Source organism: Sphingosinicella microcystinivorans (assembly GCF_027941835.1).
Lineage (GTDB): Bacteria > Pseudomonadota > Alphaproteobacteria > Sphingomonadales > Sphingomonadaceae > Sphingosinicella.
On the sequence record NZ_CP116005.1, the window covers coordinates 2,012,486 to 2,127,828 of the forward strand.

84 protein-coding genes, 2 tRNA genes and 3 pseudogenes (2 of these 89 running past the window's edge) are annotated in these 115,343 nt (G+C 64.9%); 54 read left to right on the plus strand and 35 right to left on the minus strand.

Features of this window, described 5'->3' with window-relative positions; all coding sequences use genetic code 11:
• The 5 genes in view from PE061_RS09850 to PE061_RS09870 are tightly spaced (at most 27 nt apart) and all read left to right on the plus strand, a layout consistent with a single transcriptional unit that may run on beyond the window.
• Window positions 1-643: the 3' portion of a phosphotransferase family protein gene (locus PE061_RS09850; protein ID WP_271258907.1), read on the plus strand. Its footprint begins 416 nt before the window's first position; the window shows 643 of its 1,059 coding nt (coding positions 417-1,059); its start codon lies off the left edge, out of view; it ends in the stop codon at window positions 641-643.
• Window positions 640-1,419 (plus strand): enoyl-CoA hydratase/isomerase family protein, encoded by a 780-nt coding sequence (locus PE061_RS09855; protein ID WP_271258908.1) that lies wholly within the window; start codon window positions 640-642, stop codon window positions 1,417-1,419. Before PE061_RS09850 ends, PE061_RS09855 begins: the two co-directional genes overlap by 4 nt.
• Before the next feature lie 6 nt (window positions 1,420-1,425).
• On the plus strand, window positions 1,426-2,586 hold the full coding sequence (locus PE061_RS09860; protein WP_271258909.1) for an acetyl-CoA C-acetyltransferase: 1,161 nt from the start codon (window positions 1,426-1,428) through the stop codon (window positions 2,584-2,586).
• Between the two features lie 10 nt (window positions 2,587-2,596).
• On the plus strand, window positions 2,597-3,373 hold the full coding sequence (locus tag PE061_RS09865) for an enoyl-CoA hydratase (protein WP_271258910.1): 777 nt from the start codon (window positions 2,597-2,599) through the stop codon (window positions 3,371-3,373).
• A gap of 27 nt (window positions 3,374-3,400) precedes the next feature.
• Complete coding sequence (locus PE061_RS09870; RefSeq protein ID WP_271258911.1) at window positions 3,401-4,381, plus strand: NAD(P)H-dependent flavin oxidoreductase; 981 nt, start codon at window positions 3,401-3,403, stop codon at window positions 4,379-4,381.
• 15 nt (window positions 4,382-4,396) lie between these two features.
• Here the strand turns inward: PE061_RS09870 and PE061_RS09875 are convergent, their stop codons facing one another.
• Both PE061_RS09875 and PE061_RS09880 read right to left on the minus strand, forming a co-directional pair.
• On the minus strand, window positions 4,397-5,377 hold the full coding sequence (locus tag PE061_RS09875; protein ID WP_271258912.1) for a TetR/AcrR family transcriptional regulator: 981 nt from the start codon (window positions 5,375-5,377) through the stop codon (window positions 4,397-4,399).
• Between the two features lie 250 nt (window positions 5,378-5,627).
• Window positions 5,628-7,760 carry a TonB-dependent receptor gene (locus PE061_RS09880; protein ID WP_271258913.1) on the minus strand — a complete coding sequence of 711 codons (2,133 nt, stop codon included), beginning with the start codon at window positions 7,758-7,760 and terminating at the stop codon, window positions 5,628-5,630.
• 733 nt (window positions 7,761-8,493) lie between these two features.
• Here PE061_RS09880 and PE061_RS09885 point away from each other — a divergent pair.
• The 4 genes from PE061_RS09885 to PE061_RS09900 all read left to right on the plus strand — a co-directional run bounded on the left by PE061_RS09885 (window position 8,494) and on the right by PE061_RS09900 (window position 14,194).
• Window positions 8,494-10,674 (plus strand): PQQ-dependent dehydrogenase, methanol/ethanol family, encoded by a 2,181-nt coding sequence (locus tag PE061_RS09885; RefSeq protein ID WP_271258914.1) that lies wholly within the window; start codon window positions 8,494-8,496, stop codon window positions 10,672-10,674.
• 21 nt (window positions 10,675-10,695) lie between these two features.
• A complete protein-coding gene (locus tag PE061_RS09890) occupies window positions 10,696-11,853 on the plus strand; it encodes an acyl-CoA dehydrogenase family protein (protein ID WP_271258915.1) in 1,158 nt (385 codons plus the stop codon).
• 79 nt (window positions 11,854-11,932) lie between these two features.
• Complete coding sequence (locus tag PE061_RS09895) at window positions 11,933-13,411, plus strand: aldehyde dehydrogenase (protein ID WP_271258916.1); 1,479 nt, start codon at window positions 11,933-11,935, stop codon at window positions 13,409-13,411.
• A 24-nt stretch (window positions 13,412-13,435) separates the two neighbouring features.
• Entirely contained in the window at window positions 13,436-14,194 is a 759-nt protein-coding gene (locus PE061_RS09900; RefSeq protein WP_271258917.1) for an SDR family NAD(P)-dependent oxidoreductase, read from the plus strand.
• Between the two features lie 5 nt (window positions 14,195-14,199).
• Here PE061_RS09900 and PE061_RS09905 read toward each other — a convergent pair whose 3' ends face one another.
• A complete protein-coding gene (locus PE061_RS09905) occupies window positions 14,200-15,423 on the minus strand; it encodes an MFS transporter (protein WP_271258918.1) in 1,224 nt (407 codons plus the stop codon).
• 107 nt (window positions 15,424-15,530) lie between these two features.
• Here PE061_RS09905 and PE061_RS09910 point away from each other — a divergent pair, with 107 nt between their 5' ends.
• The 4 genes from PE061_RS09910 to PE061_RS09925 all read left to right on the plus strand — a co-directional run bounded on the left by PE061_RS09910 (window position 15,531) and on the right by PE061_RS09925 (window position 21,431).
• Window positions 15,531-15,827: a putative quinol monooxygenase gene (locus tag PE061_RS09910; RefSeq protein ID WP_271258919.1), complete on the plus strand. Its 297-nt coding sequence runs from the start codon at window positions 15,531-15,533 to the stop codon at window positions 15,825-15,827.
• 70 nt (window positions 15,828-15,897) lie between these two features.
• Complete coding sequence (locus tag PE061_RS09915; protein WP_271258920.1) at window positions 15,898-16,731, plus strand: enoyl-CoA hydratase/isomerase family protein; 834 nt, start codon at window positions 15,898-15,900, stop codon at window positions 16,729-16,731.
• A gap of 40 nt (window positions 16,732-16,771) precedes the next feature.
• Window positions 16,772-17,911 (plus strand): enolase C-terminal domain-like protein, encoded by a 1,140-nt coding sequence (locus tag PE061_RS09920; protein ID WP_271258921.1) that lies wholly within the window; start codon window positions 16,772-16,774, stop codon window positions 17,909-17,911.
• A gap of 25 nt (window positions 17,912-17,936) precedes the next feature.
• Window positions 17,937-21,431, plus strand: coding sequence for an indolepyruvate ferredoxin oxidoreductase family protein (locus tag PE061_RS09925; RefSeq protein ID WP_271258922.1), 3,495 nt, complete (start codon window positions 17,937-17,939; stop codon window positions 21,429-21,431).
• Window positions 21,432-21,709: 278 nt separating this feature from the next.
• Here the strand turns inward: PE061_RS09925 and PE061_RS09930 are convergent, their stop codons facing one another.
• Window positions 21,710-22,177: a hypothetical protein gene (locus tag PE061_RS09930; protein ID WP_420794387.1), complete on the minus strand. Its 468-nt coding sequence runs from the start codon at window positions 22,175-22,177 to the stop codon at window positions 21,710-21,712.
• Window positions 22,178-22,198: 21 nt separating this feature from the next.
• Here PE061_RS09930 and PE061_RS21765 point away from each other — a divergent pair, with 21 nt between their 5' ends.
• The 5 genes from PE061_RS21765 (at window position 22,199) to PE061_RS09950 (ending at window position 26,563) form a co-directional block, all read left to right on the plus strand.
• Window positions 22,199-22,492, plus strand: coding sequence for a recombinase family protein (locus PE061_RS21765; protein ID WP_420794388.1), 294 nt, complete (start codon window positions 22,199-22,201; stop codon window positions 22,490-22,492).
• A 32-nt stretch (window positions 22,493-22,524) separates the two neighbouring features.
• Entirely contained in the window at window positions 22,525-23,493 is a 969-nt protein-coding gene (locus tag PE061_RS09935) for a hypothetical protein (protein WP_271258924.1), read from the plus strand.
• A gap of 165 nt (window positions 23,494-23,658) precedes the next feature.
• Window positions 23,659-24,507, plus strand: a complete 849-nt coding sequence (locus PE061_RS09940) for a hypothetical protein (protein WP_271258925.1) — start codon at window positions 23,659-23,661, stop codon at window positions 24,505-24,507.
• An 87-nt stretch (window positions 24,508-24,594) separates the two neighbouring features.
• Complete coding sequence (locus PE061_RS09945; RefSeq protein WP_271258926.1) at window positions 24,595-25,923, plus strand: site-specific DNA-methyltransferase; 1,329 nt, start codon at window positions 24,595-24,597, stop codon at window positions 25,921-25,923.
• Window positions 25,916-26,563: a DUF5681 domain-containing protein gene (locus PE061_RS09950; protein ID WP_271258927.1), complete on the plus strand. Its 648-nt coding sequence runs from the start codon at window positions 25,916-25,918 to the stop codon at window positions 26,561-26,563. Before PE061_RS09945 ends, PE061_RS09950 begins: the two co-directional genes overlap by 8 nt.
• A gap of 45 nt (window positions 26,564-26,608) precedes the next feature.
• On the opposite strand, the gene PE061_RS09955 is transcribed toward PE061_RS09950, so the two are convergent.
• Complete coding sequence (locus tag PE061_RS09955; RefSeq protein WP_271258928.1) at window positions 26,609-27,559, minus strand: restriction endonuclease; 951 nt, start codon at window positions 27,557-27,559, stop codon at window positions 26,609-26,611.
• 114 nt (window positions 27,560-27,673) lie between these two features.
• Between PE061_RS09955 and PE061_RS09960 the strand changes: the two genes are divergently transcribed.
• Entirely contained in the window at window positions 27,674-27,886 is a 213-nt protein-coding gene (locus PE061_RS09960) for a helix-turn-helix domain-containing protein (protein WP_271258929.1), read from the plus strand.
• Window positions 27,887-28,252: 366 nt separating this feature from the next.
• Here the strand turns inward: PE061_RS09960 and PE061_RS09965 are convergent, their stop codons facing one another.
• From PE061_RS09965 to PE061_RS09990, 6 genes are all read right to left on the minus strand, one after another.
• Window positions 28,253-29,272 (minus strand): IS110 family transposase, encoded by a 1,020-nt coding sequence (locus PE061_RS09965; RefSeq protein ID WP_271259171.1) that lies wholly within the window; start codon window positions 29,270-29,272, stop codon window positions 28,253-28,255.
• Window positions 29,273-29,671: 399 nt separating this feature from the next.
• Window positions 29,672-30,649, minus strand: coding sequence for an FAD:protein FMN transferase (locus PE061_RS09970; protein ID WP_271258930.1), 978 nt, complete (start codon window positions 30,647-30,649; stop codon window positions 29,672-29,674).
• Complete coding sequence (locus PE061_RS09975; RefSeq protein WP_271258931.1) at window positions 30,630-32,837, minus strand: PepSY domain-containing protein; 2,208 nt, start codon at window positions 32,835-32,837, stop codon at window positions 30,630-30,632. Before PE061_RS09975 ends, PE061_RS09970 begins: the two co-directional genes overlap by 20 nt.
• A 21-nt stretch (window positions 32,838-32,858) precedes the next feature.
• A complete protein-coding gene (locus PE061_RS09980) occupies window positions 32,859-33,329 on the minus strand; it encodes a DUF2271 domain-containing protein (RefSeq protein WP_271258932.1) in 471 nt (156 codons plus the stop codon).
• Between the two features lie 51 nt (window positions 33,330-33,380).
• Window positions 33,381-34,649, minus strand: coding sequence for a ferredoxin reductase family protein (locus PE061_RS09985; RefSeq protein WP_271258933.1), 1,269 nt, complete (start codon window positions 34,647-34,649; stop codon window positions 33,381-33,383).
• 10 nt (window positions 34,650-34,659) lie between these two features.
• Window positions 34,660-35,052, minus strand: coding sequence for a PepSY domain-containing protein (locus PE061_RS09990; RefSeq protein WP_271258934.1), 393 nt, complete (start codon window positions 35,050-35,052; stop codon window positions 34,660-34,662).
• Window positions 35,053-35,182: 130 nt separating this feature from the next.
• Between PE061_RS09990 and PE061_RS09995 the strand changes: the two genes are divergently transcribed.
• The gene (locus tag PE061_RS09995; RefSeq protein ID WP_271258935.1) at window positions 35,183-35,842 is read left to right on the plus strand and encodes a response regulator transcription factor; all 660 of its coding nucleotides are present in this window, start codon (window positions 35,183-35,185) and stop codon (window positions 35,840-35,842) included.
• Window positions 35,839-37,224, plus strand: a complete 1,386-nt coding sequence (locus PE061_RS10000) for an ATP-binding protein (RefSeq protein WP_271258936.1) — start codon at window positions 35,839-35,841, stop codon at window positions 37,222-37,224. The genes PE061_RS09995 and PE061_RS10000 overlap by 4 nt, the downstream gene beginning before the upstream one ends.
• A gap of 8 nt (window positions 37,225-37,232) precedes the next feature.
• Here the strand turns inward: PE061_RS10000 and PE061_RS10005 are convergent, their stop codons facing one another.
• Together PE061_RS10005 and PE061_RS10010 are read right to left on the minus strand one after the other, a co-directional pair.
• Window positions 37,233-37,475, minus strand: coding sequence for a DUF2274 domain-containing protein (locus PE061_RS10005; RefSeq protein ID WP_271258937.1), 243 nt, complete (start codon window positions 37,473-37,475; stop codon window positions 37,233-37,235).
• Window positions 37,472-37,750: pseudogene (locus tag PE061_RS10010) on the minus strand (TrbI/VirB10 family protein); the annotation flags it as partial. The pseudogene PE061_RS10010 and the gene PE061_RS10005, both read right to left, overlap by 4 nt.
• On the opposite strand from PE061_RS10010, the pseudogene PE061_RS10015 reads away from it, so the two are divergent.
• From PE061_RS10015 to tnpC, 4 genes and pseudogenes are all read left to right on the plus strand, one after another.
• Window positions 37,751-38,071 (plus strand): annotated as a pseudogene (locus PE061_RS10015) (ATP-binding protein); the annotation flags it as partial.
• 248 nt (window positions 38,072-38,319) lie between these two features.
• Window positions 38,320-38,868 carry an IS66-like element accessory protein TnpA gene (gene tnpA / locus PE061_RS10020; protein WP_271258938.1) on the plus strand — a complete coding sequence of 183 codons (549 nt, stop codon included), beginning with the start codon at window positions 38,320-38,322 and terminating at the stop codon, window positions 38,866-38,868.
• Complete coding sequence (gene tnpB, locus PE061_RS10025; RefSeq protein WP_271258939.1) at window positions 38,868-39,227, plus strand: IS66 family insertion sequence element accessory protein TnpB; 360 nt, start codon at window positions 38,868-38,870, stop codon at window positions 39,225-39,227. Before tnpA ends, tnpB begins: the two co-directional genes overlap by 1 nt.
• A 59-nt stretch (window positions 39,228-39,286) precedes the next feature.
• Window positions 39,287-40,594: an IS66 family transposase gene (gene tnpC, locus PE061_RS10030; protein WP_271258940.1), complete on the plus strand. Its 1,308-nt coding sequence runs from the start codon at window positions 39,287-39,289 to the stop codon at window positions 40,592-40,594.
• A gap of 442 nt (window positions 40,595-41,036) precedes the next feature.
• On the opposite strand, the gene PE061_RS10035 is transcribed toward tnpC, so the two are convergent.
• From PE061_RS10035 to PE061_RS10045, 3 genes are all read right to left on the minus strand, one after another.
• Window positions 41,037-41,963, minus strand: coding sequence for an alpha/beta hydrolase (locus PE061_RS10035; protein WP_271258941.1), 927 nt, complete (start codon window positions 41,961-41,963; stop codon window positions 41,037-41,039).
• A gap of 260 nt (window positions 41,964-42,223) precedes the next feature.
• Entirely contained in the window at window positions 42,224-44,557 is a 2,334-nt protein-coding gene (locus tag PE061_RS10040) for a TonB-dependent receptor (RefSeq protein WP_271258942.1), read from the minus strand.
• 128 nt (window positions 44,558-44,685) lie between these two features.
• Window positions 44,686-45,417, minus strand: coding sequence for an alpha/beta hydrolase (locus tag PE061_RS10045; RefSeq protein WP_271258943.1), 732 nt, complete (start codon window positions 45,415-45,417; stop codon window positions 44,686-44,688).
• A gap of 2 nt (window positions 45,418-45,419) precedes the next feature.
• Here PE061_RS10045 and PE061_RS10050 point away from each other — a divergent pair.
• Window positions 45,420-45,740, plus strand: a pseudogene (locus tag PE061_RS10050) (ATP-binding protein); the annotation flags it as partial.
• A 406-nt stretch (window positions 45,741-46,146) separates the two neighbouring features.
• On the opposite strand, the gene PE061_RS10055 reads toward PE061_RS10050, so the two are convergent.
• Both PE061_RS10055 and PE061_RS10060 read right to left on the minus strand, forming a co-directional pair.
• Window positions 46,147-46,222: transfer RNA gene (locus PE061_RS10055), tRNA-Thr, on the minus strand.
• 71 nt (window positions 46,223-46,293) lie between these two features.
• Window positions 46,294-47,679: a methyl-accepting chemotaxis protein gene (locus PE061_RS10060; protein ID WP_271258944.1), complete on the minus strand. Its 1,386-nt coding sequence runs from the start codon at window positions 47,677-47,679 to the stop codon at window positions 46,294-46,296.
• A gap of 186 nt (window positions 47,680-47,865) precedes the next feature.
• Between PE061_RS10060 and PE061_RS10065 the strand changes: the two genes are divergently transcribed.
• The 3 genes from PE061_RS10065 (at window position 47,866) to PE061_RS10075 (ending at window position 54,448) form a co-directional block, all read left to right on the plus strand.
• A complete protein-coding gene (locus PE061_RS10065; RefSeq protein WP_271258945.1) occupies window positions 47,866-49,065 on the plus strand; it encodes a hypothetical protein in 1,200 nt (399 codons plus the stop codon).
• A 61-nt stretch (window positions 49,066-49,126) separates the two neighbouring features.
• A complete protein-coding gene (locus PE061_RS10070; protein ID WP_271258946.1) occupies window positions 49,127-53,893 on the plus strand; it encodes an NAD-glutamate dehydrogenase in 4,767 nt (1,588 codons plus the stop codon).
• Between the two features lie 111 nt (window positions 53,894-54,004).
• Window positions 54,005-54,448: a hypothetical protein gene (locus PE061_RS10075; protein WP_271258947.1), complete on the plus strand. Its 444-nt coding sequence runs from the start codon at window positions 54,005-54,007 to the stop codon at window positions 54,446-54,448.
• A gap of 12 nt (window positions 54,449-54,460) precedes the next feature.
• Here PE061_RS10075 and PE061_RS10080 read toward each other — a convergent pair whose 3' ends face one another.
• From PE061_RS10080 to PE061_RS10095, 4 genes are read right to left on the minus strand one after another with little or no spacing between them, the layout of a single operon-like run.
• On the minus strand, window positions 54,461-55,129 hold the full coding sequence (locus tag PE061_RS10080; protein WP_271258948.1) for a glutathione S-transferase family protein: 669 nt from the start codon (window positions 55,127-55,129) through the stop codon (window positions 54,461-54,463).
• Window positions 55,130-55,171: 42 nt separating this feature from the next.
• The gene (gene gltB / locus PE061_RS10085; RefSeq protein WP_271258949.1) at window positions 55,172-59,701 is read right to left on the minus strand and encodes a glutamate synthase large subunit; all 4,530 of its coding nucleotides are present in this window, start codon (window positions 59,699-59,701) and stop codon (window positions 55,172-55,174) included.
• Window positions 59,698-60,231: a DUF2059 domain-containing protein gene (locus tag PE061_RS10090; RefSeq protein ID WP_271258950.1), complete on the minus strand. Its 534-nt coding sequence runs from the start codon at window positions 60,229-60,231 to the stop codon at window positions 59,698-59,700. The genes gltB and PE061_RS10090 overlap by 4 nt, the downstream gene beginning before the upstream one ends.
• Window positions 60,228-61,682, minus strand: a complete 1,455-nt coding sequence (locus tag PE061_RS10095; RefSeq protein ID WP_271258951.1) for an NAD(P)-dependent oxidoreductase — start codon at window positions 61,680-61,682, stop codon at window positions 60,228-60,230. The genes PE061_RS10090 and PE061_RS10095 overlap by 4 nt, the downstream gene beginning before the upstream one ends.
• A gap of 233 nt (window positions 61,683-61,915) precedes the next feature.
• On the opposite strand from PE061_RS10095, the gene PE061_RS10100 reads away from it, so the two are divergent.
• On the plus strand, window positions 61,916-62,710 hold the full coding sequence (locus PE061_RS10100; protein WP_271258952.1) for an undecaprenyl-diphosphate phosphatase: 795 nt from the start codon (window positions 61,916-61,918) through the stop codon (window positions 62,708-62,710).
• Here the strand turns inward: PE061_RS10100 and PE061_RS10105 are convergent.
• A complete protein-coding gene (locus tag PE061_RS10105; protein ID WP_271258953.1) occupies window positions 62,707-63,639 on the minus strand; it encodes a complex I NDUFA9 subunit family protein in 933 nt (310 codons plus the stop codon). The two genes, PE061_RS10100 and PE061_RS10105, sit on opposite strands and share 4 nt — an antisense overlap.
• A gap of 125 nt (window positions 63,640-63,764) precedes the next feature.
• Between PE061_RS10105 and PE061_RS10110 the strand changes: the two genes are divergently transcribed.
• The 9 genes from PE061_RS10110 to PE061_RS10150 all read left to right on the plus strand — a co-directional run bounded on the left by PE061_RS10110 (window position 63,765) and on the right by PE061_RS10150 (window position 74,470).
• Window positions 63,765-63,851 (plus strand) — tRNA-Leu (locus PE061_RS10110).
• Window positions 63,852-64,016: 165 nt separating this feature from the next.
• Window positions 64,017-65,252 (plus strand): tyrosine-type recombinase/integrase, encoded by a 1,236-nt coding sequence (locus PE061_RS10115; protein ID WP_271258954.1) that lies wholly within the window; start codon window positions 64,017-64,019, stop codon window positions 65,250-65,252.
• A complete protein-coding gene (locus PE061_RS10120; protein WP_271258955.1) occupies window positions 65,245-65,925 on the plus strand; it encodes a hypothetical protein in 681 nt (226 codons plus the stop codon). Before PE061_RS10115 ends, PE061_RS10120 begins: the two co-directional genes overlap by 8 nt.
• A gap of 58 nt (window positions 65,926-65,983) precedes the next feature.
• Window positions 65,984-66,154 carry a helix-turn-helix domain-containing protein gene (locus tag PE061_RS10125; RefSeq protein WP_271258956.1) on the plus strand — a complete coding sequence of 57 codons (171 nt, stop codon included), beginning with the start codon at window positions 65,984-65,986 and terminating at the stop codon, window positions 66,152-66,154.
• 24 nt (window positions 66,155-66,178) lie between these two features.
• Entirely contained in the window at window positions 66,179-66,934 is a 756-nt protein-coding gene (locus PE061_RS10130; RefSeq protein ID WP_271258957.1) for a hypothetical protein, read from the plus strand.
• A gap of 117 nt (window positions 66,935-67,051) precedes the next feature.
• Window positions 67,052-71,128, plus strand: a complete 4,077-nt coding sequence (locus PE061_RS10135) for an Eco57I restriction-modification methylase domain-containing protein (protein ID WP_271258958.1) — start codon at window positions 67,052-67,054, stop codon at window positions 71,126-71,128.
• A 10-nt stretch (window positions 71,129-71,138) separates the two neighbouring features.
• Complete coding sequence (locus tag PE061_RS10140) at window positions 71,139-71,519, plus strand: hypothetical protein (protein WP_271258959.1); 381 nt, start codon at window positions 71,139-71,141, stop codon at window positions 71,517-71,519.
• A 56-nt stretch (window positions 71,520-71,575) separates the two neighbouring features.
• On the plus strand, window positions 71,576-72,184 hold the full coding sequence (locus tag PE061_RS10145) for a hypothetical protein (RefSeq protein WP_271258960.1): 609 nt from the start codon (window positions 71,576-71,578) through the stop codon (window positions 72,182-72,184).
• 690 nt (window positions 72,185-72,874) lie between these two features.
• On the plus strand, window positions 72,875-74,470 hold the full coding sequence (locus tag PE061_RS10150) for a DUF885 domain-containing protein (protein WP_271258961.1): 1,596 nt from the start codon (window positions 72,875-72,877) through the stop codon (window positions 74,468-74,470).
• On the opposite strand, the gene PE061_RS10155 is transcribed toward PE061_RS10150, so the two are convergent.
• Window positions 74,471-76,405 (minus strand): S9 family peptidase, encoded by a 1,935-nt coding sequence (locus tag PE061_RS10155; RefSeq protein ID WP_271258962.1) that lies wholly within the window; start codon window positions 76,403-76,405, stop codon window positions 74,471-74,473.
• 217 nt (window positions 76,406-76,622) lie between these two features.
• On the opposite strand from PE061_RS10155, the gene PE061_RS10160 reads away from it, so the two are divergent.
• The 5 genes from PE061_RS10160 to PE061_RS10180 all read left to right on the plus strand — a co-directional run bounded on the left by PE061_RS10160 (window position 76,623) and on the right by PE061_RS10180 (window position 84,156).
• Complete coding sequence (locus tag PE061_RS10160; RefSeq protein WP_271258963.1) at window positions 76,623-78,854, plus strand: DUF885 family protein; 2,232 nt, start codon at window positions 76,623-76,625, stop codon at window positions 78,852-78,854.
• Window positions 78,855-78,877: 23 nt separating this feature from the next.
• A complete protein-coding gene (locus PE061_RS10165; RefSeq protein ID WP_271258964.1) occupies window positions 78,878-79,870 on the plus strand; it encodes an isoaspartyl peptidase/L-asparaginase family protein in 993 nt (330 codons plus the stop codon).
• A gap of 134 nt (window positions 79,871-80,004) precedes the next feature.
• Window positions 80,005-82,140: a TonB-dependent receptor gene (locus PE061_RS10170; RefSeq protein ID WP_271258965.1), complete on the plus strand. Its 2,136-nt coding sequence runs from the start codon at window positions 80,005-80,007 to the stop codon at window positions 82,138-82,140.
• A gap of 31 nt (window positions 82,141-82,171) precedes the next feature.
• Window positions 82,172-82,855 (plus strand): cysteine hydrolase family protein, encoded by a 684-nt coding sequence (locus tag PE061_RS10175; protein ID WP_271258966.1) that lies wholly within the window; start codon window positions 82,172-82,174, stop codon window positions 82,853-82,855.
• Window positions 82,852-84,156, plus strand: a complete 1,305-nt coding sequence (locus PE061_RS10180) for an APC family permease (protein ID WP_271258967.1) — start codon at window positions 82,852-82,854, stop codon at window positions 84,154-84,156. The genes PE061_RS10175 and PE061_RS10180 overlap by 4 nt, the downstream gene beginning before the upstream one ends.
• On the opposite strand, the gene PE061_RS10185 is transcribed toward PE061_RS10180, so the two are convergent.
• Together PE061_RS10185 and PE061_RS10190 are read right to left on the minus strand one after the other, a co-directional pair.
• Entirely contained in the window at window positions 84,151-84,903 is a 753-nt protein-coding gene (locus PE061_RS10185) for a helix-turn-helix transcriptional regulator (protein ID WP_271258968.1), read from the minus strand. The two genes, PE061_RS10180 and PE061_RS10185, sit on opposite strands and share 6 nt — an antisense overlap.
• A gap of 457 nt (window positions 84,904-85,360) precedes the next feature.
• The gene (locus tag PE061_RS10190; RefSeq protein ID WP_271258969.1) at window positions 85,361-86,767 is read right to left on the minus strand and encodes an FGGY-family carbohydrate kinase; all 1,407 of its coding nucleotides are present in this window, start codon (window positions 86,765-86,767) and stop codon (window positions 85,361-85,363) included.
• 111 nt (window positions 86,768-86,878) lie between these two features.
• Here PE061_RS10190 and PE061_RS10195 point away from each other — a divergent pair, with 111 nt between their 5' ends.
• Window positions 86,879-88,168 (plus strand): TIM barrel protein, encoded by a 1,290-nt coding sequence (locus PE061_RS10195; protein ID WP_271258970.1) that lies wholly within the window; start codon window positions 86,879-86,881, stop codon window positions 88,166-88,168.
• 3 nt (window positions 88,169-88,171) lie between these two features.
• Here the strand turns inward: PE061_RS10195 and PE061_RS10200 are convergent, their stop codons facing one another.
• Both PE061_RS10200 and PE061_RS10205 read right to left on the minus strand, forming a co-directional pair.
• Window positions 88,172-89,212 (minus strand): class II aldolase/adducin family protein, encoded by a 1,041-nt coding sequence (locus PE061_RS10200; RefSeq protein ID WP_271258971.1) that lies wholly within the window; start codon window positions 89,210-89,212, stop codon window positions 88,172-88,174.
• Between the two features lie 20 nt (window positions 89,213-89,232).
• A complete protein-coding gene (locus PE061_RS10205) occupies window positions 89,233-91,437 on the minus strand; it encodes a bifunctional rhamnulose-1-phosphate aldolase/short-chain dehydrogenase (protein WP_271258972.1) in 2,205 nt (734 codons plus the stop codon).
• Window positions 91,438-91,472: 35 nt separating this feature from the next.
• Here PE061_RS10205 and lldD point away from each other — a divergent pair, with 35 nt between their 5' ends.
• Window positions 91,473-92,612 carry an FMN-dependent L-lactate dehydrogenase LldD gene (gene lldD, locus PE061_RS10210; RefSeq protein WP_271258973.1) on the plus strand — a complete coding sequence of 380 codons (1,140 nt, stop codon included), beginning with the start codon at window positions 91,473-91,475 and terminating at the stop codon, window positions 92,610-92,612.
• Between the two features lie 12 nt (window positions 92,613-92,624).
• Complete coding sequence (locus PE061_RS10215; protein ID WP_271258974.1) at window positions 92,625-93,452, plus strand: phytanoyl-CoA dioxygenase family protein; 828 nt, start codon at window positions 92,625-92,627, stop codon at window positions 93,450-93,452.
• Here the strand turns inward: PE061_RS10215 and PE061_RS10220 are convergent.
• The 4 genes from PE061_RS10220 to PE061_RS10235 are packed head-to-tail and all read right to left on the minus strand — an operon-like array spanning window position 93,436 to window position 100,696.
• The gene (locus tag PE061_RS10220; protein WP_271259172.1) at window positions 93,436-94,404 is read right to left on the minus strand and encodes a Gfo/Idh/MocA family protein; all 969 of its coding nucleotides are present in this window, start codon (window positions 94,402-94,404) and stop codon (window positions 93,436-93,438) included. The genes PE061_RS10215 and PE061_RS10220 overlap by 17 nt on opposite strands.
• A gap of 5 nt (window positions 94,405-94,409) precedes the next feature.
• Entirely contained in the window at window positions 94,410-96,521 is a 2,112-nt protein-coding gene (locus tag PE061_RS10225; RefSeq protein ID WP_271258975.1) for an alpha-L-fucosidase, read from the minus strand.
• Window positions 96,518-97,795 carry a hypothetical protein gene (locus tag PE061_RS10230; protein WP_271258976.1) on the minus strand — a complete coding sequence of 426 codons (1,278 nt, stop codon included), beginning with the start codon at window positions 97,793-97,795 and terminating at the stop codon, window positions 96,518-96,520. Before PE061_RS10230 ends, PE061_RS10225 begins: the two co-directional genes overlap by 4 nt.
• A gap of 27 nt (window positions 97,796-97,822) precedes the next feature.
• Window positions 97,823-100,696, minus strand: a complete 2,874-nt coding sequence (locus PE061_RS10235) for a TonB-dependent receptor domain-containing protein (RefSeq protein WP_271258977.1) — start codon at window positions 100,694-100,696, stop codon at window positions 97,823-97,825.
• A 276-nt stretch (window positions 100,697-100,972) separates the two neighbouring features.
• Between PE061_RS10235 and PE061_RS10240 the strand changes: the two genes are divergently transcribed.
• Entirely contained in the window at window positions 100,973-101,758 is a 786-nt protein-coding gene (locus PE061_RS10240; protein ID WP_271258978.1) for a DeoR/GlpR family DNA-binding transcription regulator, read from the plus strand.
• A gap of 110 nt (window positions 101,759-101,868) precedes the next feature.
• Window positions 101,869-103,239, plus strand: a complete 1,371-nt coding sequence (locus PE061_RS10245) for an MFS transporter (protein WP_271258979.1) — start codon at window positions 101,869-101,871, stop codon at window positions 103,237-103,239.
• Between the two features lie 13 nt (window positions 103,240-103,252).
• Here the strand turns inward: PE061_RS10245 and PE061_RS10250 are convergent, their stop codons facing one another.
• Window positions 103,253-105,799: an alpha-L-rhamnosidase C-terminal domain-containing protein gene (locus PE061_RS10250; protein ID WP_271258980.1), complete on the minus strand. Its 2,547-nt coding sequence runs from the start codon at window positions 105,797-105,799 to the stop codon at window positions 103,253-103,255.
• Entirely contained in the window at window positions 105,796-106,776 is a 981-nt protein-coding gene (locus tag PE061_RS10255) for an alpha/beta hydrolase (RefSeq protein WP_271258981.1), read from the minus strand. Before PE061_RS10255 ends, PE061_RS10250 begins: the two co-directional genes overlap by 4 nt.
• Window positions 106,777-106,861: 85 nt before the next feature.
• Here PE061_RS10255 and PE061_RS10260 point away from each other — a divergent pair, with 85 nt between their 5' ends.
• The 3 genes from PE061_RS10260 to pobA are packed head-to-tail and all read left to right on the plus strand — an operon-like array spanning window position 106,862 to window position 109,635.
• The gene (locus PE061_RS10260; protein WP_271258982.1) at window positions 106,862-107,308 is read left to right on the plus strand and encodes a RidA family protein; all 447 of its coding nucleotides are present in this window, start codon (window positions 106,862-106,864) and stop codon (window positions 107,306-107,308) included.
• Window positions 107,298-108,449, plus strand: a complete 1,152-nt coding sequence (locus PE061_RS10265) for a dipeptidase (protein ID WP_271258983.1) — start codon at window positions 107,298-107,300, stop codon at window positions 108,447-108,449. The genes PE061_RS10260 and PE061_RS10265 overlap by 11 nt, the downstream gene beginning before the upstream one ends.
• 16 nt (window positions 108,450-108,465) lie before the next feature.
• Window positions 108,466-109,635, plus strand: coding sequence for a 4-hydroxybenzoate 3-monooxygenase (gene pobA / locus PE061_RS10270; protein WP_271258984.1), 1,170 nt, complete (start codon window positions 108,466-108,468; stop codon window positions 109,633-109,635).
• Window positions 109,636-109,676: 41 nt separating this feature from the next.
• Here the strand turns inward: pobA and PE061_RS10275 are convergent, their stop codons facing one another.
• Window positions 109,677-112,343 carry a LuxR C-terminal-related transcriptional regulator gene (locus PE061_RS10275; RefSeq protein WP_271258985.1) on the minus strand — a complete coding sequence of 889 codons (2,667 nt, stop codon included), beginning with the start codon at window positions 112,341-112,343 and terminating at the stop codon, window positions 109,677-109,679.
• A gap of 345 nt (window positions 112,344-112,688) precedes the next feature.
• Here PE061_RS10275 and PE061_RS10280 point away from each other — a divergent pair, with 345 nt between their 5' ends.
• Window positions 112,689-113,756, plus strand: a complete 1,068-nt coding sequence (locus tag PE061_RS10280) for a threonine aldolase family protein (protein ID WP_271258986.1) — start codon at window positions 112,689-112,691, stop codon at window positions 113,754-113,756.
• A gap of 152 nt (window positions 113,757-113,908) precedes the next feature.
• On the plus strand, window positions 113,909-115,343 hold the 5' portion of the coding sequence (locus PE061_RS10285) for a hydantoinase/oxoprolinase family protein (RefSeq protein WP_271258987.1). Its footprint extends 140 nt past the window's final position; the window shows 1,435 of its 1,575 coding nt (coding positions 1-1,435); the start codon lies at window positions 113,909-113,911; its stop codon lies off the right edge, out of view.

Consider the following 115,343-nt stretch of genomic DNA (forward strand, 5'->3'; position numbering starts at 1 on the left):
CTTCGATGCCATGAACGGCACGATCGCGGCGCTGCACGCGGTCGATCCGGAGGCTGTCGGGCTCGGCGACTATGGCCGCCCCGGCAATTATTTCGCGCGCCAGATCGGCCGCTGGTCGCGCCAGTATCTGGAAGACGAGGCCGCCGGGCGCGACGCCGACATGGACGCGCTTGTCGAATGGCTGCCGGACGCCATCCCCGATGGCGACGAGACCGCCATCGTCCACGGCGACTTCCGCTGCGACAACATGATCTTCCACCCGGAGCGGCCGGAGGTGGTCGCGGTGCTCGATTGGGAGCTTTCAACGCTCGGCCATCCGCTCGCGGATTTCGCCTATCACGCGATGATGTACCGGATGCCGCCCGACATCGTGGCGGGGCTGGGCGGTGCCGATCCGCGCGCGATCGGCCTGCCGTCCGAGGCGGACTATATCGCCGCCTACTGCCGCAGGACCGGGCGCGCGGGCATCGCCGACTGGGACTTCTACATCGCGTTCAATTTCTTCCGCCTCGCGGCGATCTTCCACGGCATCAAGGGGCGGGTCATTCGCGGCACGGCGTCGTCGGCGCACGCGCGCGAGCGGGCCGCCGCCTTTCCGCGCCTCGCGCGGCTGGCGCATCAGGCCATGGAGGCGTGCCGATGAAAACCGTACGGCTCGAAGTTGCGGACGGAATCGCCCGCCTGACGCTCGATCGCCCGGATCAGGGCAATGCGCTCGACATGACGCTCGCGCTCGATCTCGGCGAGGCCGCCCGGCGCTGCGCGGATGACGAGACGGTGCGGTGCGTGGTGCTGACCGGTGCGGGCCGCATGTTCTGCGCGGGCGGCAACATCGGTGCGTTCGTTGCGGCGGGTACGCCGGGGCCGACGCTCCGCAAGCTCGCCGACACGGTTCATATCGCGATCCGCACGCTCGCGGAGATGCGCAAGCCGCTCGTCGTCCTCGTCAACGGCCCGGCCGCGGGCGCGGGGCTCAGCCTCGCGGCGCTCGGCGACATCGTGCTTGCTGCGGAATCGTCGCATTTCACGGCGGCCTATACGGCGATCGGCCTCACGCCCGACGGCGGCATGACATGGCTGCTGCCGCGTCTCGTGGGTCTGCGCCGGACGCAGGAGATGATCCTCACCAACCGCCGCGTCACGGCGGCCGAGGCGGCATCCATCGGCCTCGTCACGCGCAGCGTCGCCGATGCGGACCTCGCCGCCGAGGGGCTGGCGGCGGCGGAGCGCCTTGTCGCCGCGCCGACGGCGGCGCTCGGCGTGTCGCGTGGCCTCATTCTCGAAGGGACGGAAAGCCGTTTCTTCGATCATCTCGATCGCGAGGCGGCTGCCATTTCGGCTGCTGGAGACGGCGCCGAAGGGCGCGAAGGCGTGGCCGCCTTCCTCGCGCGCCGCAAACCCGATTTCAAAGGAGTCTGAACCCCAATGGCCGAAGCCTATATCGTCGATGCCGTCCGTACCGCCGGAGGCCGCCGCGGCGGCAAGCTCGCGGGTTGGCACCCCGCCGACCTCGCGGGCGAGGTGCTGAACGCGCTCGTGGACCGCAGCGGTATCGACCCCGCCGCGATCGAGGACGTGGTGCTCGGCTGCGTGACGCAGGCGGGCGAGCAGGGGTTTGCGTTCGGGCGCAACGCCGTGCTCGCCTCGAAGCTTCCCGAAAGCGTGCCCGCCGTCACGATCGACCGCCAGTGCGGGTCCTCGCAGCAGGCGATCCAGTTCGCGGCGCAGGCGGTGATGTCCGGCACGCAGGACATGGTGATCGCGGCGGGCGCCGAGAGCATGACGCGCGTGCCCATGTTCTCCAACGTCGCGCTCCATATCAAGGAGGGGCTTGGCACGGGGCCGGTCAGCCCGCGCATCGCCGCGCGGTTCGGCGTGAAGAACTTCAGCCAGTTCGAAGGCGCGGAGATGATCGCGAAGAAATACGGCTTCGACCGCGCGACGCTCGACGCCTTCGCGCTCGAAAGCCATCGGCGGGCGGCCCGCGCAACGGACGCCGGCGCCTTCGCGCGCGAGATCGTGCCGATCGACGTCGACGGCGAGGCGCATGTCCGCGACGAGGGCATCCGCTATGACGCGAGCCTCGAATCGATCGGTTCGGTGAAGCTGCTGCAGGAGGGCGGCGTCATCTCCGCGGCGAACGCGAGCCAGATCTGCGACGGCGCGAGCGGCGTGCTCGTCGTCAGCGCGCGCGCGCTGAAGGCGCACGGCCTCACCCCGCTCGCCCGCATCGTCAACATGACGGTGACGGCCGGCGATCCCGTCATCATGCTCGAAGAGCCGATCCCGGCGACGCAGAAAGCGCTTGAGCGCGCGGGCATGAAGATCGGCGACATCGACCTCTTCGAGGTGAACGAGGCGTTCGCGCCCGTGCCGCTCGCGTGGCTGAAGGTGACGGGCGCCGATCCCGAACGGCTCAACGTCAACGGCGGCGCGATCGCGCTCGGCCATCCGTTGGGCGCGTCCGGCACGAAGCTGATGGCGACGCTGCTGCACGCGCTGAAGGCGCGCGGCAAGCGTTATGGCCTCCAGACAATGTGCGAAGGCGGTGGTATCGCCAACGTTACCATTGTCGAAGCACTCTGAAAGGGAAGCCATGGCTTACGAAACGATCCTCGTCGAGCAGCGCGGCGCCGTCACGCTCATCACGCTCAACCGGCCGAAGGCGCTGAACGCGCTGAACACGCAGGTGCTGGCGGAGCTCATCGACGCGTTCGCGAAATACGATGCGGACCCCTCGCAGCGCTGCGCGGTGCTGACCGGCAGCGAGAAGGCGTTCGCGGCGGGCGCCGACATCAAGGAGATGTCGGAGAAGTCCTACGCCGAGTTTTATCTCGAGGACTTCTTCGCGGGATGGACGACGCGCGTCACGGCGACGCGCAAGCCGTGGATCGCGGCGGTGGCGGGCTATGCGCTCGGCGGCGGCTGCGAGCTGGCGATGATGGCGGACTTCATCATCGCGGCGGACACGGCGAAGTTCGGCCAGCCCGAGATCAAGCTCGGCGTCGCGCCCGGCATGGGCGGCTCGCAGCGGCTGACGCGCGCCGTCGGCAAGGCGAAGGCGATGGAGATGTGCCTCACCGGCCGCATGATGGATGCGGCGGAGGCGGAGCGCGCCAGCCTCGTCTCCCGCGTCGTGCCTGCCGATCAGCTTCTCGACGACGCGCTGAAAACGGCCGCGACGATCGCCGACCTGCCGCCGATCGCGGCGATGGTGAACAAGGAAATGGTGAACGCCGCGTTCGAAACGGGCTTGCTTCAGGGCATCTATACCGAGCGCCGCCTGTTCCAGGGCCTCACCGCGACCGAGGACAAGGCCGAAGGCATGGCCGCCTTCGTCGAGAAGCGCCCGGCGTCCTGGAAGGGGCGATAGCCGGCAGGCCATTCGCGGAGGCGAGAGATGGGTCTCAAGACACGCTTTACCGAACTCTTCGGGATCGAGCAGCCGGTCGTGCAGGGCGGGATGATGTGGGTCGGCCGGGCCGAACTCGCCTCGGCGGTTTCGGAGGCGGGCGGCCTTGGTATGCTCACGGCGCTGACACAGCCGACGCCGGACGAGCTTCGCCGCGAAATCGACCGTTGCCGGTCGATGACCGGCAAGCCCTTCGGCGTCAACCTCACCATCCTTCCATCGGTATCGCCTCCGCCTTATGCGGAGTACCGGCGCGCCATCATCGAAAGCGGAATCAGGATCGTCGAAACGGCGGGACACAAGCCGCAGGAGCATGTCGAGGATTTCAAGAGCCACGGGATCAGGGTCATCCACAAGTGCACGGCGGTGCGCCACGCGCTCAGCGCCGAACGCATGGGTGTCGATGCCATCTCGATCGACGGCTTCGAATGCGCGGGCCATCCCGGCGAGGACGATATTCCCGGCCTCATTCTCATTCCGGCGGCCGCGGACAAATTGAGCATACCCATGATCGCCTCCGGCGGCTTTGGCGACGGTCGCGGTCTCGCCGCGGCGCTTGCGCTTGGTGCGGACGGCATCAATATGGGCACGCGTTTCTGCGCCACCGTGGAAGCCCCCATCCACGAGCGCGTGAAGCAGTTCCTGGTCGAAAATGACGAGCGCGCGACGAACCTGATCTTCCGGCGCTTCCACAATACCGGGCGCGTGGCGAAGAACAGCGTTTCCGACAAGGTCGTCGAGATTTCGGCGAGCCCCGACGCCGTGTTCGAGGATGTCAGGCCGCTCGTTTCAGGGGCCCGCGGACGTGTCGCGCTCGAAAGCGGCGATCTCGATGCGGGTCTCGTCTGGGCGGGTCAGGTGCAGGGGCTGATCCACGACATTCCGACATGCGCCGATCTCATTGCGCGTATCGCGGCGGAGGCGGAAGCGATCATATCGGGCAGGCTGTCGGCGATGATCAGCCGCTGAATTCGGAGGCAGGCGCTACAGGACGACTTTCGAAAGCGACTGCTTGCGGCCGCGGGACTTGGCTATGCTCGCTTCCATTTCCGTGATGCGCTGCCGCGCATCCGAAAACAGCTTGGTTCGGAAACCGGTATCGCTCTGCAGCGCAAAGAAGGTTTTCTGGACCTGTTCGCGCGTCTTGCCGCACGTTGCGCCCATCAGCAGCAGCAATATTCCGGAAAGGGACTTCCGGACGAAAATATCGTCGTCGACGAGACCGCTGCACCATTCCTGGATGCGGCCATACTGGAGGTTGGAAAGATCAATCAGGAGTTCGCGAAGCACGACGCCGGGCTCCAGCTCACGCCGGTCTTCGACGATGTTCAGCCAGTCGATCCACGACCGCGTCGCAAGATCGAGCAGAACGGCGCGAATGGCAGGGTGCAGCGTCGTCGAAAAATAGAGGGCGATAAGCGCCTTCATATAATTCGGAATATCGACGTCCCGCAATGTGCTGGTCGTTTGCCGGGAGAGCGCGCCTTCAAAATCGGCACTGTCCTGCGAGAAGTGCATGTGGCTGATGAACTGCTGGAAATAGGTGTAGATCGCGAGCGCGATCACCGTTTCCTTGCTGCCGAACGCGTTGTAAATTGTCTTGGTCGATACGGCGGCTCTCCGGCTCAGCTCCCGCATGTTCAGGTCTTCAAGTCCCTGCTCGCTGATGATCTGCCGGGCCTCCCGCAAAATGCGACGCCGCCGATCGAACATTGCCTCGCTGCTGTTGATCATGTTGCGCAAGGCCAGAATCTCGAGATTTTCAGGCATTGTCATGATCTTGCGGCTTCCCGGGTCCGATTCTTCGGCATTCCGCCGGGTGCGCGAGGACGATTTCCGTCCCTTGCTATTGGCGGATTGACGGCCTGCAGGCGGCAGGAGGCCATGTCCAGGACCTTCGTCGTCGATTCCATGCTCATGGTTCATATCGCCGCGCGCCGTCCATGCAAGTTTCCAGATGCCCACAGTGCGAATATGCCAAGGAAAACGCATTGTAAATAAATCGAGAGTCCTTTTGTCATGCAGGCCGGCTGCACGATCGTCGGCGAGCCATGTCCGGTCGTGATGAGGCGCCGGTTCCGGGAAGGCGGAAGCGGTGTTCGAAGACGTTTCCGCATCCGTCGTGGTCGATGATGCGGGAAAGCTGCGCCCGGCATCGGGAGCCCGTGATGATGTCTGGCCACGGCCCGGACCCGGCCGGGCCGTGGCCAGACGATCACATTTTCACGCTGACGGTCGCACCGTAGGTTTTCGGTGCGGCCGGCGTGGACCCGAACAGCTCCGGCCGCTGGATCGTCCAGGCGTGCATCTTCTCGTCCGTGAGGTTCTTGCCCCAGATGCGCAGCGACCACCGTTCATCGCTGCTCGTATAGGTCAGGGATGCGTTGACGACGTCATGTGCCGGCTCAACCACGGAATTCTGGGAATCCCAATAGTACTTGCTGCGATGGCTGTAGGTGATGGCGGGCGTGAAGCTTCCGATCGGCGTTGCGATCTCGTAGCGTGCACTGGCTGAAAGCGACCACTTCGGTGCAGAGGCCAGGCGATTCCCCGTCGCATCACCCACGGTCGTCGTATAGCCGCCGCCGGGCAAGGCTTCGTAGAACTGCGCGCTTGCGTAGTCCGTGTACTTCGCATCCGTATAGGCAAGAGCGGCATTCAGGATGAGGCCGGGCGCTGGAACGATGTTGGTTTCCGCCTCGAAGCCCTTGATCCGGGCTTTTGCGGCATTCGTCTGAAGCGTGACGGCATCCTCGATGATCGTGACCTGGAGATCGCGATAGTCATAGGTGAATGCGGAGGCGTTGAATTGAACGCGCCGATTCAGGAACTGGGATTTGAAACCGGCCTCGAACGCCGTCAGCTTTTCAGGATCGACCGCGGGGGCGAAGGCGTTTCCGGTATTGAACTGCCCGGAGTTGTAGCCCGTGCTGGCCGTGCCGTAGATCATGAAATCGGGGCTGAAGCTGTGATCCAGCGTGACACGCCAGGTCGGCTCCCTGAAGTTCTTGGACTGATAGCCGATGTCGCCCGGGGCATCGTTCACGTCGACATGGCCGTTGACGGAGCGGTGGTCGAACGTCATGCGGCCGCCGAGCGTCAGGTGCGTATCGGGCAGGAACTCCCACGTCGCCTCGCCGAACGCGGCGTATGAGTTGGCCTTGGTCGCACCGAAGACCTCCACCTTGGCGCCGCCGACATTCTCGCCGTAGAGCGCGATGGGGTCGAAGCGCGCATCAAAAAACATGTAATAAAGGCCGGCAACCCATTTGACGGGCCCGGTGTCCGGAGAGACGAGCTGCAGTTCCTGCGTGAAGCTGTCGGCGCGCTCCCAGATCGGTCCCTGGAGAAGGAAGCTGGGCGAACCGTCGGAGTCGTAGGGCCAGATCGTGCGGACGCGCGTGTACGCGCTGATGGAGACAAGCTCTGCCCAGCCCATGTCGTGCCGCGCTATCAGGCTGCCCGCCGCGACGCGCGTCCTCACGAAGGTCTCGAAGTCCCCTGTGAGATTGTAGAAGCCCGCGCTCGTCGAGCCGTCCTGCGCAAGCGTGCCGGGCATGGGGCTGTAGGCATTCGACTGGCTGCGCATGTAGTGATATTCGCCGATAAAGGTCAGCGAGGTGTCGTCGCTCGGCTGCCATTGCAGCTTCGCCCTCGCGTCTGCGGTTTTCTCGCGGTAGGTATCGTCACCCGTGGTCACGTTCGTGCCCCAGCCGTCCGCCTGGTTGTAATAGGCGAGCGAGATGTTGGCTGCGAGCGTGTCGGTAAGGCCCGTGGAGCCGTAGAACTTCGCGTCGAACGTATCATAGTTGGCGTAGCCGACGGACGCTTCGATCGCGGGATCGTGGCTGGGATCGCGGGTCGTGATGCTGATGACGCCGCCGTTCGAATTGCGGCCGAAAAGCGTACCTTGCGGACCCTTCAGGACTTCGATCCGCTCGACGTTGTTGAGCGCGAAATTGGTCATCAGCGGACTGACCTGGAGGACGCCGTCGACAAATATGCCCACGGAAGACTCATTGCCCGCCGTGACGATCGGCTTGCCGACGCCGCGGATGAACGGCGAGCCGTTGTAGCTCCGCTGCCAGCTGACGGCAGGGACGGCGACGGACAGGTCGTCCGTCGTTTCGACGCCCATCGAGGCGACGGTGTCGCCGGTAAGGGCCGTAATGGCAATCGGCACGTCCTGCAGGCGTTGCTCGCGCTTTTGCGCGGTCACGACGATCTCGCCGACGTAGGACTGCGCATCGTCATTCTGGTCGTTTTCCGTCTGCGCCCATGCGGCCTGCGCCGTGATGAGGGCGGTGACGGAAATTGCACAAGCCGGGATTATGAAGGTCTTCGCCATTGGTATCGTCTCCCCAAAAATATGTTCTGATGTCGTTGGGACGAGGCGGGCCGCGCCCGTCAGCCTGCCGCCACGCAAACGCACGCCGGAAAACAAGTGAAACTTTCTGTCACTCTTTCCTCCCCATCATCCTGCGCCGGCTTTCCGGCACTTTCTTGTGAGGGGTCGGCAGATCAACGCCTCCCCTCGATACGTTAATTTCTGCAAAGTACGGGATAGCCGGTTGCGTTTCAAGAGAAATTACAACAGGTGCAATTCTATTGCCGGTATCATGGTCGCACAGATAGGAAATCAAGCCCGCTCCACAGCCCGGATTCAGGGAAGGACTGGCCGTGCGCAGCAAAGGCTACTGTCATAATATAATGATAATAAATGAAAAATAAGAACAATGAGGTGTGGAGCTCCTAGGCGGACTTGGGAGTATTCCTGCATAGGTCGATAGCCGCGATTGCCCGAAGTCATGGAAAACCAGTTGCATAAGGGTGCCATATCGGCATTCCAGCTCGGTGCCGTGCCCAACAATGTGTGACCAACCCTTATGTGTAGGCAGGAATCGACGGGACTTGCTCTCGGCGGTAGGCCCAAGTAAATTGCAACGTGTAGAAATATCTTGACCTTGGAAGGTTTCGGTTTCAGACGTGCAGAAAGAAAGAGGCGCTCCTCGAAAGTTGCCTCGACGCTGCGTCCCAGAACAGCAGTCTATTCGGTGCCGCGCCGATTTGGGAGAGGAAGAATGCCAGCTTCGCGTCGATTCGCAGGGGTCCTTTTCGCCGCAGCGGGGCTTGCCATGCTCGGCGCCTGCGGAGAGGCGGCGAAACCCGATGCGAACCCCGATGCCGGGCGTGCCGAAAGCGATTTCGGAGCGCGGATCGTCGCTGCGGACGACGAGCCGGGCAATTGGCTCGCAACCGGGCGCAACTATCAGGAAACGCGTTTCAGTGCGCTCGACGAGGTGAACAGCCGAAACGTCACGGATATGGGGCTGCAATGGTATCACGATCTCGATACCGCCAGAGGGCAGGAGGCCACGCCGATCGTGGTCGACGGCATCGTGTACACCAGCAGCGCCTGGTCGAAGGTCCAGGCTTTCGATGGCGAAACCGGCAGGCTGCTCTGGCAGTATGACCCGAAGGTCCCGGGCGAGGCGGCCGTCAAGGCTTGCTGCGACGTCGTCAATCGCGGGGTGGCCTATTGGGACGGCAAGGTTTTCGTCGGAACGCTCGACGGGCGCCTGATCGGCATCGACGCCGGGACCGGCAAGGAACTGTGGTCGACCCTCACCGTCGACCCTTCCAGACCCTACACGATCACGGGCGCTCCCCGTGTCGTGAAGGGGCTGGTCATGATCGGCAACGGAGGCGCCGAATTCGGCGTGCGCGGCTACGTGTCGGCCTATAATGCCGATACCGGGAAGATGGCATGGCGGTTCTACACCGTGCCGGGAGACCCGGCGAAGCCCGACGGCGCTGCCTCCGATGCCGTCATGGAGCGCCTCGCAAAGCGCACGTGGTCCAGGGATCACTGGGAGGTCAGCCACGGCGGCGGCGGCGGAACCGTCTGGGACTCGATGGCCTACGACCCGGAGCTCGATCTGCTCTATGTCGGCGTCGGCAACGGCAGCTACTGGCCCCAGAAGTATCGCAGCCCCGAGCCCTACCCCGGCGGCAACAACGACAATCTCTTCGTCGCCTCGATCCTCGCCCTGAGGCCGGAGACGGGCGAATATGTCTGGCACTATCAGGCGACGCCCGGCGATCAGTGGGACTACACGTCCACGCAGCACATGATCCTTGCCGATCTCCAGATCGGCGGCGCCGTGCGCAAGGTGCTGATGCAGGCGCCGAAGAACGGCTTTTTCTACATACTGGACCGCGCCACCGGGAAGCTGCTCTCGGCGGAGCCGTTCTCGAAGGTGACATGGGCGGACGGCGTCGATCTCGAAACCGGTCGGCCCCGGATCAAGCCGGAGGCGGACTATTCCCGAACCGGAAAGCCGTGGACGGCTTGGCCGGGCCCGCAGGGCGCGCATGGCTGGCCGCCGATGTCGTACAGCCCAATCACGGGCCTTGTTTACCTGCCGACGCAGGAGGTCGGGTTCACCTATCAGCTCGACGAGAACTTCAAGCCGTTTCCGCGCGGATACAACATCGGCGCGGACATCGCGGTGAACAGGCTGCCTGTCGATCCCGTCAAGCTTCAGAAGGTGCGGGAATCGGTCAAGGGGTATCTGACGGCCTGGGACCCTGTGAAGGGCAGGCCGGCATGGCGCGTGCCGATGTCGAATGCGGCCAACGGCGGCGTTCTGTCCACCGCCGGCGGCCTCGTGTTCCAGGGCGGCTCGACGGGATATTTCAGCGCCTACGACGCCGCCAGCGGCAAGAAGCTGTGGTCGTTCGACGGCCAGTCGGGAATCGTCGCGGCGCCCGTCACGTGGTCGAAGAACGGCAAGCAGTATGTGACCGTGCTCGCGGGCTGGGGAACGACCGAAGGTCTCGGCGTCGGCCCGGTCAACTGGGGCAAGACCGGCCCTCGCCGCAATATCAGCCGTGTTCTCACGTTCGCGCTGGGAGGACAGGCGAAACTGCCTGCCATCGAAACCGGCAACGACGTCACGCTCAATCCGCCCGAACAGTTTGCAGATAGCGCGATCATCGAGCAGGGGCGGCAAATCTACCACCGCAGCTGCTACGGTTGTCACGGTTATGGCGCGATGAGCGGCGGCGTGATCCCAGATCTTCGGTATTCCGGGACACTCTGGGATCGCGACTCCTGGAACGCGGTCGTTCTGGAAGGCATTCTTGCGGAAAGGGGCATGGTGGGCTTCGACACCAATTACTCGTCCGGGCAGTCCGACGCCATTCGCGCATACATCATCGACCAGGCGCATCAGAGCGTCAAATTGAAGAGCCGATAAGCTCCGGACCCGAAAGACCTTATGCCCATTCCCCTCCAGCGTGACTGCTACGACAGCGATCATGAGATTTTTCGTGACAGCGTGAGGTCGTTCTTCGAGCGCAGCCTCGTGCCCAATATCGAGCGCTTCGAGGAACAGCGCGAAGTCGACCGGGAGTTCTGGAACAGTTGCGGCAAGGCAGGGCTTCTCTGCCCGACGGTCCCGGAGGAATACGGAGGCCTTGGCCTCGACTTCCGGTATAATGCCGTCGTCACGGAAGAGCTCGCCTATCTGGGTTCGTCGGCGAGCATTCCCCTGCAGTCCGATATCGTGGCCGATTATTTCGTCGATTACGGCAGCGAGGCGCAGAAGCACCGCTATCTGCCGGGCATGATCGACGGCTCGATCGTGGCCGCCATCGCCATGACGGAACCGGGTGCCGGATCAGACCTCAAGGGAATCAAGACCGTCGCGCGCCGCGATGGCGGAGATTGGCGGATCAGCGGCTCCAAGACCTATATAACCAGCGGCAAGCACTGCGACGTCGTGATCGTCATGGCGAAGACGGACCCGCAGATGGGTGCGCGCGGGATGAGCCTGTTCCTTGTCGACGCCGATACCCCGGGGTTCAGCAAGGGCCGGAAACTCGACAAGATCGGGCAGCACACGGCCGATACGTCGGAACTCTTCTTCGACGATGTGCGCGTTCCCGCGAGCCAGCTTCTGGGCGAGGAAGGGCAGGGCTTCATCCAGATCATGAAGCTCATTCCGCAGGAGCGTCTCAGCCAGACGATCATGGCGCAGGCAGGTGCGCAGCGCGCGTTCGACGAGGCCGTCAATTTCGCGGCAGGCCGTTCGATGTTCGGATCGCGCCTGCTCGACATGCAGAACACACGCTTCACCCTTGCCGATCACGCGGCGCATCTTCAGGTCGGCTGGGCGCATCTCGATCGCTGTATCAACAGGATGGCGAACCATGCGCTGACGACCGAGGAAGCGTGCGCGGCGAAGCTCTGGCACACGGAAATGCAATGGAGGATCACCGACGAGTGCCTCCAGCTTCACGGCGGTGCCGGTTACATGAACGAATACACGATTGCCCGGCTGTGGCGGGATGCACGCGTGCAGCGCATCTATGGCGGGACATCCGAGGTGCTCAAGGAAGTCATCGGTCGCAATCTTGTCGCGGGGGCGCAGTGAGCCGCCGCTGATTTTGTCGGAACTCCGGGCCGGGCGAGCGTGAGCCGCATCGGCCGGTGAAAAGTGGGAGAAGGAAACGATGGCCTGGAAATCTGCTGACGGCGCTTACACGATCCAGCACCCCGACCGCTTTCTGATCGGCGGAGAGTGGGTCGCGCCATCGACGGATCGGACGATACGGCATCTCAACCCTGCGACCGAAGACCTCGAGATCGAGGTGGCCGAAGCCGTGGAGGCCGATATCGACCGCGCGGTGGCCGCGGCGCGCGACGCCTTCGACAGCGGGCCGTGGCCGCGGATGTCTCCCGCCGAGCGTGCAGGCTACCTGCGCAAGCTGGCGGATGGTATTCGCCGCCTGTCGCCGCAGCTCGGCCACAGCTGGACGCGTGAGGTCGGGGTTCTCTATGCGCTGTCCGAGCACGGCGGAACGGCATTCGCCGGCTATGTCGATCAGCACGCAGGCTGGGCGGACACGTTCCCGTGGGAGCAGACATTCCCCACGACCGACGGCCTTGGCGGCGATGCGCTCGTCGTTCAGGAACCGGTCGGCGTGGTCGGCGCCATCATTCCCTGGAATGCCGCCTTCGTTCTTGCGCTCGTGAAGCTGACGCCCGCGCTGCTTGCCGGCTGCACTGTCGTGCTGAAGGCGTCTCCCGAGGCCCCGATCGGGCCGTATCTCATCGCCGATCTCATTCACTCGCTCGGTCTGCCGCCCGGTGTCTTCAATTTCCTAACGGCCGACCGCGAGGCATCGGAGCGTCTGGTCCGGAATCCGGACGTCGACAAGATCACCTTCACGGGCAGCACCGCGGCCGGAAAGCGGATCGCGTCCATATGCGGGGAACGCATCGCGCGCTACACGCTGGAGCTTGGCGGAAAATCCGCGGCGCTCGTGCTGGACGACTATGACATCGAAGCTGCGGCGACGACGCTTGCAAACAGCACTGCCTACATGACGAATCAGGTTTGCGCCGCGCTCAGCCGCGTCGTCGTCTCGGATGACCGCCACGACCAGATGGTCGATGCGCTCGCGAGGCGCTTCGAGGCGATCAAGGTGGGTGATCCCTACGCGGCGGACAGCCAGATGGGGCCGCTGGCGATGGGCCGCCAGCTCGAACGCGTGCAGGGCTACATCGAGATCGGCAAGAAGGAGGCTTCGCTCGTGACCGGCGGCGGCCGGCCGGCCGATCTCAATCGCGGCTACTATGTCGAGCCGACGCTGTTTGCGGACGTGAACCCGGATTCCCGGATCGCGCAGGAAGAGATCTTCGGCCCCGTCGTCGTCGTTATTCGCGCGAAGGATCAGGACGACGCGATCCGTATCGCCAACAACAGCAGCTACGGTCTCGACGGCGCCGTGTTCACGCAGGACCCGAAGCTCGCCTATCGCGTGGCGAGGCAGATCCGCACCGGAACCATCGGGCACAATCTGCATCGCATGGATTTCGGTGTTTCTTTCGGTGGTTTCAAACAATCCGGCATAGGGCGCGAAGGCGGTCAGGATGGCCTCAGGTCTTTCCTGGAATCAAAGGCCATCATGCTTCAGCCTCATGCGTAACGCTGCAAGCCAAGGGAGGATAGATTGACAGGCATTCTGCATGGCGATGTCGCCGTCATAACGGGCTGTTCGCGCGGCATCGGCGCGGCAATCGCCGAGGCTTTCGCCCGCGAAGGGGCGAACCTGGTGCTCATGGGCCGGGACAAGGGGCGGCTTGAAGCCGTCGCTGACGCCCTGCGTGCGGCCTATGGTACGCGGACGGAGATCGTGACGGGCGCGATCGCCGATTCCCTGACGTCTGCTCATGCGCTCGAGGCCGCCGACAGGCTCGGCGGGGCAACGATCCTCGTGAACAACGCGGGCATATTCCCGGCCGCTGCGATCGGCGACACGACGGACGCGATGTTCGAGGACGTGATGGGGAGCAATTTTACCGGCACGTTCAACACCTGCCGGGCGCTCATTCCCGGCATGGTGGCGCGCGGCAAGGGCTCGGTGGTCAATATTTCCTCGATCGCGGCCCGCGTGCCGACGCCAAGCCTTTCAATCTATGCGGCCAGCAAGGGGGCCGTCGAAGCCTTCAGCCGGGCGCTTGCTGCCGAAGTGGCGCCGGTCGTACGTGTGAACTGCGTGTCTCCCGGACCGATCCTCACGGAAGTGGCGATGGAGATGGCGGCCAACGACACGACGGGCGCCGTGAACGAGGTTGAAAGCGGTATCCCTCTCGCGCGTCGCGGCACCCCTGAGGAAGTCGCGGAGGCCGTTCTGTTCCTCGCCAGTTCGCGAGGGAGCTGGACCACGGGGCAGGTGCTTCAGGTGAACGGCGGCGGACTGATGACGTGATGCGATCAATGCCTCGCCGGATCTTCGGCAGGATAGCGCCCCAGAAACGGCAGAGACACCGCGCCGAGCACGAAGAACACAGCGGCGATCAGGAAACTCGTCTGTTCGCCGCCGGGCGTTTCATAGACGGCCGCGAAGGCGACCGGTCCTGCTCCCGCCGCGGCCGCCACGCCGAAATAGAGCATTCCGTATATCCGGGCAAAATGCGCCCGTCCGAAATAGCGCGCGGTGAGGTAGGCGAGCAGGTCGAGTTCCGCGCCTGATGCGAGGCCGACGAGTCCGGCGGCGACGGCCGCCATCCACGGCCCCGGCGCGCCGGAGAGGACCACGCAGCCGACCGCGGCGGGCAGCAGCGTGAACAGCGCCACGGCCGGAGCCCAGAACCTGTCGAGGAAAAATCCGAGGCCAAGGCGGCCGACGATGAGCATCGCGGCGAAACTGCTCTGGGCCAGTGCCGCCTGTTGTGGTGCCAGACCCTTGTCGACGAGCGCGGGGAGCAGGTTCGGAACAATTCCCGCCAGCGACAGGTAGAGAATGACGACAGAGGCCAGGATCAGCCAGAAACGATAGGACGCGAGTGCCTGAGGCAATGTCATTCCGCCCGTGCCGGGGGCCGAAGCATCGGTATCGGCATTGTCCTTCGGAAGATGCTTCAAATGGATCGCCGCGGCGGGCAACGCGATGAGCAGCGGCAGGGCCGCCAGCACGATATAGCCCGTCTGCCATCCCGCGTGTCCGACGACGGCGACGGTCAGCGGCGGGAGAATAAGGCCTGCGATTCCCGTCCCGATCAGCGCGATGGCGAGGGCAAGGCCGCGCTGTTTGCTGAAACGCAGCGTCACCGCCCTGCACCACACCACCGGCCCGCTGCCGCAGCCGACAAGAGCGGCCACGCCGTAGGCGGCGTAAAACCATGTCAGGGAGCCGTTCGACAGTGCCGCCATGCCGAGGCCTGCCGAGATGCCCAGAATGCCCGTAATCGCCATGGCGCGCATCGAGACCATGCGCAGCAGCCAGCCGCAGGCGACGGCGCCGATCCCGACTCCAAGCTGCGAAACCAGAATTGCGGCCTGGATTTCGGTGCGGGACCAGCCGAACGCGTCCTGCAGCGGCTTGACGAAAGCCCCGATGGTATAGGTGGGGATGCTCATCGCCCCCAGCGCCACGCCGCTCGTACAGGTCAGGACGAGCTTCCAGTTCCGGGCAAGCTCGGATTGGCTCCGTGTCATGTGGCGGTCCCCAGGGCGGTCGTCGCGACCATTTTCATGCTTGCAAACAGCCTAGGTAAAAGCGACAAAGATTGCAACGTGATGCAAAACAATAATGGGAGAGGATCATGGCCCGCATCGCCAATTTCGTTAACTTTCAGGCGAAACCCGGCAAGGATACCGAACTGGGCCAAGCGCTGGCCGCGCTCGTGGAACCTACCCGCAACGAATCCGGCTGCATCCGCTACGACCTGTATTCCGGCGACGGTGGGCGCTGGTCCGTCCATGAGATCTGGCGCGATGAAGCGGCAATCCAGTTCCATCTCGAACAGCCTTATATCGTTGACTTCATTGAAAAGATGCCGGGCCTCATTGCTCTTGACCCTGCGGTTTCCTCCTATCGGCCCGTGGATGTAAGGGTATAGGAAGGAAAACGCGTTGTAATAAGATGACCGCTGCGATAAAGGGGCGGCACAATGGGGAGTATGTTGGGCAATGTCTCAGCCGGTAACCGATGACGCAGACGCGTTGAGAGGTCTGGATTTCAGGCATCTTCGGCTCGTTCGCAGCGGCGTGCGTCTGGACGTGCAGTTGAACAGGCCCGACGCCGCAAACAGTCTCAATGATCGTCTTATCATGGAACTCGGCCGGTTGTTCTCCGCCCTCTATTGGCGCCACGACATACGCCTCGTCACGCTCTCCGCTGCTGGCAAGCATTTCTGCGCCGGGCTCGATATGAAAGAGCGCAAGGGCCGCGCGGATCCGACGGTGAACGGCGCGCTGGTGGCGCAGCGCAGGATCAGCGAGATCGTGATCGCAATGCGGCGATGCCCGCAGCCAATTATCGCACGGCTGAACGGCGCCGCCAGCGGCGGAGGTTTTGCAATTGCACTCGCCGCGGACATCCGGATCGCGACGCCTGACCTCAGAATGAACGCCGCCTTTGTAAAAATCGGACTGAGCGGCTGCGATATCGGCGTCAGCTATTTTCTTCCGCGTATCGCCGGTGCGGGGGTGGCATCGGAGTTCTTGCTCACGGGACGTTTCATGGACGCAGAGCGGGCCTTGCGTGCAGGACTGGTGTCTGCGGTCGCACCGGACGATGAACTGGACGTGATCATGGAGGGCTTCGTCGAGGACATGCTGGCGACCTCTCCGCTCGGCTTGCGGCTCACCAAGGAAGCGCTCAACATCGCCATCGACGCGGCCGGGCTCGAACAGGTCGTGGCCATGGAAGATCGCAACCAGATTCTGTGTACCTACGAACCGGATTTCGAGCAGGCGCTGGAAGCCTTCCGAAACCGTTCAGAACAGCGCGCCAGAAGCTGAGGCAAAAAAATTCAATCCATTCCTTCCGGAGGAACGATCCATGAAAATCACAGGTATCAAGGCCCATATCCTGAAGCGCACGCCGCCGATCTACAAATGGAAGGAACAATGGGCTGCGCGCAGTCTCGATCACGTTCTCGTTCGGCTTCTGACGGATCAGCCCGGGATCGAGGGTCAATGCCTTACCTACCTGATGAGTCCGATGGAGTTCAAATACGCACTTCCGGGCCTCCAGTCGGTTCTGGTGGGCCGCGACCCGCATGAAGTCGAGGCGATCTCGTTCGAGCTGACGGATCGGCTGGAACGTCCGACGCCCGTGGCGAGCGCCATCGACATTTGCCTCTGGGATCTCATCGGCAAGGCACATGGCGAGCCGATTTACCGATTGCTGGGCGCCGCGCGCAATCGCATTCGCGCCTACGCCAGCACCTTCTACTACGAGACCCCGGAAGAGTACTGCAAGCTCGCGCTCGAGTGCCGGGACCAGGGTTTTAACGCATACAAGATACATCCCTCGGGCATTCCGGAGAAGGATATCATCATCTGTCGCAAGGTTCGCGAGGCGGTCGGCGATACGATGGACCTGATGCTCGATCCCATCAATGAGTATGATCGGCAGGGTGCGCTCAAGGTCGGCCGGGTTCTCGATGAGCTTGATTTCTACTGGTATGAGACCCCGATTCCCGATTCCGATATTGAAGGCCTTCGTCTTTTGAGCCGTGAACTGGATTTGCCGGTCACGGCGGTGGAAAGCGTGAGTCAGGGACTTCGTGCCTATCCGCAATATCTCGGCGCCGTCGATTCCATCCGTGCGATCGGCGACTGGATCGGCGGCATATCCGCCATGCGCAAGGCTGCGGCCTTCTGCGAAGCCAATCAGATCAAGTTCGAACCACACAGTTATGGCACGGTCAGCATCATGGCGGCGCACCTGCATGTCATGCTTGCAACGCACTATTGCGACTTCGTGGAAATCGCGGTGCCCAAGGGCTGCCTCGATATCGGCATGAAGGATACGCTGTGGATCGACAGCGACGGCTGGGTCAACGCGCCCACGAAGCCGGGCCTCGGTTACGAGGTCGACATGGAGGAAATCGAGCGTTTGACCGAGGAAGTGCTCGAAGTCGGCGCGATGGATGAATCGAGCCGTATTTCCGGGCGCAAGACGGCCTGGACCTGAGGCGAGCGGCGGAAGAAGCCAGACAATGGATCGCAATGACCTCCTGCCGATAACGCTGAACAGCCGGTATACGGTTGAGAGTGGGCCGGTTTATCTGACCGGGGTTCAGGCCATGCTGCGCGTTCTGATCGATCAGACGCGTTCGGATCGTGCTGCGGGCCTGAATACGGCAGCGCTGGTCTCCGGCTATCCCGGTTCTCCTCTCGGCGGCGTCGACACCGAGATCATGCGTCACGCCCCGATCTTCGAGGCGGAGCAGGTGTTTCATCAACTCGGCCTCAACGAGGAGCTTGCAGCAACGGCGATCTACGGCACCCAGATGCTGCATCAGGTGCCGAAGCCGAAGTATGATGGCGTCCTCGGCATGTGGTTCGGGAAGTCGCCGGGCGTCGACCGGGCGGCCGACGCGTTCCATCATGCGAATTTTCACGGCACGGGAAGAAATGGCGGCGTGCTTGCCGTGGCGGGCGACGATCCGCATGCGCGCTCGACGATTCTGCCCTCCGATTCCAATACGATCTTCAGCAGCTTTTACATGCCCGTGCTTGCCCCGGGCAATGTTCAGGAAGTGCTGGATTATGGCCGTCATGGCTATGCGCTTTCCCGCGCAGCCGGGTTATGGGTCGGTTTCAAGCTGATTTCCGACATCGCCGACTCTTCGGCTACCGCGCTCGTCGGCCTTGATCGTGTGGCGCCCGTTGTTCCGGAGGTTGTCTACGATGGCCAGCCTTTCAAGCCCGCCTTCCATTCCAACGAGGCCGGTCCCCCGATGCTCGAGCGGGAGCGGGAAATCTATTATGGCCGGCTCGAAATTGCGCGCCGCTATGCCCGCCTCAACGGGCTCAACCGGATTGTCGGCGCGCGCGCGGGCGCTCGACGCGGTATTCTGACGGGCGGCAAGACCTACTACGATCTTCGTGAAGCTCTGAAGCTCCTCGGCATTGACGATGAGGCGCTCGACGCTCGCGGCATTCGTATTCTCAAAATGGGACTTCTCTATCCGTTCGACCGCGAAACCGCGCTCGAGTTCGCGGACGGCCTCGCCGACATTCTCGTCGTCGAAGACAAGCGTCCCTTCCTCGAACTCTTCCTGAAGGACGTGCTGTACGGCAGGCAGAGCATGCCGGGGATTTCGGGACGAAACGACACCGACGGCCGGCTTTTGCTGACGGCTTGCGGTGAGCTTTCGGTCGATATCATCAAGACGGCGGTGGCCCGGTGGCTCGGGTTGGAGGTCTCCCAGCCGGCCGCGCCGGCCGCGAACCTCCCGCTTTCCACGACGCGGACACCCTATTTCTGCTCGGGCTGCCCCCACAACCGGTCGCTCCGTGTTCCGGAAGGTTCCGTCGTCGGCGCGGGAATCGGCTGCCACATCATGACCTTGTGGATGGGCAAGGTGATGGGAGAAGCAACCGGTTACACGCAGATGGGCGGCGAAGGCGCGCAATGGGTCGGGTTGCAGCGCTTCACCGGGACCAACCATTTTTTCCAGAATCTCGGCGATGGGACGTATGCGCACTCCGGCAGCCTTGCGATCCGTTTCGCGGTCGCAGCCAGTGCGAACGTCACCTACAAGCTGCTGTACAATTCGGCAGTGGCGATGACCGGCGGCCAGGACGTGTTTGCCGGCAAGACCGTTGCGGGGATCGTCGACCAGCTTGCTGCCGAAGGCGTTCAGCGTATCGTCATTACCACGGATGAGCCCGAGCGTTATCGGGGCAAGACGCTGCCGGCACTCGCCTCGGTCCGCCATCGGGACGAACTGCTGGAGGTCGAGCGGGAACTCGCCGCCGAGAATGGCGTCACGGTGCTCATCAACGATCAGCAGTGTGCGGCGGAAAAGCGACGCTTGCGTAAGCGCGGCGCGCTGGAGAAAAAGCCGCTCAAGGTCTACATCAACGAGCGCATCTGCGAAGGATGTGGGGATTGCGGCGTCAAGTCGAATTGCCTCAGCGTGGAGCCTGTTGTCACGGAGTTCGGTCGGAAAACGCGGATCAACCAGACGTCCTGCAATTCGGATTATTCCTGCCTGCTCGGCGATTGCCCGTCCTTCATGACTGTCGAAGGCGGAATGAACGAGGATCGGGTAGATTCCGTTGGTACTCCGTCCGTCACTCTTCCTGATTCCGATTGCCGCCTTTCCGACGATGGCTTTTCGATGCTGATGGCTGGTATCGGCGGCACGGGAGTCGTTACCGTCAACCAGATTCTCGGCATGGCGGCAGCGCTTGCGGGCTTGCATGTCCGCTCGATCGACCAGATCGGCTCGAGCCAGAAGGCGGGGCCGGTCGTCTCCATGCTCCATGTCGATCGACAGCCGTTGGACGGCGCGGTCCGCATCGCGGCGGGGACGGCGGATACCTATCTTGCCTTCGATCTCCTCACGGCGGCGGATCCGGTGCACCTCGCCGTGGCATCCAGCGACAGAACGGTGTTCGTGGGCAATACCGATGCGGTGCCTACGGGCGGAACGGTTACGGAGGTCGGTCTCCACTATCCGGAAAAGGAAGTGCTCGTTTCGCGCATTCGCGCGAATGTGCGGGAGGTGGCGTTTGCGATCGACGGCCTCCATGCTGCACGCCGTCTCTTCGGGAACGAGGTCGCCGCCAACATGATGATGATCGGTGCGGCCTATCAGGCCGGAGCGCTGCCGATTCCCGCTGTGGCAATAGAAGCTGCCATCGAAATGAACGGCGTGGCCGTACAGACAAACATCGACGCTTTCCGGTGGGGGCGCTACGCGGTCATCGACCGTGTCGGCTTTGATGCTGCCGTGAATCGGCGGGACGGGCCGCCGATCACCTGGCCGGAGATTCCGGGGGCGTTCATTGCCCGTATCGGCGCCATTGCGCCGGACGAAGGGCTCGCAGAACGCATTTCAATTCGCGCCGGCGAACTGATTGCCTATCAGGATAGCGGATACGCTGACGACTATCTGCGTTTTCTGGAAGACGTCGCCGGGCGATCGGCAGGAATGGATCGTCATGCAGCCTTTATCGAAGCTGTTGCGCTGAATCTTTATAAGGTAATGGCCTACAAGGACGAGTACGAGGTCGCGCGACTGTTCGTGGAAGCGTATGACCGGGATCGTCATTCCGGCCGCCTCGGATCAGGTCAAAGCTTTGGCTGGTGGCTGCATCCGACTTTCCTGCGCAAGATTGGCGTCAACAGGAAGGTGCGTATGAGCCGCTGGTTCATACCGGTCGCGCGTCTTCTGGCGAAGGCAAAGCGGTTACGCGGAGGCCCCCTCGATCTGTTTGGCATCGGGATCATCCGCAGTCGCGAGAAAGCCCTCATTTCCGACTATCGTGCGACTGTTCTTCGGGCACTGGAAAACGGGGGGCAGCCGTCCCTGCTCATTGATATCGCGAATCTGCCCGATGTGGTCCGCGGATATGAAGATGTGAAACTCCGCAACATCGAGACTTATAACGAACGCAAGGCGCAACTGATGTCGCAGGCGACCGGATCGAAGAGAGTATCGGACCCTGTCGACAAAATGGTTTCCCACTTGCACTAGAAATTTTGCCCTTGATTGTTGCTATGTGGCACTGATGCCTTTCTAGGCCTGATATTCGTGCGACGATCTTCGCGTGGCGATATGCCAAATTGCGTCCGGTAAGCTTGGGAAAAGCTCGATTGTGATACGAACCCGTCGTGTTGGCAATTTCAAACATCGCCTGCCGAGTATCGGCGATCAGGAGCCTTGCGTGGGTCAATCTCACCTCGCGCGCGAACTCGGATGGCGTCATACTCTCCCCGGGGCCGGTGCGCCGATGTGGGGAACGGTCCGGCCCGTCAGTCCTGGCGATGCTTGCGGAGTTTACGGGCGGCGGTTGCCGTTGACAGGCCGGTAAGCGCGGCGACCGAACGGGCCGTGCGCGCCGTTTTCGCGACATTGGCGAAGTAGCGGTGCTCAAACGCTTCGAACGCTTCCTTGTAACGCGCGAACGCCCCGGCTGGGCCAGGTCTTGCGGTGTTCCGGTCTTCGTCGTTGAAGACGAGGTGGCCCGCGGTCAGCACCGGTGAATCGGCGAGCGACGCCGAACGGAAGATCACGTTTTCGAGCTCGCGCACGTTACCCGGCCAATCGGCCGCCTGAAGCCGCTCGATCGCGCATTCGGAGAGCGACAGGCACGGCCGTCCGATGCGAACCGCTGAACGCGCGACGAACGATGCGGCAAGCTTCGGTATGTCTTCCCGGCGCTCGCACAGCGGCGGCGTGTAGATGTTGAGCACGTTGAGCCGAAACAGCAGGTCCGGCACGTCTTTCAGCGCTATGCAGCATTGCTCTCGCTCCGTGCCGTTGCCGAGGAGCTTGCCCGGGATGGTTATCGCACGAAGCGGCGCGTTTATCGGGACGGGCGCATCGTCGGTGGTATCCCGTTCACAGTTGGACCGCTGGCTTACCTGCTGCAGAACCGTATTTACCTCGGCGAGGTCGTGCACGGGGGCCGCCATATCCCGGTGAGCACGAAGTCATCATTGACGCAGATCTTTGGAACATCGTGCAGCAGAAGCTGGCATCGCGTGGTCCCGGCCTGTTCGCCGGGGAATGCCGCACGGGTAGTTCGCCGTTGATCGGTCTCCTGCACGATGGCATGGGGCGGCGCATGACGGCGACCCACGCGACGAGGGGGAGCAGGCGCTATCGCTACTACGTGACGCGCGAGCCATCGGGCGAGGAACCGGCATGGCGCATCGGTGCGCACGACATCGAGGCGATCGTCGAGGGGCGGGTCAAGGCACTTCTGTCGGACGCGGACCGCGTCCGGCGCATCGCGATCGGTATCGACCCCCGGCAGGCGGAGGCTGTGGCATGCGCGGCTGCGCAGATGGCAGGTGCAGCGCTGCTTCCGAAGATCTCTCATCTTGGTCTCCAGCGTATCGATCTCCACGAGGACCGGGTCGACATGATGATCGGCGAGCGGGAGTTGCTCCGGGCCTGCGGCATGGCAGTCCCCGGTGATCACGACGCGGTGATCGCGATCGCGGCCTCCGTCACCCGCGTGCGTCGTGGGAATGAACTGAAACTCGTCGTTCCGGGGCCCGGGGGCATGCCATCGCGAACGCCGGATCCCCAGCTCGTCGACCTCGTCGCCGAGGCATTCACCTTGAGGGAGACGATGTTGGCGACCGGAAAGCCGGTGAGCGTGGTTGCCGCGGAAGCTGGGAAGTGCCGCAAGCGTATGACGCGTCTGCTACCGCTCGCGTGGCTTGCGCCCGACATCGTCGAGGCGATCGTCCAAGGTTCCCAGCCCAGCAGTTGCAGAACACCTTGCTTCCCATCCAGTGGCCGGAGCAGCGCACGGTGCAGCCCTGACCTGCAACATGGGGCGATGGACCAGCGCCTTCGAGCGCTGTTCTCGTTGCAGCGCTGCCGCATCAGCCCACCATCGCGCATACCGCAAATGGGGTCTGCATCATCGCCGATAGAGACACCGGGGAGATTTAGGCGCTGTCAGTCCCGAAACGGAGACGCTCTCGCCTCACGGCAGGATGACCGCGCGTCCAAAGCCCGCAGAACTGCGCCGGTCTTTGCCTTGCTCCAAAAGCAAGCGCCTGAATGTGCTGGGTCTTAAAATGGGTGGTGCGTGGCGCAGTCCCAAGCGAATGGGTCTTTGGAGAGGAAAACGGGAAGATAATGGGAAAACCCGCTCCCACGGCGGCGGGCGCGTGGGGAAAGCGGCGGAGCTGCGTGCGTTTCGGGGCAAATTCCCGTCTACAGAAAACGGGAACGTGCCGGTATGGAAACGGCTATGCTGGCGGGCATGACGGCAGGTTTCCATGGAGAACCCGGACTTCCCGAGGTCAAGGAGCTGCGGACCCGGACGCTCGACCGCGCGAAGCGTCCCCGTGCGCCGCGCGGGCGGGCGGGCAAGCGCCGGATGGCGGCGCTCGGTTTCGAACCATGCCCGGTCGCGGACGAGTCTCTACCGCTGACCGAGGATGAACGCGCGAGGATCATGACGCCGCTGGCACTGGGCCGCTTCGATCCGGGCATCGCGGTGAGGCTCGAGGAACTCAAGGCCGACTACCGCCGCTGGCGACAGCAGCCGCCAGCTTCGCGCGAGGAGGCTGCCTACGAGCTCGCGATGATCGCGCACCTCGCGTGGAAGCGGAAGCAGGCCGGTGCCGATGTCCGGGCCATCGAGGCCGCGCTCAGGAGGCTGGTCGATCGCCCCAACGACCATGCCCAGGCCCTGTTGTGGGCGGCATGGCTCCGTCATCCTCCCCCGACGGGCCCGGACCTGCGCCGCTACCTCGAGGGCAAGACCATCGACTGGGACCTCGTCGGCGAAGCCGCGGCCACGGCGTGGGGCGATACGCATGGCGGGGATATCCCCGATCCCACGCTGGAACTCGCAATCCAGCTGCTCGTCGAGCTGTTCGAGGCCACCGGCCGCACGGCCACGTGGTCGCGCCGAACGGAGGGGCCGATCAGCGGTGACGGTGAGCTACGCCAGCTTGCCGGTTCGGCGTGCGGCCGCTTCGTGGTGGCCTTCTTCGCGGCCGTCGATCCCGGCGTCAGCGAGACACATGCCTCGAACCTGCTGCGCGGATTGCTGCATCTCAGGCGCCAGCGTCGAGGCTGAGCCACCACCTGTCCATTCTCTTGCATATTCCGACTCGGCCACGATCGTGGAGTTGGGAACCTCCATAATTCGTAGTGGAGGTTGAGAGTGACAGGAATCCCTACCGGGGGCCACGAGCTCGTCGATGTCGCCATCGACAGCCTGAAGCCCTATCCCCATAACCCGCGTGAACACCCGGAACGCCAACTCCAGATGCTCGAGGCGAGCATCCGGGCCTACGGGTTCAACAACCCGCTGCTGCTGGCGCCAGACCTCTCGGTGATCGCCGGTCACGGCCGGCTCCTCGCCGCCCGGCGGCTCGGCATGACGCACGTCCCGGCGATCGTCCTGCCGCATCTCGACGAGGCGATGCAGCGCGCCTACCGGGTCGCCGACAACCAGCTCGCGCTCAAGGGCGAATGGTCGTTCGAGCTGCTGCGGCAGGAAGTGGCGTTCGTCATGGAGCTGGACATCGAACCGCTATCGCTCGGGTTCGAGACCCCGGAGGTCGATATCCTCCTGCTCGGCCCGAACGGTGGTGCCGATGAGAGCGGGGCAGCAGAGGCCGTGCCAGACGTCGACCGCGACCGGGCGGCGGTCAGCAGGCCCGGCGACCTGTGGAGCATCGGCAGGCACAAGGTGCTGTGCGGCGATGCCCGGCAGCGTTCGAGCTACGAGCTGCTGCTCGGGACTGCCCGGGCGGCGGCCGTCATCAGCGACATGCCGTTCAACGTGCCCGTGCAGGGGCACGTCGGCGGCCTGGGCAAGGTGCGTCACCCGGAGTTCCCGATGGCCTCGGGCGAGATGTCGCGCCCGGCGTTCAAGGCGTTCATGGCGGAGGTGTTCCGCCCGCAGGCGGCGTTCAGCGCGCCGGGCGCGCTCAACTTCCAGTTCATCGACTGGCGCTCGGTCGGCGACATGATCGCGGTGGGCGAGGAGGTCTACGACACGCTCGTCAACATCTGCGTCTGGGTGAAACCCTCGGGCGGCATGGGCTCGCTGTGGCGCAGCCGGCACGAGCTCGTCTGCGTGTTCCGGGCCAAGGGGGGCAAACACGTCAACAACGTCATGCTCGGGCGTCATGGCCGCAACCGCACGAACGTCTGGGAATACGCGGCCCCGTCCGGGTTCGGGCCGGAGCGCGACAAGCTGGAGCTGCATCCCACCTGCAAGAACGTCGACATGATCGCCGACGCGGTCCTCGACTGCACGCGACGCGGCGACGTCGTGCTCGACGCGTTCCTCGGTTCCGGCACCACGCTGCTCGCCGCCGCGCGCACCGGCCGGGCCGGCCACGGCATCGAGCTCGATCCGTACTACGTCGACCTCGCGGTCACGCGCCTTGCCGAGGCGACGGGGCAGGAGGCGCGGCTTGCGGACGGTACGTTGTTCAGCACTGTCCGGGAGAACCGCGCGGGAGGGCATGACGATGTCTGAAGAGGACAAGGAAGACCTGCCGGAGTTCGAGGTCGGTGACGAGACCGAGGGGCCGCGGCGTCCGAAGCGGCAAAAGCTGCCGCCCTCGCCGTTCTACAAGGGCGACAACACCGGAGGCTATGGCAACCCGCCGGTACGCACGCAGTTCAAGCCCGGCGGCAAGGGCGGCCCCGGTCGTCCGCGCGGCCGCCACTCGCTCGAAGCCGCACTGCAGAAGGTGCTCAGGGAACCCGTCGCAGTGAAGACCCCCGACGGCCGGAAGGCCATGTCCTACGCCGAGGCGCTGACACGCCGCGTGGCGGAAAGGGCTCTCCGCCCTGACGCGCCCATCGGCATGGTCGAGTTCGCCTTCGAGCTTCTCCAGAAGCATGGCCCCAAGGACGAGGAGAACCAGCCCCGGCCAGATGCCGTCGGTAAGCTCTCGTTTGACGAAATAAAACTGCTGCTCCAGTTGCTCGCACGATCTTCCGATGGCCCACAACGACCGAAGAATGCGGCGTTATGGGGATTATACAACGTCGATAACATTGTCGGCGACTACCGTGCCTACAAGCGCGAGGATGGCCTCTTGGGCCTCGAACGCATCGACATGAAAACCATCACCGTAAAACGTGATGATGACGCCAATAGCGGTGAATAGGGCGTATCATGAACCCCTGCAGGCGCGGCGAGTGAGCCATGAGCATCACCGCGCCTGCTTGGTGATCCAGCGTGCAAGGCCTGCATCGACGGCACGCTCGGCGAGGTTGCAGACATCCCACAGCTCTATGCCGGCGGCGCGTGCAGCCGGTGCCAGCGAGCCCGTCACCGTGTGCGCGGCGACGACGCGGCGGTCGATACTCCCGTTCGCCCGCAGCGCCGCCGCGCAGTGTTCCAGCCCCTTGCCGTCGATCCTCGACTTCACCTGTATCGCCATGCGCTGGTCTGCCATCGGCAGCTCGGCGACGAGGTCGACATCCGGCATCGTGCCGCCGAGACGGCTGCACCGCCGCCAGCCCTCGCTGGCGATCAGCCTGTCGACGGGAAGCTCGAAGTCCGCCCAGTGCAGTTGCTGGATCACCGGCACGAGGGCGACGACGAGTACCTTGTGCTGTCGTTCCGCCGTCTCCACCAGCGGGTCGGGGATATCGTTGATGACGCGCAGCAGGTAATCGGCAGCCGCCACGTTGCAGAGCGTGCGCCGGTAGCCGGCGAGTTGGGTGAGGCGCGACGACAGCCGCTCCATCGCGAGCGGCGCACTGGCGATGCTCTCGGATCGCCATCCGCCGATCGCCGCGCGGTATCGCGTCCGGCCGTCCGCGGTGGGCGCCTCCAGCATGACGACCTCCGTCTCGGCGAACGCCCACCAGAGGTGCCCGCGCGCGAAGCATGTCCACAGGCAGTCACGCCCGAGGGTGTAGAAGTCCCGCACCTCGCGCAGGTCCTGCGTCGCCTCCCGCGGCGCGCGGCCGGCATCGACGTAGTGCTGCCGCACCATCGCCCAGTCGCCCCGCGCCGCGGGCTCGTGCGGGTCGCTGGCGGTGCCGAACCAGAGCTTGCCGCCATCGAGGGCGGCATCGGCCCATGCGCCGCCCGGTCCCGGCTTCAGGTAGCGTACGCTTGCCGCCTTGATCTCCATGTCCACGATGTCCGCCACGCTCCGCGCATACGATCAGTGACATGCACATCCGCTTCGTTCGCAGGCGAAGTCAACAACGATGTCACTGATCGTCTGTAGATCGATGGGCGACACCGGGGTCTTGATCGGCGCGTGGACATACGCACGCGCCTCGGCAGGAACATCCGCCGTCTCCGGCAGGACCGGGGCTGGAGCCAGGAGGACTATGCCGACCGTGCCGGCATCCACCGCACCTACGTCAGCGACATCGAACGCGGCGCGAGGAACCCCACCATCACCGTCGTCGAAAAACTCGCAGGACCCCTGGAGGTCCCGCCCGGAACACTCCTCGATGGAGACGGGTGACTGCAAACGCGCCAAGAGTTCCCGGATTTCCGCGGCCTCCGCGAGAAGCTCGCCGCTTGGCCGGAGGTCTGCCAAGCTCCTTTCCTCGAGTTCGGAATGCTGCTGTTACGTCTGGACCACTTTCTCCATGTCATGTCTGGACGGCGCCCTGCGATCAAGGGTGTTTTGCAAAATGGATAGAATCGGGTGCATTCATGTCTTCGGCCTGCTGACGTGAATGTTCTTCACTGGCCCTGATGTTTGTCCGCAGATCCGTTGGCCCCTATCACCTCATCGCGCTTTTCTGCGCAGACCCGGCGTCGGGCTTTGCGGATTATGTTCGATCCTATCACATCATTGCATGGTCACCCAAGATTCCTCGATTACTTATTGAGCAGGAACGCTGCGGTAGCGGCTATTCTGGCTCATGATTGCAAAGACAAGACGGGCGAGCTTATTGGCCAATGCCACGGCAACCAGCTTGAACGGCTTGCTTTCCAAGAGCCGGTCAGCCCAGCATCGCAGCGCGTCACTGTGCTTTTTGCGATGATAGAGCACGGCATGCGCGCCGACGACGAGCAACTTCCTGAGATACGCATTGCCCATCTTCGAGATTCGACCAAGCCTGGGCTTGCCACCAGAGGAGTTTTGCCGCGGCACCAGCCCCAGGAACGCCGCGAACTCGCGCGATCCGGAAAAAGCTGAGGGGTCACCGACACTGGCAGACAGGGCCGAGGTCGCAACGGGGCCGATTCCAGAGATCGACATCAACCGGTTAGACACGGGATCGCTTTTGGCGAGTTTGACAATCGCCGCATCGGCCTCTGTAATCCGCACATCGAGGTAATCGAGTTGTACAGCCAGCGGCAAAAGGGCTGCGCGCACTTCCTCGGGAATACTCTCATCGCCTAGGTGCAGGATGTCTGCGAGCGCGCGGGCATGGCGGGCTCCTTGTGCAGCGATGATACCGATCTCGGCGAGATGCCCACGCAAACCGTTGAGGATCTGGGTGCGTTGGCCAACTAGCATCTCGCGAACCTTGTGTTGCATCAGGACCGCCTGGTTGGCGATCGTACAGGGCTTGATGAATCGCATAGAGGTGCGCGTCGCCGCTTCGCCGATCGCCGCAGCATCTGTGGCGTCATTCTTTTGCCGCTTCACATAGGGCTTCACATAAGCGGGAGATATCAGTCTGACGTCATGGCCGAGTACGGCAAGTTCGCGAGCCCAATGATGCGCCGAGCAGCATGCCTCCAGCCCCACCACACATCGCGGCAATGAGGCGAAAAATGGAATAACATCTCGCCGCCTCAGCATCTTTGCCATCACCGGTCGATCGGCGCCATCGACCGCGTGGACGTAGAAAATATGCTTGGCTAGATCGAGGCCAACGGTAACGACTGTCATCAAATCAGGTGGTAACTTGCTCATGGACGGTATTCCTGTGCTGAATCGCTTCGATAACGACACAGCCTGGCAGCGGGGCTTCCCGAATCAATCGCCAATCAGAGCGCTGAGGATCAGCGTGCAATAGGCACCCCCTTCGTGGGGTGATCGGCGTGCAAAAAAGTTCCGGTGTCAAGTCCTTCGTGCAGATCACGCGGGGCTGAAACCGCATATGGGACAGCAGGTTAGCTCTTTTCAAGGCCGCTTTACAGAACTGCGGCTTCGTAGGCTAGGAGCTACATAGGAGCGTCGGGAGAGAAGGACACATCGCACTGCGTCGTGCTGGATTGCTGAGGAACGACGAACCTGCCGCATCATCATAGCCCACGAATTCGCATTCGTAGCTCGTCGGTTTCAGCATCAAATGGATTGTGGAGTTCGCCGACTTCGGTCCCCAGCCTGGAACAATCCGCATCCTTTTGACAGTAGCCCACCCCTGCCATCCCGTATCAGGAACAACGCGCTCAGTCCCTGCCGCGTCGCGAGTGCCGTGCCGGCTTCGGGGCCAGTCACCATGAGGGCCGTTGCCCAGGCGTCGGCTTCTGCGCAGGTCGGGGCAAGCACGGTAACCGACGCTGGCGAAGACAGCAGCGGCGCGCCCCGCTGCGGGTCCATCGTGTGCGACAAGTAGCGTCCCTGCACCGTCACACCGTGCCGGTAGTCGCCAGAGGTGGCGACAGCGCCATCCTGGAGGCACAGGATCGAATGCGGCGCGCGGCTGTCTGGATCGGGCGCTTCGACCGCGATTGTCCATGCCTCGCCATCGGGCCGCAGGCCCAGTGCGCGCATCTCACCGTCGATGCCGACCAGTCCTGCGGCGATGCCGAAGCTGCCCAGGGTTTGCGCCAGCCGGTCCACCCCGTAACCCTTGGCGATGCCATTCAGGTCGAGCACGATGGCTTCCCGTTTGCACACTTGGTTGCCCGTCAGTTCCAGCACCTCGTGGGCCGCGCGTCGGGGTGCGGCCAAGGCGCGGCGTATGCCTTCTTCATTGGTGGCTTGCGGGCCGAAGCCCCAGGCTTGCACCGCATCGCCCATGCCGATGTCGAAGGCTCCGCCGGAAGCGCGTCCGATGGCCAGGCCCAGGGCCAGCACGCGGGCCAGATCGTCCGGCACCACGGCTGATGCGCCCGCCGGCGTCCGGTTCAGGCGCATCAGGTCGCTGTCCGGATCCCAGGTGGACATCTGCATGTCCACCTCGTCGCTTGCCTGCTGCAAGGCTGCCTGCACCGGGCCGGTGTCGAATCCCGGCGCGGCGAAAAACAGGGCGGACCAGCGCGTGCCCATGGTGGGGCCGTTCAGCGCATGGCGGATCAGCTCAGTAGATGTCTTCGACATAGCGGTCCCCGGCCTTGAGCATCGCAGGCGTCAACCCGGCAGGCTTCAGAATGTCGGTCAGTGCATCGGCCACACCGCGCGCCATATCCCGCCCTCCGCACACCATGATCCTGGCGCCCTGGCTGATGGCCGCTGTGATCCGTGGCGCTTGCTGTCGCAGGGCATCCTGCACGTACTGCGGCCGCTCTCCGCGTGAGACTGCGATGGACAGATGAGCCAGCTTGCCATCGGCCTGCCAGCCCGACAGCTCATTGCGGTAGAGAAAATCGCTGTCGGGCTGGCGCAGTCCGAAGAACAGATGAACGGGGCGGTGTGACTTGTTGTTGCGTATGAAGCCCGCCAGTGGCCCGACCCCGGTGCCTGCCCCGATCAGGATCAGGGGTATCCGATCGCGGCCCGCATGGAAACCCGGATGGCGCCGCAAGAATCCCTGGGCCGTCTGGCCTGGCTCCAATTGAGTCAGTTGGCCCGAGGTCAGGCCGCCGACATGCTGGCGCACGACGATTTCGATGAAACCGTCCCGTGATCCCGATGCCAGGGAATACAGGCGGGGGATCGCCGAGCCTTCGGGTACGATGCCCAGCAGGTCGCCTGGCTCGAATCGCGTGAAGCGTTGGCCCGTCAGGCGCTGCCAGAACGACGCTTTGGGCAGCGCGAAGCGCAGGATCGACATCGGAGCCTGCACCGCCGCGCCATAGTCGTGGCGCTCCAGCAGGGTCAGCGTCTGGATGGCCGGAAGAGTCGGTTGGTGGGCGAGTTCCAGTTCGATGCCAAGCGCCTGGCCCAGTATTCGGCCCCAGCGGGCAAAGTCCTGCGGCGACTGGCGGTCGATAGTGTCGAAGGCCATCAGGGCAGGCCAGCCCTTGTCCCGAGCGACGTTGTCCACAGCGCAGGCGAATGCGCAGAAGGCCGGGAAGCTGCGGTCGCCGAAACCCAGTACCGCCACAGGAGCGGTGGGCGCGGTCTTCAGGCTCTGGAGCTGAACGAGAAAGCCCTTGGCCGAGGCTGGGGCATCGCCCTCGCCATAGGTGGCGGCGAGGATCAGAAAGCGCCGCGCCCGACGATAGCGTGCGGGCTGGAAGGCTGCCATCGAGGTCACATGCACCGATTGCCCTGCATCACGCAAGCCACGAGCCAGCGTCGCGGCAAAACCCCAGGTGCTGCCGCCTTCGGAGCCCACCAGCACGATGGTGTCGGCCTGCGCGGCGGGTGCGTTGCCTATAAGCCGGGGGCGACTGCGCCACCCCGGCAGCCAGACCAGTATCCCCGTCACGGCCAGTATCGCCCCCCCCATCGCCATCACTCCCAGGAACAGCCCGAACACGGCAGCGCCCTGCCCGGTATGCAGCATGTAGATCGTCTCCGACGCGCGTTGCCCGAGGCTCAGGTCCTGCCAACCCAGCAGGGTGCCGGTTCCCTGATCCACATATCCCACGCCCCGGTCGGTTCTCAGGGTGAACATGTCCTGCGGATCGTCTGGCGCGGGAAAGCTCAGCTCGCGCAGTTCGGCCACCGGCGTGACGCGCAGGGCTTGCATCTCGGTCAGCGCCAGGCCGGCCTGACCGCTGACCGTGGCAGGCGTCTCCAGGCTGGCGACATCGATCGTGACGATCTCGAAGGTTTGGGCCGACATCCACAGTGCGGTCATGGCGGACAGCGCGAGCCCCAGCACCGTCACACGCGCGATGTCGGTATGCAGGCGTCCTGCGAGCGGGCCACGCAGGCGTGCCAACCAGTGTCGCCAGCCTCCCAGGCGACGGGCTACCAGCACCGTGCCGGAAATGGCCAGCAGCAGCATCGCCAGCGCGCCCGCTGCGACGATCAGGCGGCCGCTGTCGCCCAGGAGCAGCGAGCGGTGCAAATTGGTGAGCCAGCGCCGCAGCGGATTCGGGTCGGCGCTGGCCACATCACGGCCTGTGGCCGGGTCGATCACGGCCGAACCGGGCTGGTCGCCATCGAACCACCACGCACTGATCTGCCCCGAGGGTGCGCGCCTGATCTGTTCCAGGCCGGGATGAGCTGCTTGCACCCGCGTGGCCAGATCAGCGACTGTCAGCGTGGCATCGGGCTGAAAGGTTCGAGCAGTCTCCAGCGCCGGAAAGAGCGAGAGTGCCGCGCCGCTCAGCGCCGTGACAACCAGCAGGACGGCCAGCACGAGGCCCAGCCAGCGGTGCAGGATACGCATCATCGCGGCAGCTTCCGATCAGGATCAGAGGCCGTAGCTGAAGCCGGCGACATAGCGCCGCCCGGCGACGGGCTTGCCAGCCCCGGCGGTCGTCAATGGCACCGAAACGTCACGTGGACTGTCCTGCATATCCTCCGCGGCGGCATCCACGTTCAGCTTGTAGCCCGCATCGAACAGGGCATCGGCCAAGTCCACCGTCACCTTCAGGCTGCGGCCTGCACCCACGCTGGCACCAGTGATGCCATCGATCTGCGAGCGGTTGCCGCCAGTCGCGCGATACCAGTCCGGCAGGTGCTTGTAATACTTCGATTTCTCACCCGCGACCCACAGTGTGCGCACATAGGCGCCGTTTGCATCGGTCAGGTACAGCGCCAGGTAGGCGCCATTGCCGCCATAGTTCTTGAGCGCGGTGGTCAAGGTGACCGGACGTGCCGCAGCCAGGTTAGGCAGCGCCATGGCTGCGGACAGGGCCAGGCAAGAGACGAGCTTTTTCATGATGATTCCTTCGCAAGTAGAACGATGTCGTTCGTGGAGGTGCAGGCGCCTCTAGCGCAGCGCGAACACCTCGTGATGAACGCGACGCGGGCGCTGCCCCGTCGCCTGGAGTCCCGACACGACCGCATCACGCAGGCCAGCCGGTCCGCAATAAAACAGCTCCGATTCGCACAGCGGGAAGGGCACCAACTGGATTAGCCGTTGCGCTGTCAAGCACCCGTCTTCGGCGCTGGCCATGACATGCACCGTCAGGCCGGGATGGCGTGCGGCAATGGTCGCCAAGCGCTCTGCGGCGAAAGCTTCGGGTCGCGTCGTCACCACCCAGACCAGAGCGATCTCCTGCTGCTCGGCATCGGTCAATGCCTCGGCCCAGGCCAGGAAAGGTGTGATGCCGATGCCGCCGGCCAGCCATACCTGGCGCCGCACGCGCCTGCGGAAAACGAACCGACCGTAAGGCCCCTCGACCCGCAGGCGCTTACCGGGTGACAGACGTTCGGGCAGACGCCGGGTCCAGTTGCCCAGGGATTTGATGGCGAAGCGGAGGCGACCGTCCGCACTCGGCGCACTCGTTATGGTGAAGGGATGAGCCTCGGCCATCCCCACATCGGAGGCCGACAGGAAGGCGAACTGACCCGGCCGCCAGCGCAGGGCTCGCCCTTCTGGGCGCAGCGTCACTTCCGCGACCATTCCGTGTTGGTCGATGTTCTCCAGCACAAATGCACGCGGACGCAGGTACGGTGCGACGAACTGCATGAACAGCCACGCCGTCACCCCTGCCAGGCTCAAGGCGTTCAGGTACAGGCCCAGCGTGCCATCCAGGCCGGCGGGCTGATCGATGGCAAGCTGGTGGAATGCGGCGACGGCAAACAGAAGCCCTGTGAAACGGTGAGTGAAGCGCCAGATCGGCCAGGGCAACTCCAGTCGAGTGAAGGGAATCCGCTTGATCCAACTGATCAGGATCAGCCCGATGAGGCCATTGAATGCGACTTCACCGATGTCCGAAGCAAATTCCCCCAGTCGCGTTTCGCGCACGACATTTTCCAGCTCGGGCTCGAAGGTGTTGTGCCCGATCATCAGGGCCAGTGCGGCAATTCCCAGCCATTTGTGAACCTCATACATCCGATCGAGCCCCCCAAACAGGGGTTCGGCCCAACGCGGGCGTGCGGACAAGACCAAGGCCAGACTCATGGCAGCAATGGATGCCGCGCCCAGTGCAATGCCTATTGCGACGTCCGCACCGTAGGGTGCATAAGTCTGTGCACCAAGCACGGCCGCGTACAGAACGGCCAGGGTGGCCAATATCGGTCCCGTCAGGTACATGGCGCACTCCTTAGCGCGTGCCCTCCGGCGCCGCCGGGGCGGGCGGGCGCCGCGATTTGTCATCAGAGGGCTTGCCCGTCTTGGCCGCTTGACCCCGCCCAGCAGGCAGGTAGCGCGACGAGTCGGCGCCAGAGCGGAAGCGGACCTCCAGTTTCTGGACCGCGAGCGATGCCGGGTCGATCTTCAAACGAATCTGGTTGCCGTCACCGTCCCGGCCACGGACTTCGTAGCAGCCATCGTCGATGCGCAGGCGCTCTGTCGTGATGCCCAGTTCGGTTACACGGGCCGTAACGGTTTCGCGGGACTGCCATTCGGCCATGGGTCGGTGGCAATCGTCGTCAGCCAGCGCGGCACCAGAGGCAGTCAGCGCGATCACTACGGCAATCGGCAGGAATGTTTTCATGGTGAGCTCCTTTATCCTTCGATGGCTTGAGGATGCTCTGCTAACGTGACCGCAGCCTGAGCCCTGAGCGAAAATTGCTTCAGGTTGCCGTCAGGTATGCCGTTGCGTCGGCCCATAGAGGAAAGGTTCAATGCGTGTCCTGCTGATTGAAGACGACGACGTGCTGGGCGCAGCCGTGCGCGACCAGATTGCGAGCGATGGCCATTCCGTGGATTGGGTGCGTCGCCTTGATGCGGCGGACCATGCGATCGCGGGCGTGCCTTACGACCTCGTTCTGCTGGACCTGATGTTGCCCGATGGCCGGGGCATTCCCTTCCTGCGGCGCCTGCGCGCGCGGGGTACGGCCATACCGGTCATCATCCTGACGGCCCTTGATCAGGTGTCAGACCGGATCGAGGGGCTGAATGCCGGCGCCGACGACTATCTCGTGAAGCCCTTTGATCTGGCCGAATTGTCGGCGCGCATCGGATCGGTTGCGCGTCGATACAGCGGCAACCCCAATCCCATCGTCATCCATGGATCACTCCAGATCGATCTGGCCGCACGCAGCATCCGTCGTGACGGCCGCCTGGTGCCGCTGACGGCGCGCGAATGGGCGTTGTTCGAGGCATTCCTGTCCCGACCCGGCCAGTTGCTCTCGAAAGCGCAGTTGGAGGAAAAGCTCTATGCCTTCGATGCCGAAGTGGAGAGCAACGCCATCGAGGTGCATGTCAGCCGCCTGCGCAAGAAACTGGGCGCCGAGATCATCGTGACCGAACGCGGACTGGGCTATCGGTTGGGGCAGGCATGAGGGTGCCCGGAAGCCTGCAGCGGCGCCTGGGGCTTTCGCTGGGAGTCCTGCTGACGGGGCTCTGGATCGGTGCCGCCTCAGTGACGGCGGTCCTGGCGCGCAATGCCATCGAGGAAATCTTTGACTCGGCCCTCCAGGAAACGGCGCAGCGAATCCTGCCGCTGGCAGTCGCAGACGTTCTTGGGCGTGAAGAAGAAGGGGTGACCCAGCGCCTGGCCGAAATCCGCGAGCACAACGAACTGCTCACCTATGCCGTGCGCGATGCCCAAGGACGCATCCTGCTGCTTTCGCACGACGCCAACCCGGTGGTTTTCCCTCATTGGAGTGGCATCGGATTCAGTCAGTCCACAACCCACCGCTTCTACAGCGAAGAGACACTGCAAGGCTCTATCCGGCTCACTGTCGCCGAACCGCTGGCGCATCGCATGGTCATGGCGCGTGAAATCCAGATGGGTTTGGTTCTGCCCTTGTTGATTTTTCTGCCCATTGCGCTGCTGGCCATCGTGCTGACCGTGCGTACGACCCTGGCCCCCTTGCGGCGCTTCCGTGAACGGCTGGCGGCACGTGGGGTACGCGATCTGTCGCTGGTCCCGGCGGATGAACTGCCGGCAGAGGTCGCGCCGGTGGCCGACACCCTGAACGGCTTGCTCGGGCGGCTCGGCGCCGCCTTCGAAGCCGAGCGCAGCTTCGCCGCCAATGCCGCCCATGAACTGCGCACGCCGCTGGCGGGCGCCATCGCGCAGGCCCAGCGCCTGCAGGCAGAGACGGGCGACCCGGCGGCAAAGGCCCGTGCATCCGATATCGAAGCGACACTCAAGCGCCTGACGCGGCTCTCCGAACGCTTGATGCAACTGGCACGGGCCGAAGGCGGACGGCTGCGCCTGGAACAGGTCTCGGATCTGCGGCCCGTAGCGCGCATCCTGACCGACGAGTTGTCTCGTACGGCGGGCGCGGATCGAATCTCCCTGTCGCTGCCGGACGATCCCCTGATGTCGGATCTCGATCCCGACGTGTTCGCGATCCTCTATCGCAACCTCGTCGAAAACGCCCTGCGCCATGGCGCGGACGGCACGCCCATCCATGTTTCGCTGGCCAGCGACGGCGTACTGACGGTCGCCAACGATGGGCCTGTCGTGCCGAACGAAACCCTTGCCCGGTTGGCGGACCGATTCGAGCGCGCGGGAAAGCTCAGGGATGGCAGTGGTCTTGGGCTGGCGATCGTCCATGCGATTGCCCAGCGCATCGGCAGTGCGTTGGTCCTGAAGTCGCCGAGGCCCGGACAGGATTCAGGCTTCGAGGCATGCCTGACTCTTCCCACTACAATGAGTGATAACCACCTGTTGATCGGCTCGGGCAGTCGTTTTGGTAATTCGCCGAGCTGAATACACGGTCAGCTTGGCTTGGGAGCCGCGGTCTTGCCTGCGCTTCCCTTCCTGAACCCCCGATCTCCGGCCATGAAGGCTTCCAGCATGTGCGGGATCAGTGTCGCCGCATCGACCACTTCGCCATAGGTCTGCGCGTGCAGCGCGGCGTACTGGTCGAGCTTGGTTTTCAGGCTGGCCGGACAAGCAAAGGCCAGCTTCGTGGATTCCATTTTCGGCAGCGGCCCTAGCCGCAGCTTGCGCGTCGTCATCGTGAAGCCCCCCGGTTGAAGAAAAGCGGTTGGTACGGCCGCAGCACCAAATCACGGTTGACGATGATCCTCACCGGCAAGCCCGGTCGGGCCGTCAACGTCGGCTGAATGGTCATGTTGCGCCGGGTGATTTCCTGGCCGACCTGATTGACGCTGTCCTGCGCGCTGTCGCGTCCGGCGATGACGATGCGGTTGCCGTCCTGGCGGTTCTCCGGCGCGGCCAGCTCGGCACCCACACCCAGCAGCGTCGTCAACACGGCGCCGGCGAAGATGCGGTGGTGACACGCCTCGAAGAGGAGACCCGGATCGGCAAAGGCGGGACCCTGGCGGCGCAGCTGTCGCGGCTCGACCTGATCGTGCTCGACGAGCTCGGTTATCTGCCGTTCGCCCGCTCGGGAGGGCAGTTGCTGTTCCACCTCATCAGCAAGCTTTATGAGCGGACCAGCGTCATCATCACCACGAACCTCGCCTTCGGCGAATGGCCGACCGTGTTCGGCGATCCCAAGATGACCACGGCGCTGCTCGACCGCGTCACCCACCACTGCGATATCGTCGAGACGGGCAACGACAGCTGGCGCTTCAAAAACCGCAGCTGACAGCCACCTTCGGCGCCTTCAAAAATCTATCTTGCGCTGCGCGCGCCTCCGGTCGGGCTACGCCCGCCCTCCGCCGCACGCAGCGCAAGGCCATCTTCAACAAACCAGCATCATATTATCCGAAAAGGGGGTCCCTCTTCGACGCCGATCGGGGGTCCCTTTTGAACGCCGTTTGACACCATCACCATGAGGAGTGGAAGCGAAGCCCGTTCAACCAGCGAGAATATTGCGCGTTCCATGGGCTGCCATTGAAGCGGTTCGGCAACTGGCGCGACCGGTTCAAAGCCGAGGAGAAGGTGCACCAGGCGGGGCTGTTGTACCGTCGCGGCGGGCTTAGTCATATGTCCAGTCATATGACTGACAGGGAAAATGGGCCGCTGTCGACGGGCTATGTTCCTTCGGGCCGAGCGTTGCCCGAGAGCCGGCGCAACTTCCGGCTTAGCGACAAGAAGCGGATCGTTGCGGAAGCGATGGCGCCGGGCGCCTCGGTATCGTCGGTGGCGCGCCGCTATGGGATAGCACCGCGGGTATTGTTCCGCTGGAAACAGGGGTTGGTTCCCTCGGAGCCCGAGCCGGTGTTCCTACCGGTGACGGTGAGCGATGATCCGGTTACGGCTGACGGATCCCCTGCGATGCCTACTCTGTCCGTCCCTGCAGCCGGTGCCGCGGTGATTGTGGAGCGGCCGCGCGACGATATCGGGGTCGAACTGGTTGGTGGCCGGCGTCTGCGCTTTGCCCGCGACACCGATCCGGTAACGGTACGGGCGATGATCGACATGCTGGAAGGAGTGGCGTGATGATGCTGCTCCCCACTGGCACGAGCGTGCGGATACATATCGCAGCCGGTGTCACCGACATGCGCAAGGGCATGGATGGCCTGGCGATGCTGGTGCAGAACGTGCTGTCCGCCGATCCGTTCTCGGGTCATCTGTTCGCGTTCAGGGGCCGCAAGGCCAATCTGATCAAGATCCTGTTCTGGGATGGCAACGGGCTGTGCCTGTTCACCAAGCGGCTCGACCAGGGCAGCTTCATCTGGCCACAGGCGACCGATCGCGGCGGCAAGGTGGTGCTGAGCTCGGCCCAACTGTCGCTGCTGATCGAGGGGATCGACTGGCGGGTGCCGGAGCAGGTGTGGCGGCCGGCAGCGGCGGGATAGAATACCACCAATGCCGCAGAAAAGCTTGGGTTGTGCGCTGATCTGCAGTATAAGCGGACATGCGGCTCGATCTTGACAATCTGCCTCATGATACGGTGCTGCTGCACCAGCTGGTGCGCGACATGGCGGCGATTGTCTCGACCCGCGACGACGAGATCGAGCGCCTTCAGGCGATCATCAAGAAGCTCCAGCGGATGCAGTTCGGGCGGCAGTCCGAACGGCTCGATGCCGACCAGTTCGCGCTTGGCCTGGAGGATCTCGATGCCGATATCGGTCGTATCGAGGAGAGCCGTCCGGTCGTGGTCGGGTCATCGGCGCGGCCACATCGTGAGTCGCTGCCCGATCACCTGCCGCGCGAGGATGCGCTGATCGATACCGATCACGATGCCTGTCCGGACTGTGGCGGCGTATTGCACGATATCGGTGAGAGCATCAGCGAGATGCTCGACTGGGTGCCCGCCCAGCTTCGCGTGATGCGGATCACCCGACCCAAATATGGCTGCCGGGCCTGCGGGACGATCCATCAAGCTCCCGCGCCGGAACGCCTGATTGCGGGTGGCCTCGCGACCCCTGCGCTGATCGCGCAGGTGCTGACCGCCAAATATTGCGATCACATGCCGCTTTATCGGCAATCGCAGATCTTCGCCCGGCATGGCGTCGATCTTGCCCGCTCGACGCTGGCCGGGTGGGTTGGCGGTGCATGCTGGTGGCTCGAAGCCCTGCACGAAAAGCTGTGCGCAGATGTGTTCGCGTCCGACCACCTGTTCGCCGACGATACGCCGGTGCCGGTGCTCGATCCCGGACGCCGCAAGACCAAGACCGGCAGATTATGGGTTTATGCCCGCGAGCAACGTGGCTGGAATGGTCCTGCGCCACGTCGCATCGCCACCCTTTATGAGATCGAGGCGGCGATACGCGGACGATCGCCGGCGCATAGGCTGACTCAGCGTCAGTCATCCTCGCGGCCGCATCTTGCCGCCATGAAATGCTGGCTGGAAGATCAGCTCGCGCTTGTACCTGCGCGCAGCACGCTGGCCGAGGCCATCCGCTATGCGCTTGGCCGGTGGAAAGGGCTCACGCGCTTCCTTGATGACGGCCGCATCGAACTCGACACCAATCCGGTGGAGCGGGCGATCCGGCCGATCGCCCTTGGCCGCAAGAATCATCTGTTCGCCGGCAGCGACGGCGGCGGGCATCGCTGGGCGGTGATCTGCTCGCTGATCGAAACCGCAAAACTCAACGGCGTCGAACCCTATGCCTGGCTCAGCGACGTGCTTGCCAGCATGGTCGACGGCCAACCCGCCAATCAACTCGACCAACTCTTGCCGTGGAACTGGACAGCTCAAAATCCCATCAACCGCGGATGACGTGCAATCGCCAAACGCTTACGGGTAACCGAACACCTTATCCATGATCGGTATCGCGGCTGGCTAACGACGGTATTTTCGGTATTACCCGTTGATAGTAGGGACTTTCTCCCCTTCGCGGCGATCGCCCGATCCGATTTGGGGCTTGCACCAACTACCACGCAAGTGGGACGGATTTTGCCCCGACAGGCACCAAAGTGGGATGGAAATAGTCGATGCCCAAGCCAAAGTGGGACGGATCCGCGCATTTCCGGTACAAGATCGAAACGAAGGCGGCATGAAGTGCGACGCCCGCGGGGACTTCGAGTTCCCCGGCAGGACTCGAACTTGCTGGTCCGGCCTCTCACCGCGATTCGTGTCCAGGAACGAAATTCCCGTCCAAGTACTTTTTCCAGTTTTGAGAAGCGGGTGCGCACAAAACGCCCCCTCTTTCTGTTAAGCTTCAGGCCTCGGCCGCTACAGACCGCCCATAGCAAGCGCGCAAAAAGCTGAACCATGCCGGAACGCCGGCGGTCAGATGAGTTTCTAGCGGGATAATCTCGGTCGATACTTGCAGGCCCGGCAACGGATGAAGCGCGGTCTCAGCGAGCAGTTCAGTAGTGCCGCGCGCTACGAGCCATTGGTAGATGGTTTGCTGCGTGAGTTCTCGGGCTGCGATCGTGACGTGCAGTCGCCGGCCAGAATAGTCTTCCTTTGAATCGAGAGCCTGCTGGTACAGCTTGAAGATCTGGCTGTTTTCGATGATGCCTGGACTGCCCGCGCCTATGCGTTTGAACAGGCTCGACCGTTTGATCGCGACATAGGCCGCGAAGAGGCCGCCATAAGAATCGCCCCACAGCCCCACGTTCTCCTCATCTATTCGGAACTTGGCAGCCAGCGTCGGATGCAGCTCTCCTTCCAGAAAGCCAAGGAATTTGTCTGCGGCGGGTGTGCTGAACATGGTGAGGTAAGCGTCGCCCTTCTCCTTAGATAGGAGTCCGGCCTGGACCGCATATTCCACCGCCTGAAGCATTGCTTCCGGAATAGCTTCACCTGGCGGGAGCAGGTCGCGAACGCGCAGCCACTGCCAATCCTGACTTTGCGCGTCGGAATAGCCAACCGAGACAAGGATGAAAGGGATCACGGGCGATAGGCTGTCTCTCGGCACGGCCTGATGAAAGGGAGCTGTAGCGGGGAAAAAAAGATTTCCATCCACCTGGTAGACGACCGGGAAACTCTGCGTCTCGTCGGCGTCATACTGCGCGGGAAGAGAGATCCAGGCGGAAAAGCGCTCACCCGCTATGTTGGAGTCGATTTCGAAATAGCGAGCTGAGGGAAATAGCGAGCCGAACGGAGGTGCGGACTCGGCAAGTTCGACTGAGTTATCCATGGATTCCCTTCCGCTTCGATTCTTAGCGACATCTTATGCTTGTATCGCAAGTCTCGGGTGCATTTTGGCTAAAATCAGTTCCCTCGTGCAAACTTTCTCAAAAACAGCCGCAAAGGCATTTTACGGAGTGCCGCCAGAAGCGGCGGCCACCCCGTGGGAGTGCAATGTCCCAAGCACCGTCAGCAGGATGATCCCGGCGGAGCGAAGCCGCCGGGATCAAATACCCCGCTGACAGGTCCGGAACAGATCCTGGCATCAGCTCAGAACGCGAAACGAAGCTCTGCTCCGATGGTGCGCGGCCTCAACGTGTGCACGCGCAGAGCTCCAGTCTGACCAACAAGCAGGCCGGTTCCCACTGCGTCAAGCTGACCGAGGTTATTGTTCAGATTGTCAACAAAGAGCGTCAGCGTATGGTCACCGAACTTGACGCCGCCCCGTAAATTGATCGTGACAAAGTCTTTCAGCGTCTGCCTGGAGGTGGGCTCGAGCACTTCGTCGCGGAATATGACGTCGGCGCGTCCGAATGCGGATTTACCATCTGACAAGGGCGCTTCGTAGGCCACTCCAGCCGAAACCGTCCACGGCGGGGCGAGCGGCAGTCGGTCGCCCTTAAACGCATTGGCCTGCGGCGTATCCTCCGCAACGCGCGCGTGGAGGTAGCCCAGCGAGACGTCGACCGAAAGGCGCTCGGTCGGGCGAAGTGTGGCTGCGAGTTCGAAGCCATCGATCTTTGAACCACCGATATTGGCGCCGAGGTTGAAGCCGCACTGAGGGAGGAACACGTTCTGCTGTTGGTTTTTCCAGTCGATGCGGAATGCTGCCGCGTCAAAGCTGAACGCACCGTTACCAAGGCTACCCTTGGTACCGACCTCATAGTGCCAGAGATTGTCAGATTCGAAGGTTGCCGGCGCACTGTCATAACCAAGTGCCTTAATCTCGGCGTCGCACGATGCCGGGATCGCGACGATGTTGTTTGCGCCACCCCGGCGGAAACCCTTGCTGGCAGAACCGTAGAGGAGCAGATCGTTGCTGGGCTTGTAGGCCAAGGCGAAGCGCGGGTTAATCCCGTCGTCGTTGGCCCTGAGATTGCTCGTGGGCGCTCCGAACAGACCGGCGCGCACATCGGTGTTCTTGTACTTGTTCTTGAAATAGCGCGCACCCGCGGTGAAGGTCAGCTCGCTCGTGATGTTCCAGTCGATCTCGGCGAAAGCGCCGAATTCGCGCGTGGTTGATACCCCGTTCTGATCGACCAGAATATCGCTCGTCGCATAGGGAAAGCCGAGCGCATCGTTGATTGCATCGGCGACACCGGGCGAGTTCCAATAGAACGTGCCGGTCTGACGCGTACGCTGATAGAACAGGCCCGCCTGCCAATCGATCGTGTTCTGGCCAAGCGACGAGAGGCGGAGCTCCTGCGTGAAAACATCACGATCGTTCTTATAGATGTTCAGACTGGGCGTACTCCAGTCCGCCCCGAAACCCGCGAGTGTCGACTTCAGGAAATACGTCAGGTCTTCGATGTTGACGATCTTATACCACGTGCCCGAGGTATTGCTGGTGAGATTGGCAAAGTCCCCGAAGTCATAGTTCACGGACAGCGAGGCATTGTTGAATTCCGCCTCGCTAGGTTCCTTCGCAAATCCGCCGCTGGTGAGAGGTCGGCCGAGAGCGTCGCTGACAGGCACGTCCCAATCCGAGCGAGCGTCCAGCTTGGCCTTTTCGTAGATGTAGCCGGCGGTGATCCGCAGGTTTCCGTCCGGCGAATAAACGAGCGAGGCGCGACCACCGTAGGTTTTCTCGTCGTCCTCGTTCATCACGAGCCCGCCTGCAGGTATGGTGGTCGGATATGCGGCAGGCACATTTTGCGCGCGGGGCAACCGATCGATGACGCCGTTATTAAACACGCCGTAACCCGTAACCCGCAAGGCAAGCTGGTCATCGACGATCGGCACATTTATCGCGGCGTCGCCCCGGTAATTGAACCCGCCACCTTTGGTGTCGGAAAGCTCGATGCCTCCAGTCACTTCGAAGTCGTTCAGATTGGCCTTGCGGGTCTGGACCTTGATGAGACCGCCCATGGCCCGGGCACCGTACAAGGTGCCCTGAGGCCCCTTGAGAACCTCAATTCTCTCGATGTCGAACAGCTTGAGGTTGACGCTACCGACTGGAGTGTCGTCGATATAGAAGCTCACGGGCGGGTCGCTGAGACCGCCGCTCACGCCGCGGATTGAGAGTGTAACACCTTCAGTTCGGCTACTGGTCGGGCCGCGGGTGATGAACGAGAGTCCGGGCACGCGAGTCGCATAATCATCAAAATTTTCCGCGCCGATCGCGGTAAGTTGCTCGCCGCCGAAGACGCTAATGCTGAGCGGAACATCTTTAAGGCGTTCTTCGCGCTTGCGCGCGGTGACTATGATCTCTGACACGTCATACAGATCCGATCCTGCAGCCGACGCGGACCTCTGGGTCGAGGTCGATTCCGATGCCCCGTCCTGAGCACTTGCGGAAGCGCCGAAGCCGATAGCAATCGCACTTGTCGCAATCCACAAAGCAGTCTTGCGACCGATCCAGGGCCGATCCGAACTCCGTTGCACGATAATCTCTCCCTCTCACGCCCATTCCAAGGCGCATTCGAAAAATCCAACTATTGAAACGCTACCGGGATGCCCCCCCTGCCTCGGAAGAACCTGGCGGGAAGCCCGACCAGTGTCATTTCTGGTGTTCAGGACGCATGATTACCGTAGAGGTAGATCATGGCGTCGTTCATTGCCGGCAGGACAACGGACGTGTGCGTATCTCCGTCGTAGATCTTCGAGGCCCAGGTCAGGTCCGCAGACTTATTCCTGTGCAACGCGCTCACCATTCGGTTGTAGTTCCTACCCATGTCCTCATAGAATTCCACGCCCCCGGACATTTCCTTCGATCCGATGGAAAGATACATTTTGGTTGGATGAACCAGTTTTTCCTTCAGGCGCGCGTCGAATTGAGCGACATAGTCGGTCGATGTTGTGAATACGCCGGGGCTTCCGATCCAATATCGATCGAAAAGTTTGGATTGACGCAAGAAGGCGTAGAACGTGAACGTTCCGCCGAAGGAGTCGCCGACAATTCCGGCCGGCCCGTTCGTCGTATTGTATCTTGCGCGAATTAACGGATCCAGCTCGTTTTCAAGGAACTCCAGAAACTTGTCCGCGCCGCCGGGGGTAATCGGGGAGGCCTGCGCCAAGCGCTTTCCGAGCGAAGAAGAAACAGAATCCTTCATCGTGTAGTCTCGGGTCCGAGCGTTTACGGCATCTTCCGGATAATCAACACCCACCAGCAAGACCGGTTTGTATCCTGGGTTGATCAGATCGACGGATTGCAGAATGCAAATTGTGGAAGCGAGCCCCAGAGCAAATGATCCGTCCAGAACATAGACAACGTCGAGCGGCGCACCTTTTGCATCTGAGCGCAAAGGTGGTGACACGCCTCGAAGAGGAGACCCGGATCGGCAAAGGCGGGACCCTGGCGGCGCAGCTGTCGCGGCTCGACCTGATCGTGCTCGACGAGCTCGGTTATCTGCCGTTCGCCCGCTCGGGAGGGCAGTTGCTGTTCCACCTCATCAGCAAGCTTTATGAGCGGACCAGCGTCATCATCACCACGAACCTCGCCTTCGGCGAATGGCCGACCGTGTTCGGCGATCCCAAGATGACCACGGCGCTGCTCGACCGCGTCACCCACCACTGCGATATCGTCGAGACGGGCAACGACAGCTGGCGCTTCAAAAACCGCAGCTGACAGCCACCTTCGGCGCCTTCAAAAATCTATCTTGCGCTGCGCGCGCCTCCGGTCGGGCTACGCCCGCCCTCCGCCGCACGCAGCGCAAGGCCATCTTCAACAAACCAGCATCATATTATCCGAAAAGGGGGTCCCTCTTCGACGCCGATCGGGGGTCCCTTTTGAACGCCGTTTGACACTGTTCTCGTTGCAGCGTCGCCGCATCAGCCCACCATCGCCCATACTGCAAATGGGGTCTGCAACATCGCCGACAGAGACACCGGGGATATCTGTGCACGATTGTCCCAGAAACGGAGACACTCTCGCCTCAGGGCAGAATGACCGCACGCCCAAAGCCCGCAGAACGGCGCCGTCCTCGCCTTGGCTCTAAAGGTAAGCGATTGAATACGCAGGATTTAAAAGTGGGTGGTGCCGCTTGCGTGACTCGAACACGCGACCCCATCATTACGAATGATGTGCTCTACCGGCTGAGCTAAAGCGGCCTGATCCCGGAAACGGCGGTCCCCTTAACAGTGCGCGTGGGTCAAGACAAGCACCAAGCTGCGCGCCGGCTTCAGGCGGCGAGGCTGGTCGTGAAGCTGTGCACGGCCTGCTGGAGCGCGGCGAGCTCGTCGTCGACGCTGCGGAACGAGGTTTCGACCGTGTCCATCTCGGAGGCCATTGCCTCGGTCGTCTGGCGGATGCGGGCGATGGCGTGGGACATGGCGTCGGCGGAAAGCGCGGTTTCGTCGACCGAGCCGCTGATCGTCGTGACCGTGGCGGCCTGGCTGTCCATCGCGGTGCGGATGCTGTCGGCGGAGACGCGCACGCCGTCCACGGTGCGCCGGATCGCGCCGTTGGCGTTCACCGTGTTGCGCGTCGCCTCCTGGATGGCGGCGATCTTGGCGGCGATCTCGTCGGTGGCGCGCGCGGTCTGGCCCGCGAGCGACTTCACCTCGGAGGCGACGACGGCGAAGCCGCGGCCGCTTTCGCCGGCGCGCGCCGCCTCGATCGTGGCGTTGAGCGCGAGGAGGTTGGTCTGGCCGGCGATGTCGCGAATCAGGCTGACGATCGATTCGATCGCCAGCCCGTGGCTTTCGAGCATGGAGACGGTGGTCGCGGCGGCGTCGGCCTGCGCGGTCGCCTCGTTGGCGATGCCGGTGGTAGCATCGACCTCGCGGCGCGTTTCCTCGATCACGCGGATGAGGTTCGCGGCGGTCTCGGCCGCCTGGCGCATCGCGACGGCGGACTGCTCGGCCGCGGACGAGACCTCGGCGGCGCTGCCCAGCATCTCGCGCGTGCGCCGCGCCGCCGCATGGGACCGCTCGCGCAGCGCGCGGCTCTGCGCGCCGGCGCGTTCCACGACGGTGGCGATGTCCTGCCGGAAGCGGTTCGCCTGCTCGCGAAGCAGCGTGTCGACGCGCGCGCGCTCGATGTCGTGGAGCGCGGCGATCAGCACGCTCGTCTCGTAGGAGGCAAGGCGCATCAGCGCCGCCGTGGCGCGCAGCAAGCGGCCGGGCTCGTCGGCAAGCACGACGGTCAGGTGCCGCAGCACCGCCTCGTCGCTCGCCTGATAGCTCGCAAGCACGACATGGTGCGGGATGCCGCGCCGGTCGATGGCGCGCGCGGCGGCGACGAGGCGTTCGCCGAACGCGGCGCCGAACGGGTCGCACCATTTCTCGCGCGCGTAGGCGATGCCCTCGGCGAGCTTGCGGCCCTCGGGGTCGTCGGCGCGGGTGTGGCCGGGCGCGAGGCGGGCGAAGTGGTCGATATAGGTTTGGACGAAGCTGTGGATCCCGGGTTCCACGTGCGGCCAGAACTCGGCGAGCGTCGCGACGAGCGTGCCGTCGGGGTCCACGGCCTGCCGCCGGTCCGCCACGTTGAGCTGCGGTGTCGACGGTGCCGACACGATCACGCCGGCCCCGCCCGATTTCGCCCAGTCCTGAATTGCCCGTGTCACCCGCTGCGCCCCTCGATCACCATGTGCGCGGACGCTAGCCGACAATTGTTAACGAGGCTTTGACCATGCGGCGGACGGGCCCGCGCCGCGCGGCGAAACAGGCTGTTAACCATTATTCAACGGCTTCAGGGGCATGGTTCGCGCCGGTTCAGCCTTGCCGATGAATTGGGTTCGAAAATGAGCGACATGAGCGAAGACTTTCTCGACCTTTCCGAACCGGATTTCGAGGCGCCGCCGATTTTCGCCGACCAGGACGAGCGGCGCATGCACGTGCGCGCCTACAACTACTGGGCGTCGCTGCTGCGCGGCCGCGAGCTGCCGAGCGTGACCGATCTCGATCCGGCGAGCCTCGACGACTTCGGGCCGCACTCCATCCTGCTCGACTTCACCGAGGACCGCGAGAATCCGCGCCTTCGCTACATCGGCGCCCTGCTGCGCGAGGAATGCGGGCTTTCGAGCGCCGACATCGCGCTCGACCGCGTGCCGAGCCGCTCGCTGGTCTCGCGGCTCACCGACCATTTCTTCGAGATCATCGCCAACCGCGCGCCGATCGGCTTCGAAGCCGAGTTCGTGTCGCAGCGCGGCAACAACACGCTGTATCGGGGCATCCTGATGCCGCTCTCGTCGGACGGCGACAGCATTGATTTCATCTACGGCGTCATCAACTGGAAAGAGCTGGCGGGCGCCGAGTTCGAGGCGCAGCTGGCGTTCGAGGCGCACGAGGCCGAGGGCGAGGGCGAGGATGCGGTCATCGCGCAGAAGCCCGAAGCCGCGGTCGTCGAGCTGGAGCCGACCGACCTTGCGGGCCGGCTTGCGGTCGCGCGCGCCAACGCCGCCGCGGTGCACACGGCGGACCAGCGCTCGCGCGCCGCGCTCTACCGCGCGCTCGGCAACGCCTATGATTTCCACCTCGCGTCCGCGGGCGATCCCGAGGGCTTCGCCGCGCTCCTCGCCGAGGCCGGGCTGAAGGCGCAGGCACGCGCGCCGATGACGGCGGTGGCGAAGCTGGTGTTCGGCGCGGACTACGACAAGACGCGGCTCACCGAGTTCGCGTCGGCGCTCGGCGCGGCGGTGCGGGCAGGCGTTCCGGCGGGCGGGTTCATCGCCTTCGTGGTGGGCGCCGAGGGCGGCCTCAAGGGGCTGGTGCAGCGCGAGCGCGCCGCGAAGAATGCGGAGACGGCGAAACCGGCCGCGAAAACCACCGAGACGGTGCGGGAACGGCTGCGCGCGTCGCCGCCGCTCGGGCACCTCGACATCCAGACCGACGAGGAGTTCGTGCTGCTCGTGGCAAAAAAGAGCGATTCGGGCGGAATCGATGTGCTGGAAGCCGTTCCGCACACCGAAAACCTGCTCGAAGTGGCCCTGAAACGCCTCGCCGCGCACTGAACTTGCCTCGGATGAGGCAAAATCGCATAAGGCCATCTCATTCTCTATCCGGAGTATTGAGATGGCGATTGCCGCGGCGACACATGATGCGCCGAAACCCAGAATTTCCCGTAATCTTCTGAAATCACTGGAACAGGCTCTCTTCGATCACGCGCTCCCGGGCGAGACGGAGACTCTGGGCAAGGACGCGGCGAAAGCCATCGTCGAATTCGCGGCGGGCCTGTTCGAGACGCGCGCGCCGGGCACGCCGGCCATCGAGATCGCCTCTTCGGACGGCGAACCGGGCCGCCGCCGCACGTGGATCGGCATCCTCAACGACGACATGCCGTTCCTCGTCGATTCGGTGTCGGCCGCGCTCACCCGCAGCGGCATCGCCATCCACCGGCTGCTTCACCCGATCCTCGCGGTCGAGCGCGACAAGGCCGGAAGGCTTAAGGCGCTGGCCCCGGCGTGGGGCGAGGCGGACGGCGGGCTTCGCGAGTCCTTCATCTATATCGAGGCCGACCGGGTCGGCGCGCGCGGCCGCACCGCGCTTGCCGAGGACCTCGCGCGCGTGCTCGCCGAGGTGCGCGTCGCGGTCGAGGACTGGCGCGCGATGCTCGCCCGGCTCGGCGACGCGCGGGTCGAACTCGGCCGTTCGTCGATCCCGGTTCCCGCCGACGAGGTGATGGAGGCGAAGGGCTTCCTCGATTGGCTCGGGCAGGACAATTTCACGCTGCTCGGCGCCTGCGATTACGAATTCGGCCGCGCGCTCACCGATCCGAAGGTCGAGCCGAAGCCGGGCGAGGGCCTCGGCCTGCTGCGTGACCCGGCGTTCCCGCTGTGGCGCGGCGCCGAGGGTTTCGAGGTGCTGCCGCCCGCGCTGCGCACCTATATGGCGACGCCGAACCCGCTGCTCATCACCAAGGCGAACACCGTGTCCTCGGTGCACCGCAGCGCCTTTTACGACGTCGTCAGCGTCAAGCGCTACAACGACAAGGGCAAGGTGATCGGCGAACGCCGCTTCGCGGGCCTGTTCACGTCCGCGGCGCTCGCGGCCTCGCCGAAGTCGATCCCGATCGTGCGCCGCAAGGTGGAGCGCGTCGAGGCCGCGCTCGGCTTCGATCCGCGCAGCCACACCGGCAAGGCGCTCGCGCACATCATCGACACGTTCCCGCGCGAGGACCTGTTCCTCGTCGATGCCGATCGGCTGTCCGACATGGCGCTCGGGATGCTGTCGCTGCTCGAACGGCCGCGCCCGAAGCTGTTCACGCGGCTCGACCCGTTCGGGCGTTTCGTGTCGGTGATCGTCTACGTGCCGCGCGACGCCTATCACAGCGGCATCCGCGAGCGCGTCGGCGCGATGCTGGAGGATGCGTTCCAGGCGCGGCTTTCGCGCTATGACGTGGAACTGCGCGCCGAGGGGCTCGCGCGCGTGCAATATTACCTCGGTACCACGCCGGGGCAGGTGCCGGCGGTCGACGAGGCCGCGCTCGATGCGCGGCTGACCTCGCTGGTGCGCGGGTGGGAGGAAGCACTGGAAACCGCGCTTGCCGAACGCGCCGGGGCGACCCGCGCGGCGCGCCTCGCGCTCAGCCACGGCCGCAGCTTCACCGCGTCCTACCGCGAGCAGTTCAGCGCCGACGATGCCGCCGAGGACGTGATACGCCTCACCGCGCTCGAAACCGGCGACGACCGCGACGTATTCATCTACCGCCGCCCGGGCGACGCGGAGAACCGGCTGCGCATCAAGATCTACCGGCTCGGCGAGATCATCCCGCTCTCCGAGGTGGTCCCGGCGCTCGAGAACTTCGGCTTCCGGGTGATCGAGGAGTACCCGTTCGACCTCGCGGGCGGGCGGCTCGGCTGGATCCATGATTTCATGGTGGAAAGCGGCCGCGGCGAGGCCATCGACATGGCGTTCGTGAAGGAGCGCGCCGAACCGGCGCTCCGCGCCGTGCTGAAGGGCGAGCAGGAAAACGACGTGTTCAACGCGCTCGTCGTCGGCGCGGGCCTGCCGATCGGCAATGTCGTCTGGCTGCGGGCCTATTTCCGCTACATGCGGCAGACCGGCGTCTCCTACAGCCAGCAGACGGTGGTCGATGCGCTGCGCGCGCACGGCGCGATCACGGCGGCGCTCGTCGACCTGTTCCGCGCCCGCCACGCGCCGGGCCTCAAGGCGCGCGACGCGGCCGTCGCCGAGGCGCGCGCGCGGATTGACGGCGGCCTCGCCGATGTGTCCGCGATCGACGAGGACCGCATCATCAGCCTCTACCGCGACATCGTCTCGGCGACGCTGCGCACCAATGCGTTCGTGAACGGCGATTCCGGGGCCGGGCCGGAGGCGCTGGCGTTCAAGCTCGATTCCCATGCGGTGCCGGGCCTGCCGCCGCCCGTGCCGTACCGCGAGATCTGGGTCTATTCCCCACGCGTCGAGGGCATCCACCTGCGCGGCGGCCGCATCGCGCGCGGCGGCCTGCGCTGGTCGGACCGCCGCGACGATTTCCGCACCGAGGTGCTCGGCCTCGTCAAGGCGCAGATGGTGAAGAACGCGGTGATCGTTCCCACCGGCTCCAAGGGCGGCTTCTATCCCAAGCAGCTGCCGCCGGTATCGAATCGCGAGGCGTGGCTTGCGGAAGGGCAGGAGTCCTATCGCATCTACATCCGCGCGCTCCTGTCGGTGACGGACAACATCGTGGACGGCAAGGACGTGCCGCCCGCTGGCGTCGTCTGCCACGACGCGCCCGATCCGTATCTGGTCGTCGCGGCCGACAAGGGCACGGCAAGCTTCTCCGACATCGCCAACGCGATCAGCGTCGATCACGGCTTCTGGCTCGGCGACGCGTTCGCGAGCGGCGGCGCCAACGGATACGACCACAAGGCGATGGGCATCACCGCGCGCGGTGCGTGGATTTCCGTGCAGCGGCATTTCCATGAGCTCGGCATCGACGTGCAGAAGGACCCGATCCGGGTGATCGGCGTCGGCGACATGTCGGGCGACGTGTTCGGCAACGGTATGCTGCTGTCGAAGGCGCTGAAGGTGGTCGCGGCGTTCGATCACCGCCACATCTTCCTCGACCCCGATCCCGATCCGGCGAAAAGCTGGAAGGAGCGCGACCGGCTGTTCAGGCTGCCGCGCTCGTCGTGGGAAGACTATGACAAGAAACTGATTTCGAAGGGCGGCGGCGTCTTCCCGCGCAGCCAGAAGTCGATCGCGCTCACCCCCGAGGTGCAGGCGATGCTGGACGTGGACGCGAAAACGCTTTCGCCGAACGAGTTGATGCGCGCGATCCTGAAGAGCCGCGCCGACCTCTGCTGGTTCGGCGGGATCGGCACCTATGTGAAGGCGGCGACGGAATCGAACGCCGACGTCGGCGACCGCGCCAACGACGCCGTCCGCGTCAATGCCGAGGAAATGCGCGTGCGCGCGATCGGCGAGGGCGCGAACCTCGGCGTCACGCAGCAGGGGCGCATCGCCTTCGCGCGCGTGCGCGGCCGCATCAACACCGACTTCATCGACAATTCGGCGGGCGTCGATTGCTCGGACAACGAGGTCAACATCAAGATCGCGCTGCAACCCGCGCTCGCTTCCGGCAAGATGAGCATGGCGGCGCGCAACACGCTGCTCGAATCGATGACGGACGACGTCGCCCAGCTCGTGCTGCGCGACAACGTGATGCAGACGCAGGCCATTTCCGTGGCTGAGACCGGCGGCAGCGGCGCGCTGCCCGCTTACCAGCGCGTCATCCAGCTTCTGGAGGCGAGCGGCCGGCTCGACCGCATCGTCGAGAACCTGCCGACCGACGAGCAGCTCACGCAGCGCGCGCTCGGCGGCGGTGGGCTGGAACGGCCCGAGCTCGCCGTGCTGCTCGCCTATGCGAAGATGACGCTCTACGACACCATCGTCGAAAGCCCGCTGCCGGATGATCCGCTGCTCGTGCACGACCTCGAGATGGCGTTCCCGCCCGCCGTGCTGAAGGCGTTCAAGGCGGGCGTGACCGGTCACCGGCTGCGCCGCGAGATCATCGCCACCAAGCTTGCGAACCAGATCGTCAACCGCGGCGGCATCACGCTCGCCTTCGAGCTTTCGGAGGAGCAGGGCACCAGCCTCGCGCACGTCGCCTCCGCCTTCGTGATGGCGCGCGAGCTGTTCGACCTGCGCGACCTCTGGCGCACGATCGACGCGGCCGCGGTCGACGCGCGCACGCACATCATGCTGCACGCGAAGTCGATCCGCGGTCTCCGCACGCAGATGGCGGACGCGCTGCGCGCCTCGGCGCCGGGCGACCAGCCCTCCCAGTGCATCGCGGCATGGAAGCCCGGCATCCAGCGGCTCGCGAAGCAGCTCGACAAGCTGCTGAGGCCCGAGCCGCGCGCGCAGGTCGAGCGGCTGCGGCAGGAACTGCTGCAGGGCGGCGCGCCTGGCGACATCACCGAGCGTCTGGTGGCGCTGGAAGCCCTCGACGGGTCGATCGGCAACGCCAAGCTCGCGGCCGAGCTCGGCGTCACCGAACGCGCGATCGCCGATGCCTACACGCGCGTCGGCGAGACGCTGGGGCTCGACTGGGCGAAGGGCGTCACCGCCCAGCTTTCTCCCTCCGACCCGTGGGAGCGGCTGCTCGTCGCAGGCCTGCTGCGCGATTTCGAGCAGCTGCGCATCGACCTCATCAAGCGCCAGACGAAGACGGGCGGCGATCCGGTGAAGGCGATCGAGGCGTGGAGCGCGGCCAATCCGGTCGTCATCGAGCGCATGGCGGACGCGGCGGCGCGGGCGCGCAAGTCGGGCGTTGTCACCACCGCGATGCTGGCGCACCTCGGCAGCCAGGCGCGGGCGCTGCTCGTCAGCTGATCCCTGCCGGCGGCCGCGCGCGCGAAAAGTTCAGGCACTGTTCACGCCGCGCGGCGTTGGGTAAGGGTGTGGAATGCCGTTCACCTGCGGACGGCGGCGGAAAGGAACGCGATGATTCGTCTGGCTCTGGTTGCGGCGATTGGAATGGCGAGCGCGATGGCGTCCGGTACGGCGCTGGCGCAGGCCGCCCAGACGGACAGCAATCCGGCCGAGTCCAAACCGCCGGTGACGAACAGCGGCGTCCTGAAGCGCGTGCCGCTCGACGACTGGATGCCGGAGAAGTGTCCGAATCCCGAGCGTCGCGGCGAGATCGTCGTGTGCGGCCGCCCCGACGAGGAGCCCGCCGTCGAAACGCCGCCCGAGCCGGGCGAGCCGGGAACCGACGTGCCGAGCGAGCGGCTGAAGCTGACCGAGCCGGGCAATGTCGCGCCGAGCAGCGCGTGCAGCGCCGTCGGCCCCGCGGGCGACGTCGGTTGCAGCCGTAACGAATACGAGCAGTGGCGCCGCGAGCGTCAGCTCCAGAAGGCGCGCGAGAAGGTTCCGAAGCCGAAGTAGGCGGCCGGTCTTTTAGAAATCCAGCTTGTCGTAGTGCGCGGGCGGCGCGAGCCCGTCCATGCGTTCTGAGAGGAGCGCGCGGAACGTGGGCCGCGACTTGATCGCGGAATACCACTGCTTCGCCGTCGCGTGGCCGTGCCAGTCGAGCGCGGAGAGATAGTCCACCACCGACAGGTGCGCCGCCGCGGCGAGATCGGCGAGGCCGAACGTCGTGCCGGACAGCCAGCGGCGGTGATCGAGCAGGTACTCGATGTAGCCGAGGTGATGTTCGAGGTTGCGGCCCGCCGTGCGGAGCGCGCCGCCGTCCGGCGCGGCGCGCTGCACGATGCGCTTGTACATGCGCTCGGCGAGCAGCATGTGGCCCACTTCCGCGTAGAATTTCTGGTCGAACCACGCGCACAGGCGGCGCACCTCGGCGCGGTCGGCGGCGCTCGCGCCGAGCAGCGGCATACGCTCGATGGTTTCCTCGAAATATTCGCAGATCGCCGTGCTGTCGACGAGCGCGGCGCCGCGGTCGCCGATCAGCACCGGGGTCTGCCCGGCGGGGTTCAGGTCGACGAATTCATCGCGCCGCATCCACGGCAGTTCGTGGACGAGCTCGACCTCGACGCCCTTTTCGGCAAGCGCGAGACGGACTTTGCGCGAGAACGGGCAGAGCGGATATTGGTAGAGGCGCCACATGATGAGCCCCGGTGATACGGGGAAGCCCGCGGCGCTGCAACCTCACTCCGCCGCGACCACGCTTTCCGCATCCTCGAGCGGGTGCTTGAGGCGGCTCACCATCTCCTTGGGGCAGACCTGCACGAAGCGGGGCAGCGCGCTTTCCCAGTCCTCGAGGATCGACTGCGCCCAGCCGGAATCGGTTTCGCGGTGGTGCGCCTCCACGGCGGCGCGGAGCACGCCTTCCCAGTATGCGGCGCGCACCGGCTGCCAGACGACGCTGTCCGGGTTGGCGCGCGTGTCGAAATCGCCCGCCGTATCGTAGACGAAGGCCATGCCGCCGGTCATGCCCGCCGCGAAATTGTCGCCGACGGGCCCGAGGATCACCGCCATGCCGCCGGTCATGTACTCGCAGCCGTTGGCGCCGCAGCCCTCGACGACGACCTCCGCGCCCGAGTTGCGGACGGCGAACCGCTCGCCCGCCTGGCCCGCCGCGTAGAGGCGCCCCGCCGTGGCGCCGTAGAGCACGGTGTTGCCGATGATCGTGTTCTCGTTGGACTTGAGCGGCGAGGACACGAGCGGCCGCACCACGATGGTCGCGCCCGAAAGCCCCTTGCCGACATAGTCGTTGGCGTCGCCGAACACTTCGAGCTTCAGCCCCTGCACGGCGAAGGCGCCGAGCGACTGGCCGGCCGAGCCGCGCAGGCGCACATGCACGTGGCCGGGCGCGAGGCCGTTCATGCCGTACTTGCGCGTGATCGCCGAGGAGAAGCGCGTGCCGACCGCGCGGTGCGTGTTGCGCACGCTGTAGGTGAGCTGCATCTTCTCGCCGCGGTCGAACACCGCCTTCGCGTCGACGAGCATCTGCGCGTCGAGGCTGTCGGGCACCTCGTTGCGGCGGGTCGTGAGGTTGAAGCGCCGTTCGCTGTCGGGCGCGTCCACCTTGGCGAGGATGGGATTGAGGTCGAGGTCGTCGAGGTGCTCGGCGCCGCGGCTCACCTGACGCAGCAGCTCGGTGCGGCCGACCACCTCGTCGAGGCTGCGGAAGCCGAGGCTCGCGAGGATGTCGCGCACCTCCTCGGCGATGAAGCTCATCAGGTTGATGACCTTCTCCGGCGAGCCCGCGAACTTCTGGCGCAGCTTCTCGTCCTGCGTGCAGACGCCCACCGGGCAGGTATTCGAATGGCACTGGCGCACCATGATGCAGCCCATCGCGACGAGGGAGAGCGTGCCGATGCCGAATTCCTCGGCGCCGAGGATGGCGGCGATCACCACGTCGCGCCCGGTCTTGAGCCCGCCGTCGGTGCGCAGCTTCACGCGGCCGCGCAGGCTGTTCAGCGTCAGCACCTGGTTGACCTCGGTGAGGCCCATCTCCCACGGCGTGCCCGCGTACTTGATCGAGGTCTGCGGGGACGCGCCGGTGCCGCCGACGTTGCCCGAGACGAGGATCACGTCGGCGTGCGCCTTGGCGACGCCCGCCGCGATCGTGCCGATGCCCGCTTCCGACACCAGCTTCACGCAGACGCGCGCGTCGGGGTTGATCTGCTTCAGGTCATAGATGAGCTGCGCGAGGTCCTCGATCGAATAGATGTCGTGGTGCGGCGGCGGCGAGATCAGCATCACGCCCGGCGTCGAGTGCCTGAGGCGCGCGATCATCTCCGTCACCTTGAAGCCGGGCAATTGCCCGCCTTCGCCGGGCTTGGCGCCCTGCGCGACCTTGATCTCGATCTCCTCGCAGGCGTTGAGGTACTCGGCGGTGACGCCGAAGCGGCCGGAGGCGATCTGCTTGATCACCGAGTTCGCGTTGTCGCCGTTGGGGTAGGGCTTGTAGCGCGAGCGGTCCTCGCCGCCCTCGCCCGAGACGGCCTTGGCGCCGATGCGGTTCATGGCGATGGAGAGCGTCTCGTGCGCCTCGGGCGACAGCGCGCCGAGCGACATGCCCGGCGTCACGAACCGCTTGCGGATCTCGGCGATCGACTGCACCTCTTCCACCGGCACCGGCGGGCGCAGGTGATTGAATTCCAGCAGGTCGCGCAGATAGATCGGCGGCAGGTCGCGGATGCCGCGGCTGAACTGGAGGTAGGTGGAATAGGAGTCGCTCGCCACCGCCTGCTGGAGCAGGTGGATGAGGTTCGCCTGCCATGCGTGCGGCTCGCCGCCCGCGCGGTAGCGGTAGAGGCCGCCGACGGGCAGCGCCGTCACCTCCTCGTCGTAGGCGAGCAGATGCCGGTCGCGCGCGCTCACGTGCAGCGACGAGAAGCCCTCGCCCGAGATCTTCGCGGGCATCCCGGGGAAGAAATCGTTGACGAGCGCGCGCGACAGGCCGACCGCCTCGAAATTATAGCCGCCGCGGTAGGAGGAGATGACGCTGATGCCCATCTTCGCCATGATCTTGAGGAGGCCGTCCTCGATCGCCTTCCTGAAGCGGTTCACGCAGGTCGTGAGGTCCATGTCGCCGAACAGCCCCTTGGCATGGCGCGCCGCGATCGATTCCTGCGCGAGCCACGCGTTCACGGTGGTCGCGCCGACGCCGATCAGCACCGCGAAATAATGCGTGTCCATGCACTCCGCCGAACGCACGTTGATGCTGGCGAAGGAGCGCAGGCCCTTGCGCACGAGGTGCGTGTGCACGCCCGCCGCGGCGAGGATCATGGTGATGCCCGCGCGCGTCTTCGAGACGTTCTCGTCGGTGAGGAACAATTGGCTCTTGCCCGAACGCACGAGGTGTTCGGCCTCGGCGCGCACGCGCGCGATCGCCTCGCGCAGCGCGGCGGGGCCGCCCGCGACCTCGTAGGTGCAGTCGATGGTCGCGGCCTGATCGCCGAAATGGGCGAGCAGCCGCGCCCAGTCGCGGTTCGAGAGCACGGGCGATTCCATCACCACCACGCCCTGTTGCTTGGCGTCCTTGTCGAGGATGTTGGCGTAGTTCGAGAAGCGCGTCTTCAGGCTCATCACGCGCGTCTCGCGAAGCGAGTCGATCGGCGGGTTCGTCACCTGGCTGAAGTTCTGCCGGAAGAAGTGCGACAGGCAGCGCGGGTTCTCGGAGATGACCGCGAGCGGCGTGTCGTCGCCCATCGAGCCGACCGCTTCCTTGGCGTCCTCCACCATCGGCGCGAGGATCAGCTCCATGTCCTCCAGCGTGAGGCCGGCGGCGACCTGACGGCGGCGAAGCTCGTCGGCCTCCAGCGCCTGTCCCGGCTCCGGCGCGTCCGCGCCCGGCACATCGGCGAAGTTGCGGAAACCCTTCACCAGTGCGGCGTAGTCCGCCTCGCCCGCGACGCGGTCCTTGATCGCCTTGTCGTCGTAGTAGCGCGCCTCGTCGAGGTCGACGGCGATCATCTGGCCCGGCCCCAGCCGTCCCTTCTCGATCACGGTCGCCTCGGGCACCACGACCATGCCGGTCTCGGAGCCGACGATGAGCAAATTGTCGCTGGTGCGCGTGAAGCGCATGGGGCGCAGCGCGTTGCGGTCGACCGCGGCGGCGATCCAGCGCCCGTCGGTCATGGCGAGCGCGGCGGGGCCGTCCCACGGCTCCATGACGCTGGCGAAGAAGGCGTACATGTCGCGGTGCGCCTGCGCGAGCGTGGTGTCCTTGTTCCACGCCTCGGGCACCAGCATCAGCTTGGCGGTCGGCGCGTCGCGTCCCGAACGCACCATCACCTCGAACGTCGCGTCGAGCGCGGCGGTGTCCGATGCGCCCGCCGGGATCACCGGCTTGATGTCGCCCGAAAGCTCGCCGAAGGCCTGCGCGGCCATCTTGATCTCGTGGCTCTTCATCAGGTTCTTGTTGCCGCGAACCGTGTTGATCTCGCCGTTGTGGGCGATGCAGCGGAACGGCTGCGCCAGCCACCATGTCGGGAAGGTGTTCGTCGAATAGCGCTGGTGATAGATCGCGAAGCGGCTGACGAACTTCTCGTCCTGGAGATCGGGATAGAAGACGGACAGCGCCTCGGCGAGGAACAGCCCCTTGTAGATGATCGAGCGCGACGACAGCGAGCAGATGTAGAAGTCCCGGATCTGCGCTTCGACGATCTTCTTCTCGATGCGGCGGCGGATCAGGTACAGGTCCTTCTCGAACGCGTCCTGATTCTCGTAGTGGTCGCCCGGCTGGGGCCCCTTGATCATGATCTGCTCGATCTCGGGGCGCGTCTGCTTCGCCTTGTCGCCGATCACCGAGGTGTCGACGGGCACCTGCCGCCAGCCGTAGATCTCGTAGCCGAAGTCGATGATCTCGGATTCGACGATGCTGCGGCAGGTCTCCTGCTCGGCAAGGTTGGTGCGCGGCAGGAACACCTGTCCCACGGCGAGCAGGCGGTCGATGCGATGCTTGTGGCCGGCGTGCTCGATGTGCTTCGAGAAGAAGGCGATGGGCAGCTCGACATGGATGCCCGCGCCGTCGCCGGTCTTGCCGTCGGCGTCCACCGCGCCGCGGTGCCACACCGCCTTCAGCGCGTCGATGCCGAGCGTCACCACGCGCCGCGACGGCCTGCCGTCGGTCGCGGCGATCAGGCCGACGCCGCAGGCATCGGATTCCATCTCGGGGCGGTACATGCCCTCGCGGGCGATGCGTTCACGTTCGGCTTCGGTCGTCATTTCGCTTCATCCAGCATTTCGCGCTGCGCGCGGGCAAAACCATTGGAGACGGCGGCCATTCCGGCGGTCATCCCGGCGCGTTCGCCGATGGCCTTCATGCGAACCTGCGTCTGCTGCTCGGCTGCCATGAATTTCTGGCCCGCCGGGCTTTTCAGGAAGCCGATCGCGGCATCGAGTTCGGACGGCGAGAGCGCGGCCCGGTAGGCGGCCCGGAAATCGTCCAGCATTGCCGGATACGCCTTGCGCAGTTCGGCGAGGAATTCCTGGGCGAGGATCTTCTGCAACCGCTCTCGCCCGCCGCGTCCGTTCTCGATGATGTTGCGCACCGTGCCGCTGGTGCCGTTGTCGCTCTCGAGCTGCGCGACGACCTGCGTGCCGAACATCGGCACGAGGGTGGTGAAAACCTCGTCGAGCTTCGCCTCGACGCCCATCAGCCTGACGAGTTCGGATGCACGGTCGGGTTCCGCGGCGAGGGCAGGGGCGGCGGAGAGCAGCAGCGTCGCCGCGAGCGCGAAGACACGAGTTTTCATGCGGCGGCCTTTTCCTTCTGGGTGCCTGCGCGCTCGGCGAGGTACGCGTGCATGGTCTTCGCGACGTCGCGGCCGTCGCGGATCGCCCAGACGACGAGGCTGGCGCCGCGCACGATGTCGCCGGCGGCGAACACGCCGTCCACGCTCGTCATCATCGTCTTGTGGTCGGTGCGCAGCGTCCCCCAGCGCGTGACGGTGAGGTCGGGCGCGCCGAACAGCTGCGGCAGGTCCTCGGGATCGAAGCCGAGCGCCTTGATGACGAGATCGGCCTCCAGCCGGAAATCGCCGCCTTCCACCACCTCGGGCGCGCGCCGGCCGGAGGCGTCGGGCGCGCCGAGGCGCATCTGCTGCGCGCGGACGCCGGAAACATGGCCGTCCCTGTCGTCGAACGCCTGCGGGGCGGAGAGCCAGACGAACTCGACGCCTTCCTCTTCCGCGTTCGCCACCTCGCGCTGCGAGCCCGGCATGTTGGCGCGATCGCGGCGGTAGAGGCACTTCACCGAGGCGGCGCCCTGCCGCACGGCGGTCCGCACGCAGTCCATCGCCGTGTCGCCGCCGCCGATGACGACGACGTGCTTGCCCGCCGCGTTCAGCGCGCCGTCGTCGAACGCGGGCACGCTGTCGCCGAAGCCCTTGCGGTTGGAGGCGATCAGGTAGTCGAGCGCCGCGACGATGCCGCGTGCGCCGACGCCCGGCGCCTTGATGTCACGCGCCTTGTAGACGCCGGTGGCGACGAGCAGCGCGTCGTGCTTGGCGCGGAGCGCGGCGAGCGCCGCGTCGCGGCCGACCTCGAAATTGTAGTGGAAGACGATGCCGCCTTCCTCCAGCCGCGCGAGGCGCTGCATCACCACGGACTTTTCGAGCTTGAAGCCGGGGATGCCGTAGGTGAGGAGGCCGCCGCCGCGGTCGTAGCGGTCGTAGACGTGCACGTCGTAGCCGCGCCGCCGCAGATATTCGGCGGCGGTGAGGCCCGCCGGCCCTGCGCCGATGATGCCGACCGACTGGTCCGAGCGGTCCGCGAGGGGCCGCAGCGGACGCACCCAGCCTTCCTTCCACGCGGTGTCGGTGATGAACTTCTCGACCGAGCCGATGGTGACGGCGCCGTGGCCCGACTGCTCGATGACGCAATTGCCCTCGCACAGCCGATCCTGCGGGCAGATGCGGCCGCACACCTCGGGCATGGTGGAGGTGGATTCGGCAAGCTCCCACGCCTCCCGGATGCGCCCCTCGGCGGTGAGGCGCAGCCAGTCCGGGATGTTGTTGTGAAGCGGGCAGTGCACCTGGCAGAAGGGCACGCCGCACTGCGAGCAGCGCGAGGCCTGCTCCTCGGCCTTCGCCCGGATGAAGGCACGGTTGATCTCGAGGAAGTCGTCGTCGCGCTCGTCGGCGGGGCGCTTCTCCGGAAACGCCTGCGCGAGCCCCACGAACTTCAGCATATCCTTTTCGGCCACCCGATTTCCCCTTGCGGTTCCGGCGCGGCTTTTACGGTCGCGGACGGCGCTTGTCACGCAATTTCCCACTGATAGGACAATAATTATTACCTAATTTTCGTCCAAACCGGGCTTGTTGAGAACGGCTTGCAGAAAATGCGCCTCAAAAAAGGTCCGACACGGCCTTAACTCACCGGAGGACGACGCGAATCGGCTGTGCTATGCCCACGCCCGACCTTTCCGCCGGAGAGCCCATGTCGTTTCTGCAGCTGCTCATCATCGCCATCGTCCAGGGCGTCACCGAATTCCTGCCCATCTCGTCCTCCGGGCACCTGATCCTGATCCCCAAGCTCACCGACTTCCCGGATCAGGGGCCGATGATCGACGTCGCGGTTCACGTCGGCACCCTCGCCGCTATTTTCGTATACTTCTGGCGCGACGCGCTCGGCCTCGCGCGCGGCGGCCTTTCGAACCTCGGCGTGGTGAAGGCGCCCGCCGAGCGGCGGCTGTTCTGGTGGATCGCCATCGGCACGATCCCGGCGGTGGCGTTCGGCTTCTTCCTGAAAAGCGGCGGCTATCTCGAAGGCTTCCGCTCCACGCATCTCGTAGCGATCAACCTCATCGTCTACGGCCTGCTGCTGTGGGCGGCGGACCGCTGGGGCAAGCAGACCAAGGCCTATGAGGACCTGTCGCTCAAGGACGCGGTCCTCGTCGGCCTCGCGCAGGCCCTCGCGCTCATCCCCGGCACCAGCCGTTCCGGCGTCACCATGACGATGGCGCGCTTCCTCGGCTACGCGCGCCCGGAAGCCGCGCGCTTCTCGTTCCTGCTGTCGATGCCCGCCGTGGCGGGCGCGGGGCTGCTCGCGGCGCTCGACCTCGCCGAGGCGTCCGCCGCCATGCAGCGCGACGCCGTGATCGCGGGCGTGCTCACCTTCTTCGCCGCCGTGGCGACGATGGCGTTCCTGATGCGCTTCCTGCGCCGCGGCTCGATGCTGGTGTTCGTCGTCTACCGCGTGGCGCTCGGCGTGGTGCTGCTGGCCTTCTTCTAGGCGACGCTGAAGCGGCCGTGCGGCCGGAAGCGCACGAGCCAGCCCGGCGCGACCGCCGCCATCGGCGTCGCGTCCACCCCGAGCGCGGAAAGGCCGGGCGCGCCTTCGGGCACGACATTGTCCGTCTGCAGCATCTTCCACTGATCGGTGGTGAGCGGCGCGCCGGGGAGCCAGCCGGTGAGACTCGCGAGCAGGCCCGCGGCGGCGTCCGGCACGTCCACGAGCACCGGGTCGCGGCCGGTGGTCTGCGCGAGCCAATCGAGGAGCCCGCGCATCGTCAGCACGTCCGGTCCGCCGAGCGAAACCGTCTTGCCCGCATGGAGCGACGGCTCGCAGGCCGCGGCCGCAATCGCGCGCGCCACGTCGACGACATAGACGGGCTGGAACTTCGTTGCCGGCGCCACCACCGGCACCACCGGCAAACGGAGAAGCCCGGCGAAGCGGTTCAGGAAGCCGTCCTCGGAGCCGAAGATCACCGACGGGCGCAGGATCGTCGCCTTCGGGAAGGCGGCGCGCACGGCCGCTTCGCCGAGCGCCTTGCTGCGGCCGTAGCCCGATTCGCTCTCCGCGTCGGCGCCGAGCGCCGACACGTGCACCAGCACCGCCGCGCCCGCCGCCGCCGCGGCCTTCGCGATCGCCCCGGCGCCCTTCACGTGCACCGCCTCGAAGCCGCCGTGCGAATCGGAAAGCGTGCCGACGAGGTTGACGACGGCGTCGGCCCCCTCGACCGCGCGGGCAAGCGAGGCTGCGTTCCCAAGGTCCGTGCGGACGAAGTCGAGTTGGCCGAGCGCTGCGAGCGGGCGCACATGCAGGGCAAGGTGCGGATCGCGCGTCGCGACCCGCAGCCGCGCCCCCGTCTTCGCCAGCGCCTGCACGACATAGCGCCCCACGAAGCCCGAACCGCCGAAGATCGTAATCAGCTTCGCCACACCTGCATCCTTCCGGCCAGTCCAATCGTTCCCGCGCGGCATATTCCATACGCAGGCCCATTGACAAGCACGGGGACGGACCGTAACCCGCATCGCCTCGCGACATGGCGAGCATCCGACCCCGTGCCCAGGTGGCGGAATTGGTAGACGCGCTAGCTTCAGGTGCTAGTGCCGGTAACGGCGTGAAGGTTCGAGTCCTTTCCTGGGCACCATTTGTTCTTCCCTGAACGTCTCCATTAGCTTTACAAAACGGCAGAAATCTGCGAAAAACCATCCCAGACGGTTCGCAGTTGTTCGTGTTTGCTTCTCTGCAATCCGTCTCAGTTGGGGGCCTTTTTGGGGGCCTCTAACCGAAAACTGGAACGAGAGGCCCCCAAATGTCGCTGAAAGACGCAGAAATCCGAGCCTTTCGGCCAAGGGATGCCTCCTACAAGAAGGCTGATGAAAAGGGCCTCTATCTCGAAATTAATCCAAATGGATCAAAGTATTGGCGCCTAAAGTATCGCTTCAATGGTCGGGAGAAAAAGCTGGCGCTTGGGACCTATCCGGAAGTCGGTCTCGCTGCGGCACGGGCCAAAAGGGATGCGGCACGGGCGCAGCTCACCGGGGGGCAGGACCCGTCGTTTCAGCGGAAGCGTGAAAAGGTCATGGCGCAGATCAGCGCCGGGAACACCTTTGGCGGTGTTGCGGACGAGTTCATTGCCACAAAGTTGCAAGGCGAAGGCAAGTCTGACGCTACGCTGGTAAAAGCGCGCTGGTTTCTGGACCTGTTGCGCCCCGCGCTGGGTGAACGCCCCATTTCGGAAATCGAGCCGTCCGAAATTCTGGCCCCGCTCAAGACGCTGGAACGCAAGGGCCACCGCGAAACGGCGCGGCGCGTGCGTGCCTTTGCTAGTCGGGTATTTCGATACGGCGTTGCGACCGACCGTTGCAAGGCAGACCCCGCTGCACTGTTGCAGGGTGCGCTGATGGCGCCGAAGGTCACGCACCATGCGGCGATATTGGAACCCTTAAAGCTGGGCGAGTTGCTTCGCGCAGTGGACAGCTACACGGGAAGCCCGATTACCAAGTTCGCCATGCAGCTCGCCCCGCATGTTTTCGTGCGACCGGGAGAGTTGCGCCACGCTGAATGGGGCGAATTTGACCGCAAGGGCGCGATCTGGCTCATCCCGGCGGGTAAAATGAAGCAGCGCCGGCCACACTCCGTGCCTCTCTCCCGGCAGGTGCTGGAGCTGCTTGATGAACTGGAGCCACTGACTGGAGCGGCACGCTACCTGTTCCCATCCATGCAAACCTTGCAGCGCCCCATGAGCGAGAACACCATGAACGCCGCGTTTCGGCGCATGGGCTTTACCAGAACCGAGCTGACTGCGCATGGCCTGCGCGCAACGGCTTCCACGCTGCTGAACGAAAGCGGAAAATGGTCCCCTGATGCGATTGAGCGCGCTCTTGCCCACGGCGAAAGCGATGCCGTGCGCGGCGCGTATCATCGCGGCCAGCATTGGCAGGAACGGGTAAAAATGGCGCAGTGGTGGAGCGATCACCTGGATGCGCTGCGGTCAGGCGCCGAGATAATAGAACTGCACGTGCCTGCAAGGGCGGGGAATGACTGAATCCACATGGCCAGACCCAACGGAGTGGATCAACGGCCTTACCCATGACCTGACGCATCGGATTGCCGCCTATGAAAGCGAAACCGATGCCGATCTGAAACGCAACAAGGCGGCCGGTTATATCGGCTGCATCGCCGGTCATCTGGGCTTGCTCCCAGCTTTCAGGAACAATGACCTGCTGATGCCCATCAAGGACCTGTTGATTTTCGTGCATGCATTGGAGCACGGAGGCAGCGGGCATCCTTGGACAAAGCCGGTCAACTACGGCGGCACCAATGCCGAAACCCTCGCTGAAACCGAGGTCCGTGTTTGGGTGGTGATGGGAGTATGGTCGCTGCTGGAAGGCGGCTACTCCAAGAACAAGGCTTACAAGTACCTCGCGCGTGCAATGACGGAATCGGGGCGTACCTCGAAGGGCCAGCCCTACTCCCACCGCAATGTCCAGCGCTGGTGGCTCGCCTACGAGAACGGAACCGACCCGCGACTGGAGAAGGTGCAAGAGCATATCGAGAACTACTGGGCCAAGATGCCGTGCCCGCATGGCTCGCGCATGTATGAATGCGGAAGCCGCCCTGATTCTCGCCGCTGCGCCGCGTGGCGGGCCGTAGCGGAAGAATTTGCGGCGAATGCACTCAAGGTCGCCAACTTCAGAGACTGGTTCGTTTCGCGCTAGAAAAATGAACCAGTGTCCGCGTGTATGAGGAAGCACCAACAACCTTACAGGTGCTTCTATGGATCGACTTCTTACCATCAAGGACTTCATGGATCGCTACGGCGTTGGCCGATCGACCGTGTACCGCGAAAATGCAGCGCAGCGCCTGCCGTTCCGAAAGGTCGGCCGTTCGACCCGGATTGCGCAGAGTGACGCGACCGCGTGGTTTGAGAAGCTGCCGCTGCGCTGATTCATTTCATCCCCGGCCGTTCCTTTGAAACTTGCGCGGTTTTGTCCGGCGGCGTTCCCCGACGATCCAGCCGAAATTGGAGAAAACGGCGAAAATCCGGGGCTTGGCGGCGAAGGCAATGCCTCCCCCCATATAGGAGGGATTTTCAAGGCGGCCGGGCACTACGCAGGCGGGTTGCGGCGTGGCGGCGCGCGCAATAGGGCCGACCGGATCAGCCATACGCTCACCGAAGCCCAATGCTTCGCGCTGATCGATGCTGCGGAGAGGGCATTGGGCGTCGGCCGGCCATTCAACCGTTTCGTGACCATCCTTTGGGAGCGTGGCGGAATCGCAAACGGTGAGAACGCTGGAACGACCGGCCGATTTGTGAAGCTGGCAAGCGATTGGGCGCGGCGGCGCGGCTATCGCCTGCCGTGGGCCTGGGTACAGGAGCATGGGCCAGTGAACGGCGCGCATGTCCACATGCTGCTGCACGTGCCGCCAGACCTCGACCCGCTCTTCCGACCGATGCCCCTGCGCTGGGTCAAGCATCTGCTTCCCGGCCGTTACGTGCCGAGCGTACTGCAATGCCAGAAAATAGCCGGCGGGCGGTACTACTCGGCAGCGCCAGACCTCTACAGGGTGAATCTGGAGCGGAAGCTGGAGTATATGCTGAAAGCTTCGTCCGGAGAAATTGCCGCACGGTTTACGGGGCCTTGGCTGCCGCGTGCGTGTACCGTTCAGGGAAAGCGAGCGGGTGTTTGGCAGTGCGCCATGCCTGGCACCCATAACATGGCCTGAAGGCGACCAAGTTTGCTTATGATTTAGGAAAATCTTGGCGGCGGGTGTCGGGGCGGCTAACCATGCCGAGCGCGAAAGGGGGCAACATGCGGACCATGGCTGTATCAGGGAACAAGGATGACTGACCCCAGCCTGTTCGTATCCGGCACGCTATTCACGCATGACTATCTGGTCGCAGGTATCACAGAGACATCCGAATTTGCGGCCGTCGATACGGGGGCCGTGCGTGCCACATTGTGCGAAATCCTTGTCGGGTTTCCACATGACAGCAAGCCTAACGAGGCGACCACCGAAAGCGATTTCATCTGGCCGGTTCTGCGCGCCCTTGGATGGGCGGATTATCTGACCCAGCAGAATTTGTCGGCGTCCGGGCGGGTTGACGTGCCGGATGCCCTGCTGTTCATCAATGAGGCGGCGAAGCAGCGGGCGAACGGCCACGGCGAGGAGTGGAAGCGCTACCAGTTCGGTGCCGCGATCGTCGAAAGCAAACGCTGGGGCCGCGCGCTGGACCGGGCCGAGGGGCGCGGCGAACGGGATACGCCGTCCACCCAACTGCTGCGCTACCTGCGCCGCATCGACGATCTGACCGCTGGCGAACTGCGCTGGGGCATCCTTACAAATGGGGCCAGGTGGCGTCTCTATTTCGCCGGGGCTCGCTCCACTATCGACGACTATCTGGAACTGGACCTGACCCGCATCATGGAGCTGGGCGGCGACCTACTGGATACGGGCATAAGTGATGATGAACGCGATCACTGGCTGGCGGTTTTTGTTGCCATGTTCTCGCGCGCCGCGTTCGACAGGACGGGCGCAGACAAGCGTAGCTTTCATGACAGGGCGCGCAGCGACGCCGCCTTCTATGAGGAGCGTGTTGCCAAAAGCCTGTCCGACCTTGTGTTCGATCGGCTCTATCCAGCGCTGGGCCGCGCGATTGCCAATGCTGCCCCTGCCCACACGCCGCTGGGGGAGGTCCGGCAGGCGACGCTGATTCTCCTCTACCGGTTGCTGTTCGTACTCTATGCCGAGGATCGGGGCCTGCTGCCGGTCAAGGACCAGCGCTATGACGACTATGCGCTGCGCGAACGGCGGATGGAAATCGGCCGGCGGAAGGATAGTGGCGACAGCTTCTCGACGGTCGCGAAAACCATCTGGCACAATTTCGGCGACCTTGCAGAAATGATCGACAAGGGCGATCCGTCGGTCGGCCTGCCGCCCTACAATGGCGGGCTGTTCAGCAGCGAGCAGACGCCGCTTCTCAAAGCCATCGCGCTCGGTGATGACGTAATGGCCGAGGCGATCGACATTCTCTCCTGGGAACGGCGCGACGGGCAGCGGCGCTATATCAACTATCGCGACCTTTCAGTGCAGCAATTGGGGTCCATCTACGAACGGCTACTGGAGTTCGAGCTGACACGCGGCGACGCGGGCGACGTGGATATTCGCCCCAACATCTTCGCGCGCAAAAGCTCCGGCAGCTACTATACGCCCGACGATCTGGTGCTTCTGATCCTCGACGAAACGCTGGAACCATTGATCGCGGACGCCCTGGCCGCTTTCACGGATGCGTTGGATAAGCTGCGGCGGCAGGACAGCGAGGATTTCCGCATAGCGCAATTGCAGAAGGTCGATCCCGCCAAGGCCATCACGCGGCTGCGCATCTGCGATCCGGCCATGGGATCGGGCCATTTCCTGGTCAGCCTTGTCGATCGGCTGACCAACCATGCCCTGAACGCAATGGCGGAGGCGGCGGCACTGGCGCGGGCGCCCGGCATCGATCTGGATTATGAATCTCCGGTCGCCGAGGAAATTCGCAAAATCCGGGCGACCATCCGTCACAATGCCGAGGATGCCCGATGGGCGGTCAGCGAGGATCAGCTGGACGATCCCCAACTGGTCAAGCGCATGGTGCTGAAGCGCTGCATCTACGGCGTGGACAAGAATCCGATGGCGGTGGAGCTGGCGAAGGTGTCGCTATGGCTCCACACCTTCACGGTCGGCGCGCCGCTGTCCTTCATCGATCACCATCTGGCGGCCGGGGACAGCCTGTTCGGCCTGTGGGTGCGCGATGCGATCGACCGGGCGGCGAAGGGCGGCGAACTGTTTTACGCCGATGCGCTGCGCAACGCCCAGCGGCAGGCGGTCGCCATGCGCACGATCGAGGCGCTGACCGATGCGGAAATAGCCGAGGCGCACCGCTCAGCCGAAATGTGGACCGATGTTGAGGCGCAGACGGGGCCGCTCGACAGCTTCGTCAGCTTCATGCACGCGCTCGACTGGCTGAACCTGCCAAGGACGGACAGGGCTTTGGTCAACCTCTGGCTGGACGGTCAGTTTGGTGACCCCGTGTCGCTGGCGCGCGGGCGCATCGCCCCCGAAGCCGGCAAGGCACGCCCGGACGAAGTGGAGCGTTTCACGCAAATATGGTGCGCCGCGCGCGACCTGATCAGCGAGGAGCGTTTCCTCAACTGGCAAATCACCTTCCCCGGCGTCTGGGAAAACTGGGCCAGCGCGGCTCGGGAGGGCGGCTTTGATGCCGTCGTCGGCAATCCGCCATGGGACCGGATCAAATTGCAACAGGTGGAATGGTTCGCCGCGCGCCGGCCGGAAATCGCGCGGGCGCAGCGCGCTTCCGATCGGTCAAGGATGATCAGGGCGCTGGAGGAGGCGGGCGACCCGCTCTACGCTGATTATCAGAAGGCCGACCGGCGCGCGGGCGACGCCGCGCGGGTGGCGCGCGGGTCAGGCCATTACCCGCTGCTCAGCCGGGGCGACATCAACCTGTACAGCCTGTTCGTCGAGCGCGCCCATGCACTGGTGAGGCCCGGCGGCATGGTGGGCCTGCTGACCCCCAGCGGCATCGCATCGGACCTGTCGGCGAGCGCCTTTTTCCGGAAGGTCGCGACCGGCGGCCACCTGAAGACGCTTTATGATTTCGAAAACAAGAAGGTCTTTTTCCCGGACGTCCACGCCAGCTTCAAGTTTTGCATATTTGTCGCGAGTCCGGCACGCACGTTCAGCGCGGCAATATGCTCTTTCTATCTGCACTCGATTGAAGAACTGAAAAACCCCGATCAAGTGTTTCCGATCACAGCGACGGACTTCGCGCGCGTGAATCCAAACACCGGCACCGCGCCCATTTTCCGCACCCGGCGCGACATGGCGCTGACGACGGCCATTTATGAGCGGCTGCCGGTGCTGGTGGATCGGTCGGGCGACGAGCCTGTCGCGGCCTGGCCTGTCCGATATGTTCGCATGTTCGACATGACCAACGACAGCCATCTGTTCCGGACGCAGGCGGAGCTGGAGGAGAAGGAAGGCGCGTGGCCGGTCGGCGGCAACCGCTGGAAGTCCGAGGCGGGCGAGTGGGTGCCGCTTTATGTCGGCCGCATGCTCCACCTGTTCGACCACCGGGCGGCATCGGTGTCCGTTAACGAGGCAAACCTGCACAACCCGGCGCTGAGTGTTGAAGTGACGCCGGAAATGAAAGCTGATCCAGCCTATTTCCCGACTCCACAGTATTGGGTTGCCAGCACGACTGACGCTCCGAGCAAGCCTGCAATAGCGTTCCGCGACATTGCAAGAGCAACAGACGTTCGGACGTTCATAGCGTCGTTCATACCCAGCGGAAGCGCGGGAAACACTGCGCCGCTGCTTGTGAGCGACCTGCCATTTGTCGATCAGGCTCTGATGTTAGGCAACATCAATTCAACCGTCCTCGACTATGTGGCGCGTCAGAAGGCGCAAAGCACGCATCTGAACTGGTATATTGTCGAGCAGCTGCCAATCATTCCACCTGCCGGCTATGGTCGCGCCTTCGGCGCCAAAACCGCTTCTGAAATCGTGCGGCAAACGGTGCTGGAGCTGACCTATACTGCGCACGACATGGCACCGTTCGCGCGCGACATGGGCCATGTCGATGCAGCGGGCAACGTGCTGCCGCCCTTCGTCTGGGATGAGGAGCGCCGCCTGCATCTGCGGGCGAAGCTCGATGCGCTCTATTTCATTCTCTACGGCGTCTATGATCCCGCTGATCCGGCGGCGAGCCGCGATGATATCCGCTACATCTATTCAACTTTCCCGATCGTCGAGCGGCAGGAAATCGCCGCCTGGGGCTGCTATCGCAGCCGCGATCTCTGCCTTGCCTATCTCAACGCCCTGATTGCGGGCCAGCCGGATGCCGAGGTGACGGGATAGGGAGCATTGCATGGCAAAGAAGCCCCCAAGTGTGAAGTTCGACGGGACCGCGCATTGGTTCAGACTGCCCTATGCGGCCTCGCTCACGGGTATCACCAAGCCACAACTCTCCCGAATGGCGTTGGCGGGTGAATTGGCGTTCGAAGCCGATCGGTATGGACGACCGCTTTGGTTTGTCGCGTCAGAAATCCAGACGCTGCAAAAGACGTTCACGAAGGCAGGGGCTGCAAAGACGGTCGCAAAGACGAAGCCGAAAACCCCAAGGCAACTGGAAGCGGAATGGGCCAGAATGTCCGCAAAGCGGGATGCGGGACGGCGCGACGGGCCGTTCCTCAATATGCACCTGCGTCTCACCCTTCCCCGCGACAAACCCGGAAAGAAGGATGAGTGAAGCGCGCACCAGTCTCTGCTATTCTGCCAATATTGTTTTGGGAGGCGAACGCTTAAATGGGCGGCTGGGGATCAGGACAACAGGGCGGCCGACCGCTGGCGGAGACAAGTCTGCGTATCGACATTGCATGGATGATACGCACCGGACATGCGGTGCCCGGTTCGATCCTGAAAAGCTCGCTTCATTGGAGCGCCAACGGGGAGCCGACAGCTTCGATCGGCTATACGGCCAACATGGTGGACCCGGAAAACGCGTGGCTCGAACTACGCTACAGCCGAGGTAGTGGCGGCGCACGGGAAACCGTGGCGCAGAATGTGCGGCTTGTCAGCACGATTCCCAATTATGGCGGCAAGCGTTGGTGGATGATCTGCCCCTATCGCCACGGCCGCGCCGGCAAGCTCTATTTGCCCGCCGGCGGGGACCGCTTCGCATCGCGGGCAGCGTGGCGAATTGGCTATCGCTCACAACGGCAAGCCTCTCGCGACCGGCCGTTTGAAGCGCTGTTCCGACTCCAACGCAAACTTGGGTGCGAGCCAGGCTGGGAGCAGCCTATCTATCGCCCCAAAGGCATGTGGCGCCGAACCTTCGAACGCCACGAAACTCGTTACTATGACCTCGACGACAGGTGCGCGCTGGAAGCCCTGCGATTGATGGCACGGCTCTAGCCGGCCGGGTCATCAAAGCGATCGATCGCGTACAGGCGAACGATTTCCGTGGATGCATTTCGATGCGTTGGGGGCATATTTGGGGGCATATTTCAAAGACGAACGAATAATATCGATATATTACAATAGCATATTTGACAGATGCGAGTCCTTTCCTGGCACCAGAGACCGTCCATGGACGTCCATTTTCGTCCGCCAAGTGGCTGGTTTTGCCGAGCTCCAAGTGCGAGAAGAATGCGCTAGGCATTCTATCGAGCAATCTGCTCTTGGAAGATGAAGCGACGAGCTGCGGCGGCACTCGGGTCGAGGTCTGTGATGCCGTAGAGTACGCCCTGCCGCCCGCGCAGGAAGCCGTTTTCGTATGGTTGCTGCTGCTAACCACTGTAAGCTGGGTCGCGCCGCTCAAGCTAATCATGTCAAGAATTTGATATTGTTGTTTGCCGCTCGGTTTGGAGAGAGTCCGCCACCAATTTAAAGGCATGGCGTATGTTTCGCGGCATTCTTATAGGCTGTACTCTGTTTCTGGCTGCCATACCTTCTCCGGTCACGGCAGAACTCACAGGCAGCACCCAGCCCGTACCTGAAAATCTCGACGTGTTGTTCCGGGCGAGCGATGCAGCCTTTCTCGCGCGAAACCCCATCCAGCGCCTGCGCCGGAACAGTGCGGATCGTACGCCGCATTTCGGAGACATGATCAGCGATGCGTGGATGGACGCGGAGGAGGTGGCGGCGGAAACGGAGCTCGCGGCGCTGAAACGGATCGACCGGGCGACGCTCGATCCCGTGCAGCAGGTCTCCTACGATATGTTCGCTTGGAATAAGGCACTTGCGCTCGAGGGTGCAGCGCCTGCCATCCGTTTCATCACGGAGGTCCAGCCGCTCGATCATTTCTTCGGATGGCAGGTGATCATGCCGCAGCTCAGCTCTGGCGGAGGTGCTGCATCGTTCGCGACGACGCAGGACTATGAAGACAACCTTCAGCGCCTCGACGAATATGCCCTCTATCTCGACCGGATTTTGGGGCGGTTGCAGGAGGGGCTGAACCGAGGCCTGACGCAGCCGAAGCTCGTTGCGCGAACGGTTGCCGGTCAACTCGACGCTGAAGTCGTGGAGGACCCACGCGCATCGTCGTATTACAAGCCTGTTCTGGCCTTTCCCGCCGCTGTATCGGAAACGGATCGCAGACGCCTTGATGCGGCGTATCGCGCGTTCATCGGTGATCGTCTGATTCCGGCCCATCGGCGGCTGCGCGATTTTCTGGAACACGACTATCTGCCGCGTGCCCGCGATAGCATCGGTCTCGGGGCGCTACCGGGCGGAGACGCGCTGTATCGCCACCTCGTGCATAGGCATACGACCACGAACATCAGCCCGGAAGACGCCCATCGGCTCGGCGTGTCGGAGGTTGAACGCATCACGGCGGCGATGGAGATCGCGAAGAGGAAGGCGGGGTTTACCGGCAGTCTTGCCGAATTCTCCGCATTCCTTACCCGCGATCCGCGCTTCCAGCCCGCGTCTGCCGAAGTGATGCGCGATGCGTTCCGTGCGATCGATGTCCGTATGGCGAGTGTCATCGGGCGTGCCTTTTCGGTGCTGCCGAAAACGCCGCTCGATATTCAGCCGACCCCGGCCTACCGCGCCGCCGCATCGGCCTTCGGCGAGTATGCACGCGGCTCGCCGGACGGGTCGCGCCCCGGCATCTTCTATTTCAACACGCATGCGCTTCCCACGCGCTTCACCTGGATTTACGAGACGCTCTATCTGCACGAGGCCGTGCCGGGACATCATTTTCAGGTGAGCCTTGCGATGGAAAATGCGGCGCTCCCCGGTTTTCAGCGCTTCGAAGGGCCGAGCGCATTCGGGGAAGGGTGGGCGCTCTATGCCGAAAGCCTTGGACCCGAGCTTGGCTTCTACCAGGATCCCTACCAGCATTTCGGACATCTGGCCGATGAGATGCTGCGCGCCATGCGGCTTGTGGTGGACACAGGCATTCACGCGAAAGGCTGGTCGCGCGAACAGGCGATCCGCTACATGCTCACCCATTCCGCGATGAGCCGGAACGAGGTGGAGTTCGAGGTCGATCGCTATGTCGCCATGCCGGGGCAGGCACTCTCCTACAAGGTCGGCCAGATCACGATCCGGCGCCTGCGCGACAAGGCGGAAAAGGCGCTGGGGCCGCGATTCGACCTGCGGCTGTTCCACGACGAGGTGCTGTCGTCGGGCAAGGTCTCGCTCTCCGTTCTCGAAAGCAAGATCGACCGCTGGATCGCCGATCGCGCGAAATAGCTATTCGGGCTTCAGTGCCGCGGCGAAGAAGTCCTCGATCCTGTTTTGCAGATAATCGAGATCGTGCCCGAGGATCTGGTGTTCCTGCTCCGGGAAGATCAGCAGGTCGAATGTCCTGTCGGCGTCGATCAGCGCGTCCGTCATCTTCATCACGTCGATGAGCGTGGACGTGTCGAGCGTGGTGCCGACGAGCAGCAGCGGTCCGTTCACCTTGGGCGCCAGCCGGAAGATCGTCGCCTCGTCATAGGCTGCGGCATTGGCACCGGGAAGGCCGAGGTACGGTTCGTAGAGAATCCCTGCACGCGCATCGAAGCTCGGCACGATCGAAACCGCGGCCTTGTAGACATCGGGCGCTTCCGCCATCAGCCGAAGCGCGAAATGTCCGCCCCACGACCGGCCCATCACGCCGATCCGCGTTGGGTCGATATAGGCGCGCTCGGCGATGAGTTGCAGCAACGCCGCGCGGTGATCGGCGACCACATGCCCGCCCCAGTCGCCCATCACCGCGTCGTGAAAGGCCTTCGAACGCCCCGGCGTGCCGCGCGCGTCCACGACGAGGACGAGATAGCCGCGCTGCGCGAGTGCGGGCGGAAACGACGCCCAGCCAGCGGCGGGACAGAAACGGTCCGGTGTCAGGCGCAGCTGCGGCCCGCCGTAGACATATTCGACAAGCGGATAGCGCTTTTCGGGGTCGAAGCCTCGGGGTTTGTAGAGCACGCCGTGGAGATCGGTCTTCCCGTCCGCGGCCTTCACCCGGATTTCCTCCGGAAACGGCTGGCCGCTCGCGGTGAAGCCGCCGGCATCCGCCTCCAGCACCGTCCCGATCAGGCTGCCGTCCGCGCGGCGCACGACATGGCGCGGCGGCACGGCGATCGTCGAATAGCTGTCGAGGAACACGGTGCCATCGGGTGAGAAGCGGATATCGTGGCGGCCCCTGCCTTCGGTCAGTTGACGGATTGCGCCGCCGTCAAGCCGCACGGAATAGAGATGGCGGTCATAAGGGTGCGCCGGATCGCGCGATCCCGTGAAATAGACCGTTCGCGTACCGGGATCGAAGCGAGCGACCTCGTCGACCGGAAAGGCGCCGCTTGTCAGCTTGCGGACCAGCCGCCCGCGGAAGTCGTAATAGTAGAGCTGGTTCCAGCCATCCCGCTCGGATTCCCAAAGGAATCCGTCCGGCAGCATCGTGAAGCCGTAGCTGATCGGGAAAAGCACCTCGTGCTGCATACGCACGAAGCTCTTGCCGGACTCGGTCATGACCGGCCGCACTGTGCCTGTGCGGTTCGCAGCCAGCACCTCGACACGGTTGAATTCGCGGTTGATCGCGGCGAAGAGCAGTTCCGTACTTCCCTTTGCCCAGCCGAGCGGCACGAAGTAGCGATCGCCGATGTCGCCGACGTCGAGCCTGATCGGCACACCGCCCGCGACCGGCAGAAGATACGGCTGCGCCCGGTCGAGCGGCTGGCCCGCCTTTTGCTGCCGGACCATCACGAGTTCCTCGTTCTGCCCGGGATAACGCACCTGCGGCGCCTTGAAGACGTTGGAGCGGTCGTAGCGCAGTGCGAACAGCAGGCTGCCGTCGGGCGACCAGCCTTCGGCTGCAAACGGGCCGATGTCCCACGAGACCTCGCCAACACCGTCCGTAGTCAGCGTACGTTCGGGTCCGATGGCCGGGCGGATACGGACATTGAAATCACGGACCGAGGCGAAGGCCGATCCGTCCGGCGCGGCAAGTTCCTCGACGTCGAGCGGACCGGCGAACCAGAACTCGCGCTTGAACGTCTGCGGCAGTGCCGGGGGTGCCGGCGACGCGGTTGGTACGGTTGTCCCCGTTGCAGGGTCGAACGCGTACCACGCGCCGCCGCGCGCATAAACGATGCTGCCAGCGCCATTCCAGCGCGGCGCGACGCTGCAATCGGGAATCATCTGAGCCATGGTTTGTCGGGGCGTCCGATCCGCGCCCGAGGCGGGCATTGCCGCCATGATCGCTACCGCCGCCAAGGCCGAGATCGCTGTGCCGTGCCTCATACCGTCTCCCTTTCCCGCTGAACCTAGCGCGTGGCGGCGGCGATTTCGCTAGCATGAATGGCACAGCCCCGCCCTATGCCATTCATGCTATTGGCGCTTCCTCAGCGCCGGGTAGAGTGGCGCGATGAAACCTCTCGTCTTCCTGTTGGCCGCGCTGTCCGTGGCCTTCCCTGCCGCTGCCGAAACGCCGCTTTCATCGTCTGCGGAACTGCGCCGTGCGGCGGATGCAGTCCTTGCCTGGCGCACGGCGGAGGATGTCGAGGTGCGCCTGTCGCAAGGGCTGCCCGTCACGCGCATCGCGCGCGTCTCGCTCGCGGATGAAGCCGCATATGGCGCGCGCGCCGGGGAACTGACGCGCACGGTGGAGGCTGTCGATCCCGCCGATCTCTCGGGGTCGGAGGCTGAATTGCGCCTGTCGCTTCTTCAGGACCTGCGCGGGCGCGCCAGCGCCGCCGATGACTATTGGTTCGATTTCCTTGTCACGCCGTATCGCGGCGGCGATCTGCATCAGGCCGCCGCTGCGGTGCTGGCGAGCGCGGCCGTGAAGACGGACACGGATCGCGCGCGCTATCTCACCCTGATCGACGCCTATGCGGGGACGCTGGATGCGGTCGCCGAGCGGACGAAGGCCCAGCGGCGGCGCGGTATCCTGCTTCCCCGGCCCGCGATCCCCGGCGCGCTGAAGATGCTCGAAGGCGCAAGGGCGGCGGCTCCGGCGCGTGCCGCTGTGGCGTCTGCGCGTCTCGGCGATGCGCCCGCGCCGGTCGCGGCACGGTTCGAGGCCGAGGTCGAGGCGCGCGTGAGGACGCGCCTGCTGCCGGCCTTCGATCGCCTGCGCGCAGTGCTCGATGACAGCTACGTCAAGGCAGCGCCCATCGCCGTCGGGATTGGTCAATATCCCGGCGGCATGGGCCGCTACCGGCGCTGCATCGCGGCGGGTACGGGCCTCGATCTCACACCGGCGCGGATTCACGAGATCGGCGTCAAGGCGCTCGGCGAGATCGATGCGCGTAAGGCTGCCATACAGGCGCAGCTCGGATTTGAGGGCGACACCGCCGCGTTCGACCGGGCGATGCGCGCCGATCCGCGCGGCTTTGTGAACAGCGCGGACGAGGTTGCGGGGCGGTACGAAGCGTTCATGGCGAAGATTGCGCCGATTCTACCGGGTCTCTTTCCGGTATTGCCCTCGGCGCCTTACGGGGTGAAGCGGCTCGATCCGGCGGACGAGCCGGGCATGACCTACGGCGTCTATCAGCCTCCGTCGCCATCGCGCCCCACGGGCTATTATCGCTTCAACGGCTCCGGCCTCGATACGCGCACGATGATCGGGGCGCATCATCTGATCGCGCACGAGCTCATGCCGGGGCACCATCTCCAGATCGCCCTCGCGCGCGAAAGCGCGCAGCTGCATCCGGTCCAGTCGTATCTCGGGGCCGGGCCTTATGTCGAAGGCTGGGCCGAATATGCCGCGTGGCTGGTCGAGGATACGGGGCTTTACGCACCTTATGACCTTTTCGGGCATCTCGTGATGCAATCGTTCCTTGCCGCGCGTCTGGTCGTGGACACGGGCATGAACGGCATGGGCTGGCCGCTCGGAAAGGCGCGCGCGTTCATGGCAGCGCACACGTTCGAAGGCCCCGAGCAGATTGCCACGGAAACGCTTCGCTACGCGACCGACATTCCCTGCCAGGCGCTCGGCTACTATCTTGGCTACGAAGCTTTCCGCGAAGGCCGGACGCGTGCGGAGGCGGCACTCGGCAAGGATTTCGACGTGAGTCGCTTCCATGCCGCAGTGCTCGCGGGCGGCGCCGTCCCACTCAATACCCTTGGGCAGCGTGTCGACCGTTTCATCGCGGAGGAGAAGGCGGCTGCGGAGACGGCGACGTCCCACGTCGTCGCGCTCAGCCGCACGGGAATCTCGGTCGCCGCCACGCCGCAGACCGTGTGGAACGTGCTTGTCGATCGGCGCCTTTGGATGCCGGCGATGACGGAGCAGAAGATGCTGCGCGGCAAGCCGGACAAGACGGGCGGCGTTTACATCTACTCCGTGAAGGCTGGCGAGCGCTCCGTTTCGCGGCTTGAGGAGATCCTGCTTGCGGACCCCGGGCGCCGCTTCGTCGTGCGCATGGCGGATCCCGAAACCGGCCGGACATACGCGTTCGTCGATCATCGCATTCGCACCGAGGGTAAAGGCGCGCGTCTCGACTTCGAGATGTATTGGTATGAAGATGTGCCGGGCCGCAAGGCGCCCGCAGAGATCGATGCCATTCGCGCCGACTATTCGGCGCAGACGGTCTCGAAGATCGATGAGGCGCTGGCAAGGCTGAAGATTGTCGCTGAAACAGCGCCGCGTTGATTTCCGGCCTGAAAGGGTGTGGCATGAAAATCGGAACGCTTCTCGCAGCCGCTCTCGCTCTTATCTCTGCGGCGCCCGGCGTCGCGGAAGCGGACGCGTGGACCCTGGTCATCCACGGCGGTGCAGGCGACATTAAACGCGGGCAGGTCTCTGCCGGGAAGGATGCGCTGCTGCGCGCCGCGCTGCAACGGGCGCTTGCTGCCGGCGGCGATGTGCTCGAGCGGGGCGGCAAGGCCGTGGAGGCCGTCGAGGCGGCGGTACGGATTCTCGAGGATGATCCCAACTTCAATGCGGGGCGCGGCGCCGTTCTCACGGAACGCGGCGCCGCCGAACTTGATGCGTCGATCATGGATGGGAAAACGCGCGGGGCGGGTGCGGTCGCGGGCGTCACCACCACCCGCAATCCGGTGAGTCTGGCGCGCGCCATCATGGATCACGGCAAGCAGGTGATGTTCGCCGGACCGGGCGCGGACGCGCAGGCGAAGCGGTTTGGCCTCGAGCAGGTCGATCCGAGCTATTTCGTCACCGAAGAGGAAAAACACTGGCTGCGCGAGTACCGGGAAAAATCCGGATCAACGGCCGCCCTGAGCGGCATGCAAAAATATGGCACCGTCGGTGCTGTTGCGCGTGATCGCAGCGGGCATCTCGCCGCTGCGACATCGACGGGCGGGCGCATGGGCAAGCCGTCGGGCCGGGTCGGCGATTCTCCCATCATCGGCGCCGGCACCTACGCGGACGATCGTGCCTGCGCGGTTTCCGCCACGGGTGCAGGGGAATATTACGTCCGCGTCGGTGTTGCCCATTCGATCTGCGATCGCATGCGGTATCTCGGGGAAGGGCCGAAGGTCGCGGCCGATGCCGTGCAGGCCGAAACCTCGGCGCTTGGCGGAACAGGCGGCGTCATTGTCGTGGCGCCGGACGGCACGCCTGCCTGGTCGTTCAACACGGATGCGATGATGAGGGGGGTGTTGCGGGCCGGAAAAACGCCGGAGGTCGCGATCTTCAGGGATGAATGAGCCTTCGGTCCTATCATAAAACGCCTACGGCCGTCGCCACCGCATAGCATGTTTACGACATGGAACGCGTCTGTGCGTTTCCGTAAGGTTTCCGGAAATACTGCGGGCAAAACCGAAAAAGGGGGAATTTCCGGATGAACGACAGAGCTTTTCTTTGTGCCGTCCTGCTTGCAACGGCAGCGATGCCGCAAGCCGCGTTTGCACAGGATGCGCGCGAGAGTGCCTCGGACGACATCTTGTCCGGCGAGATCATCGTCACGGCGCGCAAGCGCGAGGAGCGGGCCATCGACGTGCCCGCCTCCATCAACGTCTTTTCCGGAGACACGCTCGCTGCGGCCGGTGTGATCTCGCTCGTCGATCTCCAGTTCCAGACGCCGGGTCTGAAGATCGCGCAAGGCGGCGGCGGTACGCGTGTCTCGCTGCGCGGGGTCGGCACCAACATCAGCAGCGGCAGCCCGTCCGTCGCCGTTCACGTCGATGGAATCTATGTGCCGCGGCCGCGCTTCGCACTCGCCGAGATGTTCGACATCGGGCGCGTGGAAGTGCTGAAAGGGCCGGAAGGTACGCTCTACGGGCGTAACGCCACCGGCGGTGCCATCAACATCGTGACGGAAGGACCGGGGCCTGAACTCGCCGCCGACGGCTATGTCGGCTATGGCAGCCGCGATCTCCTGACCGCGCAGGCCGGGGTTTCCGTTCCGTTCGACGATCGCGGCGGCATCCGCATCAGCGCCGCTTATGCCAACGATGACGGCTACACGAAGAACCTGAACGCGAGCGGTGGCGAGGTCGACGATCGCAACTATCGCGCAATCCGCGTGAAAGGCGATTACGATCTCAGCGAAACGCTCTCGGCGTCCTTCACGGTTCAGTATGTCGACGACGAAGGCACGGTGAGCTTCGGCAACAGCAACAATCCGGGCTCTCCCGTCTACGCGAGCTTCCCGCCCGAACAGCGTGAAAGCGTGCGCCGCATCAATGTGGATACGCCGCCTGCATCCGATCAGGAAGGCCTGCTGCTTTCAGGAACGCTCAGTCTCGACCTCGGCGGTGTGACGCTGAAATCGCTGACGGGATATATCGACTACAAGACGACCGCGCGCGTGGATGTCGACGGCTCGGGGGGCTTCATTGCCTACTCCGACACGGATTCGCGTTCGAAATTCTTCTCTCAGGAGTTTCAGCTCTCCGGCGGCAGTGCGGATAGCATAAGCTGGACTGCCGGGCTCTATTATTCGAAGGAAAGGAACAGCGGCTCTGCAGTCGAGACGGATGCCGACTATCCGGATCCGACGCCGTTCGTCTACACGGATCAAACCCAGCTCTTCAAATCGCGCAGCGCAGCCATTTTCGGTGAAGCGACGATTGCACTCGGTACGCGCAGTTCGGTTCTCGTCGGCGCGCGCTATACGGAAGAAAAGCAGACGGGCGAGAGTGTTTTTGCGGTTCCGCTTTTCCTGCCGGAGCCGATCTCCACATCCTCGTCCGTAAAGGACGATGCCTTCACGCCGAAGATCGTGTTCGAGCACAGGCCCTACGACGGCGGCAAGATCTATGCGAGCGTCACGCGCGGCTTCAAGAGCGGTGGCGCCAGCCTTTCCACCAGTGCGAACACCTACAAGCCCGAAAAGATATGGGCCTACGAGATCGGTACAAAGAACCGCATAGCGGGCGGCGCGGCTGAGATCAGTTTCGCAGGCTTCTATTATGACTATACCGACCTGCAACTCCGCACGGTCCTATTCACGGACACCGGAATCATTTCACGCATCACCAACGCGGCCAAGGCGGAAATCTATGGCGCGGAACTTTCGGCAGCGGTGCATCCCGTCGAGGGGGTGACGTTCGATTTCAATGGGGCGTGGATCGAATCCGAACTCAAGAACTTCATTTCACCCGTCACGCTCACGCAGCTGACCGGCTTGCCGATGCCGCTCACGCCGAAATGGAGTTTCACCGCCGGTGCGCAATACAGCACACCGGTCGGTTCGGCGGGCAAGCTGACGGCGCGCGGTGAAGTGAGTTACCAGTCGTCCGTGATTTTCCCGCAGTTCACCGATCTCGCACGTGAACGGCAGGGCGGATATACGCTGCTCAATGCCAATCTGCGCTACGATCTCCCAGGCGAGAACATCTATATCGCGCTCATCGGGCGGAATCTCGCCAACAAGCACTATCTGACACAGCGTTTCTTTTTCGCCGGATTCGCGGACACCGAATTCTACGGTACGCCGCGCACGATCGAAGCGCGTGTCGGTTTCAAATTCTGATCTCATCCTCAATAACGGAACACATATCCTCATGATCCGGGCGCGCCCATTCGATTATCCCTACGACGGCAAGCTGGATCCGAAAGCGGTCGGGCTTCTCATCATTGATCTGCAGACGGACTATTTATCGAACGACGGTTACTTCGCGCGCAAGGGCTATGATCCGGAACCCCTGCGCGCGATCATCCCGGCGGTCGAGCGGCTGGTGTCGGCTGCAAGGGCGGTCGGGTGCCGCATCATCTGGACGCGGCAGGGATACCGGTCCGACGTAGCCGACGCCTCACCATACGACAAGTGGCGTGCGGCCCGGGCCGGTATCGAACTCGTCGCCGGGGATAGCGCAGCGCTGCTGCGGGGCAGCCCGGGCTATGACATCATTCCCGAGCTTGCGCCGCACCCGGGCGATATCGTCATCGACAAGACGGCGAACGGAGCGTTCTACCAGACCGATCTCGAACTCGTGCTCAAGGCGCAGGGCATCACGCACCTGCTGTTTTCCGGCGCGACCACGGATGTCTGCGTGCACACCACCTTGCGCGAGGCGACCGACCGAAAGTACCAATGCCTTCTCGTAGAAGATGCCTGCGCGAGCTGTGACGCCTATGCTCACGAGGCTGCGATCCATATGGTGACTGTCGAGGATGGAATCTTCGGCGTCGTCGCCACGGTCGATAGTGTGATTGCCGGGCTTGCGGCAGCGCCGCCGGCGGAATGAAGGAACAGCCCGGCGATCCGCTTCCGCGTACGCTCGGTGCAGGCACGCTTGCCGCGCTCACGATCGGGATCGTCGTCGGTAGCGGCATCTTCAGAACACCGTCTGAAATTGCCGCGCTCGTCGGTTCGCCATCGCTCATTCTGCTGGTCTGGATCGCGGGCGGCGCGATCACGCTCTGCCTCGGCCTCTGCCTTGCCGAGCTCGGCGCGATGTTTCCCCGTGTCGGCGGCATCTATGTCTATCTCGAAGAAGCGTTCGGCAAGCCGGTCGCGTTCATTTTCGGATGGACCTTCCTTCTCATCAACCCCGCGAACTGGGCGGCGATTTCGCTGATTGCCGCCGCTTACATCGGCGCGGCTTTAGGGTTCGGGCCGGGTGCCGACCGTTGGGTCGCCACGGCGGCGCTCGCGCTGGTCACCATCATGAACGTGGCGTCGGTAACGCTGGCGGCGCGGCTCAACGGCGTGTTCACGCTGGCCAAAGCGGCGGCGCTGCTCTCTATCGCGGCTGTCATCATCACTTCGGCGGGAGCGGCAGGGGAGGGGACGGGCGGCACACCGTCGGCCGGTGCGTTCGGACTTGCGCTCATCGCCGTGCTCTGGCCCTACGAAGGCGTGGCCGCCGCAAGCGCGATGGTCGGGGAGGTGCGTGACCCGTCGCGCAACGTGCCGCGCGGCCTCATCGGCGGCGTGTTTATCATCACGCTTCTCTACCTTGTCATCAATGTCGCCTTTCTGTCCGCGCTCGATCCGCAGGACATGGCCGCGTCGCGATTCGTGGCGCGCGATGCGGCAACGGCCGTCCTCGGCGATATTGGAGGCGTGGCGGTCGGCGCGGCGGCGGCGGTCGCCGTGCTGGGCGCGCTTATCGCTGCCGGAACCTGCGATCCGCGGGTTCTGTTCGCAATGGCCCGCGACCGTCTGTTTTTCGCGCGCGTGGGCGATGTCCACCCGCGCGCGCGAACGCCTTATGTAGCGGTGCTCGTTTCTGCTGCGCTGGCTATGCTCTACGTCTGGGTCAGCACCTTCGAAGCGCTTGCCGCGCAGTTCGTGCTCGGCATGTGGCTGTTCTATGCGCTTTGCGTGATCGGGTTGATCCGGCTCAGGATCACGAGACCCGATCTGCCGCGCCCGTATCGGATGCCGGGCTTTCCATGGCTCCCGGCTTTGTTCCTTGCGGCTACCCTCGGGTTGTTGGCGCAGGCGGCCGTCGCGCTGCCGCTCATCAGCCTTTCCAATATCGCAGTCGTTGCGATGGGCTATCCCGTTTACCGGATCTGGAAACGATATTCACGGTCATAGCGTGCGCAGAAACAGATCGAACAGCTGCGCCTGCGAGTGAATCTCCAGCTTTGCGTAGATGTTCCGCTTGTGGTTGGCGACAGTGCCGGCTTCGATACCCAGCAGGCGTGCAACGGATTTTGCAGAGTGGCCCTTCAGCATCATCTCGATGATCTCCACCTCGCGCTCCGTGAGCTTTTCGGGGGAAATCGCACGAACCTTTTCAGGGAGATTGAAGGTCGTCGGTATGGTAGCGGCATCGCCATCGCTGGCACCATGTCTCAACTGTCCGCGAACGAAAGCCATGACGATAGGCCCTGCGGTCTGCAGCGCGGCGATCTCCGTAACCGCGAACGGAGGGTGGGGGGCCTCCCGCTCGATGAACAAATGCGCGGACGTGCCCTCGTCCAAATGAACAATGTATCTCAGTTCGTCTACAACGTTGGTGAAGCGGTAGTGACGTCTGTAGAACTCCGAGGAGGTAAAGGATTCCGGCGCGATATCGCCAAGCCGGAATAGCCCGCGGCGCCCTTCGGCCTCGACCCTGCAGAAAGGGTCGAGCATGTGGAGTCCGCGGATGTAACTGTCCATTTGCTCGCGAATGCGAGCCATGTTCAGGTTGGTATGGACAAGCGCAGGCTGTCTGCCCCGTTCGAAGCGAAAGACGATAAAGTTTCGAAACGTACAGAGCGTCTGCAGCTGTTCGCACAACACATCAAAGCCGCGTGTGCCTCGCGGCGCTTCCAGAAGGTGTTCAGCCAGCATCATGGTATCAGAGGCTAACTAGCATCGAATCGGTGCACGATACAGGACTCGAACCACTGGATGCAGAGGTCCCCTGGTGCCGGTCGTGGTATCATTTATTAACAATAACGTAAGTTTATTGATTTTCTGCGCCTCTCAGAAGGGCTTTCGAGCCCTTTCCTGCACCAGTGGTTTCCCGGTGACGTTCGCTGGCGTCAAAAATGGTTGTTTCCGCCCTTTTTGCCGCCACCGCTTCCTGCGCCAAGCTGGCCGAGAAGGACCATAAGCTGTCGGACTCGCCGATATGCGGGCGAAGCGCGACGAACCCCGCCGACTGACCGCCGCGCGCCTTTTGACGGGAAGCGTCAGAAGGCTGTCCATATCAGCATGTTGCCGAGCGCCGGCGTATCATGGCCGGGCAGCGTGCGGCGCAGGAATCAGGCGTGATGTTGCAGTTCGTCGGGATGGCGCGGCAGACCTCCTAGGCAGACGGACCCTTTTCTCCCGACGCTTCCAGCCACCGTGTCCTGTAACCTGAAAGATCCAGGGGTTCTGGCTTTATGAGCTCGAGCGAACCCTGAACGGACAGCGTCGGCGAAAGCAGGCTCATCGCTCCGAGAGCCAGATCGGCTTCCTGCCTTGCCGCGTAGATATGGTGATCCGCCCGAAGACACGCCAAGACGGAGACAAAGGCTTTTGCACGCGCAAATCGACCGTCGATCATGATCGTGCCGCGGGCACCGACCCGGGCAAGCGCGAAGTCCGTCAGCAACCCCACATAAAGCGCCACGGCGGCGGCGCGTTCGATCGGATTTTGGGGTGGGTTCAGCCACGCGCCCGAAGCCCCGGCGAAGGGGCCTGTTCCGGGTACGAATGTCGGCAGGATCATCGCGCCTTTGGAGACACAGCCCGGCAGTGCTGCCATGATTCCGTCTTCGTATTGTGGATCGTCAATCCTGATCCCTTCACCGCACAGGATTTCGACTTCTCGACCACCCATGAAGATCAGCGTTGGAACCGGCAAGCCATTGACATCGACGTTCACGACGCCGCCCTGACCAAGGGCCGCAAGTTCGGTCTGTTCCTCCCTGATCGGCCGCATCGTGACGAACCACGTGCCTGTGGATACGATTGCCGCATCGCGGTCACGGATCTCCGGATACATGCGTGCGGCCAGCAGTGCGGCATTCGAATCGTGGAGACCCGCATGGACCCGCGTTTCTGCCGGAAGCCCTGTAGCCGCGCTCCATTCCGGAAGCAGAGTTCCGACCACGTCGCCTGCATGGCAGAACGGTGCGAGGCGCTGCGCCCACCCGCGACGGACGGCCATGGGCGACGGGGCCTTGCGGATCGGAGACCACAGGTCGGTATGCGCGCCGAGGCTGGTGACTTCCGATACGGCAACCCCCGTGAGCCGCCATGCCCAATACTGCGGCCAGGGAACGATCACGGCATCGCCTGCCAAGAGGTCCGGAATGCGGGCTTCGAGCGCATGAAGCTGCGCGCCGAGGTTGAGCCCGCGATCCATCGAGGGCGAGCCGGTTTCGCTGAAGGCGTCGCGCTGTTCGCGGTAGGCATGGAGAATGTCTGCGGGGAGGTCGGCTTCATAGTCCATGGGGGCTGCGACCAGCTCGCGGCCCCGGACGACGGCGCAGGCCGCACCGTGCGCGATCGGAATGATCGCGGAAACGGTTCCCATGCGTGCGAAATCGGACAGGCTCGCGCGCAGCCATGCCTCGATGCCGTCTATATCGAGACAGGGGTATCCGTTGGCCTCAGCCTGGCGGTTGGAATAGCGGGTCCGCGCCAGTTCACGGCCGTCCGGGGTCCATAGCGACGCCTTGCTGTGGGTCTTTCCGATGTCGATAACAACGACCAGACCAGCCATACCCCTCCCCACACATCTTCCCGGCGGCATGTCTGGACAACCGTCGACCATCGCTATAAACAATCAAATTAAATCTAAAACAAGCAAAATGCGTCAATCCTGGAGGAACCGGTGGCAGACAAGCCTTTCTTGGCCGAGCAGATCGCTGATCACAATGCGCGGCACCTTGAAGCCCTGATGGACGAATATGACTCGCTCGGCCGGGCGCTCGCGCGGCGCGGCATCGACATCGACACCGTGAAGGCGAAGGTATCCGGTTTCTCCCTCGCCCTGCCGACCTGGGCGACGGGGCGGGGCGGCACGCGCTTTGCCAAGTTCCCGATCCCGGGCGAGCCGACCAACATTCACGAAAAGCTCGCGGACTGTGCAGTGGTGCAGCAGTTGAGCCGCGCCGCGCCGCGCGTGTCGCTGCATTTCCCGTGGGACGGCGCATCGGACTACGCAGCGCTTCGCGAAGAGGCCGAGGCCTATGGTCTCGGTTTCGATGCCGTCAATTCCAATACGTTCCAGGACCAGCCGGGCGCGGAGCACAGCTACCGGAACGGGAGCCTCGGCGCGGTGGACGCCGCGGTGCGCGCCCAGGCCGTCCGGCACAACGTCGATTGCATCGAGATCGGCAAGACGCTGGGATCGAAGGCGCTCACGGTCTGGATCGGGGACGGCTCGAACTTCCCCGGACAGCAGGATTTCACGCGCGCGCTCGATCGGTATATCGACGCCACGTCCGAAATCTATTCCCGCCTCCCCGACGACTGGCTTCTTCTCCTCGAACACAAGATGTTCGAGCCGGCATTCTATTCGACGATCATTTCGGACTGGGGCTCTTCGCTGATGGCTGCGCAGGAACTCGGCCCCAGGGCGAAATGCCTCGTCGATCTCGGGCATCACGCGCCGAACGTGAATATCGAGCAGATCGTCGCCCGCCTTCATCGCGTCGGGCGGCTCGGCGGCTTCCATTTCAACGACAGCAAATACGGCGACGACGACCTCGATTCGGGATCGATCAATCCGCACCAGCTCTTCCTTGTCTTCAACGAACTGGCGGAGGCCGAAGCCCGCGTGCCGGGGCCGGCTCCGGCCTATATGATCGACCAGTCGCACAACGTGACCGACCCGATCGAAAGCCTCCTGTCATCGACCGAGTCGATCGTCAGCGCATTCGCCAAGGCCGCGCTGATCGACCGCGCCGCGCTCCGCGACGCACAGGATCGCGACGATCCGATGATGGCGTTTCAGGCCCTGCGCCGGGCATACCGTGTCGATGTCTCGCCCATCGTCGCGATGGCCCGCATGGAGGCCGGCGGCGCGATCGAGATGCTGGAGTTCTACCGGGACAGCGGATGGCGCGCGCGCAAGGCGCAGGAACGCAAGCCGGTCGGGCTGGGCGCGGGGATCGTCTGAGCGCTATTGCTCGGCGCGGGCGCGGCTTTGTGCGAGGCGGTATTTCTCCGCCTCCCATCCCGCAAGCGCCCGCGCTTCCGCGTCGGCAAGGAAGGCCACCGAAGCATCAGGCGGAACCCTGCGCAGCATGTCGATGACCCACGCGAGAATATCGTCGGCGCCCGCGCGCAGATCGTTCATCACATAGCCGCCACGGCCCGGCGAAAGCAGAACCGAAGGCGCGCCTCCATACAGGCCGTGATACGCGGATATTGCGGTTTGGGCTCGATCGTCCGGAGGCAGCAGCATCGCGGGGCCACCCAGGAAAACCACTTGATCGGGAGCGAGGGCGCCGCCGCACGCCGTTGACGTCAGGCGCGAATCCATCGCCACCCGGCTGAGCATCTCGTCCCATCGGTAGTGGGGTGCAGGTGACGGCTGTCCCGCTGGCGCTGCCGGCAGGTCCCGCGGCGGAAGCGCAAGATCGCGCTCGACCTGGTGCAGAAGACCGGCTGCGGCGGCGGGGGAATCCGCGGCGACCACGAGGCCGTGATTCTGGAGAACGAACACGTTCGGCCTGTCGCCGCCGGCCGCCGCCGCGTGCGCGATCCCGGCCGCGAGTTCAGACCCCGGCCGCACATACGGGACGAATGCGCCGCTCCACCGGCCTTCGCCCGCCTTCAGCCGCTCCGGTCCATCGGCGAGAATCGAGAGCGTTGTCGCGTTCAGCGAATGGACATGCAGCACCACGCGGTGCGGCAATACGGCATGGAGCGCCGTTTCGATCGAGGGCTTGAGGTGCTGCGTCGCCGGGTCGTCGATGCGCGCGCCGTCCAGAGCCTGCCCGGCAGTGTCCGCCAGACGACGCCTGACCGCCTCGAGCGACAGCGGCACCATGATGTCCTTCGCTTCCGCGTCCGCCAGCCAGCAGCCCGACGCCTTCACCCAGAGCGTGCCGTCTTCCTTCAGCGAGACATTGCCGCCCGCGCCCTGCACGATGGCGCGGTCGGCGCCGAGACGCGCGGAAACCGCGCACAACTCCCGCCAGAGATCGCTCCGGACCATGGGTCTCCCGCCTTTGCGCGTCAGCGCGTGAACGCCTGTGCGTTGCCGGCGTCCACGTTGATCATATTGCCCGTGGACTTGGAAGAGGCTTCGGATGCGAAGAACGCGACGGCCTCCGCGACGTCCGCCGGAAGCACATCGCGCTTCAGCAGCGAACGGTTCCGGTAGTGCATCTCCAGCGCCTCCCCGGCGTCGATGCCGTGCGCGCCGGCGCGTTCCTGCCGCCATTCGCCGTCCCAGATCCGGGAGCCCTGGATCACGGCATCGGGATTGACCGTGTTGACGCGAATCCCGAACGGCGCGCCTTCGAGCGCAAGGCAGCGGGCAAGGTGCAGCGCAGCCGCCTTCGCGGAAGCATAGGCCGAGGCATTGGTCGCCGCAGCGATGCCGTTCTTGGAACCGATGAACACGATGGATCCGCCGCCCGATTCGCGCATAAGGCCGAACGCGGCGCGCGCCGACAGGAAGTATCCGCGCGCAAGCACATCGTAATTGCGCTGCCACAGCGCGAGCGACGTTTCCTCGATGGCCGCGGAGGAGGCGATCCCGGCATTCGCGACGAGGATATCGAGGCCACCGAAGGCCGCGACGCACGCACCGAACGCATCCTGCACCTGCGCTTCGTCCGTAACGTCGCAGGCCGCATAGCGCACCAGATCGCGGCCGTAGCGCTGCTGAAGATCCGCGTGCACGGCCTTGACCGCCTCGGCGTCGCGATCGAGCAGCATCACGCAGGCGCCATCCGCCAGAAGGCGCGCCGCCGTCGCCGCGCCGATGCCGCCGGCGCCGCCGGTGATCACGCCGATCCTGCCCGCGAGCGGACGCGGCGGCGGCAATCTGCGCAGCTTCGCTTCTTCGAGCGCCCAGTATTCGATGCCGTAGGCCTCCTGTTCGGGCAGGCCCACGTAACGACCGATGGCCTCGGCGCCGCGCATCACATTGATGGCGTTCCCGTAGAATTCGCTGGCAAGCCGTGCGGTCGTGCGGTCGCCGGCGATCGCGATCCGGCCCACACCGGGAACAAGCACGATGACGGGGTTGGCGTCGCGCATCGGCGGATCACCCGGCCGGGCGCAGCGCCCGTAATAGGCTGCATAGTCCGCCCGGTACCGCTCCACGGCGCCGGCGAGATAGGCACCGTCGTCGAGGCGGGCCGGATCGAGAACCAGAGGCGCGATTTTCGTCCGCAGGAAATGATCCGGACACGATGTTCCAAGCTCGGCAAGGCGTGCGAAATCGCGCGAGCAGACAAACTCCATGGTCTCCGGGTCGTCGTTGACATGCATCACCTTGGCGCTGCCGCCGCTGACGAGGCCGCGAAGCCGGGGCATCAGCGCAACCATTGCGGCGCTGCGCGCGCCCGGTGCGCGAGGTTCGACGCTGCGGCCGCCGAAGGCGGGCCGCGCCTTCATGGCCGCGTTCAGATGGTTCGCCGCGTCGGTGATAAGCCCCACGGTGCGCCGATAACATGCACGTGCGTCATCGCCCCAGCAGATGAGGCCATGTCCCGCGAGGACGACGCCTTCGATATGCGGGTTTTCCCGAACGAGATCACGCAGCTGGAGGCCAAGCGCGAAGCCGGGCCGCTTCCACGGCAGCCAGCCGATGCGCCCCCCCCAGATTTCGCGTGTCGCGGCTTCGCCATTCGAGGATGCCGCGAGCGCGATCACCGCGTCGGGGTGCACATGGTCGACATGCGCGAACGGAAGATAGGCATGGAGCGGGGTATCGATCGAGGCGGCCCGCGGATTGAGCGCGAACGTGCAGTGCGGGAGATAGCCGACCATCTCGTCTTCATGCGCCGGGCCGCGATACAGGGACTCGAGCCCGAGCAGGCGATCGAGATAGAGCGTCGCAAACCCGTCCAGCCCCATCGAGCCGATGTCGCCGCCCGATCCCTTCACCCACAGGACGATGACCTGATCACCGGAAAGCGGATCGAGGCCGGGCAGTTTCCCGGAAGTGTTGCCGCCGCCGAAATTGGTGATCGTGAGATCGGCGCCGAGAAGATTGGAACGATACAGGAGAAGCTGCTCGGGGGACATTGGGGAAGCGGCGGCATCGTCCCAACGATCGGCGGGGACAGCAAACGGCAGTGCCGCGAAATCTTCCGAGGCAGGGCGCTCGCTCATGTCGTTCATCGACTTCTTTCTACGTCTTCGATTGTGCCCCCGCATATCAAATGCCATTGCCACATTCAATCGTTTTCGATAGATATTGATCATCTTTTATCATCATTCTGGACGTGTGGAGACGGGAAATGATCGCAGCTTCCGTCGGCGACTACCGCGCGATGGCAAGGCGGCGGCTGCCGCATTTCCTGTTCGAGTACATTGACGGCGGCGCGTATGACGAGGTGACGCTCGCCCGGAACCGCTCGGACCTCGAAGCCCTGGCGCTGCGCCAGCGCGTGATGCGCGACATGTCCGATCTCGATCCCGGCACAACCCTGTTCGGCGAGCGTCTGGCCATGCCGGTGCTGCTTGGGCCGGTCGGGCTTGCCGGCATGAATGCGCGCCGCGGTGAAGTGCAGGCGGCGCGCGCCGCAGCAACGGCGGGCGTGCCGTTCTGCCTCTCCACGGTTTCGGTGTGCCCGGTCGACGAACTTCGCGCGGCCAGCGCTGATCCTTTCTGGTTCCAGCTCTACATGATCCGCGACCGCGGCTTCATGCGCGATCTTCTTGCGCGCGCCGAAACGGCAGGTTGCCCTGCGCTCATCTTCACCGTCGACATGCCGGTGCCCGGCGCCCGCTACCGCGACGTCCGGTCAGGCCTTGCCGGCGCGCCCGGCGTGAGAGGCGCCCTGAAACGGTTCTCGCAGGCCGCGATCCGGCCGGGCTGGGCGTGGGACGTCGGCGTCAGGGGGCGGCCCCATCACCTCGGCAATGTCGCGCCCGTGCTCGCGGGACGCACGGGGCTGGAGGACTTCTTCGCGTGGATGCGGGGCAATTTCGATCCGGCGATCCGCTGGTCCGACCTCGATTTCATACGCGCCGAGTGGAAACGGCCGCTGATCATCAAGGGCATTCTCGATCCGGAAGATGCCGTCGCCGCCGCGGATGCCGGAGCGGACGGCATCGTCGTCTCGAACCACGGCGGCCGCCAGCTCGACGGCGCACCCTCGACGGTACGTGCACTTCCCCCGATCGTCGAGGCGGTCGGCGAACGGCTGACCGTGCTGGCCGACGGCGGCATCCGCTCCGGACTCGATGTGGTCCGCATGATGGCGCTGGGTGCGCGCGGGGTGCTTCTCGGCCGCGCATGGGCCTATGCGCTTGCGGCGCGCGGCGAGAGCGGCGTTGCGCACATGCTCTCGCTGATCGCGCAGGAAATGCGGGTGGCCATGACGCTCACGGGATGCCGCAGGGTGGAGGACATCGGCCCCCACCTCCTTGCATGAACCTGCATCGAAATGGGCGAAGACTTCGGAAGGGAGGGCGAACGGCAAATGCGGACACACCTGACAGCCGACGAGATCGGCTTCTACCGCGACAACGGCTATTTGATCCGCCGGAATTTCCTCGATACGGGACACGTTGCGGAACTGCGCAGCAGTGTGCTGGCGGCGATCGCCGCGATGCCCGGCAGGCGGAAGATTGCGGGCGCCGGTGCCGATCTTGTTGAAGGCGACAACTACTACGACCGGGTGTTCACCCAGCGGATCAATCTCTGGCGGATCAGCGACGTGGTTCGGCGGTATCTGCAATCTCCGGCGCTCGGCGAAATGCTCTGCGCGCTTGAAGGCGTGGAGCGCTTCCGCGTATGGCACGATCAGGCTTTCATAAAGGAGCCGTTCGGGAATCCGACGGCGCTTCATATCGACAATCCCTATTGGTCCTTCCACTCGCGCCGGTCGATATCCATCTGGATTGCGCTTGAGGACGCCACGCTGGAAAACGGCTGCCTTTGCTTCCTCCCCGGCAGCCACAAGCTCGCGCGCTACGATAACGTGCTGCTGCGCGACGAGTTCGGCGCGATCATGGATCTCTATCCCGAAATGCGGGAGATCGAGCCCGTGCCAGCGGTGATGCGCGCCGGCGATTGCAGCTTCCACAACGGGCTGACCGTGCACGGCGCAGGCGTGAACATGACGACGGGACGGCGGATGGCGATGTCATGCGCATATATGCCTGACGGTGCGGTGTTCAACGGCCAGCAGAATATCCTGCCCGACGCCTATTTCGCGAGCCTCCGTGTCGGCGATACGCTCGGCAACGACGAGATCAATCCGTTGATATGATCCGTGCGCTCGCGCGTATGCGATCAAGCAGGGCCATGTTCGCCGCCGCATCCGTGCCGCCTGTAAGCGGCTGCGCTTCGCCGCGCAGCACGGCCACCACGTGATCGAGCTGCGCGGCGAATGTCGTGACGGGATCAACCTCAAGCCGCGTTCGTCTCCCGCCGCGTTCGAGGATCGCGTCCGCGCCGCGCTGGGGCATCAGGAACCCGCGCACCACCAGCCTCCCCGACGTGCCATTGAGGATGATGCCGCTGGATGGCGCGGACGTGTGCATCGAGGCATGAAGAGTCGCGCGAACGCCCGGCGAAAAGGTGAGATGCGCCGCGACGGCACGGTCCACACCGCGCACGAGCGCCATGCGTGCATCCGCGACCTTCGCGTCGCCGAGCAACGTGCGCAGGGCATGGACAGGATAGCAGCCGAGATCCATGAGCGCGCCGCCGCCGGCATCCGCCGACCAGCGATGCTCGCCTGCGTGGTCCGGTATCGGATAGCGTAGCCACGCCCGCGCCGTGACAACGCGCCCGATCGCCCCATCCGCGACCAGCGCCTCCAGCGTTCGGAACAGCGGATGATGCCGGTAGTGGAAAGCCTCGATCAAAGGGAGGCCCGCGTTGTCGGCGGCAGCGACCATGGCTTCGGCTTCGCCGGCGTTCAGCGCGAACGGTTTCTCGCACAGCACCGCTTTTCCCGAACGAAGTGCGCGTTCGGTCCACTCGCGATGCAGCATCGGCGGCAGTCCGATGTAGACGAGGTCGATATCCTCCCGCGCCAGCATGGCGTCGTAGCCTGCCGACCAGAAGGGAATCTCGTGAATGCGCGCAAAGGTCTCCGCCCGCTCGGCGTCGCGTGCGGCGATGCAGTGCACGGTGACGTCGCTGCGCTCACGAGCGGGCGCGATGATTGCCGGAAGTGCGATGCGGCCGGCGCCGAGGATACCGATCCGGATCATTCCGGTCACGGTTTCCCTGCGGCGAAACAAACTTCGAACTGCCGGAAGGGCTCCAGCGGCCCCGCCTCGAACGTGATGCGACCGCCTTCGTTGGACCACGCGGGACAGGCGCCATCGGGAACACTGTTCACGCCCGCGCACACCATTCCCTCCGGCACCTTTACGCGAACCCGCGCGGACGGCACGGGGAGCGCCGGAAACTCGGCCGGATAGGCGAGAAGCGAGATCAGAAGATCGTGGTCCCGCCGCGAGAACGCCGTCATCCATACGGAAGGGTGTGTCTCGACCGCGACCCGCTCCGGGCCGGGCATCAGGTCGCGGATCAGGCTGATGAACAGGGCCTCCTGATCCGGGGATTGCACGGCCTCGATGTCGGCTGCGCTGTAAATTGTCATTCCGGAGCCGACAGCCCTGCGAAGGATCGCGGGCGTGTCCGTCGTTGTCCAGGGCGGTGACGAATGGATGCTGGACCAGTGCGTGTCGCCGACGGTGCCGCCTGCCGGGTGGCCGTAGGGCAGACCGATCACCGCCAGCGTTTCCGCATCCTCCGCCCGAACGGTCGCCGTCCCCGTTCGGGCATCCGGGCTGCGCCAGTGGGCGACGGGCCGTGCGGCGCCGTCCGGCCGCCTGTCGATGACATATACGAGCCGTCCGTCGAACGCGCCGGTGCGCCTGCACCCGAACAGATCGCCGAGACCGGGATTCTGCCGCGGACCGCCATGCACATCGTAGAGCGACGTGTCGCGGCTTGCATAAAGGCGGCCGCCCTCCGCGACATAGGCGCGAAACGCCGCGCATTCCGCCTCGCTCATACGGATCGCGTTCGGTAGCACAATCACCGGCCAGCGCCGCAGTTCGCCAATGTTTGCAGCCGACAGCACGCCGAACGGGATATGCGCGCGCTGCAAGGCCCGGCAGGCGCCCGCCAGCGCGTCGAAGTGCGGATAGTCGGGAATGCTGCCGGCAGGGGCCGCCTCCAACGGGATCGGCCCGACCGCGGGATTGAACCGCGACAGGTCGCTGAAATAGAGGCCGACATCCTCCACCGGGGCATCCGCGGACCGCGAAAAGTCCGCTGCGGCCGAGAAACCCGCGCGGATGCGATCGACGGCTCCGTCATCGAGCCTGCCGTCGGGATCGACGGCGCAGATGGCGAGGAAAGCGGCATTGGACGCCGCAGCGGCAAGCGCCTTCGTCTCCATCTCGGGAACCGGCCGCAAGCGCGTGTGTTCGACGAGGCTTGTCGCAACCGTCGTCATGAACTCCGGAGGCCGGTTCGGCGACAGGTTCAGCATCAGGCGGGTGATGAGAAGCTGTTCCGCCCGGTCCCCGTAGAAATCGCCGCCGAGGAAATCGTGTCCCGCCACGGATGCGATGCTGATGCCGCGGGTCCAGTTCGAAACGGCGAGCGCGAAGTTGTGATAGACGTCCGCTTCCGGCTTTTCCGCCTTCACCCAATCGCGAAGCTCGATCGTCCATTCCGCGAGCCAGCGCTCGCGCGCGGCCTGGAACCGCGTCCACGCCGGGTCCGACCAGTCGACGACGGACGGGATCGCGGCTCCATCATGCTCCCGTGCATATCGGGAAACGCATGACGGGCAGCGGCAGACGCCGTTCCACCACATCATGTCGAAGAACAGCGCATCGACATCGTAGGTGCAGATTTCGGCGATCTGCGATTGAACGAAAGCGCGGTAGCCTTCCGCGTTCAGGCAAACGATGCCGTACCGTTCGCGCGGCAGGATACCGACCGTTGCGGCGGCAGCGGGCTGCAGGCGCCAGTCCGGATTGTCGATCCAGGCCCGGTTGTTGAAATTGACGCTGTAGTAGGCGCAGACCGGCAGGCCATCGGCGCGCAGCGCGGCGAGCGCCTCCCCCGCGAGATCGCGGTCGCGGGTCGCGGTATGGCAAACGCCGGTGCGCGTCGGCCAGTAGCAGAGCCCGACGTGGCTCTGGAAATACAGCATGACACCGTCGGCGCCGGCCTTGCGGGCCGCCTGCGCGATGACAGCCGGGTCGTAGTTCTCCAGAAAGCCGGCATCCCAATCCGGGATGTGCATGTCGACCAGCAGGCGATGACGACTGTCGCGATACCGCTTCGCGAAAGAAGCTGTCACTGCAGCGTGCCGCCGACGTCCGGCGCATCCGGGTCTTCCTCGGGCCCGAAGTAGCGCAGGATCACCAGCGGCTCGGTCGGCGACAGATTCTCGTATGTGACCCCTGCGCGCGCCGCGACGTGGCTGACGAAAACCTCGTCCTCGGTGAGTTCGTGGAATCCGATCATCGCAGGCGAGCGGACCGGCAGGCTGTTCACCGTGCCGCGGCCCTGCACCACGATCAGGCTTGTCGCGCCCGGTTCGACGATCGTGCAGCGGCATCCCGGATCGACCGTCAGCTCCCGCGCGGTGAACCATTGCACGCCCTTGACGCGCCCGTACACGACCCGGCGGTCAGCGTAGCCTTCGGCGCGCGTGTCGGCGACGAGCACGGGCTCGAGATAGTGGTTGCGCTTGAAGTTCGGGTCGACGTTCGCCTCCCAGTCGAGCTGGTCGACGAGGTGATCGAGATCGTCGGCGCGCCCGGGCGAGACATCCTTGACCAGAAGCTCTCTCGGGACGGCGCGCCCCTCGCAGAGGTTCTGGTACATGCCGAACACGTCCGATCCCCACTGCGGCTCGTATGTGCAGAGCGAGCCCGGCGCGTGCAGGATGCCTGGCCCCACGAGCCAGCCGGTTCCGGGCCGAAGCCGGTACGCCGCGGAGAGATCGAGGATGCCGTTGTCGCCTTCCTCCCAGCGCGCAAGGGCGTCGCGGACCTCGGCCTTCGTCGTCCCCGGCACCAGACCGAAGAACGTATGCGGAAAGGCGTTGTCCACCGCATTGTGCTGAGGCGGGAAATAATAGCCTTCGGGCTTGCCTTCCTGCCCCACGAGGCCTGCGTGATACGCGTCCTGGTGCATGTGGAGCGGGATGGGGCCCATGTTGTCGAAGAACTTGGAATAGACCGGCCAGCGCCCGTAGGTCCGCCACAGCCTCGGCCCGATCAGGGCTTCCCCGCGTGCGGCGACGGCATCCCGCAGCGTGAAGCGGCGCGTGCCGTCGACGACGTAGCTCAGCCCTTCGTCGTGAACGCGACCCTCATTGGCGGCTTCGGTCGTCGAGCCGAACCAGCGCTCGTCTATCCCGCCCCGTGAAAGCCCGAACGCATAGAGATCACGCGGATCGAGCTTCAGCCGGCGGCCGGGATGCAGGAAGGAACGCGGCACCCAGCAGGGCGCCAGCCGCAAAAGGCCGCCGCCCCGCTCAAGCGCCGCGTCGACCGCGCCGCCGACATCACCTTCGAGAGTCCGAAGCGCGCGGACATCACGCGGTTCGGCAGCACGATCCGGCATTGATCCCTCCCCAGGCCTGTCCCGACCCTAGAACTTCACCCGCGCGCCGACCGTAAAGTAACGGTTGTCGAGATCATAGAGGTTCGGCGGCGTCGGGAAGCCGAGACCCGCGGAGAACCGGTTGCCGATGAACGGCGGCTTGCGGTTGAAGAGGTTGTTGACGGCTCCGTAGATCTCGAAATCGCCGCCGAGGCCCTGCACCTTCATGGTCGCCGTTATGTCGGTGTAGAAGACTGCGCCGATCTTCGGCTTCGCGAAGACCTGCCCCGGAAGCGGCGGCATCTGGGTGATGCTGCCGATGTACCGTTCCTGCACGAACAGGCTGAAGGCGCCGATCGTGTAGTCGAGGCTCACGTTGCCGCGCCACTTGGGAAGCGAGAGCTGGTTGGCCGTGTTGTAGAAGCCGGCCTGCTGCGTCTTCACGCCGCCGACGGTGTCGATGTAGTCGATCGTCCGGCTGAACTGCGCGCGTGCACCGAATTCACCGCCGCCGATCTCGCCGCGATAGGAGAGGTCGAAGTCGATGCCGCGTGCGAGGCGGCTGTTCAGGTTGATCTGCTGCAGCACGATCTGCTGGATCGCGTCGGTCGCCGGATCACGCGTGATCAGCGAGCACGCGACCGTATCGCCGCGATGGCACGCATCCAGCGTCCCCTGCGATGTCGTCGCGCTCAGCGCGCCGCTGATATCGATCTCGTAGTAGTCGACCGATCCCGAGAAGCCGGGAAGCCACGACGGCGTGTAGACGAAGCCGACGGTCAGCGTGTCCGCCTTTTCCGGATCGAGGTTCGGGTTGCCCTGTGTCCGCGTGATGGCGATCACGTTGGTTTGGCCGGTGAGCGGATCGGTCAGACCCGGCTGGAAGGCATTGACCGGTCCCGCGAACAGCTCGAACAGGTTGGGCGCCCGGATGTCGCGCGAGCGCGCGGCGCGGATACGCAGGTCCCCGAAGGGCTTGTAGGAAAGACCGATCTTCCAGGTCTCCACGCCGCCGCTGTTCTTGTAGTCGGTGTAGCGGAAGGCGGCGTTGAGATCGAGCTCCTCGGCCAGCGGCGCATCGCGCAGCACCGGAATGAGCGCTTCCACGAAGCCCTCCTTCACGTTGTCGCTGGCGTCGGCCGTCCCGAAGTTGCCCCCGTTCCAGCCGCCGTAGCGGCACGTCTCCAGGGTGGGGCAGAACGACCCCGGGAAACCGCGGACACCCGTCGCCTGAATCTGGCCGAGGGCGATCTCGTTCGATTTTTCGAGGAGGCTGCGTTCACGGTACTCCGCGCCGAGCGCAACGGAAACCGGGCCTGCCGGCAGGTCGAAGACATCGCCCTGGATTTCGGCGGCGAACACATCCTGCGTGTTCTTCACGAACTGGCTGCTCGTTCCGAACGCATAGTCTTTCGACGCTTGCGAAGGCGCGCCTTCGCCGAAGAGATTCATCGGCACGCATCCCGGGAATGCTCCCGGGTTCGTGAGGGTGACGCGGCAGACGATGTTTCCGCTCGCCGGGTCGACGACCGCATCGGCGGCCGCATAGAGCTTCCCGAGGTTCGAGACGTTGTGGACACGGCCTTTCAGGCGGGTTTCGCCGTGCCCATAGGAGACCGCCCAGCTCCACGCATCCCCGAACTTGCCCTCAAGGCCGAGATTCACGTCGAAGGTGTTGTTGACGTAGTCGAGCCGCATGGGGCCGATATCGCGGTTGAAGCGTGCTAGCCTGAAGGACTGGGCGCTGGCCAAATCCATCTGCTGCGCAACGGAAGCGGGCAGATACGCATTGTCCCGGAAGATCGTGTAGGCGGCGGCGCCCGCCCGATGGTCGGCGAGCACGTCGCCTTCGGTCTTGGAGACGCCCGCATTGACGCGGACATAGGCCGTCAGATTGTCCGAGAAGTCGTAGGATAGGCGGCTGTAGAGCTTCTGCGTTTCCAGCGACTGCGCCGGGTCCGCGAGATTGTTGAGAATGCCGTCGCCGCCGACGGTGAATGCCGGAGAGCCCGGTATCGCCGTGCCGAACTGGAACGCCCCGGTGCCGCCGCCGGTGAGGAACTTCGTGCCCGCGAGCGGAGCGTCGGCGCTGGCCACCGGAAGCCCCGCCGCGTTGACGATCACGCCGCCATAGGCGGAAACATTGTGGCGCGCGCCGCCGATCGTTTCATAGGGCGCTGCCGCCGAGCCGTTACCGGCGAGGAACGCGCCCCGGCGCGAGGTCGGCCGGTCGTTCAGCGATGAAATGCCGCCGATCCGGAAATGCTCGACGCCGATCACGAAGTGTCCGCGCCCGTCGCTGAAGCTCGTACCGCCCGCGATGCCGAACTTGACGGTTTCGTCGTCGCCGTAGTTCGAAATGCCGAGCTGGCCGTTCGCCTTCACGCCTTCGAAGCGGTTGTCGATGACATAGTTGACGACGCCGGAGACCGCGTCCGAGCCGTAGGCGGCGGAGGCGCCGCCGGTCACAACGTCGACCCGCTGGATCAGCAGCTCCGGCAGCAGGTTGACGTCGACGTCGCCGCTTTCGCGCGTCGGCACGACGCGGCGGCTGTCGAGCAGCACGAGCGTGCGCGTGGTGCCGAGACCGCGCAGGTTCAGATAGTTGCCGACCGAGGAGACTTCGCAGCAGAACGTGCGGCTGCGCGATCCGGAGAATTGCGGCAGGCGATTGAGACCGTCGGCGAGGTTCGTCGGCGCCGACAGGAGCAGGTCCTCGGTGGTGGCGACGGTGACGGGCGTCGGCTGGTCATAGCCGTTGCGCTGGATGCGCGAGCCTGTCACGAGGATGACGGCATCCTCCGTCGCGTCGCTTGCGGACGTCTCCTGTGCGCGGAGCGGCGACGAAGCAAGAGCGCCCATCATGAGACCCGTGCCCGCCAGAAGACGTGCAATGCTCGATGAGATAATCCGACCCTTCATTGGCATTCTCCCCCTTGGATCAATAAGGATGCCTTTGTCGGCATCTTCGATTCTCATTAATGATGACAAAAAATGATTATTTCAATCGAAAAATGCGTACTGGAGGCTTCAAATTTTCATTTTGTGTCATTTTAAAGGGTCGCCGATCTCTGCGATTGAGCGTTAATGCGTTGAATAAAGCGGAAAATACAGGTTAGATCAGAACAGCCAATCGTCATGGCTTGTTTCACGATCATTTGTGGTTGAGATGAAGCGGGAAAGCCGGGAGAGTTTGCGATGCACGCCGCACAGCGCGAGCAGTTGATCATCGGAATGCTGGTAGAGCGCGGGTTCGTGTCGTTTCCGGAACTCGACAAGCGGATCGAGGCATCGCCGGCAACGATCCGGCGCGACCTGGAAAAACTCGAGCAGAGCGGCCGGATCATCCGCGTTCGCGGCGGCGCGCGCCTTGCCCGCGCCGAGGATGCGGAGCCGGACGCCTCCCACCTCCGCGGCGTACCCTTCCACGAGAACCTGTCCCGCAACCGGCCGGCGAAGGAAGCCATCGGCCGGGCGGCAGCCCAGCTCTGCCGCAGCGGCGATTCCATCATCATCGACGGCGGTTCGACGACGCTTCAGATGTGCCCCTATCTCGCGCCGCTCAGCCTGCATGTGCTCACCAACTCGCTCCATATCGCGTCGGCGCTCCTGCCGCAGCAGAACACCAGCATTTCCGTGCCCGCGGGGACCGTTTTCCGCGAGCAGAACATCATTCTGTCGCCCTATGAATCCGACGGCACGGAGCGCTACCGGGCCTCGCGCATGTTCATGGGCGCGTCCTCGGTCGGCAGCCACGGCGTCATGCAGACCGATGTCATCCTGGTGCAGGCCGAGCGCCGCCTGATCGGTCTTGCCGACGAGCTCGTGATTCTCGTCGATTCCTCCAAATTCGAAGCGCCGACCGGCCATGTCGTGTGCAGCCTCGGGGACGTCGCCGTGCTCATCACCGATGACCGAATCACCGACGCCACGGCCCAGATGGTCGAGCGGAAAGTCGGCAGGCTGATCGTGGCCAGCCAGTGACAGGGGCGTTTCTACACGCTTTGTTGATCATTCTTGACGCATTTTGATTGAACCCTATGCTGAATCCATGAGATCGGCCGCTTGGCGGCGATCACCGGGGAGGGTTGGGGATGGATCCGGCAAGTGGACTTACCAAACGCGTCGGCGTGGGCTGGGCCATCGGTGAGCTCGGCATTGCGACGTACATCGGCATCACCATGTCGTATCTGCTGTTCTACCTTACGCAGGCGCTTGGCATCTCTCCGGTCTGGGCCGGCCTTGCCCTCCTGATCCCGCGCCTGTGGGATGCGCTGATCGACCCGCTCGTGGGCGCCATTTCCGACCGGACACGGAGCCGCATGGGGCGCCGGAGGCCTTATCTTCTCGTCGGCGGACTGACCTTCGGCGTGATGTTCGCGTTTCTCTTCCAGGCGCCTGCGGAGGCTTCGGAAGGGGTGAAGATCGCCTATGTGGTGGTGCTCTACCTGCTCACCAGCACGGCCTTCACCTTTTACGACGTGCCCTATTCCTCGATGGCCGCCGAGATGACGACCGACTACCGGGTCCGCACGCGTCTCACGGGGTTCAAGATGATTGCGGCGCGTCTCGGCATCCTCGTCGCCGTGATCGCGGCGCCGATCCTGTTCAACAGCCGGGAGACGCTCGTGCACGGCTTCGCCCTCATGGGCATGGTTGCCGGGGCCTACATGGTCGTTACCGGTCTCTGGGCCTTTTTCGCGACGCGCGATGCGCCGCAGATCGTCCGGCCCGCGGAGCCCTTCAGTCTTCGCGCCGAGTATCAGGCCTTACGCGAGAACCGGCCCTTCCTGATCCTCTGGACCGCGTTCCTTTTTCAGAACTTCGCGGTCGGCGCCTCGGCAACGACACTGATCTACCTCGTCATCTTCGTGATGAAGATTGATGGCGCGCTCGTCGGCGCCATGGTCGCGACATCGGCCGTCGGCGCCATGGTCGCGACGCCGCTCTGGGTGCGCCTCGCGCAGCGCCTCGGGAAACAGAAAGCCTATGCGGCGGGCATCGTCGGCGCCGCCGCGTTCAGCCTGTTCATGCTGTTCATGCCCGCGGGTCTGCCTGCCGCGCTGTTCGTCGCCCTGTTCCTGATCGGTCTCGTCGACGGCGGGACGCAACTGTGCCCGAATGCCATGGTGCCCGACACCGTGGAATACGACGAGGAACGCACGGGGCAGCGCCGCGAAGGCGCGATCTTCGGCACATGGCTGCTTTGCCGCAAGCTCGGAATGGCGATGGGCGCCTTCATCGCCTCGCTGTTCCTGTCCGCGTTCGGCTTCGTGGCGGGCGCCGACGCAGCGGCGCAGGGCGAAACCGCGCTGCTCGGCATTCGCCTGTCCTACACGCTGGTGCCTTTCGCGCTCTGGGTGTGCGCCTTCTTCGTACTGCGCGCCTACCCGCTGACGGAAGCGCGCTTCGAGGAACTGAAGCGCAGTATCTCGGCGGCGCGCGCCGCAAAGGAAGCCGCCTGAGCCGCTGACGGGCTCAGATGACAGTGCCCAGAATCGCCCGGAACTTGCCGGGGCGATCGACTTTCTCGGTGAGGGTGAACCCGGTAGGCACCGAAAAGCGCGGCGTGCATGTTTCGGGGTGCGAGACGTCCACGACGACCCGGCCGTCCGCGCGCTGCCACGCGACCGTGATCGGACCGTGAGCGGTTGGAATGATGCCGGATGCAGATGTCAGGCCCGCAACATCGGGCGCTACGGCGAACGTGCGATAGCCCGGTGCGATGGGTGTTACGCCCAAGGCGCGGCGCGAAAGCTGCGCCGTTCCCGTGGCCGAAAAGCCATGACACAGGCTCGCGCCCGGATGGAAGCTCTCCCATAGCGTCGTCGTACCGGTTTCAAGCATCGGCGCGAAGCTGCGTCGCAGGTCGTCCAGCACCCACGCCCAGCACCCCGCACGGGCAAGGCCCGCATGGACGAAATGCTGAAAGAAGCTGTTGGCCCGGACGATGTCGACGTCGGGATCAAAGGGTTCGCCTTCGGGCACGATCGGCGGTGCCGCCGTCAGCTTCAGCCTCGCGCTGTCGGTAATCGCGTCCACAATTCCCGGCCACCGCGCCCGCGGCCCGATATCGAACAGCAGCGCAAGCGCGTTGGCGTGCTGCGAAACGCGGGCGTCCTGAACGGCGCTGTCCGGGTCCACGGAATCCACGTAGACGCCCCGTGCCTCGTTCCAATGGCGCGCCGCAAGCGCCTCCGCGGCTGCGTCGGCCATTTCCGCGCACCGCGCGGCGAGGCGGGGGCGCTCGGCGGTCTGCGCCATGCGTGCGAGCGCGCGCAGCGCGCCGACCTGGAGTGCATTGAAGGCGAAGGCTTCGCCGCTTCTGCCGATGTTCGCCCACTCGATGAAATGCCAATGGGGGACGTGTGCGATCAGCCCCGAAGGCCCGCGATGCCGGGCGCACCATTGCATCACCCGCTCCAGCCCCGGCATCAGCGTTTCGATCGTCGCCTCGTCTCCGCTCTCCTGAAGATAGCGTTCGGCACTGAGGAGCCAGAGCAGAGAATTGTCCGGGATGGTGAGGGCTTCCGCCGTATTGTCGCCCGGCGCGAACATGCGGACCAGCCCGTCGCCGCGCTGGCTTTCGCCCGCCTGTATCAGGAACTGGCGGTGCAAAGGATAGGCGGAGGGGCCGATGGAAGCGGCGGCCACATCGAACTGCACGACGCCGTCGCCCACCCACTGCCGTGCCTCGCGGCCCGGGCAATCCACCCAGGCATCGTGCATACACTGGCGGACGGTATAGCGCCCGACGTGCCACAGGCGGTCAAGAAGGGGGTCCGAACAGGAAAACGCCCCGGCCTCGTCGGCCGCATAGCCCGTGCCCGCCGATCCGAGGCGCACGATATCCATGCCGCCCGGCGCGTTGCGGACCACGATCTGCATGGCGCGCACCGCCGTCCAGTTGAACCGCTCGAAGCGTTGGCGCCCGGCGCGCGCGGTGTAGCGGAAGACGTGCGCGCAGCCGAGATGGCCCTCCGAACGCAGGCCGTCGCCCGCCGTGCCCCGACCGTGCTCGCCCGGCAGCGCCTCCGCGAAGGCGACCTCGACGATCTCGCCGCCCTCGGCGTCGATCTCGATGAACGGCCGCCCGGCGTGATACGGGTCGAAACGCACGAGGATCGCCGTATCGCGCCCCGGGCGTGTCCGCACGCGCGCTGTGCTCTCGTCGTCGCGAAGCATTGCGGGCGCATCCGAAACCAGCGCAGGGTCCGCCGCTTCCAGCTGCTCCTCGTAAAGGCGCCGGTTCACCGGCAGATCGGGCTGCGGCCGCACCGGCCGCACCCATTCGACCTGCGCGGGGACGTGGACGGCCTCCGCCTGCTGCGGCAGCTCCGATCGCTGCATTGCGGGAAACGGCCTTACCTCTCCCCATCCGCGCGCGGCCTCCGATCCATCGGGACGGGCGATCATCACCCGTGCGTGCGGCCATGCGCTGTCGTCGAAATCCGGCGCCGTCCATGCGGGGTCGAGCCGCCGTGCGTCGAAATCCTCGATGAAATCCTGGCCCCACCCCGCGCGCGGCGCATCGCGGCGCCACGCACCCGATTCGATCATCCGCCAGCGTTCATCGGCGGTGGCCGACCATTCTCCCTCTGCCGTGCGGCCAAAGGCCGACACGTGCAGCGCCCCGTCGCCGAACACGGGCTGCCAGTGGCCGCGCACGGTCTCGTACCACGCAAGGTCGATACCCGGCACATGCACGAGCACCGCCACGACGTTCGCCCCCGGCAAAAGCGCATCGGACACGTCGATCGCGTCGTAACGGGGGTAAGCCGGATTGAAGCGAACAGGGCCGCGCGCAATCGGCCTGCCGTTCAGCCATAGCCGATAGCGCCCGTCGACAAGCACCCGTAGCTCGGCATTCGCCAGGCCTTCGGGTGCAAGCAGGATGCCGCGCGCGAGAATCCAGCGGTTCACGCCTTCGTCCTCGCGCCGCGTCGGCGTTCCGCGCAGCGTGGTGAACCCCGCCGCGTGGCGGACGGGCTGGTCGGCGAGCCAGATGAAATTCGGCGTCGTCATCGCTTCAGCATAGCCGCAATCGCCGCCGCCGCCTCTTCGAGCGCGGTTTGCGCAAGGCGCGAGGTCCTGACGTATTGCGTGAAGCCGTGGATCGCGCCCGCATAGGCCTTGTGCTCCACCAAAACACCGGCCTTGCCAAGCGCGTCTGCGAGCAGGAGGCTGTCGTCCGCGAGCACGTCGATGCCTGCGTGATTCATGAAGACGGGCGGCAGACCGGCAAGGTCCGCGTTGAGCGGAACCGCGTGCGGGTGCCTTGGGCCGCACGCGGGCCCCGCATAATTCTCCCAGAAATAGCGCATCGAGGCGAGGGAAAGCCCGTAGCGCCCGTTGCCGAAGCGGCGGACGGACGATGACGTTTCCTGATCCGAATAGGCGCCGTATTGCAGCGCGAGCCCGCACGGCTGCCGTCCGCCCGTGTCCCGGAGCCTCAGCGCCGTTCCAAGCGCGACATTGGCGCCGGCGGACATGCCGGAGAGCACGATGCGGTCGGGGTCCGCATCCAGCCTTGCGCCCATCGTCCCGACGAGACGAAAGACCGCTTCCCCATCCTCCGGCGCCGCGGGAAACGGATGTTCCGGCGCCAGCCGATAATCGACCGAGAGCACGGCGAAGCGCCCCGCGCGCACCATCCAGCGCAGCGGTGCGTCCTCGAGATCGAGATCGCCGATCGTCCAGCCGCCGCCGTGAAAGTGCACGACGCACCCCGCCGTGTCGCGGTCGTCCGGCTCATAGAGGCGGATAGGGATCGCCCTCCCGCCGGGTCCTGCCGGGAGCGTGAAATCCGTGACGTGGCGCAGCGGGACCGGATCTGCGTTCCAGGGAACGAATTCCGCCTTGGCACGCACGCGCATCTGGTCCGGCGTTACCGAGTGGAGCGGCGGCCGCGTCGCCATCTTTTCCCGCGCCGCGAGAACGATGGGAACGAGGTCGGGATCGAGGCGGTCGTCCCAATCGGCTTCGTCCGGCATATACTGCATGGCCCTCCCCCCGAGACGATGTTGCAATCAGCACCTTGACTATTTTTCGATCTGTTTCAATCATAATCAATCACAAGGACCCGACATGCGCGCCATACACGCTTTTCTCCTCCTCGCCGCCGGGCTTGCTGCTCCGGTCGATACGGCATTCGCCGCGACGCCGCCGTTCCGGGATGCCGTTCGGGCCGGGGATGTCCTCTACCTCTCCGGCCAACTCGGCACGGCACCCGACGGCTCCGGGCTGGTGCCGGGCGGCCTGCCGGCGGAAGCCCGGCAGGCCATGGACAATATCGGGCGGATACTCGCCCGGCACGGGCTCGGCTTCGGCGACCTCGTCAGATGCGTGGTCATGCTGGACGACATCTCCCGCTGGTCCGAGTTCAACGCGGCCTATCTCGCCTATTTCGGCGAAGCGCCGCTCCCCGCGCGCAGCGCATTCGGCGCCGACGGCCTCGCTCTGGGCGCGGCGGTGGAAATCGAGTGCACGGCGCACATTCCGTCCACAACGAAAGGAGCGCAGCATGAAGAGTGAACGTCGCGAAGGGTGGACGCGCCGCCGGACGCTGCAAGGCCTCGCCGCCGCGGGAGCCCTGTTTCCTGCGAACGGCCTCGCCGGCGGCACGACCCTCAGCCCGGAACAGATCGAGGCGGGGAAGATTTTCCTGCGCGACCACGTTTCGGTGGACGTGCACTGCCATCCCGGCCGCTTCTTCCTGCGGGGCGTCACCGCACCGTCGCCCCGCCTGCAGGCCTATGGCGCTCCTTTCGAGATCGAAGCCGCCGCGGCGATGCGCGAAGGGCAGGTGAGCTGCGGCTTCTTTTCGGGTGTCGCCGACATGTCGCTGCTGGAATTTTCCCCCGAGCGCGGTCTCCATGCCACGCGGGATTTCCGTCCGGGCGAGGCGTGGGCCGACTACACGCGGCAGATCGCAACATTGAATGCGCTCGTTGCATCGGGGGCCGCGGTCGACGGCCGCAGTACCCGGTCCATTGGGCAGGCCCATGAGCAAGGCGCCGTGGCCGCGACCTTCGCCATCGAGGGCGGAGACTTCATCGAGGATCGCCTGGACCGCGTGGCCGAAGCCCATGCCGACGGCGTGCGGTCGATCACGATCGTGCACTATCACGTCAACCGGATCGGCGACATCCAGACGGAGGCCGAAGTCCACGGCGGCCTCACCGCGCTCGGGCGCGACATCGTGCGCGAGATGAACCGCGTGGGCATCATCGTCGACGTCGCGCACGCGACCCTTGCTGTCACCCGGGATGTCGCGGCCGTTGCGACGCGACCCGTCCTGCTTTCGCACAGCAATGTCGCAGGCAAGGGCGCGCCGCCGCATCCGCGCCTCGTGAGCCCCGATCACGCGCGGATCGTTGCCGATACCGGCGGCGTCGTCGGCTCGGTTCCCTCCGGCATCAATCAATCGCGCTTCGAGGACTGGATCGAATCCATCCTGCGGCTCGTCGATGCGGTCGGCGTCGATCACGTCGCGATCGGCACCGACATGGATGCCAATTACCGTCCGGTCTTCACCGACTACCGGCAATGGCACCTGATCCCCGCAGCGTTGCTCGCAAGGGGCATGAGTACGGCGGAAGCCGCCAGGGTCATGGGCGGGAATGCGCTTCGCCTCATGGAGGCCCAGGCGCCGGCACACCGGGCGCGGCAATGACAACACCGGAGCGTCCATGAAAACGGATGTTGCGATCGTCGGCGCCGGGCCGGCAGGGCTGCTGCTCGGGCATCTGCTTCGCGCGGCGGGCATAGACGCCGTCATCGTGGAAAGACAGTCCGCCGCCCATGTCCTGTCGCGTATTCGTGCCGGTGTTCTGGAAACCACGACCACCGATCTCATGAGCCAGCTGGGCCTCGACCATCGCCTGAACATCGAGGGCCTGCGGCACGACGGCTTTCACCTCTCCGATGGCGCGCGCTCGATCCGGATTGATATTGCAGCCCTGACCGGCAGGCATGTCACGGTGTACGGGCAAACCGAATTGACGCGGGACCTGATGGATGCTGCGTCGAAACGGGGCCTCGAGATTCTTTACGAGGCCGCCGATGCCGCGCTTCATGACATCGAAACCTCGACTCCCCGTCTGACGTTTCGGCGGGACGGGTCTGCGGCGCTGTTGGAGAGCCGGTTCATCGTCGGTTGCGACGGCTTCCACGGCGTATGTCGCCGTGCAATTCCCGCGGGCGCCGGGCGCACCTTCGAAAAGGTATACCCGTTCGGCTGGCTCGGCATCCTCGCCGATGTGCCGCCATGCGACCATGAACTCATCTATGCCAGTCACACGAACGGATTTGCGCTTGCCTCCATGCGATCCGAGACCCGCAGCCGCTACTATATCCAGATTCCATCCGGCACTAACCTCGAGGACTGGCCGGATGACCGGATCTGGGACGAACTTGCCGTCAGGCTTGGCCCCGACGTGGCGCCTCGCATTACGCGAGGGGCCGCCATCGAGAAATCCATAGCGCCCCTGCGCAGCTTCGTGTTCGAACCCATGCGGCACGGCAGCCTTTTCCTAGCAGGGGACGCGGCCCATATCGTACCGCCGACGGGCGCCAAGGGGCTCAATCTGGCGGCGTCCGACGTCACTTACCTCGCCGACGCCCTTGTCGACTTCTTCCGGCAAGGGCGGGAAGCCTCCCTCAAGGCATATTCGGACCGGGCACTCGCAAGGATCTGGAAGAGCGAGCGGTTCAGCTGGGCGCTTACCAGGCTCATGCACAATTTTCCGGAAGACGGCGACTTCGATCAGCGAATTCGAATCGCCGAGCTCGACTATATCGCGAACAGCATCGCCGCGCAGACGACGATCGCTGAAAACTACGCGGGATTGCCCTTGTAAGCCGGAATGTGCGGCCGGAAGGGCTCGGGCATGTTCTGCCGTTACGAAGGCAGCAAGTTGCGTTGCAATGCGACCTCGATTGCCAGACGGCGGGTGTTGACGCCCAGCTTCCTGAAAATGTTCTTCATGTGGAACTTGACCGTGTTTTCGGTGGTGGAGAGCCGCCGGGCGATCTGCTTGTTCGATCCGCCTGTTCGCAGTTCCTGCAGGACGCTGAACTCGGTGGGGGTGAAGATCACCGATCCGACCGTCTCGGACGCGCTTTCGTTCACGTTGCCGCCGTCGAAGGCGATCAGCAATTGCGAGATCCAGGCGTAGAGCGCCTCGGTCATTGCTCCGACCCCGATATGGGCGACCGTATCCTTGAGCAGCGTGCGGACCGCCAGCCCTTCGTCCAGAAAGGGGCGGACCAGACCCTCGCGCATCGCCTCCATCAAGGCCTGGCGCATACTGGAGACCGCCAGGTCGGGTTCGCCCGTCTTGCGGAAGGCGATGGCCTTCAGGATACGGCACTGGATCAGGCGGAGACCGGCGTCGCTTTCGTGGCTGCGCCGCTCCAGCTCCGCGAGCCGTTCGAACGCTTCGGCCGGATCGTCGTGCGCTATGGCGAGCCGCGCGAGGCTGGCGGTCGCCTCGTCGCGCTCGATCCAGCTCGTCACGGGATAGTGCCGGTCTGCGGCGATGGCGGCGAGCCCGCTGTCCTCCGCTGCGCGCTTCGCCTCGGCAAGCGCGCCCGCCGCAAGCAGCAGCTGGACACGCTTCGAGGCAAGGTTGAACGACAGGCGCGGCAGCCCGAGCCGCAAGGCGGCGGCGTCGCCCGCGTCGAGCACGCTGTGCGCCGCGTCGATGCCGTGCTCCGCGAACGCGATCGCCGCCATGGTGCGATAGGCGGCGATATAGAGTTCGGTCCAGCCCTCGGTCTGCTCGATCGCGGTCATCGCCGGGGAAAGGCACAGCTTCGCGGACGCAAGATCTCCGGACAGATAATGAAGCTCGGCGGCGATCAGGTCGAGCTGGTGATGCAGCGCCGGATCGAACGAGAAATGCGCGCGGATCTTCTCCGATCCGCTGGCGATCCACGACCGCGCCTCGCCGAGCTGCGCCTGCGCGATCGCGATCATCGCCAGATGGATAGGGATGAAGACCGTGCCGTAGCCGATGTTGCCGCTGTCGAACTCGTCCATGCTGGCAAGGAAGGTCGCGCGCGAATTGAGCAGCCGGCCGTTGCGGAAATAGAGCAGGCCGAGCGTGGTGGTGAGCGTGCCGCGGAAGCCGTAGTCGGTGGGATCGGCGCCCACGAGCAGCGTTTCGAGCGGGCGGATCGCCTCGGGCGCGATGCCCTGGTCGACATAGGCGGCGTGCAGCGCGTCGAGCAGCTGGAGGTCCTGTGTCGCGTCCGGTCCGAATGCGGCGGCCCTGTCGGGCCCGCGCGGAAACATCGCCTCCAGGTCCTGGAACAGCCGCGAGCCCGCCTTGTAGTTCCCGTCCTTGTACTTGAGGAAGGCGAGCGTGGCCGCAAGCCTCGGATGACGGCAGATGCTGTCGTCCGGCAATGCGGCAAGCACGCGGCGGACGTCGACCGAACGGCCCCGGCTGATCTGGCGCACCCAGCTGACGCTGCCCGCCATCTCGATCGCGCGCTCGGCTTCGCCCGCGGCCGCGGCATGTTCGATCGCGTCGACGATCTGCCCGTGATCCAGAAACCACTGGCTGGCCAGCAGGTGCTGCGCGCGCTTGTCGTGGCGGTCCGAGACGGCGAGCTGCGCGGCCAGGAATTCCCGGAAGATCGGGTGGTAGCGAAAGCGGTCGTCATGGCCGGGCACCGCGAAGATCGGCACGTTGAGCGCGACCAGTTCGGCGAGCATGGCGCTGGTCGCCCGGCCCCCGGTGAGATGGCGGGCGAGATCGAGCGGCAGCTCCTGCACGATCGCGGTGGCGAGCAGCAGGTCGCGGCTCGCCTCGGGCAGGCCGGCGACGATCTCCTCCGCCAGATAGGCCGCCATCTCGCTGGCGCTGCCGGTGAAGCCCGGGAAAGGCGAGGGCGTGCCCCCGTGCCGGCTCGCCCACAGCCGCGCGAGCTGCAGCGCCACCGGCCAGCCTTCGGTCCGCTCGAAGACCGCCGCGATCCCGGCAGAGTCCAGCTCGTCGCCGAACAGCCGCCCGCCGTCGTCGAGCCGGAAGCGCAGGTCCTCCTCGTCGAATTCGATGAGATTGCCCTCCGCGCGCAGCCGCGACACCGGAAAGGTCGGCCACCCCCGCATCGCGACGACGAGCCTCAGCCGCTGCGGCCGGTGGCGCAGCAGCCATTCGATCACCTGGTCGTTCTGCCGCGTCTGCGCCAGGTGATAGTCGTCGAGGAAGACGAAGGTCGGCGGCCCGTCCGCCGACAGGGCGTTCAGCAATGTCGCCAGCGTTTCGCTGTCGGGCGGTGCGGGCCCGGCGACGGCGCGGGCCACGGCGCTGGTGAGATAGGCGACGAAACGCTCCGGATCGCGGTCGTCCTCGTCGAGCGCCAGCCATGCCGCCGCCTCGCCGGCCGCCTCCAGATGGCGGTAGAATTGTGCGAGCAGTGTCGTCTTGCCGAAGCCGGCGGGCGAATGCAGCAGCGACAGCAGGTGCGAACGGCCCCGCTCGAGCCGTCCGATGAGTGCGCTGCGCGGCACCGTATCGGCGTTGAGCATGGGCGGCCGGAGCTTGCTCAGCAGCAAGGTCCCGCTCCATGCACCGTCCGGATCGCCGCGTTTTCTGATCGCCTGCCTCCCTATGGCGAAGGGTGCGTCTTCGACACTGCCGCACTGTAGCGCGCGGGGGAGCGACATCAACGTATCCGGCCATACCGCCCGGCCCGCCGGGGCCGGGCAGGACGCCAAAATATCGCACGCCGCGCCGCGTGACAGCGAGCGGCGGCGGGTGGAACGGCGCACGAATCCGGGTAGGAGCGCGTCGCAGGCGACGCCCGCCCTTGCGTCCGGCCGCCCGATGCCGCGAAGATGGCGCCGCCGGATCGGCCGTTCTCGGCCCGACTATGCAGCCCGGAATCACGGAGACTGGCGATGACCGATAAGGACCTGCTCCTTCGCGCCGGGTGCGGCCGCACCTTGTCGCACCACGGCCCGGCGGATCCCCGGTTCCTGCTGCGTGCGCTCGCCGATCGGCCGGAGGCGGCGCTGGCGTCCGATTTCTATGGGCACGGCGGCGCGGTCGCGTTGCTCGAGCAGCGGACGGCGGCGCTGCTCGGCAAGCCGGCGGCGCTCTTCGTGATCAAGGGCGTGACTGCGCAGCTTGCGCTGCTGCGCGCCCTGACCGGCGCGCGCGCCGGTGCCGTCGCGATCCCCGCGCTGGGCCACATGGCGGTGGACGAGGCCGATGCCGTCGATCACCTCGTCGAGGCGCCGGTGATCCGTCTGGGCGGCGAGGCACCGTTCGGGGCGGACGCGCTCGACGCGCTCGATGCGCCGCCGGCCGTCTGCGTCGTCGAGTTGCCGCTGCGCCGCGCCGCCTATCGGCTGCCGCCGCTGGCCGCGCTGGAGGCGCTGTCGTCATGGTGCCGCCGCCACGGCACGCACCTCCACGTCGACGGCGCCCGGCTGTGGGAGGCGGCGGCGGGCTACGGCGTGCCGCCCGCCGCCGTCGCTGCGTTTGCCGACAGCCTCTATGTCTCGTTCTACAAGGGGCTGGGCGGGCTGGCCGGTGCGGCGCTGGCGGGCGAGCGGGCGCTGCTGGATGCCGTGGCGCCCTGGAAGACGCGGCTGGGCGGCGACCTGCACACCGCATTTCCCTATGCGCTGTCTGCGCTCGGCGGGCTCGATCTGCGGCTGCCGCGCATGGCCGCCTATGTCGCGCGCGCCCGCGCGCTCGCGGGTCATCTGGCGGAGCGCGGCTTCGCGGTGGTGCCCGATGTGCCGCACGTCAACGCCTTCCAGGTCCGGCTGCCCGGCGCGCCCGACGCGCTGATGGAGGCAAGCCGCGCCTTTGCGCGGCGCCGCGGCATCTGGCTGTTCGACGGCTTCCGGTCCGCGCCCGGCGGACAGGCGGCCGCCGAGATCGTCGTTGGCGACGCGGCGATGGCGTTGACGGATGCCGGGATCGGCGGCTGGATCGCCGAGATGGCGGCAGGTTGAGCGCGGGGCCTGCCCGTCCTGTCGCCCGGGTAGGCCGGAGCCCCCGCCGCGATCCCACCTGAAAAAGCGCCCCGCCCCACACCACCCGGAACTTTCCGTCGGCGGGCCGCATCCGCATCATCGGGGCATCACAGGATCGAGGATGCCCGTCGATGCGTATAGGGGTGGATGTTGGTGGAACGAACACGGACGCGGCGCTGCTCGACGGCCGCCGGGTCGTCGCTTCGCTGAAGACGCCGACCACCGAGGACGTGGGGTCGGGCGTCGTCGCCTCGATCCGCAAGCTGCTCGGCACCGCGCGCGTCGCGCCCGATGCGATCGACGGGGTGATGATCGGCACCACCCAGTTCACCAACGCCTTTGTCGAGCGCGTTCGGCTGAACGACGTTGCGGTGATCCGCATCTGCCTGCCCGCGGCGAAAAGCCTGAACCCGCTGATCGACTGGCCGCGCGACCTGCTGATGGCGGTGGGCAAGCGCATCTTCCTCGTCGGCGGCGGCTACGAGTTCGACGGGCAGCCGATCGCGCCGCTCGACGAGGCGGCGGTGGCCGCGGCGGCGCGCGAGATCCGCAAGGCCGGCATCACCGCCGTCGCGATTTCCTGCGTCTTCTCGCCCATCGACACCACGATGGAGCACCGCGCGGCGGAGATCGTGCGCGCCGAGATTCCCGATGCCCGCGTCACCCTGTCGAGCGAGCTCGGCCGGATGGGGCTGATCGAGCGCGAGAATGCGGCGATCATGAACGCGTCGCTTGCCGACCTGTCCGAACGCGTCGTCCGTTCCTTCGGCGATGCGCTGCGCAGCCTCGGCGTGACCGTGCCCTTCTTCATCAGCCAGAACGACGGGACGCTGATGAGCGCGGACTTCGTCGCGCGCTATCCGGTGCTGACCTTCGCCTCCGGTCCCACCAACTCGATGCGCGGCGCCGCCTATCTTTCGGGGCGCAAGGACGCGATCGTCGTCGACATCGGCGGCACCACCACCGATGTCGGCGTGCTCGCCAACGGCTTCCCGCGCGAATCCTCGCTGGCCGTCGATATCGGCGGGGTGCGCACCAATTTCCGTATGCCCGACATACTGGCGATCGGGCTCGGCGGCGGCAGCCGGGTGGACCCGGAGGACCCGCGCCGGATCGGTCCGAAATCGGTGGGCTTTCGTCTGGCGCGCGAGGCGCTGGTGTTCGGCGGTGAGACGCTGACCGCCACCGACATCGCGGTTGCCGCCGGGGTCGCCGATATCGGCGACCGGTCGCGCGTGCGGCATCTGGACGCCGCCTTCGTCGAGGCCGCGATGGACGAGATTCACCGCAAGGTGGAGCAGGCGATCGACCGCATGAAGACCTCGGCCGACGACGCGACCGTGGTGCTGGTGGGCGGCGGCAGCGTGCTGATCGACCGTGAGCTGAACGGCGTCGGCGAGCTGCTCATCCCCGAGCGCTCGTCGGAGGCCAATGCGATCGGCGCCGCCATCGCGCAGGTGGGCGGCGAGGTCGACCGGGTCTTCCACTATGCCGAGACGGGCCGCGACGCCGCGCTGGATCAGGCGCGCGCCGAGGCCGTGCGCCGCGTGGTCGATGCCGGCGCAA

What these genes read in the sequence shown, in the direction of transcription:
- PE061_RS10250 (WP_271258980.1), bottom strand. Translation starts at nt 105,799, where the DNA reads ATGACGACGCCGAATTTCATCTGGCTCGCCGACCAGCCCGTCCGCCAC.
- PE061_RS09970 (WP_271258930.1), bottom strand. Translation starts at nt 30,649, where the DNA reads ATGTCGAAGACATCTACTGAGCTGATCCGCCATGCGCTGAACGGCCCC.
- PE061_RS10240 (WP_271258978.1), top strand. Translation starts at nt 100,973, where the DNA reads ATGCACGCCGCACAGCGCGAGCAGTTGATCATCGGAATGCTGGTAGAG.
- PE061_RS09880 (WP_271258913.1), bottom strand. Translation starts at nt 7,760, where the DNA reads ATGGCGAAGACCTTCATAATCCCGGCTTGTGCAATTTCCGTCACCGCC.
- PE061_RS10175 (WP_271258966.1), top strand. Translation starts at nt 82,172, where the DNA reads ATGATCCGGGCGCGCCCATTCGATTATCCCTACGACGGCAAGCTGGAT.
- PE061_RS09920 (WP_271258921.1), top strand. Translation starts at nt 16,772, where the DNA reads ATGAAAATCACAGGTATCAAGGCCCATATCCTGAAGCGCACGCCGCCG.
- PE061_RS10280 (WP_271258986.1), top strand. Translation starts at nt 112,689, where the DNA reads ATGACCGATAAGGACCTGCTCCTTCGCGCCGGGTGCGGCCGCACCTTG.
- PE061_RS10100 (WP_271258952.1), top strand. Translation starts at nt 61,916, where the DNA reads ATGTCGTTTCTGCAGCTGCTCATCATCGCCATCGTCCAGGGCGTCACC.
- PE061_RS10185 (WP_271258968.1), bottom strand. Translation starts at nt 84,903, where the DNA reads ATGATGCTGGCTGAACACCTTCTGGAAGCGCCGCGAGGCACACGCGGC.
- PE061_RS09895 (WP_271258916.1), top strand. Translation starts at nt 11,933, where the DNA reads ATGGCCTGGAAATCTGCTGACGGCGCTTACACGATCCAGCACCCCGAC.
- PE061_RS10215 (WP_271258974.1), top strand. Translation starts at nt 92,625, where the DNA reads ATGGGCGAAGACTTCGGAAGGGAGGGCGAACGGCAAATGCGGACACAC.
- lldD (WP_271258973.1), top strand. Translation starts at nt 91,473, where the DNA reads ATGATCGCAGCTTCCGTCGGCGACTACCGCGCGATGGCAAGGCGGCGG.
- PE061_RS09910 (WP_271258919.1), top strand. Translation starts at nt 15,531, where the DNA reads ATGGCCCGCATCGCCAATTTCGTTAACTTTCAGGCGAAACCCGGCAAG.
- PE061_RS10150 (WP_271258961.1), top strand. Translation starts at nt 72,875, where the DNA reads ATGATCAGCGATGCGTGGATGGACGCGGAGGAGGTGGCGGCGGAAACG.
- PE061_RS10080 (WP_271258948.1), bottom strand. Translation starts at nt 55,129, where the DNA reads ATGTGGCGCCTCTACCAATATCCGCTCTGCCCGTTCTCGCGCAAAGTC.
- PE061_RS10155 (WP_271258962.1), bottom strand. Translation starts at nt 76,405, where the DNA reads ATGGCTCAGATGATTCCCGATTGCAGCGTCGCGCCGCGCTGGAATGGC.
- PE061_RS10115 (WP_271258954.1), top strand. Translation starts at nt 64,017, where the DNA reads ATGTCGCTGAAAGACGCAGAAATCCGAGCCTTTCGGCCAAGGGATGCC.
- PE061_RS09855 (WP_271258908.1), top strand. Translation starts at nt 640, where the DNA reads ATGAAAACCGTACGGCTCGAAGTTGCGGACGGAATCGCCCGCCTGACG.
- PE061_RS09995 (WP_271258935.1), top strand. Translation starts at nt 35,183, where the DNA reads ATGCGTGTCCTGCTGATTGAAGACGACGACGTGCTGGGCGCAGCCGTG.
- PE061_RS09935 (WP_271258924.1), top strand. Translation starts at nt 22,525, where the DNA reads ATGACGGCGACCCACGCGACGAGGGGGAGCAGGCGCTATCGCTACTAC.
- PE061_RS09985 (WP_271258933.1), bottom strand. Translation starts at nt 34,649, where the DNA reads ATGTACCTGACGGGACCGATATTGGCCACCCTGGCCGTTCTGTACGCG.
- PE061_RS09975 (WP_271258931.1), bottom strand. Translation starts at nt 32,837, where the DNA reads ATGATGCGTATCCTGCACCGCTGGCTGGGCCTCGTGCTGGCCGTCCTG.
- PE061_RS10260 (WP_271258982.1), top strand. Translation starts at nt 106,862, where the DNA reads ATGCGCGCCATACACGCTTTTCTCCTCCTCGCCGCCGGGCTTGCTGCT.
- PE061_RS10035 (WP_271258941.1), bottom strand. Translation starts at nt 41,963, where the DNA reads ATGGATAACTCAGTCGAACTTGCCGAGTCCGCACCTCCGTTCGGCTCG.
- tnpB (WP_271258939.1), top strand. Translation starts at nt 38,868, where the DNA reads ATGATGCTGCTCCCCACTGGCACGAGCGTGCGGATACATATCGCAGCC.
- PE061_RS10205 (WP_271258972.1), bottom strand. Translation starts at nt 91,437, where the DNA reads ATGATCAATATCTATCGAAAACGATTGAATGTGGCAATGGCATTTGAT.
- PE061_RS09860 (WP_271258909.1), top strand. Translation starts at nt 1,426, where the DNA reads ATGGCCGAAGCCTATATCGTCGATGCCGTCCGTACCGCCGGAGGCCGC.
- PE061_RS09940 (WP_271258925.1), top strand. Translation starts at nt 23,659, where the DNA reads ATGGAAACGGCTATGCTGGCGGGCATGACGGCAGGTTTCCATGGAGAA.
- PE061_RS10135 (WP_271258958.1), top strand. Translation starts at nt 67,052, where the DNA reads ATGACTGACCCCAGCCTGTTCGTATCCGGCACGCTATTCACGCATGAC.
- PE061_RS10145 (WP_271258960.1), top strand. Translation starts at nt 71,576, where the DNA reads ATGGGCGGCTGGGGATCAGGACAACAGGGCGGCCGACCGCTGGCGGAG.
- PE061_RS09965 (WP_271259171.1), bottom strand. Translation starts at nt 29,272, where the DNA reads ATGACAGTCGTTACCGTTGGCCTCGATCTAGCCAAGCATATTTTCTAC.
- gltB (WP_271258949.1), bottom strand. Translation starts at nt 59,701, where the DNA reads ATGACGACCGAAGCCGAACGTGAACGCATCGCCCGCGAGGGCATGTAC.
- PE061_RS10000 (WP_271258936.1), top strand. Translation starts at nt 35,839, where the DNA reads ATGAGGGTGCCCGGAAGCCTGCAGCGGCGCCTGGGGCTTTCGCTGGGA.
- PE061_RS10120 (WP_271258955.1), top strand. Translation starts at nt 65,245, where the DNA reads ATGACTGAATCCACATGGCCAGACCCAACGGAGTGGATCAACGGCCTT.
- PE061_RS09990 (WP_271258934.1), bottom strand. Translation starts at nt 35,052, where the DNA reads ATGAAAACATTCCTGCCGATTGCCGTAGTGATCGCGCTGACTGCCTCT.
- PE061_RS09905 (WP_271258918.1), bottom strand. Translation starts at nt 15,423, where the DNA reads ATGACACGGAGCCAATCCGAGCTTGCCCGGAACTGGAAGCTCGTCCTG.
- PE061_RS10265 (WP_271258983.1), top strand. Translation starts at nt 107,298, where the DNA reads ATGAAGAGTGAACGTCGCGAAGGGTGGACGCGCCGCCGGACGCTGCAA.
- PE061_RS10230 (WP_271258976.1), bottom strand. Translation starts at nt 97,795, where the DNA reads ATGCCGGATCGTGCTGCCGAACCGCGTGATGTCCGCGCGCTTCGGACT.
- PE061_RS10220 (WP_271259172.1), bottom strand. Translation starts at nt 94,404, where the DNA reads ATGATCCGGATCGGTATCCTCGGCGCCGGCCGCATCGCACTTCCGGCA.
- PE061_RS09885 (WP_271258914.1), top strand. Translation starts at nt 8,494, where the DNA reads ATGCCAGCTTCGCGTCGATTCGCAGGGGTCCTTTTCGCCGCAGCGGGG.
- PE061_RS10070 (WP_271258946.1), top strand. Translation starts at nt 49,127, where the DNA reads ATGGCGATTGCCGCGGCGACACATGATGCGCCGAAACCCAGAATTTCC.
- PE061_RS10005 (WP_271258937.1), bottom strand. Translation starts at nt 37,475, where the DNA reads ATGACGACGCGCAAGCTGCGGCTAGGGCCGCTGCCGAAAATGGAATCC.
- PE061_RS10255 (WP_271258981.1), bottom strand. Translation starts at nt 106,776, where the DNA reads ATGCAGTATATGCCGGACGAAGCCGATTGGGACGACCGCCTCGATCCC.
- PE061_RS10165 (WP_271258964.1), top strand. Translation starts at nt 78,878, where the DNA reads ATGAAAATCGGAACGCTTCTCGCAGCCGCTCTCGCTCTTATCTCTGCG.
- PE061_RS10245 (WP_271258979.1), top strand. Translation starts at nt 101,869, where the DNA reads ATGGATCCGGCAAGTGGACTTACCAAACGCGTCGGCGTGGGCTGGGCC.
- PE061_RS10125 (WP_271258956.1), top strand. Translation starts at nt 65,984, where the DNA reads ATGGATCGACTTCTTACCATCAAGGACTTCATGGATCGCTACGGCGTT.
- PE061_RS10180 (WP_271258967.1), top strand. Translation starts at nt 82,852, where the DNA reads ATGAAGGAACAGCCCGGCGATCCGCTTCCGCGTACGCTCGGTGCAGGC.
- PE061_RS10075 (WP_271258947.1), top strand. Translation starts at nt 54,005, where the DNA reads ATGATTCGTCTGGCTCTGGTTGCGGCGATTGGAATGGCGAGCGCGATG.
- PE061_RS09870 (WP_271258911.1), top strand. Translation starts at nt 3,401, where the DNA reads ATGGGTCTCAAGACACGCTTTACCGAACTCTTCGGGATCGAGCAGCCG.
- pobA (WP_271258984.1), top strand. Translation starts at nt 108,466, where the DNA reads ATGAAAACGGATGTTGCGATCGTCGGCGCCGGGCCGGCAGGGCTGCTG.
- PE061_RS10140 (WP_271258959.1), top strand. Translation starts at nt 71,139, where the DNA reads ATGGCAAAGAAGCCCCCAAGTGTGAAGTTCGACGGGACCGCGCATTGG.
- PE061_RS09890 (WP_271258915.1), top strand. Translation starts at nt 10,696, where the DNA reads ATGCCCATTCCCCTCCAGCGTGACTGCTACGACAGCGATCATGAGATT.
- PE061_RS10200 (WP_271258971.1), bottom strand. Translation starts at nt 89,212, where the DNA reads ATGGTCCGGAGCGATCTCTGGCGGGAGTTGTGCGCGGTTTCCGCGCGT.
- PE061_RS09980 (WP_271258932.1), bottom strand. Translation starts at nt 33,329, where the DNA reads ATGAAAAAGCTCGTCTCTTGCCTGGCCCTGTCCGCAGCCATGGCGCTG.
- tnpC (WP_271258940.1), top strand. Translation starts at nt 39,287, where the DNA reads ATGCGGCTCGATCTTGACAATCTGCCTCATGATACGGTGCTGCTGCAC.
- PE061_RS10090 (WP_271258950.1), bottom strand. Translation starts at nt 60,231, where the DNA reads ATGAAAACTCGTGTCTTCGCGCTCGCGGCGACGCTGCTGCTCTCCGCC.
- PE061_RS09915 (WP_271258920.1), top strand. Translation starts at nt 15,898, where the DNA reads ATGTCTCAGCCGGTAACCGATGACGCAGACGCGTTGAGAGGTCTGGAT.
- PE061_RS10190 (WP_271258969.1), bottom strand. Translation starts at nt 86,767, where the DNA reads ATGGCTGGTCTGGTCGTTGTTATCGACATCGGAAAGACCCACAGCAAG.
- PE061_RS09950 (WP_271258927.1), top strand. Translation starts at nt 25,916, where the DNA reads ATGTCTGAAGAGGACAAGGAAGACCTGCCGGAGTTCGAGGTCGGTGAC.
- PE061_RS10065 (WP_271258945.1), top strand. Translation starts at nt 47,866, where the DNA reads ATGAGCGAAGACTTTCTCGACCTTTCCGAACCGGATTTCGAGGCGCCG.
- PE061_RS10160 (WP_271258963.1), top strand. Translation starts at nt 76,623, where the DNA reads ATGAAACCTCTCGTCTTCCTGTTGGCCGCGCTGTCCGTGGCCTTCCCT.
- PE061_RS09925 (WP_271258922.1), top strand. Translation starts at nt 17,937, where the DNA reads ATGGATCGCAATGACCTCCTGCCGATAACGCTGAACAGCCGGTATACG.
- PE061_RS10235 (WP_271258977.1), bottom strand. Translation starts at nt 100,696, where the DNA reads ATGAAGGGTCGGATTATCTCATCGAGCATTGCACGTCTTCTGGCGGGC.
- PE061_RS10170 (WP_271258965.1), top strand. Translation starts at nt 80,005, where the DNA reads ATGAACGACAGAGCTTTTCTTTGTGCCGTCCTGCTTGCAACGGCAGCG.
- PE061_RS09865 (WP_271258910.1), top strand. Translation starts at nt 2,597, where the DNA reads ATGGCTTACGAAACGATCCTCGTCGAGCAGCGCGGCGCCGTCACGCTC.